Consider the following 115,343-nt stretch of genomic DNA (forward strand, 5'->3'; position numbering starts at 1 on the left):
CATTCCGTTCGGTAAGGATGGCAACACATATTTGGAAGGTCTTAGTGAAGGAAAGATTGGTAATCCTAATGTTACGTGGGAAACGGCTAAGAAACTAAATGTTGGCTTTGATTTGGGTTTGTTTAAAGATGCTTTGTCATTGCAGGTTGATATTTTTAGTGAGAAACGCGATGGCATTTTGATTAATCGTGGAACTATACCTAGTGTAGGAGGGTTCCCCGATGGTGCTATACCTGTGGCTAATTTAGGGAAAGCTGAGAATAAAGGTATTGAAGCTGCGTTGGAATTCAAAAAAACGACTCACAATGGGTTGTTCTATTCTTTGAGAGGTAATTTCTCGTTTGCACGTAATAAAATTATAGAAAATGATGAACCGGAGCCCCTATATAAATATCAGGATGCTCGCGGACGTTGCATTGATCAGCCTTTTGGCTTGGTTGCTTTAGGTTTCTTTAAAGATCAAGATGATATAAAGAATAGTCCTCGGCAAACATTCCAAAGCGAGGTACGTCCTGGAGATATCAAGTACATGGATGTGAATGATGATGGTGTGATAGATGATTATGACAAGGTGGCTATTGGTTACCCCCGAACACCTGAAATAATGATGGGATTTGGTGGAACTGTGGCATATAAGGGGTTTGATGTTAGTGTGTTCTTTACTGGGGCAGCTCATACAAGTTTCTTCTTGGATGGGCCGACGATGTATCCTTTCTATAATGGAGAAGGTTCTTGGAATGTATTGCGTGAATATTACGATCATAGGTGGACTCCCGAAACAGCTGTTACAGCTAAATATCCGTTGGTTACAAATGAATTTAGTAATAACAATTATAGAACTTCTACTTTATGGATGAAAAATGGTTCTTATTTAAAGTTGAAGACGGCTGAAATAGGATATACATTCAAAGGACATTTAATTGATAAGATGTTCATGGATGATATCCGTATATTTTGTAATGGGCAGAACTTATTATCTTTCGACCATTTAAAAATAGTAGATCCGGAAGCAGATAATGGAACTGGTAGTTATCCCATGCAGAGAAGTATAAATGTAGGTTTCCAAATTAATTTTAAATAATGAGATTTATGAAAAAACAAATGATTGATAATAAGATATTGAAGTTCTGTTTTTTGATGCTTGCGGTTGTAATGTCGTCATGTAGTGATTATTTAGATAAGACTCCTGATGATGCTTCATCAAAGACAATGGAGGATATTTTTAGTAACCAGCTATATACAGAACGCTTTCTTTTGAAGACATATAGTTATCTTCCTCCGGAAAATAATTACAATGATAATTTTGCACATTCTCCGTGGAGTGGTGCTTCTGATGAGATGAATTTAACTTGGACATATCCCATGTGTAAGAAAATGAATTCGGGATCGTGGGATGCTTCAATGATTGAAGAAAATTGTAATATCTGGACAGAATTATATCGAGGAATACGCCAATGCAATTTGTTTTTGGAGAATGTCGTTAATTCGCCAGTAGATGAAGCTACAAAAAATATGTGGATTGGGGAGGTGCATTTTCTACGTGGACTATTTCATTTCTTTTTGTTGCGAAATTATGGGCCTATTCCAATTATAGACCATTCTTTGAAAATGGATGAAAAGTACTATTATGTTCGGAATACATTTGATCAATGTATAGACTTCATCGTGACAGAATTTCAACAATGCATTGATAGTAATGTTCCGATAGCTTATACAAATACTTCCGGTTCTATAGTGACATCAAAATATGGGCGTGTGACTAAAGCGGCAGCTTTAGCTATGAAATCTAGAGTTTTACTCTATGCTGCAAGTCCGCTATTCAATGGGAATGCTGATTATGTGAATTATAAAAATGAAGATGGGACTTTATTATTTGGAGCGAAGGATGATGGAAAATGGCAGTTAGCAGCAAATGCTGCATTGGAGTGCATTACTCAGGTGGAGCAGAGTGGTCATTATAAATTGTATCATTCTAAAACAGATGATCCTTATAATAACTATGCTGAGATTTTCTTACCTGGGAATAAATGGAATGAAGAAATTTTGTTTGCTCGCAATAAGGGAACATCGTTTGGTAATAATATTCACCAGGAACAATGTATGTCACCTAATGGAATGGGAGGATGGTCTGGACTAAGTCCGACGCAAGAAATGGTTGATGCTTATGAGATGAGTGATGGCACAACTCCGATTGTTGGGTACAATATAGATGGAAGCCCTATAATAAATAGTGAAAGTAAATATTGTGAGGAGGGAGTAGCTGAAGTTGCTGGTAAATATCATCCTGCAGGCATTTCGAATATGTATGCTAATAGAGAGCCTCGTTTCTATGCTACGATCAATTTTAATGGGCAACAATGGCGAGGAAGAACTTTGGAGTTCTTTTATGGAGGTAAAGATGGTATGCAAAATAGTAGTGTTGATTACTCTTCAACTGGATATTTGTTGAGAAAGACATCAGATGAGGAGGTGAATATTGTTGCCGGTACTGGAGGACAGATTGAGATTGCGATATATGCTAGATTGGCTGAGATATATTTGAATTATGCGGAAGCTTTGAATGAAGCGAAAGGACCTATTGATGAAGTATATAAATATGTAAATTTGATTAGAAATCGTTCTGGTCTTCCTAATTTGAGGATAGGATTAAGTAAAGAAGAGATGAGAGAACGGATTCATCATGAGCGTAGAATAGAGTTGGCTTTTGAAGCGGGGCATCGTTATTTCGATTGTCATCGTTGGAAAATAGCAGAAATTGTTGATAATGGAGATATTCATGGAATGAATATAAATGCTGGCTTAGAGCATTATTTTGAACGTACTAGAATTAGTAAACGTATTTTTGAGAAAAAGCATTATTTGTTTCCTGTTCCTCAGGCTGAAATTAATAAACGTATAGGTGTGGTGCAATCCCCGTTGTGGTAGTTCTTATGAATATTGATGAAGTAATAGCTTGTGAAGAAGTTATTACTTCGTTTCCTTTTAATTTAATGGCTTATGAGTATATTAAAATATATATTTGCTCCGTTATCTTGGAAACGGACAAACTATCAACATTAAAGTCTAATTTTAAAATATTTTAAGCATGAAACGAACGGCTATATTATTTTATACGCTGCTCCCTCTGTTATTGCTGATTGGCAGTGGACAAGCCTTGGCACGCAAGCAATGGACGGAAAAACAAGCTTGGAAATGGCAAGAAGAAGTGGGCGTTATCAAGGGCTTCAATGAACCCAATCCGGCCTACCCCAGCATGACGCGGGTCGATGTGTTGTGCAAAGCCCATGAAGTGGGTTTGAACAGCGTGCGCTTTTGGGTGCGCGGGCGGACTTCTGATGACCAAATCCGGTACATTCAACAGATGATAGACGATGCCGACCAATTCGGCATGACCGTCTCGCCCGTCATCTCATGCGTGGCTGACAACTATTGGCGCAACCGGGGCAAACAGCCCATGCAGGAATATGAAGCGACCGTCCGGAAAGTCATCCGGGCTTTCGCCAAGGAGAAACGCATTGTGTTTTGGGATTTGTGGAACGAACCCCGCTATGAAGACAAGGCGGAAACCTACGAACAGATGGATATACTCGAACAGATGGTGCAGTGGTGTCGCGACGAAAATCCGATCCAGCCACTTACGTCCTCCATCATCTGGGCTACTATCAAACGAAACAGCAAGTCGCTCAAACGCATGGCGGAAGTGGAAAGCATGATGGACATACACAACTTCCACTACTACAACTGTGCGCTCAACTTCAGCAAAAATATTAATGACATGATGGACTATCTGCAAGAAATAGGCTCTCGTCCCATGGTAGCGACTGAGTGCCTCACCCGCACGAACGGCTCTGGCATAGCCCGTACATTCGCCGCATTTTCAAAATACAAAGTCAATTTCTACATTTGGGGATTGTATATCAACGACTGCAACTGGGAAGCCCGCTGGGGACGGAGCACTTACGACCCCTACGGTCCGATGTTCCACAATATCCTCTATAGTGACGGAACGGCCTATGACAGCCGGGAGATAGCGATGATCAAAAACTACCGCTTCGCTTCTCCAGGAGAAGAACTCTATCCCGGACTGGAAATCACCGAACGCTGGAATCACAAAAGAGCCTGGCAATGGATGGCAACTGGTCCGTTGAAGGGACGTGCCGCACAAACCCTCTATTTGGGCACAACGCAGCTCCCGGGCTACAATGCCGTCAGCCTGAAACTGTCATACCGTGATTGGGTGACCGACTCTACCGCGTTTTTCAACAATTTGGAAGAGCAATTGAGTCTTGCCGCAACGAACCGGCTCACAGTCATGCCGGTATTGCTCACTGACGATGATTTCAATGCTCCGCACCTTTCCTTGGCAGAATATGTCGGCACGGTCATCGGCAAATACTATTGTGACACCCGTATCAAAGCGTGGGAATTGTACCACCATCCCGGCGAGAAAGTGACCGCTGCGTCCGCGCTCCGCGAACTGATCACGCTCATCTTCCGCCACGCCCGCAACCAGTATGCCAATCAGCCGCTTACCATGACACCTTATGTACAAGTGAAGCCGTTTGCTCCCGATTTTAACTATTGGGGAGCTTTGGTACATGGGCATAGAGCCGGTTGGGACTACCTGACTTACGGAGGAGGAAGCTCTGCCGAACTCTGTTACCAAATATGGAGTCTGTCTGACATTATCGCTTTTTCCTCTGCTCAAAAAGCACCGGAAACCGGCTGGCTGGCCAGTATCTGCTATCGTTTCGGACGGCCGATTTTCTGTACGGAGTGGAACGCTCCCGCGGTGGAAGACATCGTTCCTACCTTGGAACGCTTTGCTATCAGCCAACTGCATTGGTTTTCCGGTCAAGAGATTTCCTCTGAACTGCTGGATAATTTCGCGTTCAAGCAGATTTCTACCCAACGGCAAGTCACGGAGGGGATATTTTAAATGTCAGATTGATTTCTGCGATACCTTATTCAATATCAAGGAATACAGCAGGGTGCAGTTCTGCGTTATGGTGCTGAGCTGTAGCGTTTATGAAAACTACGTGGCCAAAACAATTGCTAAGATGTATTAGGGAGCGATACCCCTATGGGATTATTACATATGGAGGATACAGCTGGAAGTAAATGGTAAGATGTTGAATATCAGTAATGAACATGCTCTGTGCATATCTCGTTATATGACATCTACGGATAAACTTGTCTGGGATGTCTCTAAAGGAGAGTGGGGCGTGCTGCGTACGGGAATGATGCCGACCGGACGAACCAATTTCCCGGGTGGCCCGGATGGCACTGGCCTTGAGATAGACAAGATGAGCAAGGGGCATCTTGCCATGCATTTTGATACGTTTATCGGACAAATTTTAACGCGTATTCCCGCACAAGACCGCCGGATATTCAAGGTGTGGTTCAGAATGCCTTACTCGAACTAAGCGACTATGTTTGGGGATATTGTTATACTCAACTGACTGATGTAGAGCAAGAACAGAATGGTCTTTATTATTATGACCGTACATCTAAATTCGATATGAAACGTATTCATGTTATTTTTAGCAAGTTACCTAAGAAAATGAAATGATGTCCAAACTATATTATACTATGTCTGATTATAAAAAACTACTATTACCATTTGCCTTTGCTTGCTGCAGCACTTTGTTCGCGCAGAACGTCCAGAATCCGGTACTTCCGGGAGTAGCCGATGCCGGTGCGATGAAGTATAATGGCAAGTACTACATCGGCGGAGTTTTTACGAATGGGGACTTTTATGTATCCGATGACTTGGTTCATTGGGGTAAGCCTATCCATGTGGTAGATATGGATAACGATTGGAGCAGGGGCAGTGGAGCAGGCAATGACCAAATCCATGCCAACGATATGCTCTACCTGAACGGTGACTTCCATCTGTATTGGTCTGTCAATTACTGGAGAAGAGACAAGCATGCCGTTCACATTGTACACGCACAAAGTAAAGATGTCCTGGGGCCTTATGCAGAACCCGACAAGAAGACATGGATGGATAACCGCATCGACCCTATGATATTCAGAGATGATGATGGACAACTATACATGTATATGGTACGTTTTACTGATGGAAATACCATATGGGGACGTAAAATGAAGAACCCGGCAGAATTTGCCGGCGAACCGGTGTGCCAGTTCGCCTCATTGCCAGATACATGGGAAACGATGGATAACAGAGTAGCGGAGGGACCGTGGGTCATGAAGTATAGAGACCGCTACTATATGATGTATAATGCCAACCATACCTCTACAGAGTGGGGCAATTATCAGTTGGGAGTTGCTGAGGCAGACTTTCCTTTAGGTTTTCAAAATGGTAATAAATATAGCTATCCGGTTGTAGGTTGCAATCAGACACAACTGGAGGAGAAGCAAGTGGATTTATTGCGGTATGGCCGCACGTATGAGCCGTTGTTTGCTTATACGGAGAGCAAGCCGGAGGGCGACTGGACAAAAGCGACCTACGATGACTCCGGCTGGGCGAGGGGGGAGACCGGCTTTTCGTCCCGTGAAGTGAAAGGTTCCACAACCCGGCATCTGGGTACTTGGTGGAATACGCCCTCCCTATGGTTGCGAAAGACTTTCTCTGCCGGTAGCGAAACCGGCAATCTGGCACTGCGTGTCGCTCACGATGGAGATACCCGGATTTATCTGAACGGAACAATTGTCTACGAGAAGCAGGGGCGTGATTATTGCATCGTAAACCTGGACAAGAAGCTGCGTGCTGCTTTGAAGGAAGGCACGAATCTGCTTGCCGTAGAAACAAACAAGGGACGTTCGCAATTCTTCGACGTTTCTCTGTTCGATATGAAAGACGGCATTGCCGATGATATTCTGATGACTCCCGGTCAGCCCAATATTTTGAGAGGTCCCAACGGATTTGAATGGTGGCTGATTTATATGGCAAACAAGAACGATGAGCATCGGGGACAATATATCAACCGTGTCCAGTTCTTCGACAAGACTTTGTTTGTGGACGGTATCACTGGTCCACGTACGGCGGGTTATCATCCCGAACCTTCGATGCCCACGTTTGCGGATAAAGGCGAAACTGCTTCGTTCGGTGTGCTGAAGCAAGTACAGCCGTCCGTGGCTTACTTGTTCGAGACAGGAGTCAAGACCGAGGGTGGAGCCGGTGTCATTGCTTGGTGGAAGGATGCAGATAACTGTGCCTATGTAGGTTTGGATGCCGAGAACCGGAGCTGGTACCTGCGTACACTTGTCGGCGGTAAAGAAAATAAGGAATCTTATGCCCTGCCGGAAGATTTCCGTTGGGGGGTGTATCATCATCTGCGCATTGAGCGTAATGGTGGCTGTCTGAAGATTTGGCTGGATGAGATTCCCGCACCGGGAAAACATGTCTTTGCAGAGGCTGTTCCGGCAGAAGAAGCGGGTGTTCCCGGAGTATTTGATGAGACAAAGTCTGCTTTGTTCGAAGGGACTACCTATACCATCGGTTTCGATGATGTGCATTTTCAGCTTTCGGAGAATGAGGAGTTGTTGAAAGGCGATTTCCTGAACGATTATGAATTCAGCTTCCAGTTATCCGGCTTGTCCGGACAAGACAAGGCAGGAAGCTATCCGGTTTATGTGGATAAGGATAACTATGTGAAGGCTCAGTTTAATGGTGCTACCCGTATGCTTGAGGTGACAGCTGTGAAGAAGGGGAAAAACGCTTGGAAAAAGGAGTTTTCACTAGGATGCCTGCAAACATTCTATCCGGATGTGAAGTATACCGACTTCATTGAGAAAGATTATCGTTTTGCTGCACCTACGTGGCTGGATACCCTTTACCTGAACCGTCATGAAGCAGGTAACAAGTCCGAATTTGTAGATGACATGTTCGGCAAATTCGACATAGAGTACCTGAATGGCAGCGAATGGTATCCGATAGAGAGCAAAAGTGGGGGAGTAGCAGAACATCCTGCGTATAATTATTGTACCTTTACTCCGGTGAAGGCAGAAGGTATCCGGTTCATTAACAAGGAGGCGGAAGATTTGGAACGCCATATCTATAAGATAGGCGTACACGAGTTGTGGAAAGACTCCTATAATTTTCGTGCAGTACGCCGGGCGGACAAACTGTATCTGTTTGTGGACGGCAGGGAATTGGGTACGTTAGACATCCGCTACCCTGCGTCCCGCATCGGATTCTGTTCGGAGGGCGAATCTCCTGCCTATAAGGGAGTGCTGTATTATCACATAGGGCAGGTTCCCAATCAGATGAAGCCTTGATTGGATGTTGGAACCGCATTTTGTCTTGAAATTTGCACATCGAATGATAAAACTGTAATATGTTGGTAATCAGTCTGCTTAAATTACTCTTATCTAAGTATACGACTGAGGGAACCTAAGTATATGACTGAGACCTCTTCACTATACGAGGAGATGACGAAATGAGTTTGATGTAAATATTTATTTTGAAATAGAAACCATGAGAATCATGAAAAAGAATTTTATATGTATGTATTTGTTTCTGTCGGCTACGCTGGCTTCCTGTCAGTCCTGCTCTTCAGACTATAAGGATGTGGACGATATTGTTGTCGAAGGAGTTGAAACACCGGTACCTTTGGGCGACCCGTTCATCATGTTGTACGAGGGTACTTACTATGCATACGGCACCCATGCGGATGACGGCATTGAAGTCTATACCTCCGATGATTTGCAGACTTGGAAGTATAAGGGCATGGCGCTCCAAAAGAAGGATGTCTGGGCCGACCGTTGGTTCTGGGCGCCGGAGGTCTACGAAGTGAACGGGAAGTTCTATATGTACTATTCGGCAGACGAGCATATCTGTGTGGCAACAGCCGATTCGCCCGCAGGTCCGTTCACTCAGAGCAAGAAGGAGCCCCAGATTGCCGATGAGAAATGCATTGATAACTCCCTGTTCATTGATGACGACGGCACACCTTATCTCTTTTTCGACCGTTTCAACGACGGACTCAACATTTGGGTGGCCGAATTGGAGAAAGACCTCATGACTATCAAGAAGGAGACCATGCATCCTTGCATTCACGTTTCTCAGGCATGGGAGGAAGTGTGGCCTCGTGTGAATGAAGGTCCGTTTGTCGTCAAGCACAACGGAATTTATTATATGACTTATTCCGCCAACAGTTATGAAAGTCCCTTCTACGGCATAGGTTGCGCCACGGCTACCGATTTGATGGGTACTTGGACCAAATACGAGGAGAATCCCTTGTTGCAGAAACCCGGAGAACTGGTCGGGGTGGGACACAGTGCCACCTTCACAGACAAGGCTGGCAAGCTTCGTCTTGTTTTCCATGCTCATAAGGACAAGAACAATATCCATCCGCGCGCCATGTATATCACTGATGTTTCTTTCGAGAAAGTGGACGGTGTGGACCGTATGAGAATCAGCAAGGACTATATGACCCCCAAAGTAGTAAAATAAAAGATGGATATGGAGAAAAATTGTATATGGTTGCTGTTGCTTTGTCTTTGTTTTGCCGGATGCAAGGAGAAGACGGTTGTAGAATCAGACTATCTGCCGATTGCCGACCCTTACGTGATGCTTTACGAAGGCAAGTACTATGCTTACGGCACCGGAGGTACGGTAGAAGGGGAGGGCTTTGCCTGCTTCTCTTCCGATGACCTGAAGAACTGGACGCGTGAAGGCCAGGCGTTGTCGGCCGCCGACTCCTACGGTACGTGGGGATTCTGGGCTCCGGAAGTCTACTATATCGAGTCGAAGAAAAAGTTTTACTTGTTCTACTCCACCGAAGAGCATATTTGCGTGGCAACGGCAGATACTCCCCAAGGCCCGTTCCGTCAGGAGGTGAAGCAGCCTATATGGGATGAGAAGAGCATTGATACTTCTCTCTTCATCGACGATGACGGCACGCCTTACCTTTATTTCGTGCGTTTCACAGATGGCAATGTCATTTGGGTGGCAGAAATGAACGATGATTTGACCGGCATCAAGCAGGAAACGTTGACGGAGTGCATTAAAGTGGGAGAGCCTTGGGAACTTTCGCAGGACAAGCCTGCCAAGGTGGCCGAAGGCCCTTCCGTCTTGAAGAAAGAGGGCATTTATTACCTGATTTATTCAGCCAATCACTTTGAAAGCAAAAATTACGGAGTGGGCTACGCAACTTCAGACAGTCCTATGGGACCGTGGAAGAAATACGAGGGAAACCCGATTCTGCAACGTGCCGATGGTTTGATGGGTACCGGACACGGAGCGCCCTTCCGTTGCAAAGACGGCAGTTGGAAATATATTTTCCATGCACACTGGGATTCCACGAAGGTACAGCCGCGTACTTCGTACATCAAGGATTTTGCCATTTCCGACCAGAGAACGGTTTCTATCGGTGGCCCTCTTATCCGTCCGCAGGTATTAACTGATAATCTGACATCAAAATGAAAAAAGGACTGTTTTATTATATGCTGATAGCATGCCTCTGTGCTTGTCAAAAGAAGACAGAAACAATCTCTACTGCTTCTTTATTGAAAGAAATGGTGGATTGTGAAGCATTGGCAAAGTATCCTGAACCTTATTATGAAACCAGGCAGTTCAGTAGTTACGACCGGGCGTCTGTCAAAAAAGATAGTGTCTCTTGGTATGCCAATTGTGACCGAAGCCAGTTTCTGCGCGTTGATTCCATTGACGGACGGAGAGAGTTTGTTCTGGTTGATACGGACGGTCCGGGAGCTATCACTCGCTTTTGGGTGACTGTAGCCGCATATTCGGATAAAGGAACCCTGCGTTTTTATCTTGATAATCAGGAGGTTCCCGAAATAGGAGGGGAGGTTCTGGGCATATTGAGCGGACATGCTCTGGTAGATGCGCCTCTTTCGGCTTCTGTATCGGAACTGACGGACTATAAGCAGAGGGGACATAATCTGTATCTGCCCATACCTTATGCCAAGCATTGCAAGATTACCTATGAAAGTCCTTCCATCAAGGAACCCGGCGAGTTTTCCGAAGAATGCTTCTATTACAACATCAATTACCGTACTTATGCAGAAGGAACGTCTGTAGCCACTTTCTCTAAGGAGGACATCAAGCAGAATGCGAAATTACTGGCAGATGTACAACGAAAACTGACTGTATCCCGGAGGGAAATAGGAGGATTGCAGAAAGAACCGATGCTTCGGAGTGTGCTGGCTGCCGGTGAAGAGCGGGATATGACCCTTTCCGGTCCGGGTGCTGTTCGGCGTCTGGACGTAAAGCTGCATGCCGGAGACTTTGACCAGGCATTGCGTTCTACGGTTCTGCGTATTTCTTTTGATGGAAACGAAACTGTATGGGTACCGGTAGGAGACTTTTTCGGAAGCGGGAACCGTCTTTCTCCGTTTCAGACTTTTTATACCGAAGTAACATCCGATTCACTGTTTTCTTGCTTTTGGGTAATGCCCTATCAGAAAGATTGCAGGATTGCATTGCAGAATGTGGGGACGGACGAGGTTGAGGCTTCTCTGACTGCATACACCTCGGCTTGGAAATGGGATGAAAGAAGTATGTACTTCGGTGCGGGGTGGACGGAGTTCTCTCATCTGCATACCCGTACAAATCCGGATAAGCCTACGACAGACGACCACTTTGAAGTAAATTTCGTGAAACTGACCGGCAGAGGAGTATATGTGGGCGATGGGGTAACCTTGTTCAACTCCTTGGCCGACTGGTGGGGCGAAGGTGATGAAAAAGTGTATGTGAACGGTGAGGAATTTCCTTCGCACTTCGGCACCGGTACGGAAGACTATTACGGTTATGCCTGGTGTATGCACAATGTTTTCAGCCATCCGTTTATTGCCGAGCCGGATGGAACAGGCTCCACTCAGTGTGGGCACGTCTCCAATGTGCGCTATCGTGGTTTGGATGCCATTCCTTTCAGCAAGTCATTGACGTTTGACATGGAGATATGGCATTGGGGCAGTACGGTCATCAACTATGCTCCTACTACTTTCTGGTATATGCTGCCCGGTGGAGCATCCAACCGCAAGGCGGAAGCTGCTAAAGCATCTGCGGATATTGCAAAGCATAAGAATGATCTGGTGAGCAATGTAGCCGTTGCCGGAAGGAAGGTGGAAGGCGAATATTTGGATATTCGGCTGACCGGAGGAATTGAAAGATCGCAAAGTATACCTGCCATGAACTGGAGTAACGGTGCCCAGTTCTTTTGGGCTGAAGCAAAGGAAGGCGATAAAGCTTCCTTAGGCTTTAAAGTCGACAAGGGAGGCAATTATCGGTTGAAAATAGCTTTTACGGTAGCACCGGATTATGGTTGTATAGATTTGTACCTGAACAACCATAAACTGAAAGAAAACCTGAATCTGTATAGTACCGGGCTGGCAACGAATGTATTGGATTTGGGGACAGTTACTTTGCAAGACGGCTCTAATGAATTGCTGATTATACAGAAAAAGGCTGATAGCCGTTCTGCGAATTCATTGTTGGGCATGGATTATTTAATAATACAATAATTAAGGATAATATGAAGAAACAAATTCTGATGTTTGCATTATGTTGCCTGACGACATGCTCTTCGTCGTCGGCGACAAAAGAAAACGAGCCGGAAGAACAGCCGAAGAATGTCTATCGCAATCCGGTGATAAACTACAGTTTGCCCGACCCTTCTGTGATAAAGGGCGGTGACGGCTACTACTATCTGTATGCCACCGAGGACATACGTAATCTGCCGATTCACCGTTCCAGGAATCTGGTGGATTGGGAATATGTAGGTACTGCCTTTACCGACCGTACCCGACCTGATTTTGAGCCGAACGGCGGTTTGTGGGCACCGGACATCAACAAGATAGGTGATAAATACGTACTCTACTATTCCATGTCCGTTTGGGGAGGCGAGTGGAATTGCGGCATCGGTTGTGCCACTGCCGATAAACCGGAGGGACCTTTCAAGGACCACGGGAAGATGTTCCGCAGCAATGAAATCAATGTGCAGAATTCCATCGACCCTTTCTACATAGAGGAGGGAGGAAAGAAATATCTTTTCTGGGGCAGCTTCCGTGGAATCTATGCGATTGAACTGTCCGATGACGGCTTGTCTTTGAAGGAAGGTGCCACACCGCAGCAAGTGGCGGGAACCGCTTACGAGGGTACTTATATCCATAAGAAAGACGGACATTACTATTTCTTTGCTTCCATAGGAAGTTGCTGTGAGGGGTTGAACAGTACCTACACTACCGTTGTAGGGCGTTCGGACAATCTTTTCGGCCCCTACGTCGACAAGAAAGGCGGTAGCATGATGGACAACAAGCACGAAGTGCTGATTCAGAAAAGCAATACCTTTGTGGGCACCGGCCATAACTCCGAGATTGTGACGGACAATGCCGGTAATGACTGGTTCTTCTATCATGCGGTGAGCACGAAGAATCCTGAAGGCCGCGTATTGATGCTGGATAAGATTAGCTGGGAAGACGGATGGCCGACAGTAGAAGGCTCCGTTGCATCTACAGAATCGGAGAAACCTGAATTCTGACGAGTATGAAGAATTTTATTTTAGTATCCTTGTTGGCCTTGCTTATGATGGGCTGTAAAACATCGAATGGAGGTGCCTTGGAAATAGTGGAACCTACCGTTGAAATGCGGGATAATCCCGAAGGAGTAGCTTCGTTTGCTCCCCGTTTCTCATGGCAGTTGGCAACCGGCAAGCAGGATGTGATGCAGACTGCTTATCAGATTGAAGTGGCAGATTCGGAAAAGAGTTTGCAGACCGGGGCCGGGCTGGTATGGAACAGTGGTCGTGTGGAGTCCGACCAGTCGGTGCTGGTGAAATATGCAGGGGCGCCTTTGGAGTCGGGACAGAAATATTATTGGCGTGTCACGGTATGGACAAATACCGGTGACAAAGCGCAAAGCAATGTCCGGCACTGGTCAATGTCCTTGCTGGACAGTTCGGACTGGAAAGCCGGCTGGATTGGACTGAACGACAGTACAAACTTGAAACTGGACGGTGAACGGACCATCCTTCCGGCACGTTATCTGAGGAAGGAGTTTGATTTGCCGTCACAGCCGAAGCGTGCAGTCCTTTATGTTTCGGGAGTAGGCTCTTCCGTATGCTATATGAATGGCGAGAGGATTGGAAACGATGTATTCGGTCCTTTGCCTACCTGGTACGATGCTTCTGTATCTTATCTGACCTATGATGTCACCCCCTTGTTGAAGTCCGGTACCAATACGATAGGCGTGGCTCTGGGCAACGGCCGCTATCTTTCCATGCGTGCCAATGGGATGGTAGGCTTTGGCTTACCTCGCCTCATGGCGCAGTTGAATATAGAGTACGACAATGGTGAGACGGTGTCGGTAGTCAGCGATGATTCCTGGAAAGCGACGAACCACGGTCCTATAACTGCGAACAACGAATTTGACGGTGAACATTACGATGCCCGCTTGGAATTGGGTAAATGGACGGAAAGCGGCTATAATGATTCCGGATGGCAGTTGGCCGAACGGATGGAGGCTCCCAAAGGAAAACTTGTGGCACAGCTCTCTCCGAGTCTGAAGGTGATGGAGGAGATAAAGCCAATATCCGTTAAATCGGTAGGTGATGGAAGATATATCGTGGATATGGGGCAGAATATGGTAGGAATACAGCAGGTGAAACTGCGTGGCAAGAAGGACAAGCCCATTACTATGCGTTTTGCCGAAGTGCTGAAGGACAATGGTACGGAACTGTATCTTGACAACCTGCGCAGTGCCCTTGTCACGGATATTTATACTCCTGCCGCTGACGGTGAGTTTGTTTGGGAACCGCTGTTTGTTTACCATGGTTTCCGTTTTATGGAAATATCCGGTTTGGACTATGAACCGGCAGCGGATGATTTCATCGGTAAGGTGGTGTATGATGAAATGGCAACGAACGGTACGTTCGAGACTTCCGAGGAGTTGATTAACAGAATTCACAAGAATGCCTATTGGGGAATCCGTGGAAACTATCGCGGTATGCCTACCGACTGCCCCCAGCGTGATGAACGTCTTGGATGGCTGGGCGACCGCACTACCGGTGCCTATGGTGAAAGTTTCATTTTCGGCAATGCCTTGATGTATAAGAAGTGGCTGGTGGATATAGAAGAGTCCATGAATGAAAATGGAAGTATCTCTGTGGTATCTCCCCGTTACTGGACCATCTTCCATGATGACGTGACTTGGCCGGCTGCCTATTTTTACGTAGCCGACATGCTTTACCGCCAGTTTGGCGATGATAGCTCCATCAAAGAGCGCTATCCGTCCATGAAGCGCTGGGTAAACCACATGACGGAGACCAAAATGAAGGACTATATTCTGGTGAAGGATGAATACGGGGATTGGTGCATGCCTCCCGAGTCGCCGGAGCTGATTCATTCGGAGGACCCTGCCCGTAAGACGAACGGTGAAGTGTTGAGTACAACGGTGTTTTACAGTATTCTGCAACTGATGGAGAAGTTCGCGCAAATGAACGGACTTCCGGCAGATGCTGAAGAGTATGCAGCACTTGCCATTAAGGTCAAGGACGCTTATAACAAGAAATTCTTCAATACTGAGACTGCACAGTATGACAACAATACGGTGACGGCAAACCTGCTTTCCCTCAGACTGGGTCTGGTTCCCGACGGATATGAAGATAAAGTATTTGCCAATGTCGTGGAGAAGACGGAAAAAGACTGTAAGGGACATGTCAGTGCCGGTGTGCTTGGCATCCAGCATCTGATGCGCGGACTTACCGAGTACGGCGGACTGGAACTTGCCTATAAGATAGTGACCAATGACACTTATCCCTCATGGGGTTACATGATTAAGAAGGGTGCAACCACCATTTGGGAATTATGGAATGGTGACACGGCAAATCCGGCGATGAATTCAAGAAACCATGTGATGCTTTTGGGAGACCTGCTGATATGGTTCTATGAGGATCTTGCCGGTATAAAAAATGCTCCCGCTTCCGTCGGGTTCAAGCAGATTCTGATGGAACCGGTATTCCCGGAAAAACTGAATTATGTGAATGCTTCGCATGTATCGCCTTATGGCAGGATAGGGAGTTCCTGGAAACGTGACGGCAATAAGCTGGAGTGGAACGTTGAGATTCCCGCCAATACAACCGCTACGATCAAGCTGCCGCTTGACTTCCATGTACAGGTAGATGCCGGTCAGGCGGGGATTCATTCCGTGGAGGAGGCTGACGGTAAGCTGGTAGTCGAATTGGGCTCCGGCAAGTATGTATTCATGTCTGAATGATATTTTCTAACAACAATAAAACAGATGTAACTATGAGACTAAAAAGATTGTTTTTGGGGATAATGCTCTTTACGGGCATTACGGGTGCAGGAGCGGCAAATGCTGCTCCGGAAGACATCTCTGCTTCTATTTCCTTGAAAGTGCCGGGGAATGATGCCAAGCAATATCCGCTGGCCTTGCAGAAGATGCAGGATGGTATGTACAGCTGCCGGGCTTCGGAAACGTTGCCATTGGACATCATCCGCCAGGTGGTGGACAAGGATGGCAAACTGCGCATTACCGTCACACTCAAGGCACTGGAAAATGTGTATTTCAACTATGGGGAACAGATAAAGACCGGTTACAAGCATTCGGACTGCCAGTTCTACATGCCGGGCTTCTGGTATCGCCGCAACCTGCGTTCGCCGAAGGAAGCTCCTTCTTTCCACACATCGGACAGTTGGCTGGTGCGTGAGGACCGTTTGAGCACTCCGCTGACGGCAGCTTTCAATCCGGCAAGTGGTACGTCCATGTCGGTTATCCGTATTGACAAGTTCGATAAGGAAGCTTTGACCACTCATAAGGAGGGAGAGGTAATCTTGTCCGGTGAGACTTCCATCGGATATACCGGTTTCTGCAATGTGGATGGTATGACTGTCTTGGCATACGGTTTCCCCTATAAGGAAGCACCGAAGACATATATCCGCAAATTGACGCTGGCTCCTGCCGTTGAGGCTTTCCAGTTGCTTCGTAAGGGTGACAGCATCTCCATGACTTGGGAGGTGTCCGAAAGGAATGCTGCCGATTTTTCGGAATGCGTACAGCGCACCTGGGAGTATTGTTATGACACTAACCGTCCGAAACCGGTTGACACACCTTACACGGTAGACCGCATGAAGGAGGTGATGAGCAACTTCTTCGTGGAAAGCTATGTTGGCAATACCCCCACTCATTATTATTCCGGTGTAGAGTTGGAGACTGCTACTTGTGCCAATACCGATGTTGCCGAAGTGGGCTTTGTGGGACGTACATTGCTGAACGCTTTCAATGCTTTGGAGTATGGCAAACAGCAGAACCGCCAAGACCTGGTGGACAATGCCAACCATATCTTTGACACTTATCTCCAGAACGGTTTTTCGCCTGCCGGTTTCTTCAACGAAGTGGTACACTACAACCGCGGCTTCAAGGAAACCAGACATAGCATCCGCCGTCAGTCCGAGGGAGTGTATGCCATCTTGAACTATTTGAACTACGAGAAACAGCAGAAGCGTAAACACCCCGAATGGGAGAAACGCATCAAGGGCATGCTGGACAGCTTCCTCAAGTTGCAGAACGAGGACGGCAGCTTCCCGCGCAAGTTCAAGGATGATTTCTCTGTCGTGGATGCCAGCGGCGGTAGCACGCCTTCGGCAACATTGCCTTTGGTGATGGCGTCCAAGTATTTCAAGGACAAACGTTATCTGGCAAGCGCCAAGCGTACGGTAGACTATCTGGAGAAGGAACTGATATCCAAAGCCGATTATTTCTCTTCTACGCTGGATGCCAACTGCGAGGACAAGGAAGCCTCCTTGTATGCTGCTACGGCTGCTTATTATCTGGCTTTGGTTACCAAAGGAGAAGAGCGTGCGCACTATGCCGGTCTGGCGAAGAAAGCCGCTTATTTTGCTTTGTCGTGGTATTATACTTGGGATGTTCCTTTTGCCGAAGGTCAGATGCTGGGAGATATCGGCTTGAAAACCCGTGGTTGGGGAAATGTGTCGGTAGAGAATAACCATATCGATGTATTTATCTTCGAATTTGCCGATGTGCTGCATTGGCTCTCCAAGGAGTACAACGAGCCGCGCTTCTCTGACTTTGCCGAGGTGATTTCCACTTCCATGCGCCAGTTACTGCCATATGAAGGACACATGTGCGGCATTGCCAAAGTAGGCTATTACCCGGAAGTGGTGCAGCATACCAATTGGGATTACGGACGTAACGGAAAGGGATATTACAACAATATCTTCGCTCCGGGCTGGACGGTCGCTTCTTTGTGGGAGCTGTTCACTCCGGGACGTGCGGAGCAGTTCTTGTTGAAAAAATGATAGTCTAAACAGTAACCAATATTGTATTTATGAATAAGATGATGACTTTGTTGGCAAGCGTGATGCTATTGGCATCGGCTTGCACGGGCAAGCAGGCGAGTGAAAAGACTGCTTCTGGACTGGAACCTGCCAACTTCCGTACGGAAGTGGATGGCAAGCAGACAGACTTGTTTGTTTTGAAGAATAAGAATGGTATGGAAGTTTGTATTACGAATTTCGGCGGACGTATTGTATCAGTGATGGTGCCAGACAAGGATGGCGTTATGCGTGATGTGGTGCTGGGCTTCGATTCCATTCAGGACTACATCAAGTTCCCTTCGGATTTCGGCGCTACCATCGGACGTTATGCCAACCGTATCAACCAGGGTAAGATTACAGTGGATGGGGTAGAGTATCAGCTGCCGCGCAACAATTACGGTCATTGCCTGCATGGAGGTCCCAAGGGATACCAATATCAAGTGTTCGATGCCCGCCAGTTGAGCAGTCAGGTTCTGGAGTTGACTTATCTGTCGAAAGACGGAGAGGAGGGCTTCCCGGGTAACCTGACCTGCAAGGTCACTTTCTCGCTGACAGATGACGATGCCATCGACATTCGTTACAGTGCCGAAACGGACCGTACCACTGTTGTCAATATGACGAACCATTCTTACTTTAACCTGGACGGTGACCCCTCCAAGTCCAATTCGGATTATCTGCTCACTATTGATGCAGATGCTTATACCCCCGTGGACAGTACCTTCATGACTACCGGTGAGATTGTTTCCGTAGAAGGTACGGATATGGATTTCCGCACTCCTACTGCTGTTGGCGCCCGTATCGACAATGACTTTGAGCAGTTGAAGAACGGCAAGGGCTATGACCACAACTGGGTACTCAATACGAAGGGCGATGTCACCCGCCCGTGTGCCACCCTCGAATCTCCCTCAACGGGTATTGTGCTTGATGTCTATACCAACGAACCGGGCATTCAGATTTATGCCGGTAACTTCCTGGATGGCACACTGACCGGAAAGAAAGGTATTGTGTACGGTCATCGTGCTTCTGTCTGTCTGGAGACTCAAAAGTATCCCGATACGCCCAACAAGCCGGAATGGCCTTCTGCATTGCTGAAGCCGGGAGAGAAGTATGACAGCCATTGCATTTATCGCTTCTCGGTGAAGAAATAAATATAAGGCAGGCATAGCCTGCCTTTATAGGATGGATATAAATATGACAAGAAGTCTGAAGTATTGAGGCGTACGTTTGTTTGTCCCTATATCTTTGGTGACGGAGAGGAACATTCCATCATTTCCCATTGGAAGTATAATGATGGTTATGGCAGTGTTGAACTTATTAGAGTAACTATAGATGGTGTGGATGCCCGCATCGAATCAGGAACAGACAAATATCACCCGTTAGTTGTCGTTGTGTTGGCAAAGTAACTTGTTTTTCTTAAATACTCTGTCTTGGTAAAATCAGCACTTTATCAAGACAGAGTTTTTATTCTTTGGAATTACCGCATCGCCAGCGCCTTATTCTCCGCCTCCTCCATAATCTCCCGTTCTCCCGGCCCTTTGTCATTGATTCCGCAAAGGTGGAGGATGCCGTGGATGATGACCCGGTACAGTTCACGTTCGTAGTTGTTATCGGCGAACTGTTCCGCATTGGTGCGTACGGTATCGAGGCTGATGAAGAGGTCACCGCTAAGGCGGTTGCCTTCACAGTAGTCGAAAGTGATGATATCTGTGTAATAATCGTGTTGCAGATATTGGCGGTTCACTTCGAGTATCTTCTCGTCCGAGCAGAAGATATAGGCTATTTCACCGACTCTTTTTCCGTAAGTGGCGGCTACGGATTTTATCCATTCCGTTGTTTCACGCTTCTTGATGGAGGGCATTTCAACGCCGTCTGTCTGATAACTAATCATTTTATTTACAATTTTACGATTTACGATTGAAATTACATTCCTGTGATTAAGACAGTTTCTTTAGAAGAAGAACATATAACTGATAATAATCGCTGCAATGATGCCGGAGAAATCGGCAATCAGCCCACACGTCACGGCATTCCTCGTTTTGGTGATACCTACGCTGCCGAAATACACAGCAAGAATATAGAATGTGGTGTCCGAAGCGCCACGTGCCACGCAACTCATGCGTCCTACAAATGAATCGGCGCCATACTGTTTCATGGTGTCAATCATCAGTCCGTTGGCACCGCTGCCGCTCAGTGACTTCATCAGGGCAGTGGGTAGGGCACCTACAAAGCTGGTATCTACACTGAATAGTCCTACTACATAACCGATACCGTTCACCAGTATATCCATGGCGCCGGAAGTGCGGAAAACGGCGATTCCAACGAGAAAAGCAACCAGATAAGGGATAATGCGTATGGCAGTGGTGAAGCCTTCTTTGGCCCCTTCGATGAAGGCATCGTATACATTGATTTTTTTCCATAGCCCCCAGAGGATGAACAGCAGGATGATGGAGAACAGCAGTATGTTGGCAATTAAAGTGGAATATACACCCATTTCATCACGGCTAATCTGTGTGAACAGATAAATGAGCGCGGCAAAGAAAAGGCTGATGCAGCCAATCAGGATAAGTATGGGCTTGTTCAACAGGTTGATGCGTTGTGCAATGCTGACGGCAATGACACCGACAATGGTCGAGATGGCGGTCGTTATCAGTGTGGGGATAAAGATGTCCGTGGGTTGGGCGGCACCCATCTGCGAGCGGTACATCATGATGCTGACGGGGATAAGTATCAGTCCTGAAGTGTTGAGTACAAGGAACATGACCATCGGATTGGTGGCGGTGTCCTTTTTAGGGTTCAGTTCCTGGAGTTCCTTCATGGCTTTCAGTCCCATCGGAGTAGCGGCATTGTCCAGCCCCAGCATGTTGGCAGAGAGATTCATGAAAATGGAGCCCATGGCAGGATGTCCTTTCGGTATTTCGGGAAAGAGACGGCAGAATACCGGACTCAGCCAACGGGAGAGGGCATTGATCATGCCGCTGTTTTCGCCTATTTTCATCACGCCGAGCCAGAGGGCGAGTATTCCTGTCAGTCCCAGGGATATTTCAAAAGCTGTTTTGGAAGAGGAGAAGGTGGAGTTGACGAGTTCTGTGAATATCTCCACATCACCCATAAAGATGAGTTTGCAGAGGGCTACGATGAATGCGATGACGAAGAAAGCTACCCAGATGTAATTTAAAACCATGTATCGTTACTTTGTTTCTAGTGGATTAATATTTGTTTTCGTTAGCAAGATTCCAGGCGTTGAGGAAAGCTGCTTTGGTTATTTCTATCATTTTTTCCCAGTTCAGCCGGTCGGTGTGGTCCGAAGGCTGGTGATAATCGGGATGTCCGTCTGTGTGGTACCAGATGATGGGGATGTTGCACAGGGCAAAAGAAGCATTGTCACTTCCTCCCGTGGGGCGGTCCCAGGCGCGGTAGTCCGGTTGCAGGCGCAAGCTGTAGCGTGCAATGTCCTGCTTCAGCCAGTCGCCGAATACGGGGTGGGCGGCGGTGTAGAAGTAGACAACGTGTTGAGGCTGCTCGGGCTTATTGTTACGGCCTATCATGTCGAAATTGAGATAACCTTTCACCTGGCTGATGAAAGGACAGCTTTGTACAAAGTATTTGGAGCCGAGCAATCCCTTTTCTTCTCCGTCCCAAAAGGCAAAGATGACCGTGCGCAGAGGCTTCTGCCCGGTGGCAAGAAATGCACGGGCTATCTGCAGGACGGCAGAGACACCGGAGGCATTGTCGTCCGCACCGTTGTATATCCGGTCGTTTGCCAGCGTCTCGTCCGTACCCAGGTGGTCGAAGTGGGCACCTACGATGACATATTCATCCGGTCGTTCTCCCGGGATGGTTCCCAATACATTGCTCATCTGCAGGATGCGGTGGGTGCCTTGTTTGAGGATGGTGATGGAGTCGGGATGCACTTGCCACCGTCCCCGTTGCTGGCGTTCCTTGTTGTATGCCTCGAAGGGTTGATAATAATTGTCCTTTTCCAGCGGGGCAATGCCGGCTTCTTTCAGGCAGGATGCCAGATAGCGGGCAGCCAGTCGTGAACCGTGCATGCCTGCTTCGCGTCCTTGCAGCTCATCGTCGGCCAGAAAGCCGACAATAGCCTTGGCCGAAGTGCGGCTGATGCTTTGCAACCCCTTTTCTTGTGGAGATTGTGCATGTAAGGATAGTGCGAAAGAAAGGCAGCAGATTGCTCCCAAAACAGCTTTATACATGTCGTACGGTTTTAAGGATTGGACATACCGGTTGCAAAATTAAAGATAACTTTCCATAGTTTCTATATAAATGTTATATTTTTGTCCATTGGTGGATGAATTCAAATCCGTGTAAATCAAATGAGAGAAGGATGAAAAAGAAGAATGAAGCAGTGGAAACCGTCTTGTGCGAACGTGTGCTTTCGGCAGAAGAAGTGGCGTGCATCTCGGTACAGATTCAGCAGGAATTGGAGGCGTATATCGACCCGGTGAAAAGGGAGTATCTTCCCCGTTTCTTCAAGACCGGAAAGGGGCAGTATGGCGAGGGGGATAAGTTTCTGGGAGTGGTGGTACCCAACACCCGGCAGGTGGCAAAGCAGCACAAGCACGAACCTTTTGGGGTAATGGCAACCTTGCTTCAGAGTGAATGGCACGAGTGTCGCCTTTGTGCCTTGCTGATGTTGGTGGAGCGATTCAAAAAGAGCGATGAAAAGGGGAAAAAGGAGATTTATGACTTTTACCTTTCGCAAACGGGCCGTATCAATAATTGGGATTTGGTCGATTTGTCTGCCCCCGGCATTGTGGGCGAATATTTGAAAGACAAACTTCGTAAAGACCTCTACCGGCTGGCGGATAGTCCGCTGCTTTGGGACCAGCGCATTGCTGTGGTATCTACCTATACTCTTATCAAAAATGGTGATTTCATCGATATATTAGCCCTTTCGGAACGGCTGCTCCATCATAAGCATGACTTGATGCAAAAGGCGGTAGGATGGATGCTCCGGGAGATGGGTAAGCGGGACAAGGACTTGCTGGTGCAATTCTTGGAGAAGCATTGCAGGACGATACCCCGTACCATGTTGCGCTATGCGATAGAGAAGTTTTCGGACGAGGAGCGGAAGGAGTTCATGAAGCGTTGATGGACGAGAGGCAGTGTTTTATCATTCCTTCTATCGCTTATCTCAAAATAAATTAGTTATTTTGCAGAAAACAAAGGAATCTGGAATGGAACAAGAAGATTTTGATATACGCAACCAGCAGCCCGTCACCAGCCGAGAACGTGATTTCGAGAACGCTCTCCGTCCGTTGAATTTTGAGGATTTCAGCGGGCAGGACAAGGTGGTGGACAATCTGCGCATATTTGTGAAAGCTGCCCGCCTGCGTGGCGAGGCGCTGGACCATGTGTTGCTTCACGGCCCTCCCGGATTGGGAAAAACAACACTCAGCAATATCATAGCCAACGAACTGGGCGTAGGTTTCAAGATAACTTCCGGTCCGGTACTCGACAAGCCGGGGGATTTGGCGGGAGTGCTTACCAGCCTGGAGCCCAATGATGTACTTTTCATCGACGAAATACACCGGTTGAGCCCCGTAGTGGAGGAATATCTGTACTCAGCCATGGAGGACTACCGCATAGACATCATGATAGACAAAGGCCCTTCTGCCCGAAGCATACAGATTGATTTGAATCCTTTCACGCTGGTGGGAGCTACCACGCGTAGCGGTCTGTTGACAGCTCCGTTGCGTGCCCGTTTCGGTATCAACCTGCATCTGGAATATTACGATGATGATGTGTTGAGCGGCATTATACGTCGTTCGTCCGGCATTCTCGATGTACCCTGCTCCGTAAGGGCTGCCGCCGAGATTGCGAGCCGCAGCCGTGGCACACCGCGTATTGCCAATGCATTGCTACGGCGTGTACGCGATTTTGCCCAAGTGAAAGGTTCGGGGAGTATCGATACGGAAATCGCACAGTTTGCCCTTGAGGCTCTGAATATCGACAAGTATGGTCTGGACGAGATAGACAATAAGATACTCTGTACCATCATCGACAAGTTCAAAGGCGGTCCGGTGGGATTGACTACCATCGCCACTGCTTTGGGCGAAGATGCAGGTACGATAGAGGAAGTCTATGAACCGTTCCTGATAAAAGAAGGTTTCCTGAAACGCACTCCCCGTGGGCGTGAAGTGACGGAGCTTGCCTACAAGCATCTGGGGCGAAGCCTCTATAGTAGCCAGCGTACCTTGTTTGGCGACGAGTGATTCATTTTAAGAAAACGAATACAGAGATGCGGAGACATAAAGTCTCTCTTTCCTCTTATCCTAAAAAACTCTGTGCCTCCGTGCCTTTGTGTTCATAACAACCATTAAAGAAGTGGCCGGATTAAAATCATTGGCAAAAGAAACTGCCATTTATGGGTTGAGCAGCATTGTGGGGCGTTTCCTCAATTACCTGCTGGTGCCCGTATATACCATGGCGATGTCCGCACAGAGCGGAGGCTATGGCGTAGTGACGAATGTATATGCGTGGGTGGCGCTCATGCTGGTGTTGTTGACGTGCGGCATGGAGACCGGTTTCTTTCGCTTTGCCAATAAAGGAGAGGATGACCCGATGCGGGTGTACTCCACGACATTGCTCAGTGTGAGTGTGGGGGCGCTTACCTTTCTTGCATTGGGATTGCTGTTCCTCAACCCCATTGCCGGATGGCTGGAGTATGGTGACCATCCCTGGTACGTGGGCATGATGATGATTGTGGTGGCGATGGATGCTATTCAAAGCATTCCTTTCGCTTATTTGCGCTACAAGAAGCGTCCCATTAAGTTTGCGGCACTCAAACTGCTGTTCATCTTCCTGAACATTGCACTGAATCTGCTCTATTATGTAGGGATGAAAGGGGATGACGTGGGCTATGCCTTCCTTTTCAATCTGATATGTACCTCTACCATCATGCTTTGCATGATTCCGGAGTTGCGTGGGTTTGCCTACGTGCTGGACAGAAAACTGCTGAAGCGGATGCTTGCTTATTGTCTGCCGTTGCTGGTACTCGGCTTGGCAGGTATCCTGAATCAGGTGGCGGATAAGATTATTTTTCCTTTTGTCTATCCGGATGAGGCGGAAGCTTCCGTACAGTTGGGCATTTATGGGGCTGCCAGCAAGATTGCCATGGTGATGGCGATGCTTACACAAGCCTTCCGCTATGCATACGAGCCTTTTGTCTTCGGGAAGAGCCGGGACAAGGACAACAAGCAGATGTATGCGCAAGCCATGAAGTTCTTCATCATCTTCACACTGCTGGCATTCCTCGCTGTCATGTTCTATCTGGACATCCTGCGCCATATTATCGGTCGCGACTACTGGCCGGGGTTGCGGGTAGTGCCCATCGTGATGGCTGCCGAAATCTTTATGGGTATCTACTTCAATCTTTCCTTCTGGTACAAGCTGATTGACGAGACGCGTTGGGGCGCTTATTTCTCCCTGATAGGTTGCACGGTACTGGTAGTGATGAACATACTTCTGATTCCCCGATACAGCTATATGGCTTGTGCCTGGGCAGGCTTCTGCGGTTACGGCATCGCCATGCTGCTGTCTTACTTCGTGGGGCAGAAGAAGTATCCCATTCAGTATGACCTGAAAGCCATTGGCGGCTATGTATTACTTGCGGCAGTTCTCTACCTGGCAGCAGAGTATGTCCCGATAGATAATATCTACCTGCGTATGGCATACCGAACTATATTGTTGCTGGTCTTTGTGGTCTACATCGTGTGGCGTGATATGCCTCTCGGCAGTATCCCCGTCATCAACAAACTGATAAGGAAACAGTAAATTCAATCGTAAATCGTCAAATCGTAAATATTATGGATTCTGATAAAAGAAACTCCTTTGCCGTCAAGACCTTTCTGAAAGAGTATCTTGATTTGCGTAAAGACAAGGACAATGAACTGGAAACTGTAGACTCCATCCGTAAGGGAGTGGAATTCAAGGGAGCCAATCTTTGGATTCTGATATTCGCCATATTCATGGCTTCGTTGGGGCTGAATGTGAACTCCACCGCTGTGATTATCGGTGCTATGCTCATCTCACCGCTGATGGGACCTATTATGGGTGTGGGGCTTTCCGTGGGACTGAATGACTTTGAATTGATGAAACGTTCATTGAAGAGCTTCCTGATAACCACTTTGTTCAGTGTGACTACAGCTACCATATTTTTTCTGGTCAGCCCCGTTGCCGAAGGGCAGTCGGAATTGCTGGCACGTACATCGCCCACTATTTATGATGTATTCATCGCCTTGATGGGAGGCTTGGCAGGTGTGACTGCGCTTTCTACCAAAGAGAAAGGAAATGTGATTCCCGGCGTTGCCATTGCCACGGCGCTGATGCCACCTCTCTGTACGGCAGGTTACGGGCTGGCAACGGGCAATCTGATTTACTTCCTCGGCGCATTCTACCTTTATTTTATCAATTCCGTGTTTATCAGTCTCGCCACTTTTGTAGGGGTGCGTGTGATGCATTTCCAGCGTAAGGAGTTTGTAGACAAGAATAGGGAGAAGAAAGTGCGCAAATACATCATCCTGATTGCAGTGCTGACCATGTGCCCTGCTGTGTATCTGACGGTAGGAATCATTCAGGATACCTTCTTTGAAAGTGCCGCCAACCGCTTTGTCAACGAGCAACTCTCCTTTGAGAATACGCAGGTATTGGACAAGAAGATTCACCATGACGGCAAGGGTCATGAAATACGTGTAGTGTTGATAGGGCAGGAGGTGCCCGAAGCTTCCATTGCCATTGCCCGCAGTAAGATGAAGGACTATAAGCTCGATAACACCAAGCTGATTGTGCTTCAGGGCATGAACAACGAAGCGGTGGATATTTCTTCCATCCGTGCCATGGTGATGGAAGATTTCTACAAGAACAGCGAGCAGCGCTTGGTGGAGCAGAAACAGCAGATTGAAACTCTTGAACAGAATCTGGAAAGATATAAAACCTTCGATGAATTGGGCAAAAAGATTATTCCCGAGTTGAAGGTGCTCTATCCATCGGTGAAGACAGTCTCAATATCTCATGCGATTGAACTGACGGTAGATTCGGTACGGGTGGATACAGTGACCCTTGCCGTATTGAAGTTCGGCAAACACCCGGCTGCTCACGAGAAGGAAAAGATTGCCGAATGGCTCAAGGCACGTACGGGAGCCAAGCAATTGAGGCTGATTACGGAATGACAACATCCCCCGAGGGGGTAGAAATATACTTATTTGGCATGAAATTAAGATTTATACTGATAGCCGTCTGCTTCCTCCTCTCTCTGCCGGGACAAGCGGATGAAGGGATGTGGATGCTGGGAAACCTGAACAAGCAGACACGCCGGACCATGAAAGAGCTGGGTTTGCAGATGCCTGTTAATAAGCTATACAATACGAAACGCCCGTCGCTGAAGGATGCGGTAGTCAGCTTCGGAGGCTTTTGTTCCGGGGTGGTGGTGTCCGGGGACGGGCTGGTGTTTACCAATCATCATTGCGGTTTCAGCAGCATACAGCAGCATTCGTCTGTGGAGCACGACTATCTGAAGGATGGTTTTGTGGCACATAATCTTAGTGAGGAGCTTCCTAATCCGGAACTTTATGTACGTTTCCTTTTACGTCAGGAAGACGTGACCCACCGCGTGCTTGGGGCGGTAAAGTCGGATATGGATGAGGCGGGGCGTACGAGTGCGGTCGATTCGGTGATGCTGGTTATCGGCGAAGAAGTTTCCCGCAAGGACTCCACGTTGGTAGGCATTGTGGATGCTTACTATGGAGGCAACGAGTTCTGGCTTTCCGTTTATCGCGATTACAATGACGTGCGTCTGGTGTTTGCACCGCCTTCCTCGGTAGGCAAGTTCGGCTGGGACACTGACAACTGGGAATGGCCGCGCCATACCGGTGATTTCTCCGTATTCCGTATCTATGCCGATAAGCATAACCGCCCTGCCGATTATTCTCCCGACAATGTTCCCTACCGTCCCGAATATGTAGCCCCGATTTCCCTTGACGGCTACCGTGAAGGTTCCTTCTGTATGACGCTGGGCTATCCGGGCAGCACGGAACGCTACCTCTCCTCTTTCGGCATCGAAGAGATGATGACTACCACCAACCAGGCGCAGATAGATGTCCGTGGTGTGAAGCAGGCCATCTGGAAGCGTGAAATGGATAGCCGCGACAGCATCCGTATCAAGTATGCTTCCAAATATGACGAAAGCTCCAATTACTGGAAGAACAGCATAGGGGTGAACCGTACCATTAAAAAGTTGCATGTGCTGGATAAGAAGCGTGCCTTGGAAACCGAACTCCGCCGATGGATACAGCAGACCCCAAAGGAACGGGAACACTTGCTGCACCTTTTCACTGATTTGGAGTTGAACTACAAGAGCCGCCGCGAAGCTTATCGCGCCAGGGCTTACTTTGCCGAGTCTTTCCTGAACGGCCCGGAGCTGATACAGCTTGCTTTGTCCATCCTTAGTTTCGACTTTGAGGGCGAAGAGAAAACGGTGGTTGCCAATCTGAAAGCCATCGTTGAGAAGTATGCCAATCTGGACTTGGGCATTGACAAGGAAGTGTTCGCGGCACTGCTGAAAGAATACCGTTCCCAAGTGGATTCGACCTACCTTCCCGAGCTCTACCAGACAATTGCAACAGAATACGGAGGCAACGAGCGTACCTACGTAGACAGCCTTTATGCCCGTTCGGAGCTGACCACGCCCCGTGGATTGAAGCGCTTCTTGGAGCAGGACACCACCTATCAGATATATAACGACCCTGCCATCAGTCTGGGTATTGATCTGATTACAAAACTATTCGAGATGAACATGGAGGTCCAGCAGGCCTCCGGTGAAATCGAGCGGAATGAGCGCTTGTTCAATGCTGCCGTGCGGCGGATGTACGCATCCCGTAACTTCTATCCCGATGCCAACTCCACCATGCGCTTGAGTTTTGGCACTGTGTGCGGCTATGCTCCGTCCGACGGAGTGAAATATGATTATTATACCACCACGATGGGCATTCTGGAGAAAGTCAGAGCCCATGCAGGCGATGTGGATTTTGAAGTACAGCCCGAATTGGTATCCCTCCTTTCCTCCGGTGACTTTGGCAGATATGCCGATGAAAAGGGTGAAATGAGCGTTTGCTTCATTTCCAACAACGACATTACGGGAGGCAATTCCGGCAGTGCCATGTTCAATGCCAGAGGAGAGCTTCTGGGACTTGCCTTCGATGGTAACTGGGAAGCTATGAGCAGCGACATCCTTTATGAACCGAAGATGCAGCGCACCATCGGGGTGGATGTGCGTTACATGTTGTTCATGATTGAGAAATATGGAAAGGCAGGTAATCTGATTCAAGAGCTGAAGATTGCCAATCCTTAACGTGTGCTTCCCTGCCTATGCTTCTTTATGGGTGATATTTCCTAAATAACTCCGCGGATACGGTCATCGAATGCTGAAAGCGCCGCTTTAGCCCCTTCGCCCATAGCGATGACTATCTGCTTATAAGGAACATTTGACACATCTCCTGCGGCATATACTCCCCGAAGTGTCGTACGGCAGAAAGTATCGATTTTGATTTCCCCTGCCGGAGTCGTTTCCAAGCTGTCGCGGAATGGGGCACTGTTGGCTGCCAGACCGATTTGTACGAAGATACCATCCAAGGGATAGTCGCGTTCCTCGCCGGTAAGACGGTCTTTGATGCGGATGGAAGTTACATTTTCCCCGTTTCCATCGACTTTTGTGGTCTGCGACGAGGTGAAGATTTCCACATTTGGCAGATTTCGGGCTTTCTCCTGCAACACTTGGTCGGCTTTCAGCGTATCGGCAAACTCGAATATGGTTACTTTCTTGCAGATGCCTGCCAAGTCGATGGCAGCCTCGATACCTGAGTTGCCTCCACCGATGACGGCTACGTGCTTGCCTTGATAGAATGGTCCGTCGCAATGCGGACAGAAAGCTACGCCGCGTCCGATGTACTCTGCTTCGCCTTCCACATTCAGTTTGCGCCAGCTGGCACCCGTTGAAATGATCACTGCCGGTGCGGTGAACACTTCGCCGCCTATAACGGAGATACTCTTCTCCCGGCCTTGCAATTCCACCTTCTCTATCTTCCGCTCCTCGAAAATCTCTATCGGGTAGTGCTCTATATGGGTACGGAGTGCATTGGCAAGCTCTGTTCCGGTAGTTTGTGGAACAGAAATAAGGTTTTCGATGTCCACAGTCTCTTTCACCTGCCCACCGATACGCTCGGCAACGATGGCAACCCGCAGTCCTTTACGGGCTGAGTAGATGGCAGCGGAAGCTCCGGCAGGACCGCCTCCGAGCACCAATACGTCGAATTCTCTTTGTATGGGTGTTTCGTCCGTTTGCGGAGCGCTACCGAAGGTCTGTTCCAGCTTTTGCAGCAATTCGCCGAGCGAACCCCGACCCACGTGCAACAGTTTGCCGTTGGCGTAGACAGACGGCACGCCTTGAATCTTCAGTGCATCCACTTCCTTCTGATAGAGGGCGCCGTCCACCATCTCATGAGTGATTTGCGGATTCAGGAGTGTGATGATGTTCAGGGCTTGTACCACGTCCGGGCAGTTGGTGCAGGTCAGTGATACATACGTTTGCAGGCGGACGGGGCCTTGCAGGGCCTTGATGCGGCGGCTGATGGCTTCGTCCGGTAGATTTTTCCCCTTTCCATCGGCATTCAGTACGGCAAGCAGGAGAGAGGTGAACTCGTGTCCACTGGGTATGCCCCGAAACTTTATGCCGGTCTCCACACCTTCTTTCAGTAACGTGAATTCCAGTCCTGGGTTGTCGGTCTCGGTCAATAGGCAGGACAGCTTCTCGGAACAACTTGCCACATTATTCAAGAACCCGATGAACTCTTGGGCTTGCTCGTGTTCCGGATTATAGGTGATATGGAAGATATAGCGGGCTTCCAAATGCTGGAATACGCTCCGCACTTGATCTAAAATACTTGTTTCTAACATGATTAATATGGGCTGTTAAGGTTGGACGAGAGGGTACCGTCGGTTTCTCGTATTGGAACTAACGGTGCCAAAGTGGGAAACACATTTGGCACCGTTTAGGAATTAAATCTTTCCTACGAGGTCAATGCTCGGTTTCAAGGTTGCGGCTCCCTTTTTCCACTTGGCCGGGCAGACTTCACCGTCATGTGTGGCTACGAACTGCGCAGCTTCCACCTTGCGCAGCAACTCGTCTGCATTGCGTCCGATGTTGTTGTCTTGTATTTCGGCAATCTTGATTTTACCTTCGGGATTCACGAGGAATGTACCGCGATAGGCCATACCTTCTTCTTCAATCATCACACCGAACGCGCGGCTCAGTACGCCGGTCGGGTCGGCCAGCATCGGATACTTGATTTTGCGGATGCTTTCGGAAGCATCGTGCCATGCTTTGTGCACGAAGTGCGAGTCTGTACTTACAGAATATACTTCTACGCCCATTGCCTGGAATTGGTCATATTTCTCGGCGATGTCCACCAGTTCGGTAGGGCATACGAAGGTAAAGTCTGCCGGATAGAAGAAGAAAATGGCCCATTTGCCTTTTACGTCTTCGTGGGATACTGTTTTGAAATTTCCGTTTTGGAAAGCCTGAACTTTGAATTCAGGAAGTTGGGAATTGATAATCGGTTCCATAATTTTTCTTTTTTTTATAGGTTTAGTTCTTTGTTTTTCTCGTTGCAAAAATATAGCATTTTTTCCCGATAGAACAAGAAATCTGATTGAAAGGTTTTATGGACCGATAGATAAAATCTATACAATGGCTTGGGTTGCCTTCAGAGAGAGCATTTCCTTAGGTATAGAGGACTTAATCTCTTTAGTCAGTGCTTCCAGCAGAGTATGGCGGATAAAGTTCTTGTTAGTGAGCATCACGATTTGCCGGGTAGGGCAGGGAATGGCGAAGGGGCGTACCAGTTCTTTCTGGATATCCCCCAGTTGCAGAACGGCCAGTTCGGGGATGAAAGTCACACCTTTACCGCTTTCTACCATGCGCATGAAAGTCTCCATGCTGCCCAAGTGATAGGCAAGCTGGCTGGCGCGTGCCGACTTCATCTGGCAGAAACGCACCAGCTGATCGCGGAAGCAATGACCCTCGTCGAGCAACCAAAGCTGTTCGCCGTTCAGGTCCGAAGTACGGATTACCTCGCTGTTGAAGAGGATGTCTTTGCGCGACACGTAGACAAAGAATTGTTCATAGAACAGCGGTGTCTGCTGCAGCTCTTCCATACCTGCCAGACTCGCTACGATACCTGCGTCTATTTCTCCCGTCTGCAGGGCTTTCTTGATGTCGTTTGTTTTCATTTCGATTACCCGGATGTCGAGGTCGGGGTATTTCTTCATCAGTTGAGGAAAGAAGCGAGGCAGGAGGTAAGGAGCCACGGTAGGAAGTATGCCCAACTTGAAGGTACCGGTCAGTGAATGTTTTTCTTCTTCTATAATATTCTTTATACGGTTGGCTTGAACCAATATCTTCTGTGCTTGTTCTATGATGAGGATACCGACGGGAGTGGGGCATACCGGTTGCTGGCTGCGGTCAAAAATCCGGGTATCCAGTTCCTCTTCCAGTTTCTGAATCATGGCACTGAGGGTGGGCTGTGTTACGCGGCAATATTCGGCTGCTTTGGCAAAGTGGCGGAACTGGTTGACGGCAAGGATGTATTCCAATTGTTGTAAAGTCATGATGAACAAGGCATTTGAAGGTTATGTATAGAATTCGTCTATGCAAAGATAGAAATTATCTGTTTGACAAGTTTTGATTTACCCCTTATCTTTGTAATACCCCAAAGAAAAATAGTATAAATATTTAAAACAATAGAATTATGAAAACTTTAGATTACTTGTATTTGAATGAAAAGAAAGTGGCTGGTGTAGCATCAGCATTGCACCAATTGTTGGCCGATTTCCAGGTACATTACACCAATCTGCGCGGTATGCACTGGAACATCAAGGGACACAGTTTCTTTGTGCTGCACGAGAAGTTCGAGAGTATGTATGACGATACCGCCGAGAAGATTGACGAAATTGCAGAGCGCATCCTGATGCTGGGTGGCGTGCCCGAAAATAAGTTCAGTGAATACCTGAAGGTTGCCAACGTGAAGGAAGTGTCAGACATCTCTTGTGGCAGTGAAGCTGTAGATCATATCCTCGGGACATATGGCTACCTGATTGGCGAAGAAAGAAAAGTGATTGAATTGGCAAATGAAGCTGGCGATGACGTGACAGCAGATTTGATGACTAGCTACTTGAAAGAGCAGGAGAAGATGGTCTGGATGCTTGTTGCATTCAGCACGAAAAGTTGCACGAAATAAAAAGTCGTAAAAAGATAATAGAGTGATAAAACCGGTAGTGGATGCTGCCGGTTTTATTTGTAGAGTATAATTAATTTCTATCGTTCTGTACCTTAGATTCAAAGATTCTGCGAACCATAATAAGACCCTTATCAGAGTGGCACGTTTGCAGGAGCATATCGTCAACTGCCGCAAAGATAACCTTCGCAAGATCATCCATGCACTCACGTACGATAGCCAAGTGCGCACTGTCTGCATGGAGGACGTGAATGTGAAAGCAACGTAGCCATGGCCTTGCACAAGCGGTCGGGGGGGGACATCTTTCGGGATGTTCCTCGTGATGCTTGAATATAGATGCAAGTGGTATGGTGCAAACCTTGTCAGGATAGACCGTTTTGCCCTAAGTTCGAGAACTTACAGTAATTTGAATGAAATTTGGTATATCCGTTTGTTTTTCGTATATTTGCAAAAATAGCAGGCTCCAATCTACTGTTTTTTAGCACATAAATTCTTTTTTGCGCATCGGATAAATTTCATCCCTTCTTAAAAATCACACAGGTCCTGCTTATAGAAATCATTTTATAAACCATTGTGGGGTATCGGACAAATATCCCTGTCAAAACGTAACTTTATGCGATATAAAGAAAGTTTGCTATTGCCATTCTTTGGGGCAATAATAGCCGTTTCACCTTTGGCGGCACAGGAAAAAACGATATTAAAGATAGGAGGCACACTCCGTTTCAACTGCAATTACTCGGATTGGAAATCCGAAAACCGGAAACATGGTGAAGAGTTCGATTTCGACGTGTTCCTCTTGAATGTGAACGCTTCTTACAAGAAATTCGATTTAGCCGTAGATTACCGCTTCTATCCCGCCTCTTTGGGAGACGGGATGCTCAGGGAGGGCTGGATAGGTTATAGCTTCAACAAATCACACTAGCTACAGATGGGGTTGACAACAGTACCTTTCGGCATCCTGCCTTATACAGGCAACAATTACTTTTTTAATCTGAGCTATTATGCCGGTCTCGAGAACGATGCGGACATGGGGGATAAAATACTTTTTCCGCAAGAATCGGTGGGAGTTGTCTCTCGCCTATTTCCAGAATGCTGACTTTTCCGGAACTGGTGGAGACACAGAACTGTCCGCTAGCCGTTATGCCTATGACATCGCTGGACGTGATAAGGAGGTGCATCAGGGCAATGTCCGGGTGGTATATCATTTCGGAAACTTGTGAAGACAGCAACTCGGAGGTTCGGTACTGGTGGGTGGGCTATATAATATGGACACACGGAAGACGGGGTTCCGTTCCGATTTCGCCCTACACTACGTCGTCGACTATCAATGGTGGAACCTTAAAATACACAAGTTGTTTTTGGACAGTATCTGCTTGTACAATGATTTTAGCTTGCTGAACAAACGCATTGCTGGGTTCAATGACAGCTTGGAGAACGTGACGGGATGTTCGCTGACGATGGGAAAGGTGTTCTCCTACATTGACTATGCTGTGGGAAGGAATCACGCATGGCTGGGGGATGTATAGGATGAAGCTTTTGTCCGGGGGACGGAAGACAATTGGAGTGTCAAATTCAATATAAATATAGGATATTATTTTTAAAGAATTATGGATAAGAACAAAGTTGAGATCAGGAATTTGTATTTGATTTTCGGTTCTGAAAAAAACAAGGCTTTCAGAATGCTGAAAAAAGGAAAGAGTAAAAATGAGATATTGAAGGAGACTGGATGTACGATTGCCGTGAACAATGCCAGCCTCTCTGTCCGGGAGGGTGAGATATTTGTGATCATGGGACTTTCGGGAAGCGGAAAGTCAAGTCTGCTCAGATGTATCAACCGGTTGAATAGGCCTACCTCCGGCGAGATTCTGATCAACGGTGAGGACATCGCTGGAATACCGATGGAGCGGTTGCGTTCCCTGCGCCGGAAGGAATTGGCGATGGTATTCCAGCATTTCGGACTGCTGCCCCATTATACTGTATTGCAAAATATCGCTTTCGGACTTGAGTTGCAAGGGGTGGAGAAGAGGGAACGTGAATTAAAGGCAGCAGAAAGCATGCGTTTGGTCGGGCTAGACGGATATGCCGACCTGATGGTCAGTGAGCTGTCTGGAGGCATGCAGCAACGAGTGGGACTGGCACGTGCTCTGGCCAACGATCCGGAAGTCCTGCTGATGGACGAGGCCTTCTCAGCGCTGGACCCGCTGATACGGGTACAGATGCAGGACGAGCTGCTGGCCTTGCAGTCAAAGATGAAAAAGACCATCGTATTTATCACACACGACTTGGAGGAGGCTGTCAAGTTGGGTGACCGTATCGCCATCATGCGTGATGGGGAGATACAGCAAACCGGCACTTCCGAGGAGATTCTGACCACCCCCGCCAATGAGTATGTGAGGTGTTTTGTAGAGAATGTGGACCGCAGTAGGATTGTCACTGCCGCCTCCATTATGGTGGACAAGCCTATGGTGGCAAGGTTGGGAAAAGAAGGGCCAGAGGTTCTGACTCGAAAGATGAGAGAACGGAAGACAACCGTGTTGCCTGTAGTGGACCCGGATGGTATACTGGTAGGTGAGGTTCGCCTGGAAGATCTTCTCTGGTTGCGTAAGGAGCATATCCTGAATATAGACTCTGTGATAAAGAAAGAGGTACATTCCGTATTAAGTGACACTGTGGTGGAGGATATACTTCCCTTGATGACGAAGACCAACTCGCCCATCTGGGTAGTTAATGAGCGACGTGAGTTTGAAGGGATGGTACCGCTCTCGTCACTCATTATTGAGGTGACGGGAAAAGACAAGAAAGAAATCAATGAAATCATTCAAAACGCAATAAAATTATGATAAAGATAGGAGAATATATAGAAATGGCCGTGGAATGGTTGACCGAGCACGGCGCATCATTTTTTGACCTGCTGAGTCTGGGAGTGGAAGGCGTTATTGACGGGATACTGTGCATCCTGCTCGAGATACCTTTTTACATAACCATCGTAACACTCACTTTCCTGGCGTTATACAAGAGTGGCAGGGAGACGGGGGGCTTCACCCTCCTAGGGCTGTCGCTCGTCTACGGGATGGGACTCTGGGAGGAGACCATGCAGACCCTGGCTCTGGTACTTTCCTCCACCGGTATGGCATTGCTGCTGGGAATCCCTCTGGGGATCTGGATGGCGAGCAGCGGACGCTGCAACAAAGTCCTGCAGCCGGTACTTGATTGTATGCAGACTATGCCGGCCTTTGTCTATCTGATACCGGCAGTGCTCTTTTTCGGGCTGGGAACGGTGCCGGGAGCCTTTGCCACGATCATTTTCGCCATGCCTCCGGTAGCAAGGCTCACCGCATTGGGTATCTGCCAGGTGCCGAAAAATGTGGTGGAGGCCGCCCGGTCTTTTGGAGCCACTTCTTGGCAGCTGCTCTACAAGGTACAATTACCGCTGGCGTTGCCGACTATTCTTGCCGGTGTCAACCAGACCATCATGATGTCTCTCTCTATGGTAGTGGTAGCTGCTATGATATCAGCTGGAGGTTTGGGGGAAATAGTATTGAAAGGTATCACGCAGATGAAGATTGGCATGGGATTCGAAGGAGGGATTGCCGTTGTAATACTGGCTATCGTGCTTGATCGGATCACACAGGGAATAGCACGAAAAAAATAGAAGGAGTAGAACATATAATGAAAGACAGAATGATTATGAGAAACAAAACGAAATTTTTCACAGTCTTGTTGGCTGTTACGATATTCTTCTCATGCGGTAACATTTCTGACAAGAAAATCCGTATAGCCTATGCGAACTGGGCCGAAGGGATAGCGGTCACCTATCTGGCCAAGGAGATTCTCTCGGAGCAAGGATACAGAATAGAACTTTTGAATGCGGACATAGCTCCCATATTCACTTCGTTGGCAAGAGGTAAGACAGACGTGTTCATGGACAGCTGGCTGCCGGTGACCCATGCCGATTATTTCCGGAAATACAATGGTAAACTGGAAATCCTCGGGCAGATATACGACAGTGCCCGTATCGGTCTTGTGGTGCCCGAATATGTCCCAGTCCATATGATAGAGGAGCTGGGCGGTCATACCGGACGGTTTTCCGGAGAGATCGTGGGAATTGATGCGGGTACCGGTATCATGAAATGCACGGAGAAAGCCATCCCTGAATACGGTCTGGACTACAAGCTCATGATCTCCAGCGGTCCCGCCATGACGGCATTGCTGAAGAAGGCTATCGACAAGAAGGAATGGATCGTTGTGACCGGATGGACCCCGCACTGGATGTTTGATCGCTTCTGTCTGAGAGTGCTGGAAGATTCGAAAAACGTTTATGGGGAGGCCGAGCAAATCCATTCCATTGCCAGGAAAGGATTCAGTAAGGAGCATCCGTTCGTTGCCGCCCTTTTGGGAAACATCCATCTGTCCGATACCGAGATCAGCTCTTTGATGCGGACCATAGAGGAAACCCGTGAGACCGAGACAAGAGCTGTACGCCAGTGGATGGATAAGCATAGGGATTTGATAGACAGCTGGATTCCGGACAAGGAGAAATACAACCGATGAACATTACGCTGGAATGGATGACTTTCAATCCTTTTTTCTTCGTAAGGTGGGTGCTAACTGTCCCGCCATATTTCTGGTAATATTTTGAAAAAGAGTATATACCCTATTATTGTCTTAATGGCATACATTGTATGGATTAAAAGACTGTTTTGCGTAATTCTATGTCTAATATTCATAACAAAAACATGGTTGTATATTCATAATTTTGCATTATCAAAGTTAACATCATAAAACAAGTATGTTTTTCCTAGTAAAACTATCAGTGACAATATGAAACAAGTATGTTTTTTTTTCTTCCTGCTGTCCAGCCTGCAGACCTTCTCACAAAAGGTTGCGTTGAAAAACAACCTTGCCTATGACGCCTTGCTAACACCCAATCTTTCAGTAGAGTTCTCCCTAGGAAAGAAATGGACTCTGGACGCTCAGGTGGGTATGAATTTTTTCTTTTATGAGAATGATGCCACGGCAAATCGTTATAAGACAAGGAAATGGAGTCATTGGCTTGTACAACCGGAGGTAAGATATTGGACTTGTGAAACATTCAACGGCTTATTTTGGGGTATTCATACCCACGGAGGCCAAATGAATGTGGCGGGTATAAATATTCCTTTTATCATTCAGAACCATTCCAGAGAAATGAAAGGGCACCGTTACGAGGGATATTTTTACGGTGGTGGTGTCAGTGCAGGCTATCATTGGATACTGTCCAGCAGATTCAGTGTGGAGGCATCTTTGGGAGTGGGCTATGCACGTGTTAAATATGACAAATTCAGATGTACTTCTTGCGGGAAAAAGATAGGCAAGGGGAAAGCCGATTATCTGGGACCTACAAAGCTTGCAGTTTCGATAGTCTATATGATCAAATGAATGACGAGTCGCGTATATAAACATAAAAAACGTAATTAATGAGACCGATAGATTATTATATAGGAATACTCTCTGTTATGGGATATGTATACTGCTTGCCACTGGCAGGACAAGCAGGGAATAAAGTTGTCAGGGGAGGGAATCCCCGTCTGGAATATACAGATCTGAAAGTCGGACGTAGTACGGACGGGAAAGTGTTTACTGCCTCTTTCAATATAGCAGGATCTGTCAAGCGGTTGGGTGCCCAGGAGATTGTCTATATCTATCCTTCCTTGGTCTCCTCTGACGGCAAAATCAAAACTGATTTCCTTCCCTTGTGTATATCTGGAAGGAAAAGATATAAGGCCGTTATCCGTAGAGAGACTCTGGGTGGTAATCCGGATACATCAGTTCCAGTGAAGGATATCCGCAAGGCCGGAGATTTGAAGGGGACTGGAATTTCTGTTCGGGAAGCATTGTCTTTTGAGCGCTGGATGGCATCCGGATATCTCTCTCTCCGTGAGGAGATGTACGGATGCGCTGAGTGCGGCAGAGGCGTGAGTCAAACGAACATGTCGGTGACCGGGATAGATCTTTTCGAACCGGAAGACTACGAATATAATTTTTATATTCCTGAAAAGGTGGAGACAAAATGTTACGAGGAAGAGTTTGACTGTAAGGTCACTTTTAAATCTGCACGGCACGAACTTCTTCTAGGCTTCGGTAAAAACCGGGAAGAACTGGCCCGTCTGGACAGCTTTGTGTCCAGGGAACTCCGGATAAAAGGGGCTCGCCTCCGTGAGGTGCACATCACCGGGTACGCCTCTCCCGAAGGCGAATCCAACTATAATAGACATTTGTCGGAATGCCGTACTCATGCGCTTTCCTCTCATGTGTTGAGCAAGTATCCGCAGCTCAAGAGTGCTTCCGTATATAGAATAGAAGGAGCTGGCGAAGACTGGGAAGGTTTGAGAAATATCATAAAAGCATCTACTTTGGACTATAAGAATGAGGTTTTGTCTGCCATCGGGAGACATGATACGGATGTGGCCCGTGAAACAGCTATCCGTTCTCTGAATGGGGGAAAAGTCTATACTGATTTGCTATCCACGGTTTATCCTGTCCTGCGCCGCACTGTCTTCCGCATGAGCTTCGATGTACGTCCCTATATGGATGACGAACTGGAGGAAATGTTTATTACCGTTCCCGGGTGCCTGAGCTTGTACGAGATGTGTAGACTGGCACAACTGTATACTGAACAAGGAAAAAATCCGGTAAATATATATAGGAAGGCTTATGAGCAGTTTGCACCTGATCCGTTGGCGACACTTAACTATGCCAATGCGCTTTTAAAGTATGAAAAGGATGCGGACAAGGCTCTGATGATATTGGACACAATAAAGAGTGACAGCCGTTCTGTTTATCCTATGGCAATTGCCCACAATATGAAAGGTGACTGGCGGAAGGCGGAGGAATTGCTGAAAAAAGATATGGAGCCTTTGGAATGAAAATTCCTTACTTGTATGATGGGGTTAACGAATGAAAAAAGCATTTAATGTATTAATAATTAAATTATTTATTTACTAAACAGTTTAAGTTATGAAAGTAAACAATTTATTTTTAGCAGGGGTTGTAGCCCTAAGTCTGGGCATGACAGCTTGTAATAATGAGGATGTCCCTCCGGTAAACAATCTGGGTGAGGGAACAACATTTGTGGGAATGTACATTTCCACCATGAAGGATGTCTCAACCAGAGCAGTGAATGACAATCAGGAAGATTACGGAGGAAGAACGGAAGAGAGTAAGCTTACAGATTTACAGCTTCTCTCAAATGTCCGCCCACAAGCATGGACGTTAGGAGAGACAGCTGATGAGACAGGCAAGTTTTGGGAAACGCAAACAGCCGGTACATTTAAGGTCGCTCCATGGAAAACGAATTCCGGCCCTCAAGCCATGGCGTTGTTGTTTAACAAGGGTGTCCTTTCCGCTGATATTGCAACAGCCGCGGATCAGACATATGGTAGTACAGCTGCCGCAGTAGACAATATTGCCGCTCTCGCCACAGACAACAAGTTTGTCATGACTTCGAGAGCTGAGCAGAAAACTATTGTTCCCGGCATTACCGAGGATGCTGCCAAAACGGGTACAAGTGAGGCTCAAAATGTATTCTCCTTTGATGTGGAGCGTATCGTGGCACAAGGATTGGTCGCGAAGGATGCTGCTTTGGAAGAAGCAACCGCAGATAAAAAAGGAACGGTTGATCTTGCCGACATCAAGTATACTGCCATCAACGGTGCCGCAAAGACATACCTTTTCCGTAACCATGCGGGAAAGCGTACAATTGGAGATGCCGATGGCCTTTACGATGGCTTTGCATCAGCCATTGATGGATATACCGATTTTAAGGCGGCCAAAGAACCGGAAGGTTCAGCTAAAGAAAATTTGATCCGTTTGGGGAATCTTCTGTCGAAGGACAATCCACAGCGGAATGATCTTGGTATGTATGCAGCTAAAGGCGTTGCAGAAAATGTTAATACTGCTAAAAATGTAGCAGGTATTTATTTTTTGGAAAATTCTGTAAAAAAGGAAGCGCTTACAGCTGAAAATAAAAATTACGGTTACTATCGTCTACCTTATGCCAAGGTTTATGTAACTTATATCCCTAATGAAGTATGGAAGCTTGATGATGATGGAAAAACATTGGTTAAAATGGATAATTATGCAAAAGGAACAACGTTCTATCGGGGAGAAGATGACGGTCTTATCTATGCCAGCAAAGAAGCCGCAAAGAAAAGTAAGTGGAGCCCGGACCAAAAAGCTTATACCTATACAAGTGGAAAATGTGCATATCGTGCGTTATGGAACCGTCAGACTATTACCGCTGATGGAAAGTCGATTGTGAACGCTGACACACGCCGTAATAATACCTATCTGTTGACAATCAAGTCTTTCCAGGGATTGGGTATGCCATGGGATCCTTCTGATCCTAAAGATCCGTATTTGCCAAAACCTGATGATAAGGATGAACCGACAAATCCGGAAAATCCGGATATCGAGAAAGAAGAGACCTACATGCGTGTCGAGGCTAAAGTGCTCCAGTGGAACCTTGTCTCACGTGATGTTATTCTTGAGTAATATTACTATTAAACAGTTGATAAATTCAGCAAACAATTTCTTACACAATTTTAGAGAGGGATGTGGATTTTTTCCCTTCCCTCTCCAATAACCTAAAAGTTTGACTTCAAACTATTAAATAATCCCAACATAAACTATATCAAATGAGATTTAGAAGCGTACATGCTGTCGCATTTATCTTGTTATCGGCTTACTGTCTTATAGGATGTGATTTTGCCGTATTTGATGACTTGGTCAGTTGTCCGCAAGGTGTCAGTTTTCATTTTTATAGGCAAACCCCTTGCGAACAATTTCCCAATTATCCGTCAGATATCAGGCAGGTCCGGGTATTTGCCTTTGATGCCAATGGCGTGCTGGTAGGCGAATTTTCCGACAAGAAAGTACTCCTTTCAGCGGATTATTCCTTGTCTGCCACATTACAGCATACTGGAAAACTTACATTTGTCGCATGGGGTGGCAGTGACCTAGAGTCTTATGATTTTTCAGATTTTCAAGAAGGCGTTACTACCAAGGGGGAAATGCGGGTCGCACTGCGGCTGAAAGACAGACGGACTACTTCAGTCCCCGGATCGCTGTATGTCGGTCTCGCCTCTGTATCGCTGGAGAACCGAGAGGATATGGGGAGTGTGTACGAGCGGGTGACTTTCAATATGCGGGAATTGACATACCGGATACACTTCACAATCAGCTTTATAGGTTCTTCTTTCCTCATGGACGAGGAATTTGTTATCAGGATAGAAGATGACAACGGTGTGTATGATTTCAACGGTCAGATCGCTCTTTGCGAACGCTTTGAGTATGTAACCCAAGCCGTACGTGACACTGGAGGGGCATTGAAAGCGGATTTCACGCTGATGAAACTGGAAGAGGGCAGGAACGCACTCGTATCCCTGATTGATAAGACAACCGGGGAGATTCTTTATACAGCAAATCTGGTGGATGACATCATTATGTTCCAGGGAGATGCGGGTGAGCCGCCGTATAGTCTAGAATGTGACCATGATTTTCCCATAACCCTGAAACTCAAATATGAGAAGGATACATGGATGCTGGTACAAGCTACTGTTCTGGATTGGAATGTCATTTCCCGTCCTATAGAATTGGAAAACTGATATCATGTCAGGATAGGTTTAAGACAAATGCTCCGTGTGATATCAGAAAGGATTTGAGATTATTAACAAAAAACGATAGATAATGAAATACGGAATTGTGATGAGGCTGTTGACGGTGGTCTGCGTAGCGATTGTACAATTGACCGGATGTTCGTCTGATGCGGAAGAGATGGAAAAAGCCATTCCAGATGTTCCCATCCGGATTGTAGCGGAAATGAATAGGGGGGCCGTTACTTCCCGGGCGGCAGAAGCTTCTGCACATTTATTTGGAGAATGGAAGGAGGACTATATTGGTGCAGAAGAATACGAGAAAACTGTCAAGCATATCCTCCTTTTTGCTTACAAGAACATCGGGAACTCCTTGGAAAAAGTCCTTTTCTATTATCCCCAAGGAACGGCCAATCCGCTGGCAGATGTAACTGGAATTGACCGTTTTGAGATGAGAGAGATGGGTGGGGTGAATGCAGGGGATTTCGATATTGTCCTGGATCTGGAGCTGACTGGTGGTAATTATACTTTTGTTTTACTGGTCAATTGCGAGTCTGGATTGAAAAAGATCCGGGAGGAACATACAATTCCTGATCCTAAACGGCTGACAGAGAAAACCGAAATTTTCACATCTGACGATCTAAAAGGAGAAAACCGGAAGTACCTTCCCATGGTAGGCCAATGCAACTTCCGCGTTCCGTACAATACGAGCGGTAATAATAGAGTAACCCTTTCACCCTGCATACTTCTGGAACGTATGCATGCCCGTGTCGAGTTTATTCTTACTACGGTTGATAACGGGGGAAACTACTTGTCTCCTTTATTGCCGTTTTCCAGAGTGACGAAACTCTCTCTGAACAATGAGACCAGCGGTTATTCCGTCCTTCCTTCCGTCGGGGAATACACCGCCACTGGGAATGGTGACCCAGATATCAGAGGAGTCAACTATATGGAAGATCCCCTATTGCTACCGGAAAGGCCCAGTTTCCATGAAGGCGCCAACGAGGGCCCCGGAGAATCCGCTTTTGTGGCCAAATGTAAAGAGAGACTGCTTCCATATACGGGAGAGGCACCTAATTATATTTATGTGGCTCCGGGGGTCTATGGTAAAGGAAAAGAGGGGGCGCTGGCCTTGGTCTTATCTATCGATTATCTGATGGAAAACCTCGATAAGCAGTATAGGATCGAGCTCTATAATCCGGATCTTTCCGAGAATGACAAGGGTTATTACAATATCCGGCGTAATACGATTTACCGTGTCTTCGCCACACTGAAAGGACCCGGAAACATGGAATATGACATAGTTGTGGACGAATGGAAGGATACGGAGGTGGCTATTCCTTGGTAACAAGGTATGACCAGTCATGCCATCACGAAGAAAAACAGTTTAAAGAATAGATACATATGAGAATCAAACATTACACTTTGATAGTCGCTTTTCTGGCGATATCTATGGGAATCCCTCTCGTGCAAGGGTGCAGTGATCCCTTCGATGAGTATGGAAACGGCGGGACAGAAATGCCTGTCAGGGACGGCTGGACGTCTGTCAGCATGTCTGTCGAAGGACTTGGTCTTCGAAATCCCCTGACACGGTCCCTTACACCGGAGGGGGAGAATTCCACGGCAGCGGAGAGGATTAGGGTACTTGTGTTTGACAAGGACAACAAGTTTTCATATGAGGCCAAAGTGACCTCCTATATTCCTTCCGGTAATCCGGCTGACAAGAAAGGCAAGGGTACCATGACCTTGTTGGCGAAAAATACTCCTTCAGGCGATACCAGTACATTCGTGATGCTGGCCAATGTCACCCGGTCAGCTAATACAGACGCAGACGGACTGGCTGGAAAGACACGGGAGGAAGTCATGCAACTTTTCACTTTCTCCATGCCGGACAAGGGGGTATGGAAAGACGGGGAGTTGCCGATGTGGGGTGTCTCGGACCCGGTCAGGGTGGATCACAGTGCCGGTGCTGTTCCCAAACTTGGAACTGTCTATCTGGTCCGTGCCGTAGCACGTGTGGACGTGGGGCTTAACTTGAGCAACATGTCGGAAGGGGCCTCTACATTCGACGAGAAAGCCGGGGGGATTGAAGGGATAACGCTGACTAAAGTGTTTTTTTATAATACCAATACGACGGGACGGGTCTCCCCGTTCGAGAACGGGATTTACTGGGATGAGGTCAATAGAAAGGCGAAACAGCCTTCTATTCCTGATCCGGCTCCGGCTGTGACAGGAAAGATTGATAGAACATCTTCCATAGTGGATGAGAAAATCTTGTTACGTGAGGTATATGTTCCGGAGGCGGTCAATGCGCCGACGGCTGCCACGCAAGGAGCCAACGGAGAAACTCTTCCTGAGAATAATACGGAAAATTACTTGAAACGTCCTTATATCGTTGTCGGACTGACCGGTGCAGATAAGAGCCGTCCTGACAAGGAAACTTTCTTCCGGATAGACTACCTGAAACGTACTGGAGCCGAGGCTGATGCGACATACGAGTACCTTCCCTTGTTGCGTAATCACCGTTATCTGGTGAATATCAAGGCTGTAGGTGGTCCGGGATTCGATACGGAAGAGGATGCTAGGAAAGGACCGGCCGCCAACATCATGTATAATGTTGTGGTATGGAATGAGTCCATGATGTCTGATGTATTGTATGACGGGCAATATATGCTGGGAGTCAGCGCTGACCATTTCACTTTTTATAGGGAGGGAGGCAGCCTAACGGCAAAAGTGCAGACTTCTTGGCCGGAGGGGTTCACGATAGAGGGACTGCCTGCATGGATCGGTTATTCTATAAAACCTTCGGATCCAGATAAGACCGCACCGACCGATGAGAAAACCGTGACCTTTACGGTCACAGAACATGTGGATGCATCCCGAATGTGGCCGGAAAAGCCGGAAGATGCCCAGGATGCGCTGAAAGCCGCTTATGTGAAGGCGGGGCGTATGAAATGGTTTCTTGGCTTTGAACAGTCTAAGGATATCAATGTCACCTTACAGATTTTTGCGGACGAGGCCTGCAGCCGGCCGCTGGAGTTTATTGAGGTCAATCAGTATGGCGAGAGCTATGGGCAGGCAGATAAGGTGATAACGAAAGACGGGCAGACGCTTACGGCAGAAGAGTCAGGTGCCAGGGTTACTTTCTATGTAAAGACAGAACCGCATGATTTGGAACCCGTTTTCCATGCTGAAGCTGCCAATCCGTTCAAGATAGAGAAAGCGGGTCAACTTGCCGGGGGAATATGGAAGTACACGGTGACGGCTCCCGACATTACAGGAAATACGGAGTATTTCGATAATTTCAATACCACTTATACTTTGACCGTCACACATGTGGGAACCGGCAAAAGTGCGTCGGGGAAACTCAGCCTCCTGCAGAAGGAATATAATGCCATCCCCTTCTTTGACAAATTCCTGCATCAGTCATTGCTGGTATCTAGTAACAGTATCTATCTGATGGATGGCAAACAGAAACAATATTATGTCAAAGCCAACAGCGAATACAAAATTGAGTTGGTTTCGGCTTTGTCTGACAACAATGCTGGTAATGTGATAGAAGACTTTATGCTTTTCTATGAGAAGGATCCTTCCCTTTCGGGAAAACCTGTGCCTTTCATAGCTGTTGACGATATGGCGTCTCCGCGTCTTTACTCCGGTAAGGCGAAATTCAAGATTTATTCCCCTGATGGTCTTTTTCCGGAAAGAGAATTTGAGTTGGAGCTGGTTTCCGGAATTGTGCAGCCTGAAGCGAATACATATATGCTTAAAGCGGGAGCAAAGCAAGGGATCTTTATTCCTGTTTCCCGGGTAAATACTGCCTATGAGTATTACAAAAAGCTTCTGGATCATGACGCTGTTTTAAGTGATAAGCAGGGACTTCCCGGTAGCAAAGAGGATTTCATGTTGAATAAGTTGGATGCAGATGATGATTGGAGAGTCAATATCGTGTGGACGGACATTAAAGAGGCTGGCGGACATAATGATATAGAAAAAGCGGGACTCAGTGAATTGTCCGAACAGGGAGGTTCCGGTCCGGGATCATATATTTATGTCAAGCCAGGGCAGACTCCGGGAAATGTGTTGATAGAAATTAAATCTGGAAAGATCAAGGGGAATCCGACACTCTGGTCCTGGCATATCTGGATTGTTGACAAGTATCCGACAGTCTTGGATGTTGCGAGTCAGGGAGGTGATGGTCCGAAAACGGTTCAATTGATGTCGCATCTGTTGGGAGCATACGAAAGGGTCCAATCACAGTATAGTGCAGATGCATATAGGGAATTTGGTATGCAATATCAATGGGGCAGGAAAGACCCGTTCCCGGCACATGATGTTCGTGTCAATAAAAACTTTTATGACGGCAGTGGCAAGCTATTTGATTTCCTTTGGGAACAGAGAGGAAATGATGTGGATTATGGAAAAACAGATGCTCAGCAAGCGAGAGGGGCTGCTCTTACGATGAAACAGAGCATCGAACATCCAAACGCTATCGTCTCTCATCAAAGTTTCTGGCTGTATGAATGTTTCCCGCATGGGTTTGTTAGTTATTTCAAAGACCGCTGGGTATTCCTGTATCCATGGAACCAGCCTTCCCAGACAGGGAATCCGGAGGATGTAGGCGGGAAAACCGTATTTGACCCTTCTCCTTACGGATTCCGGATTATGTCGCAGAAAGAGGCTGTAACTTTGAGGTTTGCATATTATTATGCAAGTCGTTCCGGCCTTAACACACCGCTGCCTGGAAGTATTTATGACGGCAGTTTTACAGATGGCAAGTCTGGGGGTAATGAAGTCATTTTCGCCGTGGCACAAGCCAGAAGCGATACTCATGCAGGGCGTTATCTGCTTAATTCCACTGGAGGTCCTGCCGGTTGGGCGCCTACTTCTAATACAAGCGCTGTTTACAGGCGTTGCATGACTTATTCCGTACGTCCAGTCGTCGATCCAGATGTAAAGGATGATTATGAGAAATATTTACCCCAATAAGTTATATCCCGTGCAGACGAAAACTTGCACGGGACATAAAAAATGACAAGAAAGTTTCTCATATACTTTTGTTTTGAGACATTCCGGTGTTTTTTGTATAAGCCACATATTCATGATGTGGAAGTTGCGAGAGTCTTGTTTCGTATTACTTTTATATAGTATTGGGAGGGACTCAAATATATATCATGATGAATCCTATTTTAGTGACCTGTATGTAAACCTTTATATCTAAGGGATTGTCAAAATCAGAGGTTGATTGATTAATCAGCATACATCTTGTATGTTAAATTTGTCTGTTTCAATTAATAAATTGTCCATTTTGTTAAAAACAGACGTGCTTTAATTTTTGTTGTAATAAAAAACAAAAAACATGAAATTGCTATATCTGAATGAACATTTATCTTGCCTGAATTACCAGATGAATTCGGACGTGGGATTTTCTTGTCAGCAGCTGGAGGAGAATGAGGTATATCGGATTGATAACAGCAGGTCATCATGTACTCTTTTTATGATTGAAGGGGAGGTGATTTTTGATTTGGGTAAATATAAAGGTTTGCGGATTTTACAAAACCAGATGGTGTTTATTCCGCAAAGCATAGGAACCCGGATGAAGTCTATAATCGGTTCGAGATGCATGCTTTTATTTTGGGACAAGAATGTGAGTGTGTGCGACAAATTGTTTTTGGGCTCGTTGTCTGTCAGAGGTAAGGAGCAAACGGCTGATAATTTTATTCTTCCCATCAGGAAACCTCTTGTTAAAGTACTGAATTCTGTTGGAACGTATCTGGAGGCAAGGCTGCTTTGCAAACATATGCATTTGCTGAAACAGCAGGAGCTGCTCTTGGTGCTGAAGGGCTTCTATACAAAGAAAGAACTATCGGCGTTTTTTTCCGCATCGACTGGTATTCGGCGGCATTTTGAGAAATTTGTTATGGAGAACTATAAGAGGGTGAACTCTGTCAAGGAATTCGCTGATTTATATTATGTTTCCGAGCGTTCCTTCAGCAGAAAATTTCACTCCAGCTTCGGGGAAAGTCCCTATAAATGGATGCAGAGGAAAAAGGCAGAACAGATGTTGGACATGATTAGTGATCCGGAACTTTCCTTTCAGGAAATATCCGATAAGTTAGGTTTTAGCTCGCCCTCCCAGTTTACGGCATACTGCCGGAGAATATACGGGATATCCCCTTCCAAGTTGAGAGAAAAAAATAAAGAATAAACAGATTTTTATAATTGCATTATAACGGAGGAATTATGGAATATTCGAATGCAGATCTGTCCGTTGGGCAAACAGATCTTTCTTATGTGGAATTACCGAAGATCTGTATATCTGTCTACAAGGAGATTGTTAAGGAAATGGCAGAAGTGATAAAGGATGCTCGGATTCGAGATATTTTTTACTCCCTTTCTATCGGGGGAGACGTATCGGCTGTCTCCAGGAGAACAAATATTTCTCCCAGAAATCTGGCATATATGTATAAGAAAGCGGGTAGGCAGGTTCGCTTGGAATGGAAGCCCTATTCTGAATGGAAAAAGGAATTGGACCGTTTATATATCAGATGCCGGAATTATGAGGCTTTGCTGGCACATTCCCAAGAGGATGCTGGACAGAATTTAAAGAATGTAGTGATAGTTGTAAGGGAACAGGATGTTCCATCGGAATATGTGCACCTGCTGGCTACACCTTTAGGAAATCTGGATATAAATTTCAGGACTTTACGTGCACTTAGAAAATACAATATCTGCCAACTTGAGGATCTTTTACGGTTTATAAAATATAATGGGTTTGATGCGCTGTGCAGACTTCCTGGTATGGGAACCAAATCCGTAGGACAGTTGTATAAAATTTTAAAAGAGAAAGGTATTTTGGAAGATAAGGAGACTTGCACTCTATTTCCCTATCTTTTTGTGTAGGATATATGGGAAATAAGATATTCATGCTTGAAAAGAATGGATATTCTATCAATCACCGTTTATCAGAATTGGAACAGACGGTAGCTAATTATTCAAAGAAGAATGATTCCTTTGTGTGTACCTCGTTGCTGTTGGTTGAAGGGTATCTTCTTCAACGTCCAGATTTTCGATTCTTACACATTCGCCACGGGTTTGATCAAGTTTGTTAAAGAGTTTTTTGTTCGCATTGACAACTACATTGATAAGGTTCATATTGAGTAAACGGTAACCGGGAGTAACGGCCACCATCTACACGTAACGTATTACTCCGCAGTTCCAGCCTAATGTTTATACAACACGCGCAATACTATCATTGATGAAATTTTTATTGGCTATGTACTGCGCTCCTCATCTTTTATGCAAATTAAGTATAACAACCTCTATCTCATTGTCTTTTTCGGTGTCCGTTTTGCCCAGCCTTCTTCACTGAAGTCAGGTTCTGGGTTCTTGAAGTCATTGCTGCCTTGAAAGAACTGTTTCCAATCGTCTTTTTTGCCACGGGCTTTGGTATAACCGCGTTCCTCGCGGCTGGGCTTGCCTTTCTTCTTGTCGTTTGCAGGGTTTTCGGCTCTGTCTCTACGTCTGCTGGCAGCATCGTTCCGTTTGCCGTCTTCCTTGTTGCTGCGCTTCTTGCCGTCGGAATCTTTTTTTCCATAGCTTCCGGCTGTACCCGTGCGTCTGCCTTTCGGGACATTCTTACCTTCGTCTCCGGCAATCTCTACAGATACTTTGCGACCGTTCCAGTTGGTACGGTTCAAGGCTTTCATTACATTGTTGGCTTCTTTTTCCTCTACTTCGAAGAAAGAGAATTTCTGCATCAAGTCGATGCGTCCTAGCTCAATGCGTCCACGGGTGTTTTTGTTCAGCAGGCTGATAAGCTCACTGGGAAAAAAGTTGTCCATTTTGCCCAGATTTATGAATAGGCGTTTGTAGCCCGGTTCGGCTTGATGATTGCCACTGCTTCGGTGTTCACTCCGCTCACCGTTTCTTGTTCCGCGTTCACTGCCGGTTGCTGTCTCTATCTCTTCACGGTCGCGGTAGTAGTCTAGAAAACGGTTGAATTCATGCGAAACCATCCGCTTAATCAAATCTTCCTTACTTAGCCAGTCCAGCTTGCGGTAGATATCAGTCATAAAGTCAGCGATTTCCTCCTCGTTTACTTTCACTTTTTCAAGGTCGTCTATCACTTTGAGCAGTTGTTTTTCGCATATCTGTTTGCCGGTAGGCATTTCGCCTGCAATGAATTTCTTGCCGATGATGCGCTCAATCTCGCGCATCTTGCCTTTCTCGCGCAGGTTGATAATGGCGATGGAAGTCCCGGTTTTTCCAGCACGTCCCGTACGGCCGCTGCGGTGGGTATAACTTTCGGTGTCATCGGGCAATCCGTAGTTGATGACGTGGGTTAGGTCGTCCACATCGAGGCCGCGTGCGGCAACGTCCGTGGCAACCAGCAGTTGTAGGTTGCGGATGCGGAACTTCTGCATCACGGCGTCACGCTGCGCTTGACTCAGTTCGCCGTGCAGCGAGTCGGCATTATAGCCTTCCTGCATCAACTTGTCAGCTATTTCCTGCGTTTCTTTGCGGGTACGGCAGAAGATGATGCCGTATATCTGCGGATAGTAGTCCACAATACGCTTCAGGGCAGCATACTTGTCTTTGGCATGTACACAGAAGACTACGTGTTTCACGTTGCTGGTGCTTTCATTTTTGCGCCCGATGGTGATTTCTTTGGCATCGCGCAGGTACTTCTTGGAAATGCGTGCGATTTCCGGGCTCATGGTAGCGGAGAACAGCAAGGTATTGCGCTCTTGCGGAACGTCGGCAAGAATAGCGTTGATGCTGTCCGTGAATCCCATGTTCAGCATTTCGTCCGCTTCGTCCATAACCACGTTCTGTATGGTGGCGAGGGACACGGTTTTGCGTTCCATCAGATCCAGCAGTCGTCCTGGTGTGGCTACGATGATGTGTACACCCCGTTTCAGGGCACGTATCTGGCTTTCAATGGACGAACCGCCATATACGGGCAATACCCGTAAGCCATCAATGTATTTGGAGTAATCGTTCAAATCGCCGGCTATCTGCAAACAAAGTTCACGGGTAGGGCAGAGAATAAGTGATTGGGGAATTCGGTTGTTGACGTTAATCTTCTGTATGAGCGGCAGACCGAACGCTGCGGTTTTTCCTGTTCCAGTTTGTGCCAGTGCTACTACATCATTGTTTTCTCCTAAAAGGTATGGAATTACTTCCTCTTGTACCGGCATGGGCTGCTCGTAACCCATTTCTTCGATGGCGCGGCGTATCTCCGGCGACACACCGAGCTCTTCAAATGTCTTCATTAAATCTTTTGTATATCTTTATATTTCGGACGCAAAGATAGTGCTTTTCAATGGATATTTGATAATTGATGGTTGATAATTATGTAATTACATGATAAAATCGTTTTTTATTGACTACTGATTATCCATTATGCATTGTCAATTATCTACTAAAAGAATGTCTTGTAGTCTCTTTCTTTCTTCTTTCGTCAGGCCGATGCCTCTTTGCAGGTAGGTGTCGGTATCTCCATACCTTCGTTCCATTTCTTCGATGGCGGCATTTAGGAAATCTGCGCGTGCTGAGAATATGGTGGTGATAGCCTCTTGCGAACGTGCCGGAAGCTGGTAAGCGTACCGAGAGGCAGCCGGGATGTTGAAGTAGTCGTTGCTGAGGCGGTAGTCTTCCATGATGATGTCTTCGCCCACTCCAAGGGAGGCAAGCACAAGCGCCGATACAATGCCTGTGCGCCCTTTGCCTGAAGAGCAATGGATTATGAGGGGATAATTGTTCTTATCCAGTAGGATATCGAAAATCTGACGGTATTCTTTAGTATAGTTGCTGATGAGCTCGCGGTTCATTCGCTCCACTATCCGGTGGACGGTATCACTCTTGATTGTCCGCTCCTGCACACCTTTCAGAATATGCTCCATATCACCAGTAGGAATAGGGATGTGCACCACTTTGAATTCTTGCTGCAAGGGGCTTTGTCTGTGTACTTCATCGAATGAGCGCAGGTCGATGATAGTCCTTATTCCTATATTCTTGAGCTCCTTGCGCGAGCACGGTTCCAATTTGTCTATTTCGGCAGAGCGATATAGCATGCCCCAATGTACTTTCTTTTGGGTAGGATAGGACGTATAGCCTCCCAAGTCGCGGAAGTTCTGTATGCCGGGGATATTGATGTTGCGGGTGGCAATCTTTACCCGGTATTTGTCACCGAATACAAGCATGTAGTAGTATCGCTGTGTAGGGTCGGTAGTGATGACGGTCATCTTCAGATCGGAGATGTTGGCAATGGCAATAGGAACGTCTTCGGGGATGTCCTCCGGGTTAGTCGAGGCATATACTTTAACATTCCCTTTGATAAGAGGGGCCATTTCCCATTTCACAATGCAGTTGCCCACATTGTTTTCTTCGCATACAACGGAAATGTGAGGGGCAGTGCCGCTACAAGAAGGGAGCAGCACTGCCAAAACAAGCAAGTTCAATAAATTCCTATACATAATTCGTAACCTCTCTGATGTCGTTAATCACAAATATATGTAATTTATCCACAGAGGGTAACGTCAATGTCAGGCTTTTATATTTCTTTTTTGAACTTTAAAATTATCTGTGCTTCTCTGCAAATTCCTTTGAAACGGAGTTGTTGAAACTTTTGCATACCTCAGCGGCAAACTCAATGCCGCATTGGATAACTTGGTCCCAAGTAGCTTCGTCCATGGTATCGAGGTCCTTGTAGCGTACATTATGTTTCAGCAGCCCGAAGATGATGCCTGCGTTGAAATTATCTCCTGCGCCGATGGTACTGACCGCTTCTAACGGAGGAATGGAATATTCCTTGGAAATCGTGTCGGTGCGCAATGATACCTGCTCTGCGCCGGCAGTACAGAGGAAGTTACGGCAGTAGAACTTTACTTTGTCTTTGTATATCTTGTCAGCCTCCTGCAGGCCCCACATATAGAAGAAATCCTCTTGCGAGCCGCGTACAATGTTGGCGTATTCTAGATTTTCGATGATGGTGGGAGCCAGCTTGATGGCCTCCTCTTTATGGGACGAACGAAAATTGGGGTCGTAATAGATAATGGCATGCATGTCGTGTGCGCGTTCCAGCTGTTCTAATACTTTGTCGCGCAATACGGGGTTTAAGGCATAATAAGACCCTATTATAACGATGTCGTCCTCTTGAATTTGTGGATACTCTATATCTAATCGTTGTTTGGGGTAATCTTTATAGAAGATGTATTCCGCATCACTCCGGTCGTTAAGGAAAGCGAGTGATACGGGGGATTTCCCGTCAGGGAAGACATTAACATGGTCTGTGGGGATATTGTTCTCGCGCATGAAGTTGAGTATGATATTGCCCACGTGGTCATTGCCTGTTTCACTGATAAAGCAAATGGGAACGCCGATACGTCCCAGCGAGACGATGCCGTTGAATACTGAACCGCCTGGGACAGCTGCTGTGGGCTGTTCGCCACGGAATATGATGTCTAGTATGGTTTCTCCGATACCTATTACTTTACGCATAGCGATCTTGATTTTTCTCCGAGGTAACCGCCGTGATGGCGCTTGGAGTAGTCTTCAATGGTGAATCCAGTTTCTTTCATGGTCTGTACAACCAAAATGTCACCGATGACGGTCATGGCAGTGGTTGAAGTCGTGGGCGTCATGCCCAATACGCATACTTCTTGGGGGTTCCCGGTGCTGAGGCATACATCGGATTCGTGTGCCAGGGGGCTATCAGGGTTTCCGGTGATGACGATAAACTTCAGTTCCGGACTTAGGTTATGTGCCAACTGTGTCAGCTCCACGATTTCACGAGTTTTGCCCGAATTGGAGATGAGTAGCAACAGATCATTCCCCTGAAGGATGCCGAGGTCACCGTGCTGTGCTTCGCTGGGGTGCAGGAAAACGGACGGAATACCGGTGGAGCAGAAGGTAGTAGCGATGTTCATGGCTATTTGTCCGGCCTTGCCCATACCCGAAGTTACCAGTTTCCCTTTTTTGCGGTGCACTTGTTCTACGATGAGTTCTACAGCTCTTTCATAAGCGTCCGTCACTGGAATGTTCAGTACGGCTTGTGCCTCTTTCTGCAAAAGCTCTTGAATGGATGCAATCATACTCTTAATGTATTTAATGTGCTAATATGCTAATGTGCTAATTGGCTGCGCTGTGATGCCGCATGGTCATTGGCATATTAGCACATTAATCACATTAGCACATTATAGCAATATGCAAATATCTGCAATTTTCTATAAACGGCAATAAGTTTTATTGTATTTTTGTCGCCTCAAATAGTTTGAAACGTCAGAATGAAGAAGTTAAAAGAGAATTTACCGTCGGCTTTCAACCAACATATCTTGTCCAACGGCTTGCGCATCATTCATGAACCTTCAGTCTCCAAGGTGGCTTATTGTGGTTTTGCTGTAGATGCGGGTACGCGCGATGAGCTTGAAAACGAGCAAGGTATGGCGCATTTTGTGGAGCACCTTATATTTAAAGGTACCGCCAAGCGTAAGGCATGGCATATCCTGAACCGTATGGAGAATGTGGGCGGAGACCTTAACGCCTACACCAACAAGGAAGAGACGGTGATTTACTCTGCTTTCCTGACCGAGCATTTCGGCCGTGCCTTCGAATTGTTAACGGATATTGTATTCCACTCCACTTTCCCGCAACGCGAAATCGAGAAGGAGACGGAGGTGATTATCGACGAGATACAATCCTACGAAGACAACCCTTCCGAGCTCATCTTCGATGATTTCGAAGACTTGATATTCAGAGGGCATCCCCTGGGACGCAACATTCTGGGCAATCCCGGGCAACTGAAGCTGTTTCGCAGTGAGGATGCCGCTGCATTCACTTCTCGCTTCTACCATCCCGGCAATATGGTCTTTTTTGTTCTGGGCAATCTGGACTTTAGGCAGGTGGTGCGCTGGGCGGAAAAACTCCTCGCGGATATACCTGCCATGGCAGTGGACAACCGCCGTATGCCACCGCCCCTCTATGTACCCGGGCATCTTGTAATGCATAAGGATACCCATCAGGCACATGTCATGATTGGCAGCCGGGGATATAATGCATATGATGACAAGCGTACCGCACTCTATCTGCTGAACAATATTTTGGGTGGCCCGGGCATGAACAGCCGATTGAACGTTTCTCTCCGTGAACGTCGTGGGCTGGTCTATAACGTAGAATCCAACTTGACTTCCTATACCGATACGGGAACTTTCTGCATCTACTTCGGTTGCGACCCTGCAGATTTGGACTACTGCACCCGCCTGGTATATAAGGAATTGAAACGCTTGCGTGATGTCCGGATGACTTCCTCGCAGCTTGCGGCTGCCAAGAAGCAACTTATCGGACAAATCGGTGTAGCTTCGGATAATAATGAGAACAATGCGTTGGGCATGGGCAAGACTTTCCTGCATTATAATAAATGCGAAACTTCCGAAGCCGTGTTCCATCGCATTGAACAGCTCACTTCGGAAGCTCTGTTGGAGGTGGCAAACGAGATGTTTGCCGAGGACTATCTTTCGACGCTCATTTATCGCTGATCGCTTTTTTTATTTGAAAACCTGCAACATAGGACGTCTTATCCATACTTGTGGCTGTTTCAGTCCGAGGATGTGGACAATGGTGGAGGCAACGTCATACTGCATCATGCTTTCGTGGAATTCGCCTCCTTTCTTAATGTTCTTTCCGGAGCCTGCATTTCCTGCATGGTCTTGTTGCCATGGCCGTTTTCAATGCCTCCGTGGTTGGCAGTAACGATGAAGATGGTAGGAAATATGCTATGATGGTTCAATACACGTGACTGAAGTTCGGGAGTCTTAGAGCCTCATTGTAGGCACCCCAGCCATCAAGACCGATGAAAACTACGTGTTTGGCTCTTCACTTAGCATTGCAGGGAACAGAAAAGAGGTATACCGCTGTCGGAGTGATGAGTAATGTAAAAGTCAGTTTCTTCATGTTTTCTTTAGTTTTTATTTATTCTTTTCCAGTCGTTGCATGCTGAATTCACAGCCGCAATACTGCTGGTTATAGAAATCATACTCTTTCAGCAGTTGGTTGCGTCGCTCCTGGAGCCCGCCCTTCCGCCAATTCTGTTCCCAGAAGAGGGTGCCCGGATAGAGTGCGGCGGCACGGCATCCTGCTTCATTGATTTGTTCCAGGCTTTTCCAGCGCGAAGAGGCAAGGGTGGTAGTGAATACGGAGAAACCATGCTCGGAAGCGTAGCGGGCTGTTTCTGTCAGGCGCAGAGTGAAGCACTTCAGGCAGCGGCTGCCGCGTTCCGGTTCATGCTCCAGGCCCTGCATGGTATGTAACCAGTGTGCATAATCATAGTCTGCATCGATGAAATCGATGTTTTTGGAGGTTACGAAACGGATAGCCTCGTTTTTCCTTGTCTCATATTCTGCCTGCGGATAGATGTTGGGATTGCAGTAGAATACGGTCGGGCGTATGCCGTTGGCCAGCATGCACTCGATGATGGCGGAAGAACAAGGTGCGCAGCACGAATGCAGCAGCACCTTGTTGTCACCGTTGGGTGTCTGAACTTTCAACATTATACTTTCAGTTTAATCTTGCCTTTCACCAGCAGGCCGGTCAGCCCCACAATGACAAGCGAGAACACGAGGGACTTGAGCAGTCCCGGTACACCGCTTCCCAATGCCTCGGGATAGTGCAGATGCAGCAGTTGCTGGACAGCATACCAGATGTAAGGGATAATATAGCAGGTCAGCGTTGCCGTACCTGCAGGTTTGATGATATCGAACCAGTTGGTCTTGCCTTTCACGTCCGTCAGCCAGTAGAAGAAACCGAACAGCGGGAAGAACATGGCTAGGCAGTAGAACAACCATGTCGGCGTGGCTTGTATTTTGGATATAATCCAGAACGGGTGTGAGACGAGGGCAAGGACAAGCATTCCTACGCCGAGGGCACAAAGCATGCCGATGAATCGTCCCGGCCGTTCCCGGTCGGCATAACGCTGCATGAGCAGGGAGGTCAATACGCCGGACATACCGAAGGCATGCAGCGTCCAGTCACTCGGGATAAAGGGAAGCAGGATAATCCGGCTGCCGTACTCTCCAGGTATCAAGTCTGAATGGCTGACTACGGCAAGCAATACGACCACGAACCAGGCAATGGCATTCTTCCGCAGGCTTTCCCGGGTGAACAGATAGATGCCTGCACATACCGCATACGTCCAGCCGATAAGTCCGAGGATGCCCCACCAGCTTATCTGGAACGGTTTCCCGTTCATGTCCTTGTAGATGACGAGGAAGGCGAGCAGCAGCACGCCTGCTGTTTTCATTGCGGTGAAAAGGGTCTTTTTCGTTCCTTCCGCTTTGGGATATACCTCCCAGGTGAGGAAGAAACCGATGACCATCAGGATGGAAAACCATTGGTGCGATAGACCGCCTTCGATGCCTCCGCTGTTCAGTGAAAACAGTCCCATGGCAATCAGCGCCACTGTCCGCCAGAAGATATGGGCCACGACTTGCAGGGTGTTGTCTCCCTTTTTGTACCGGTTTTGTATGGCAAAGGATACGGACATGCCCATACAGAAAAGGAAAGCGGGGAAGATGGTGTCGGAGAATCCCATCATGTCTTCGTCCATCCTGGCATGCATCAGCCAGTGGGGGACGTTTTTCAGTCCGGGAATGTCGTTGACAAAGAGCATGAGGAACATGGTGAGTGCGCGGAATACGTCTACCGCGGCAATCCGTTGGGGTGTTAAGCTTTTCATGATAGATAATTTGTTTGGGGGTTTAGAACGCAAATATAGGAAACTATTTTTTCCGATGCTACTGCTTTGCAGGATTTCTTGCTATATTTGCATGAACTTTATGGTCATGGAAAGGAGATTGTTCACTTTTTGTTTTCTTGCCGTCGTGGTATGGCAAAGTGTGGTTTTTGCTGCCGGCACGCCCTCTTTTACTGCGCTGACGTCCTCTTTGGATGAGGCTATCGAGGCGCACCGGCACTATGTCGCCGTGCGTGAAGGACGCATTGCCCGGCTGAAGCGCCAAGTGCTGGATACCGATACCGCCAATATCTCTTTTTTTCGATGGAATGGGGAAATCTATAAGGAGTATAAGACATATATCTGCGATTCGGCCATCCATTATCTTCGTGTCAATCTGGATTGGGCAGAGCGTTATGGCCGGCAGGATGCGGTACTCGAAACAAGGCTGGAGCTTGCCCATCTGATGGCTTCGGCAGGTATGTACGAGGAGGCTGCCGAACTCTTGAGGCAGACGGACAAAGCTTCCCTTCCCTCCCATCTGCTGCCGGACTATTACAATGCCTGTCATAAACTTTACACAGAACTGAGTTTCTATACGCTGGACGATTCTTTCAAGAAGCATTATCAGGCTTTGGCTACCCATTATGACGATTCTTTGATGCAGGTACTTCTGCCTTCATCCTCCCTCTACCTGGAACGAAGAGAGGCGCGGGAGGCCGCTGCAGGCCATCCGGACGAAGCCTTGAGCATCAATGATACGCGTCTGGCACATGCCAAGCCCAATACTCCCGAATATGCGCTGGTGACCTATCAGCGCTCATTGCTCTACCGCCGGCTCGGGAACCGGGAGGAGGAGAAGCGCTATCTGGCTTTGTCGGCACTGACCGATATTCGCCTGAGCATCACAGACCATGCCTCACTCTGGAACCTGGCGGAACTTCTTTATGAGGAAGGGGATATGGAGCATGCCTACCGTTACATCCGTTTCTCGTGGGACGAAACCAACCGATACAACGCCCGTAGCCGCAGCCTCCAGACTGCCGGCATCCTTTCACTGATAGACCTCACTTATCAGGCCATGCGCGAGAAGCAGAATGACCGGCTCCGGCTGTACCTCTGGCTCATCAGCACTTTGATTGTGCTGTTGGTGGTGGCAGTGGGCTTTATCTACCGGCAGATGCAGCGACTCTCTGCCGCACGGAACAAACTGGAGCATGCCAACGAGCAACTGCAACTCTCAAACAACATCAAGGAGGAGTATGTGGGCCGTTTCATGAATCTCTGCTCCGTTTATATCAACCGGCTGGATACCTACCGGCGGATGGTCAACAAGAAAATCTCTGCCGGGCAGATGGAAGAGCTGCTGAAGATGGTGCGTTCCCGTGAGGTGCTGGACACCGGACTGAAGGAACTCTATGATAACTTTGATACTGCCTTCTTGCACCTTTTCCCCGATTTTGTCGATAAATTCAATGACTTGCTGCAGCCCGAAGAACGCATCGTGCTCCGTAAAGGCGAGTTGCTAAATACGGAACTCCGCATTTTCGCCTTGATTCGTCTGGGCATCGACGACAGTTCGCAGATTGCAGAATTCCTCCGTTATTCCGTAAACACCATCTATAATTACCGTGCCAAAGTGAAGAACAAGGCCCGCATTTCGCGCGAGGACTTTGAAATACGGCTGATGCAGATACGCTGACAATACGTCAAACCGGCTTTTTGAATCCACTTTCTGCCTTTCTCTTCTTCTACTTATATTTCTGATTATTAGTTGTTTGTTTGTTTGTGCTTCTTTACTTCTTCCACCTATTCCCGATTCGCCGGTACGAGGTGTTCTTATCTTTCCTAACTTTGGGGAAGTAAAAGCGAATATCGCAACTAATACCATAACCAAAATTATTGCCATGAAACATTTATTAGCGACAAGCATTTCCATCGCCTTGCTGTCTTTGGGCCTTGCGGGATGCGGTGAGAAACAAGCGACAAAAGAAGTAACTTCGGATGCATTCGTAACCATTCAGGGTCAGGACTTGATAAAGCCCGACGGTACCAAACTCTTCATCATGGGTACCAACCTGGGTAACTGGCTGAATCCGGAAGGATACATGTTCAAGTTCAACAAGACCAATTCCGCTCGTTTCATCAATGAGATGTTCTGCCAGCTGGTGGGACCGGACTTTACGGCCGACTTCTGGAAAGCATTCAAGGACAATTATGTAACGCGCGAGGACATCCGCTTCATCAAGGAGCAGGGTGCCAACACCATCCGCCTGCCTTTCCATTACAAAATGTTTACGGACGAGGACTATATGGGGCTGACTGCCGACCAAGACGGCTTTGCCCGCGTGGACAGCCTGGTAGAGTGGTGCCGCGAATCGGACTTGTACCTCATCCTCGACATGCACGACGCCCCCGGCGGACAGACGGGCGACAACATCGACGACAGCTACGGCTATCCCTGGCTGTTCGACAGCGAAGTCAGCCAGCAACTTTACTGTGACATCTGGCGCCGGATAGCCGACCACTACAAGAACGAACCGGTCATCCTCGGTTACGAACTCTTCAACGAGCCCATTGCCCCTTACTTCGAGAACATGGAGGAGCTCAACGGCAAGCTGGAAGATGTATATAAGAAAGGTGTAGCCGCCATCCGCGAGGTGGACAGCAACCACATCATCCTGCTGGGCGGTTCGCAATGGAACGGTAATTTCAAGCCTTTCAAGGACTCCAAGTTCGACGACAAGATAATGTACACCTGCCACCGTTACGGAGGCGAACCTACCCAAGCTGCCATCCAGACGATTATCAACTTCCGCGACAGTGTGAACCTGCCCATGTACATGGGTGAGATAGGCCACAATACGGACGAATGGCAGGCCGCTTTCTGCCAGACGATGCGCGAGAACAACATCGGCTATACCTTCTGGCCCTACAAGAAGATGGACGGTTCTTCTTTCGTCGGCATCACTCCGCCGGAGAACTGGGCAAACATCGTGTATTTCTCCGAAGCACCGCGTGCCACGTACAAGGAAATCCGTGAGGCACGTCCCGCGCAGGCCATGTCCCGCAAGGCGATGATGGACTTTATCGAGGCATGCAAACTGAAGAATTGTGTGGTTCAGGAGGGTTATATCCGGTCATTGGGAATGAAGTAGCGGGTATTGCCTCGCTGCAAACAGTACGTATCAAGTCCCAGAGGATGAGATGCCGGGACTTAGCATGAAAGAGGTAGGGACTGAGCTGTACACACTATAGGACTGAGAACCCAAAACATCCGGATGTTTTAGGGCAAAACATGGGGATGTATTGGGATAAAACATCCGGGTGTTTTGGGGTAAAACATGGGGATGTTTTGGACAACAACATCCGGATGTTATAGATATTCACTATACGGCTGTAAGGATTTCAGTTCCTATGTGTGTAGGGATAAGTCATATTCCCTTGTCTGCTGGGGATTGTCAATAGTACGGACTGATTATGAGTACTTACTTAAATTATATAACAACTTAAATTGTACAACAATGAAAAAAGTATTATTCGGTTTGGTTCTGGCTGCTGTCGCGCTGCCTCTTTCAGCCCAGCAGAAGCCCGTCTATCTGGACGCAAGCAAACCTATTGAAGAAAGAGTGGAAGACGCTTTGAGCCGTCTGACCCTGGAAGAGAAAGTGAAGTTGACTCATGCGCAAAGCAAGTTCAGCAGTGCGGGTGTACCCCGTCTGGGCATTCCCGATGTATGGACGGATGACGGCCCTCACGGTATACGTCCCGATGTGTTGTGGGACGAGTGGGAACAAGCCGGATGCACCAATGACTCCTGTGTGGCTTTCCCTGCCTTGACTTGTCTGGCAGCAACCTGGAACCCCGAAATGTCTCTCCTTTACGGACAGAGTATCGGTGAAGAGGCGCGCTACCGCAACAAATCGGTCTTGCTGGGCCCCGGTGTCAATATCTACCGTACACCGCTCAACGGACGTAACTTTGAGTATATGGGTGAGGACCCTTATCTGGCCGGAAAGATGGTAGTGCCCTATATCCGGGGCGTGCAGCAGAATGGTGTGGCTGCCTGCGTGAAACACTTTGCCTTGAACAACCACGAAGTGAACCGTCACACCACCAATGTCATCGTGGACGACCGCGCCCTTTATGAAATCTATCTGCCTGCCTTCAAGATGGCTGTGCAGGAAGGTGGAGCGTGGAGCATCATGGGTGCCTACAACCTTTACAAAGGCCAACATCTTTGCCACAACCAATACACATTAAACGATATATTGAAGGGCGAATGGGGATTCGACGGCGTAGTCATTTCCGACTGGGGCGGCACGCACGATACTCGGCAAGCCATTACCAATGGGCTGGATATGGAATTCGGCAGTTGGACTAACGGACTTTCAAATGGTGCCAGCAATGCATACGACAATTATTATCTGGCGAATCCCTACCTGAACCTCATACGCGAAGGCAAGGTCGGTACTAAGGAGCTGGACGACAAGGTACGCCGCATTCTGCGCCTTATCTTCCGTACAGTGATGAATCCCGACCGTCCGTGGGGAAGTATGCTTTCTCCGGAGCATTACGAGGCTGCCCGCCGCATCGGCGAGGAGGGCATCGTACTGTTGCAGAACAAAGGCAATGTGCTCCCGATAGATTTGGACCAGACTAAAAAGATTCTGGTAGTGGGCGAAAATGCTATCAAGATGATGACTGTAGGTGGTGGCAGTTCTTCGCTGAAGGTGCAGCGTGAGCTTTCTCCGTTGGACGGTATCAAGCAGCGTGTGGCTGGCAAGGCTGAAGTGGTGTATGCTCGTGGCTACGTGGGCGATGCAAGCGGTGAGTATAATGGTGTGGTGACTGGACAGAACCTGAAGGATGACCGCACTCCCGAAGAACTGATAGCCGAAGCCGTGAAAGAAGCCCAGGATGCCGATTATGTAATCTTCATCGGCGGTTTGAACAAAAGCAACGGCCAGGACTGTGAGGATTCAGACCGTGAAGGTCTGGGTTTGTCTTACGGACAAGATGCTGTTATCTCTGCACTGGCAAAGGCAAACAAGAATCTGATTGTTGTCAACATTTCTGGCAATGCCATTGCCATGCCGTGGGTGAACGAAGTGCCTGCTATCGTTCAGGACTGGTATCTGGGTTCCGAAGCCGGCAGTGCTCTCGCCGCTATCCTTATGGGGGATGTGAATCCCAGTGGCAAGCTTCCGTTTACCTTCCCCGTGAAGTTGGAGGATTGCCCGGCCCACAGCCTGGGTGAATATACCGGCAAGCGGAGCAAGGACATCATCGACATCAAATACAATGAAAGTATTTTTGTAGGTTACCGTTGGGCCGATAAGCAGAAGAAGGTGAAACCGTTGTTCCCCTTCGGCCACGGTTTGAGCTATACCACTTTCGAGTATGGCAAGCCCACAGCCGACAGCAAGACCATGCAGGCCGACGGTACGCTGACCGTGAAGGTTTCTGTAAAGAATACCGGAGCGCGCGAAGGGCAGGAAGTTGTCCAACTGTACATCAGTGACAAGAAGTCCTCTCTGCCTCGTCCCGTCAAGGAACTGAAAGGTTTCCAAAAGGTGAAACTGGCTCCGGGCGAAACAAAGGAAGTCACATTTACCATTGATAAGGAGGCTCTTAGCTTCTTCGATGACACCCAGCACGCTTGGGTGGCCGAGCCGGGTAAGTTCGAGGCTGTCATAGCAGCTTCGGCAGCCGATGTGAAGGGAACGGTTCCTTTTGAATTGAAATGATGTAGGGAAATAAAGTTTCCTTTTAGGTTATTATCAAAGATAGTGTAGATGGAGGGTGTGGCCGTGAGGTTGCACCCTTTCTTTGTACTCTTTACAAGCCAATATGTTTTCTTATATTTCTGAGTTTCTTCGGGTTGGCTAAAGAAGATGCAGATATGCTGGATGTTAGAATCAAAGCAGTGATGTTTTGTAGTAATGGGTGAGTTTTTACCGCCGTGTTTAGGCAGATTTTCATCTTTTATATTTATTTTTGCAGAAATCAATGTTTAATAAAAACTATCATGAAGAAGTATTTAGCAGAAATGATCGGGACAATGGTTCTTGTCCTGATGGGATGTGGTAGTGCTGTCTTTGCCGGAAGTGAGGCGGGGGCGGTTAGTGCAGGTGTCGGAACGCTGGGAGTGGCTTTTGCTTTCGGCTTGTCCGTTGTGGCGATGGCATACGCTATCGGAGGAATCTCGGGATGTCATATTAATCCTGCCGTTACCCTGGGCGTTCTGTTGTCCGGCAGGATGAGCGGGAAAGATGCAGCCATGTATATGGTGTTTCAGGTTATCGGGGCGGTTATCGGTTCTGCCATTCTTTATGCATTGGTGTCTACGGGCGCTCATGGCGGTCCTACGGCTACCGGTTCCAATGGGTTTGCTGACGGAATGATGTTGCAGGCATTCATTGCAGAGGCTGTGTTCACGTTTATCTTTGTGCTGGTTGTCTTAGGTTCTACGGATTCCGAGAAGGGGGCGGGTAATCTTGCAGGATTGGCCATTGGTCTTACGTTGGTATTAGTGCACATTGTTTGTATTCCTGTTACGGGAACTTCTGTCAATCCTGCCCGTAGCATCGGTCCGGCACTGTTCCAGGGTGGCGAGGCTCTCTCTCAGTTGTGGCTGTTCATTGTAGCTCCGTTTGTGGGTGCTGCGCTGAGTGCCGTTGTATGGAAAGTGCTTGCTGCAAAAGAAGGTAAATAAATGCCGGCAGACAGTGCCTTAAGAAGAGGCGGCTGATGGCAGAAAACTTATAAAGGGAAGCCCTCCGTCCGAAACTTTGAAGTTTCGGACGGAGGGCTTCCTGTTCTTTCCTTATGCTTGCTATTTCTTGTGCCTTATTCGTACAGCGATTTGGCTATACCCATTTCCAGTCCACGAAGTTCTGCCAGTCCACGCAGGCGGCCGATACAGGAATAGCCGGGATTGGTTTTCTTCTTCAAGTCGTCCACCATCTGGTGCCCATGGTCAGGGCGCATTGGGATGGAGACGCCACGATGTTGCTGCAGTTCAAGGAAGGCTTTCATCACGTGATACATGTCCACGTCTCCTTCCAGGTGGTTGGCTTCGTAGAAGTTGCCTTCGGCGTCGCGTTGCGTACTGCGCAGGTGGACGAAGTTGATGCGGTCGGCAAACTGCTGCATGATGGCTGCACAGTCGTTGGCACTGCTTACACCGAGTGAGCCGGTGCAGAGGCAAAGGCCGTTGCTCTTGTTGGGAACAGCGTCAATCAGTGCCTGGAAATCGGCAGCACAGCTCATGATGCGTGGCAGGCCGAGGATGGAGCACGGTGGGTCGTCTGGATGGATAACGAGCATGACACCTGCTTCGTCGGCTACCGGAGTGATTTCTTGCAGGAAATAGATCAGGTTGGCACGCAGGCGTTCCGGAGTGATGCCTTTGTAGCGGTCCAGTTCCTGCTGGAACTGTTCCAGGGTGAAGCTTTCTTCTGAACCGGGAAGTCCGGCAATCATGTTGCGTACAAGCAGTTGTTTGTCTGCCTCCGTCATCTGTTCGAAGCGGGTACGGGCCTTGGTCTTTTCCTCGTCAGTGTATTCGGCTTCTGCACCGGGGCGATGTAGCAGGAAGAGGTCGAAGGCGATGAAGGCGGCACGTTCAAAGCGGAGGGCACGACTGCCGTCAGGTAGTTCGTAGGCGAGGTCGGTACGTGTCCAGTCCAGTACGGGCATAAAGTTGTAGGTGACAATGTGAATGCCGCATTTGCCCAGGTTACGCAAGCTCTCTTTATAGTTGTCGATATACTTCTGGAAGTCTCCGGTTTGGGTCTTGATATGTTCGTGTACGGGTACACTTTCTACTACAGACCAGCGCAGACCGACGGCTTCAATCATTTCTTTCCGTTTCTTGATTTCCTCTACTGTCCATATTTCCCCGTTTGGAATATGATGCAAGGCGTTTACAATGCCGGTAGCCCCGGCTTGTTTGATGTCCCAAAGGCTTACCGGGTCGTTGGGACCGTACCAGCGCCAGGTTTGTTCACAAAGAATCATGTTATTTATTGTTTGATGATTTGCAATTTACTATTTACATCGCGAATGCGTTGAACCCTCCGTCCACTACAGCCACCGTACCGGTGACAAAGCTGGAAGCATCGCTGATGAGGTATTGGATGGTTCCGCAAAGCTCTTCTGCACGGCCCATACGTCCGAAGGGAGTTTGGCGGATCACATCTTGCCCACGTTCCGTGTAGCTTCCATCCGGGTTCGTCAGCAGGGCACGGTTCTGCTCTGTGAGGAAAAATCCGGGTGCGATGGCATTTACACGAATACCTTCGCCAAACTTTTTGGCAACTTCTGTAGCCATGAAAGCTGTGAAATTGGAGATACCGGCTTTTGCGGCAGCATATCCGGCTACGCGCGTCATGGGGCGGAAAGCAGCCATGCTGGAGAAGTTGACAATAGCGCCTGCCTTCTGCTCCACCATTGGTTTGAGGAAGACTTGTGTAGGCAGTACGGTACCGGTCAGGTTTAATTCCAGCACCCGTTGGAATTCTTCTATCTTCAAATCGAAGAATGTACCCGTAGGCGCGATGGTGGCACCCGGCATATTTCCACCGGCTGCATTCAGCAGGGCATCTATGCGTCCATAGGTTTTCAGAATATCAGCCAGGTTCTGTTCCAGCAGTTCACGGTTCGTCACGTCGGTTGTCAGGAACATGGCTTCTCCACCGTTTGCCTTGATTTCTCTGGCAATGGCGTCCCCTGTTTCTGCCTTGCGTCCTAAAACAACAACCTTTACACCTTCTTCTGCCAGATGAAAGGCGATGGCTTTCCCCAATACTCCCGTTCCACCGGTTATAACCACTACTTTGTCTTTGATGTCAAATAAGTTTTTCATGATTCATTCATTTAAAATTACGTTGTGTTTTATTTGATTAACATTGCAAAAATACGGAATAATCTGTTGCACTACATTTACAATCGTACAGAAAATATGTGCTTATTGTTTAGGTGATGGACTTCTGTAATATCAATAAACTCTCCGGTCCCATATTGAACAGCAGGTCTATGATGCTCAAGTTGGGCAGAAACCCGAGTCTCTCTTGAAACACCTGATAATAAGGTTGTGGTGAGAATTCTGTATCTTCCAGGGCAAAATCCTTTTTCGGATGAATGCGTTCGCGGAAATCTGTCTCATGCGGAGCAAACTCAGTCCGGTATCCGGTAGTACGTGTCATATCCGGTTGCAAGTCTATCAAGGAACAGACGAGGTGGCAAAGTTCTTCGTTGAAATCGGCTAAAAATTCATATTTCTGTTCATAGAAGGGACGGAAGTCATCCTTGTAGTATTCGAAGAAGGGAGTGTGGTTATAGGCAGATTCTATGGCATTCCAGTGCAGATGCCTCCAGTTACCGTGGTCTGAAATACGTATATCGCGCATCGGGCATTTCAGGGTGCTCGGTTTGACGGTGGGGATGGAAAGGGCCAGTTCACCGTCCGGTGCAGCAATGGTACAACGGTTCCGGTAAGTCTGCTTCATATAGTGGTCATGCTGTTCGATGAATACTTTATCGTATGCCAGTAGTTTGGTATAATATTCTATGGGAGCCAAATAGGCGGAAGAAAGAAAAACTGTTTTCATCAGTATATTTACGATTAGATGATTTGCGATTTACGATTGAAGTTACTGTTCATTGTTTGTATTTTCATTTTTATTCTTTCATTTGTTTGTCATTCCACTTTTTTCCATATCCTGCCCCATCGGTAACCGCTGAAAGGTCCTGTTCCCTTTTCTTTGGAGAACCAGATGGCAGACGCCTTGCCTATGATGTGGTCTTCGGGGACGAAACCGAAAAGGCGGGAGTCCGAAAGATTGATGGCATTGTTGGCACCTACCCAGTAGTAGTCTTTGGTAAAATGGCAGTGCTGCACGGGCTTGCCTTCCACATAAAGGGTGTCGTTCTTGATTTCGGCCTGTTTCTTTTCGTGAAGTACCAGGGTATTCCGCAGCAAAGTCTTGTTCCACGGATATACGCGTACGGTTTTGCCTTTGCCGGGGATTATCAGAGGTTTCAACATCTCCATGGAGTCTTCCTTGACAATCGGTTCTATCCAGCAATTCCCGTTCATGGCTTGTTCCAGCAAGTAGTGTTCATAGCGGCTGAAACTACGTATATTCTTTATTGAGTCCTGTCCCAATAGTTGGTTGGGAGCGATGGAAAGGATGGAAAGCAATGAATCCAACTGTCGTTCCCGTTGCCTGGGGTAAGAATAAAGAAACTTCTGGTCGGGTGCATTCTTTTCGGAAGGAATCACTGAAAAAAGCGAATCTATCAGCAAGGTATCTCCGGGAGTACCGATGCAACGGCTGATAAAGACTTCCCGTCGGTCGATCACGGGTTCTGAAAGATTGGCAGGATTGTTGAATACAAGAATATCCTCTTTCTGCACCGGACTGTCCGCCCAGCGATGATATCCCCATAACTTCATAAAAGGAAGTCGTAGACCGTAGCTCCACTTGTTTACAAGAATACGTTCACCCTGATACAGTGAGTTCTCCATACCGGAAGAAGGGATAAGATAGGAAGTTGCCACACAACCCCGAAGCAGCACTACGACGAGTGCCACTCCAACGATTGTAATTGCTATCTTCCACCCTTTTTTCATTTAATGTTGTCCACCCACTTGAATATCCGGTTCCAGCGTATCTTGCCATCAAACCAGCTGCGGTCTTTGTCCAGTGACAACCATACTACGATAGGCTTTCCTACGACATGGTCTTCCGGCACAAAACCCCAGTATCGGGAGTCGGCGGACTTGTCGCGGTTGTCGCCCATCATCCAGTAGTAGTCCATATTGAAAGTATAGGAGTCGGTCTTTTCACCGTTGATGTAGATGCCGTCTTCCTTGACTTCCAGTTTGTTGCCTTCATAGGCAACGATGCAGCGTTCGTAGATGGGCAGGTTATCCTCGGTCAGCTTGATGGTGGCGCCTTTGGCAGGAATCCAGATTGGGCCGTAGTTGTTGCGGTCCCATTGGGTGTAAAGGTTCAGCGGATACATCTGTCCCGAGAATTCTCCCGGTTCGATGATAATACTACTGATGAGTTTCTTGTTGCCCGAAAGGGTCTCGTACATCTTTTTAGTGAGCGGAAGATGATAGACCGGTGCCAGCCTACCTTGGGCATCCCGGCGGTCCAATCCCATTTCAATCAGATTCTCTTCCCAGCCCAGACCGTCGGTCATCAGTGTCTGGTCCTCTTTGCTGATGCCCAGTTCACGAAACATATCATCGGTGATATAGGGCCCCGTTGTTTGTACAAAGTAGTTGAACTGCATTTCTGTAGGGTTCTCGATAGCTTTGCCGTCGATGTATACTTGTCCCTTCTTGATTTGCAATGTATCGCCGGGTAGGCCTACGCAACGTTTTACATAGTTTTCACGACGGTCGACGGGACGTATGACAATGTCACCGTACATTCTCGGATTGGAACGGATGAGGTTACGTCCGGCATTGTAGTACAAATCATAGACGGTACGTTGCTGTTTGCGTGTCAGACTGTCCATATTCACTTTGTTGGGATACACGCGTTTTCCTTCTTCGTAAGCAAGGGTATAGAAATCTGTCTGCTGGAAGTTGGTGGCTACCGTGTCGCCTGCCGGGAAGTTGAACACCACAATGTCGTTCAGTTTCACTTTGCCGAAGCCCGGTACACGTTTATATTTCCATTGGGGCCATTCGATGTACGATTTGGTGTTGAATACCGGCAGTGTATGTTGTGCCAGCGGCATGGAAAGCGGCGTATTCGGTACGCGCGGGCCATAACTCATCTTGCTGACGTAAAGGAAATCGCCTACCAACAAGGATTTCTCCAATGAGGAAGACGGTATCTGATAATTCTGGAACACATAGATATTTACGAAGTAGACGGCTACCAGCGCAAATACGATGGCATCCACCCAACTCATGATGCTGCGTACGGCAGGATTCTCCGATTTCTTCCAGAACCCCCAGGGTATCTTCTTACTGATGTAGATGTCAAAAATGAAAGGTAGTACAATCAGCCCCAGCCAGCTTTTTACCCAAACCAGAAAGGCAAGGTAGAGCAGGGTGACTATACTGAATTTAATCCATTGGGTGCGTGTTGCTTTTCTCATGATGTCTTAGTCTTTTAAAAATGGAAACAAGTCACTCATTCCCAAAGCACCTTCGTGCTTGGCGGTATATTCGGCAGCAAGGACAGCTCCCAAGGCAAATCCCCTGCGATTCTTGGCATCGTGGGTGATGGTGATGCTGTCGGCTTCGGAGTCGTAGCGGATGCTGTGGATGCCCGGTACTTCTCCTTCGCGGATAGAACTTATGGGCAGCTCATTGGCTGCACATTCCGTAGAGCCCGAGACAGTCCCGTCGGGAGCCTGGAAAGTTCCTTCTACCCATTTGTCCTTACGGTCGAGATTCTCCAGAATACCTTCGGCAAGCGTGATGGCCGTACCGCTCGGAGCGTCCATCTTGTGGATGTGATGCGTTTCGCTCATTGTCACATCATAGGCAGGGAACTGGTTCATTATCTTTGCGAGGTACTTGTTGACAGCAGAGAATATGCTTACTCCCAAGCTGAAGTTGGACGACCAGAACAGTGTTTTGCCACCTTCGGTGCAAAGCTTCTTCACTTCGTCTCCATGTTCCGCCATCCATCCCGTACTGCCGGATACCAATTTGACTCCGGCCTGGAATGCCTTCATATAGTTATTGTATGCAACCATGGGATTGGTGAACTCTATGGCAACGTCGGCGCTCTTGAAGGCTGCCGATTCAAAGTCTTCCTGATTGTCGACATCGATGATGCTTACAATTTCGTGTCCGCGGCCAAGGGCTATTTTCTCGATTTCCTTGCCCATTTTTCCGTAGCCGATTAATGCGATTTTCATTGTTTCTATCTGTTTTTATTTAGTTTATCAACAAACTATAGGTCGCAAAGATAATCTTTTTCTTACATTTGTACTCAACATTAACGTCTTGTTAACATGGAACAACTACTGCATTATGTTTGGAAGCACAAAATATTTCCTTTGTCAGCACTCCAAACAACCTCCGGCCGGCCGGTAGAAGTGATAGATCCCGGTTTGCCGAACATGAATGCAGGCCCCGATTTCTTTAATGCCAAACTGAAAATAGACGGTACGCTTTGGGTGGGCAACGTCGAAGTGCATACGCAGGCATCAGAGTGGCTGCTCCATAGGCACGACTGTGACAAGGCGTATGATACTGTCATTCTGCATGTAGTGGGCGAATCGAATTGTGATGTGTACCGCACGAACGGTGAGCTGGTTCCCCAGATGGTGCTCACCTGCCCCGACACTGTCCGTTTGCGCTATGAAGAGCTTCGGCAGACAGAGATTTATCCTCCCTGTTATTCCATCCTTGCCTCCCTTCCGAAGCTGACCGTTCACTCCTGGCTGTCCGCTTTGCAGGTAGAGCGTTTTGAGCAGAAAGCACATGTCATATCCCAGCGGCTCGAACGCTGCAATCATCATTGGGAGGATGTTTTCTTCATTACTCTTGCTCGTAACTTCGGCTTCGGGCTGAATGGGGATGCTTTCGAGGCATGGGCAAACCGCCTTCCATTCCGCGCCGTAGACAAGCATCGGGACAGTCTGTTTCAAGTGGAGGCTTTCTTCCTGGGGCAGGCAGGCCTGCTGGAGGAGGTCCCAGCGGAGGCGGATGATTATTATTTGAAACTTCAGAAAGAATTCCGCTACCTGCAACGCAAGTTCGAGCTGCCAGCTCCCATGTCCGTTGAGCAGTGGCGATTTCTGCGTCTTCGTCCCGATAACTTTCCGCATGTACGTCTGGCGCAGCTTGCCAGTCTGTATCATAAGGAGCAGGCACTCTTCTCACGTATCATGGAGGCGGAAACGCTGGAAGCGGTGAAGAAGATACTGGCTGCCAATACTTCCGTGTATTGGGAAGAGCACTTCAATTTCAGAAAAGTTTCACCCCGGAGGGAAAAGCGGGTAGGGGACGGTGCCTTGAATCTGATTGCTATCAATACGGTCATCCCGTTTCTTTATGCATACGGCCTGCACAAGGCTGATGACGTTTTGTGTGACCGTGCCACCCGTTTCCTTGAATCCTTGAAGGCCGAAAACAATCACGTAACCCGACTTTGGGATGGTGCCGGCCTGCCGGTATCTACCGCTGCTGACTCGCAGGCTCTGCTTCAACTTCAAAAGGAATATTGCGACAAGAAAGACTGCTTGCGCTGCCGGTTCGGTTACGAGTATCTGAGGCATAGATGATAATAATTATCGCCCCATGGCCTTAGCATTTTATCACTTTTATATTATCTTTGTGCGTTGAAAAATAATCCGAGTATATGAAGGCTATCCGCTTTGTTTTTTGTCTGTTTGCGGCACTCATGCTGACGACTTTCAATGGTCTGGCTGCCGAAGAGGAGGATTTCAAGACATTCCTCCGGAAATTCACGTCCAGTGCCTCATTCCAGTATTCCCGAATCAAGTTTCCTTTGAAGTCTCCCATCGCCCTCTTGAAGGATGACGGCGAGACGGAGCAGACTTTTCCCTTCACCCGCGAGAAGTGGGCATTGCTGGACGAGGAAACGCTGAAGGAAGGACGTATTACCGAAGAGGAGGGAGGCACCTATATATCTCATTTCACTGTTGATGAACCTGCCCATAAAGAGTTCGAAGCAGGCTATGATGAATCAGAACCTTCCCTTCGTGTGGTCTTTGAACTGACGGATGGCAAGTGGTATGTCACCGACTGCTATAACGACTGGTACAACTTCGACCTCCCTATCAGTGAACTGGAAGAAACCATTCAGGCGGTACAAGAGGAAAACAAGGCTTTCGAAGAACTTCATCCCTGATGAAGCTGGGGCAGAAATCCGCCTCAATCATTATTTTATCCTTCTTCTGTACGATTTATGCCCCCCCTTTTCCAAAAAGAGGGGTTTCTTTGTGCCGTACTAATGCATTGGAATATGCGGTTACAACTTCTTTTGCAGATTTCCAAGTAGCAAATATCGATAACCTTAAATAAACAGCCATGATGCAATTCAGTAAATGGAAAATAGGAGCGGCAGCGCTCGTTTGCATGTTGCTGCCGGGCAGTGTACATGCGCAAATCGTGAAGAATGAGCGTTTGCTTTCTTTTGAGGAGAGACAGGTTCCGGCGTTTGTCACTACGGCAGCCGGTTCGCAGTTGGGCATTAGCGACGAACATTATAGGGACGGCGACCACAGTTTGAGCTGGACTTTCGAGCCGGGTGCCGCACTGTCCATCAAGAAAGACTTGAAGTTTGAGAAGAAAGACCCGACGGGGAAAGACACCTATCTTTCGGCTTTCATCGTATGGGTGTACAATGAGCAGGCCCAGGACAAGCAGATTCAGTTTGAGTTCTTGAAGGATGGTAAGGTATGCACCTCTTTTCCTTTTGGCATCAACTTCACCGGTTGGCGCGGAGCATGGGTATGTTATGAACGCGATATGCAAGGTACCCCGGAAGAAGGGATGGACGAAATCCGAATTGTAGCCCCCGACGTGAAGGGGAAACTCTTTTTCGACCATCTGATTACTGCCAGCAAGGTGGATGCCCGCCAGCAGACTGCCGACTTACAGGTACCGTTTGTAAATAAGGGAACCACCAACCACTGGCTGGTTATCTACGAACACTCCTTGTGGAAACCGGACATCCCTCTGACAGACGTGACCGAGGCGCAGAAGCAGGATATACGGATTATGGAGAAACGTTTCCGCGACATGCTCTACACGCCTTCCGCACTTTCGGAGAAGGAGATGCAGTCCATCCGTAAGAAGTATGATTTTTATCGGATTACCTACAAGAACGGCAAGGTAGCAGGACGTCCTATCTATTTCGTACGTCACTCCGAGGCATACGAACGTATGGTACCCGATTGGGACAAAGATATGTTCTCCAGACTGGGGATAGAGATAAGCGACTATTTCAACCTGATGAAACGCGTCGCCATCGCCTACAACAATGTGGAGGATGCGGCGCTGAAACACGAGTTGAAGCAGAAATTCATCGCCATGTACGATAACGCCACCGACCAGGGTATTGCCTACGGCAGTTGCTGGGGAAATATCCACCATTACGGATATAGTATGCGCGGTCTGTTTGTGGCTTATTTCTTGATGAAGGACGTGTTGCGTGAGGCAGGTAAGCTGGAAGAGGCGGTACGTACGCTCAACTGGTATGCCATCACCAATGAGGTATATCCCGAACCTGCCGTCAACGGTATTGATATAGATACGTTCAACACCAAGTTGCAAGGCCGCATAGCCAGCATCTTGATTATGGAAGATACACCGGAGAAACTGCAATACCTGCGTTCCTTCTCTCGTTGGCTGGACAAAGGCTGCCTTCCTGCGCCGGGACTGGCCGGTTCTTTCAAGCAGGACGGTGCCTGCTTCCATCATTGCAACAATTATCCTGCCTATGCAGTGGGCGGTCTGGACGGTGCCACTAATATGATTTACTTGCTGAGTGGTACCGAGTTCCGCCTGTCCGAGCAGGCACACGAGACGGTGAAGAAAGTGCTTCTCACCATGCGTTTCTATTGCAACCTGAAGCAATGGCCTCTCTCCATGTCCGGGCGCCATCCCAACGGGGGAGGAAGCCTGATACCTATCCAATATGCCACGATGGCCATTGCCGGTACGCCGGATGGCAAGCAGAAATATGACCCCGAAATGGCTGCTGCCTATCTGCGCCTGGTTGCCTATACAGAAGCTCCGGACAAGAATGCGCCCGACTATCTGCCGAAGGCTTCTACCCGCCACGAATTGGAGATGAAGAAGTTGCTCGAAGCCCAGGGCTTCCGTCCGGAACCCGACCCGCAAGGCAATCTGGCTTTGGGTTACGGTTGTGTATCCGTACAGCGTCGTGACAACTGGGCTGCCGTAGTTCGCGGACATTCCCGTTATCTCTGGGCTGCCGAGCACTATCTCCCCGCCAACTTCTATGGCCGTTATCTGGCACATGGCAGCATGCAGATTCTTACCGGAAAACCCGATGAAATGGTTACTTTTGCCACCAGTGGCTGGCAGGAAGCCGGTTTCGACTGGAATCGTATTCCGGGTGTCACGAGCATTCATCTGCCTTTCGACCAGTTGCGTGCCCGGGTATTGAATGTCGATACCTTCTCCGGTATGGAGGAGATGCTCTATTCCGATGAGGCTTTTGCCGGCGGTTTGTCCCAGGCACATCTGAACGGTAACTTCGGTATGGTGCTGCATGAACATGATAAGTATAACGGTTCTCACCGTGCCCGCAAGTCGTTCCACTTCTTCGATGGCACCATTGTATGCCTCGGTACGGACATCGAAAACCTGAATACCGAATATCCTACGGAAACTACCGTGTTCCAGCTTGCCGCCACCACTCCCGAAACCCGTCAATACTGGGAGTCCTATCAGAGTGACGGACAGACTTATATAGACCCTAACGGCGTAGGTTATTACATTTCCAAAGCCTCCCGCCCTGCTGCCCGGTACGAGAAGAACTTTCCGCAAGTGACCGTGGGCGAGCGTAGCACCAAGCCTACTTCCGGTGATTGGGTGTCCTTGACATTGCAACATGGCAAAGCCCCGAAAGGCGCTTCCTACGAATATGCAGTGCTGCCCCACACGGATGCTGCCGCTTTGAAGGCATTCGCCAAGAAACCCACTTACAAGATTTTCCGGCAAGACCGCAACGCCCATATTGTACGCTCTCCGGCAGACGGTCTTACTTCTTACGTCTTGTTCGAGACGCCGCAGACTCTGCCCGACGGTGGATTGTTGCAGAAAGCCGATACATCGTGCCTTGTCATGATACGCGAATATAAGGACAAGCTTCTTCTGACTGTCTCCCAGCCCGACCTGGCCTTGTATCGCGGTCCGAGTGACGAGGCTTTCGACAAAGACGGAAAACGTATTGAGCGCAGTATCTATTCACGCTCGTGGACTGACAATGAGAGTCAGGAGATTCCCGTAACCGTTACTTTGAAGGGACAGTGGAAGGTTACCGAGACGCCCTATTGCAAGGTGGTGTCGGCAGACAAGAAGCAGACAGTGTTGCGCTTTACTTGCCGGGATGCTGCAAGCTTAGAGGTAGAGTTAAAGAGGTAGGGAGAGTATAGGTTAGACATTGATACTGAATACCCACAACACCCGGATGTTTTACCCCATAACATCCGGGTGTTTTACTATAAAACATGGGGATGTTTTGGGTGAATACATCCGGGTGTTGTGGGTATTCGGTATAGGAGTCTTAGCCTTTCTCTCCTATAGAGAAAGATACTGGAAACGGTTGTTTAATATGTTCCGAGCAGATTGCTTACTGCTGACTGATAGTTTGCCAGTTTACTGGTCTTATGAATGGTCTTTCTCGCTTTGCGGTCTCCGTCCGGTAACAGATACTCCCAGAAACTTTTCATTTTCATTAATAACTGTGCCTCACCGCCTTGTAGTAGCTCTTGATAGGCGTTGAAGACCTCGGTGTGCAGTTGCCCCACCTTTTTCGCCATTTCATCGGAAGAAATCGGGGTTCCTTGCTTGTATTCCAGCGCCAGAGCAGGATTGGCTAGCAGCCCGCGGCCGATGACGATACCTGCCAATCGGGGGAACCGTGTGGTGATAGAACGGATATCTTCCACGGTATGCAGGTCGCCGTTGTAGAACAGAGGGCGGGTGCACTCTTTGTAGAAAGCTTCAAATCCCTTCAGGTCTACCTCTCCTTTGTATTGCTGCTTGCCCAGACGCGGGTGCAGGATGATGTGTGCGAGGGGGAGTTCGTTGAATAGCGGTAGCAGGGCAAGACACTCCTCCGCCTGCTCCCAACCCAGACGCAGCTTCACGGAGAAACGGATGTCGGGATGCCGGTCGATGGCTTCGGAGAGCAGCGCTTTCACTTCTTCGGGATAGGGCAGCATGCCGGAGCCATTGTGGCGCCGGGCCAGCATCGGAAAAGGACAACCCAAATTGATGTCCGCTTCCCGGTATCCTTTTTCGATGAAAAGGGACATTATGTGCTCCAGCTTGTCCGCATCCGGAGCAATGAGCTGGGGGATGAGGTGCAGGCCCGGATTGTGGTCCGGCTCAATGTCACGGGCATCTTTCCACCGGATTTCTCCGTGCTCCATGCGTACGAAAGGAGAGTAATAGGTCTCTATGCCGCCAAAGATGCGTGCATGCGCTCGCCGGTAGACGGCATCGGTGTAGCCTTGTAGCGGGGCGAAGTGGATAGGTAATATGTTCTCGTTCATGGCTGCAAAGATACATATTTTTCTTTCTAGTAGGAAGCTGTGCTACTTTTTCCGGCTTCTTCTTTTTGCGGCATTTCAAGCAATATTTGTTTGGCTTGTCCGTTTTGAATCAGTGTTATTGTTGCTTTTTCAGGATTTTCCGATTCACAACGTGGATTTGCGATATGTATTCTTTTTTCTTTTTCCTTCCACAAAAGGGCACAAGGGGTATCTGTCGCAAGGATGTCACCATTTTCAAGTTTCAGTTCCCCTGGTTGATAGAAGATGATTTCTGTTATTCTTAATTTTTCATGACGTACAGCTTGTGTTTTTTCCGTATTGGCAAGTACTTTTATCGGCAACTTTGCAGCATATTTTGCGGCAGCGGATGTGCTAGGGATGCTTGGGTGTACCACGTAGGCGTATTTCCCTTGCTGCGGGCGGATGCCGTGATTGGCGTTCAAACTGAACAGTGCCGTATCACAAGTTATTTTGTACTCGGTTTGGGGCAGCAGATTGAAGTAGGCGGTCTGTCCGTGGAGTATCCAGTCTGCAACGGTCTGTATGGAGCCGTTCTTCAGAGTCTGTTTTTTCCCATTTGTCATGTACTGTACCTTCCCGTTGCGGTTACATTGGTTGAGAGTGGTGAATACTTCGGCTTTTCCTTTGGCGTTGCAGATGCCTGCCCCAAGGCATACAAATTCTTCATCGAAATAGAACCAGGCTTTGTGAGCTTGTAATCCGCGGCGGTCTAAAATCATGCCGCAGGTTCCATAAAGACTGTCGCTGACACCTCCGGCAAAACAGTTTCCGTTATTGCCGCCTTCACCCCAATCGGGAATGGGAAGGGGGGCATTGTCTTGTTCGGCAGTAATGCCGGGATATTGGCGGTTGTTGAATATCTTAAAGAAATTGCCGTCATACTCGTGTCCGGTGACAAAAAGATAATTTACTCCGTTGGAGGCATAATAGTTGAACTCACCATCACCGTTGCCGGCCTCGTTGCCTACGGTACGGGTGGAGGTCATGCGTGAACTGGTCATATAATTGTTGCGGCGGTGTACCATGTAGTCGAAACGCCAGAACATGCGGTTACCCGTCAGGCTGTTGTCTCCACCGATGTGTTGCAGTGCTTGCTTCATGTTGTTGCGTGCATCGGAGTTGCTCAACTTGCAGATTCTTTCGGCCAGAACTTTTATGGCAGAGGAGTATTGGTTGCTGCTGATAAAGCGTCCTGCATTGTTGGGGTCATGCTGCTTGTTGTAGAATATCCATTGTACGCCGTCGGTGAAGAGGCGTTGCAATAATTCCAGTCCGGGGCTTTGGAAACGGGTATCCTTGCAGAGTTCCAGATAAGCGAGGGTGGAGTTAACGAATTCTTTGCCGTAGCTGGTGAAGTAAAGTTGCCGTCCATGACCGCAATGTTGCCCGAAGAGATAGTCAGGTTGTATGCCTTCGGAGGGTTGTATGGTGAGCAGTTGCGTCATCCGTTCTTTGAAGTCTTCCATCTGGCTTTCGTTCTCGGTCAGGATGCTGGCGGCAAATGACCCCATGATGATGTCGGCGCCGTTGGCTCCTGTCATGTGTGAGGGGGCGGCATTCTCGTAGCTCCAGCGTAGGTATTTGATGGTCTTGTCAAAAAGTTCTGGATTTTCATTGATTTCGCGGCTCATCAGCACTACGCTGGTAGATAGTTCTTTGGGATAGGGGATGTAACGATACCACCAGTTTTTGGCTTGATGGTTGGTGTCTATCCAGAAGCGGAGCGCTTTAAGATAAGACTCTTTCAGCGTTTTGTCATGGTAGAATGTGTTCTCTGGATGTTGGTAGGCGCAGGCCAGGGCGATGAGGTTTTGTACATGCTTGCGTGGGGAACCGTCGGTAGCGCGATAGTTGAGGGTGACGAATGCTCCTTCTGGTGAGAGGGATTTCATCAGTCCGCCAATAGTTTCTTTCGATGGGTTCCGGTCGAGGTACTTTTCGTACATCCGGTTGTAGATGGTCTTGAAGTCGGAGGCATGGGCACGAATACCTGTCAATGTAATGCACAAGGCAATTGCTGCAATGAGTTTGATGTTATGGGTTTTCATGTTGATATTCTTTGTTATATTAGGGGATTTATGAATCAGGGAAGAGCCTCGCGGTTCCTCCCTGACAAAGTTAATTGATTAAGGTCTATAAAAATACTTAAGGTTAGAAGTTTTGTGTTGATAGAACGTTTTTATTTCATTATTCGGTTACCATCACTTTATATTCACGTACCACGGAAGATTCTTGTTTGTAGTTTCCATTGGTGGCTACAAAGGTGGCTGTGTAGGTACCGGGAGTCTTGTAGGTATATTGATAAGAGTCAAGACTCTGGGTAACGTTCTTCAATCCGGTGCCTGCGTCGGGGGAACATGCGTTGACAACAAACAGATTGGAAACCAGCCAGCTATATTTTAATTCAGTATTGGCGTTGGAACTATGAATGAAGAAAGCGTTCATGTCCTTGAAGTTCCAGATACCGGAAGTGTTGTTGGTGACTGTGCCATAGGCACGGTTGGAAGTCATACTCTTCTGGTCGCTCAGGTTATGACGGTGCAACATATTGATAGGGGTGAAGCCGAAAGATCCGGCGGTGAAAGTCGTCTCTTGTCCCTTGGACATTTGGTTCAATATCTGCATGTTGCTAAAAGTAAATCTCGTTTGTGCCACACTGTTGGTTTGACCGCGATAGCAGATGGCTATGGCAATACGTTTGCCCAAATAGGGCTTCATGTCTATGGCAAAGTCTTGTGCTTTGGTTGCAGTAGGGAAATCGGAAGCCGGGATCAATGTTTCCCAAGCGTGTTGCTCCACCAGTACGGAGTCGGCTTCAAAGTTCCCTTTTTCTATGCCGGGAAAGTCGGAGGATACATACATGGTGAGTATGTTTGCTGGATTTCCATATTGTGGGGTCAGCTTGAATTTCAAAGTTGAAGTTTCCACCTCACTTTCGTCTACTGTAGTACGTTCTCTGTATTTATATTCTTTTCCGGCTTCACCGCTGTAAAAAGTGAGGAAGTCCGGGTCACCCTTGAAATGAAACTCCACCGGAGTTCCGCTTTTTACGGTGATGGTCTGACCGTCGAAACTGACACCGTTTCCGGTTGCCACATTTACATCCAGTTCTGCATCTTTAGTGAATTCGCTTTCGCAGGAGGCAAAAGTGAAACTTGCAATGCTGATAGCTATCAATAGTTTATTTAGTTTCATGATATGATTCATTTATTTGGAACGATTATCTTTGTTTCACTCATTCGATTACCAACCAGGATTATTCTGGGTGATGGCTTTGTTTACTGACATTTCACTGTCCGGTATGGGGAAGTAATTGTAAGCGTCTGTTATCTGGAAGAAGGTATAGACGCTGTAGCTAGGTCCCGTAGCCCAGTTGGCATTGGCGCCTTGAAGGGCACGGGGAGCTAATTCATTCATGTTTTTCACATATTCACCCCAGCGGATAAGGTCGTAGCGGCGGGTATGTTCAAAGCAGAGTTCCATAGCACGTTCATCTTTCACTGCCTGACGGAAGGCTTCTTTGCTGAGGCTTCCTTCTTCATAGGGAGCGATGCCGGCACGATTACGCACGTCGTTCAAACATTTGTAAGCCAGTGTAGTGGGAGAGGAGCTAATTTCATTCTCTGCTTCGGCCACCATCAGTAATACGTCCGAATAGCGTAACAATGGGAAGTTGAGTGAAGTGTAGTTCTTGTTCTTTTTGGTGCCGTATGCCTCATATTCTCTGCGGTATTTTCCGCAAGCACGTGAGTAGTTCTTTTCTGAGTCGGCTTCGGTTTTCTCGTAATCTCCCGTTTTCTTGGAAGAATCACCTTCGCCATAGCTGTAAGACACATCCCAATATTGGTTTTTCACTTCTTCCAGCTTACCGTACTCGAATTGGCGTCCTGTAACGCCTTTCTTGCTTACGGCCTCCACGTATTCGAATGGCGCAATATTCCAGTTCATACGGTTGATGTCTCCATTATCCTTGTAGAGTTCATATAGTTTCGGAGTTGACCAGAAGTATGCGTAGCCAAATCCGGGATCTTTAGCGTCTATTAAAGATTGATCGTTGGATTCGTCAGGACATTTGATGCCTATCAGGTTTCCGATACGTCCTTCTGCTCTGACTTCGGAAGTATAGTCTCCGGCAAACTCTGCCTCCCAGATACTTTCATTGGCTGTAGTATTGTATTGGTTAGAACAAAGGTCGATGAATACATCCCAGTAGTTGGCTGCTAAGCCATGTCCTTCGCCCATTACTTTTTGTGCATAGGTGCTGGCTTGCTTGAAATAATTTTGAATGGCTGTAGCGTCTCCGTTGGCATTGTCTCGGAAATGCTCGCCGGCACGGAATAAATAGACACGTGCCAGAATACCCCATGCTGCAGAGCGTGAAACATGTCCCGGCTTGTAGCCTAGTTCTGCGGCTGTAGCAAGACCTTCAGCGCATTCAGACATTTCGGTGGTGATGAAATCATAGATAGTCTGCTTGTCTGTACGGGGAATGTCAAGTCCCGTTACACTACTGGTGGAAGTTGTCTTGAAGGGAACGTCTCCCCAGCCTTGTACCAGTGTGAAGTAGTAGTAAGCGCGCATGAAACGTGCTTCTGCTGTGTACTGTAGGAGCAATTTGTCGGATATGTCTTTGCTTTTGTCAATATTCTCAAGAAACGTATTGGCACGGTCGATACCCGTATAGAGTGTTTGCCAAAGATTGCTGAATTGCGGTGAACTTGAATTGGCATTGTTACAGGCAATCGCACCGCTGGTTTGCGGATTGCGACCACCACCATAATGGGACAAGTCATCAGCACCCGTCATGAACATGTATTCGTTTCCGTAGAAGTTCTGTGAGGTCAGTGGGGCGTATACAGAGGTCAGGAATGAGAGAGCTTCATCCGCATTATTAAAGTAATTGTCGGGAGTCAGCTTAGTAGGTTCTTTGTCCAGAAAATCGCAGGAGACCATAGCCAGACAAGTCAAAGATAGTATTATTGTTTTTATTGTTTTCATATTATATTTCAGTGCTTTAATGGGATTAGAAACCTAAATTGATACCGAAACTTACGGAGAGTGCACGTGGGTAAGACGAGAAGTCGAGTCCCGGAGTCAGACCTCCGCTACGGATAGATACTTCAGGGTCGTACCCGGAGTATCCGGTGATGGTCCAAAGATTTTGTGCAGCTACATAAAGGCGTGCATTATCAATCTTATACTTCTTCAGGAAAGTTTTTGGTACGGTATAGCCCAATGTTACGGTTTTCAGTCGCAGGAATGAGGCATCTTCTACTACACGTGAAGAAATCACGAGGTTAGAACTTGAGTTGGTGGCTGCCGGAATATCACTGTTCGGGTTTTCCGGTGTCCAGCGGTTGGTATAGCTGGCATATTGGTTCAGCTCACGTTTCTTTTGGAAACCGCTATCGAAGAACAGACGGTTGGCATTCAGAACGTCATTGCCATAGCTCCATTGGAAAAATACGCTTAAGTCAAAGCCTTTATATTCGAAGTTGTTGGTGAAACCTCCGGTATGGATGGGCAGACCGCGTCCTATCATGGTACGGTCGTTAGTGTCGATGATGCCGTCACCGTTCAAGTCTTTGTACTTTGGCATACCGGGCTGTGTATTGCTTTCGCTCACGTAGTGGGGAATGTTACCTTTCAGCGTATAACTGCTACCGCTTTTGTCAAAGTCATCGTACTTGTAAGTGCCTTCGTAGATATAGCCGTAAATCATACCCATCGGTTGGCCTATCTTGGCAATGTAGTTGGGCTGGCTGTTAAAGTTCTGGTCAAAAGTGGCAGTGCTCAATAAACTGGTTTGGTTTTCAGCGAGTTCCAACACTTTGTTCTTGTTAAAGGAGATATTGAAGTTGCTGCTCCATTTGAAGTCTTTATTGTCTATATTCACTGTGTTCAAAGTCAATTCAATACCGTCATTGCGCACCTTACCGATGTTTTTCATGGCTGTCAGATAACCCGAAGAGTAAGGAAGAGTGGCATCCAGCAACAAGTCGCGCGTAGTTTTGCGATAGAGGTCGGCAGTAAAGCTGATACGTTCGTCAAAGAATCCCAGGTCAAGACCCAAGTTCCACTGTTCGGTGGTTTCCCATTTTAAGTCCTCATTGGGTAGAGAGATGGGGGCTACACCGACGTTGGCGTTATTGCCGTCAAAAGGATATACTGTGTTATTCATGCTGGTAGTGGCATGGCTTTTAATCATGTCCAGCAAGGCAAGGTAGTCGTATTCACCGATACGGTTGTTACCCGTAAGCCCCCAGCTCAGGCGAAGCTTACCACTTGAAAGCCATTTCTTGTAGTCCTTCATGAATTCTTCTTCGGAGAAGCTCCATGCCAGTGAGCCTGAGGGGAAGTAGCCGTAACGGTTTTTCTTACTGAATTTAGAGGAACCGTCGGCACGGAATGAAGCAGTGGCATAATATTTGGATTTATAGTTGTAGTTCACACGTCCCAGATAAGACAGCATAGACCAGGAAGACAACGTGGAAGTACTCTTGTCAAAAGTACCTTGGCTCATGCCTGCCATACCTAGTGATTCGTTGGGAATCTGCTTCATGCGTAATGAGTAATATTCATAGTCAGAGTTCTGTAATGTCACACCGAGCAATGCATTCAGGAAGTGCTTGCTTTTGAAGTTAGTCTGATAGGTCAAGATGTTTTCATTCAACCACGTCAAACGTTGCTGGCGCACTACTTCTGCATTCACTTTGTCGGTAGATGTAGGACCACCGTAACGGGTCTTGGAATTGTTGAAGGTATCTGAATGGCGGTTGTCATAAGTCCATCCACCGGACACTTTCAGTTTCAGCCCCTTGATAAACTCATATTCTACGTAGCCATTTAGCTGAAGATTGTTGACGTAGTACTTGCGGTAAGCGTTCTTCAGGTCGGCGATGGGGTTGAAACGGTAGTCGTTCGATGCATCTATGTCATCGTCCACAAGATCATTCAGCAGAGAGTCAAGAGACTTACCGGGGTAGTTAACCGGACGATACCCCCATACACTATAGAAGAGGTTATTCATGCCGGAGTAAGAACTTGAAGAAGGAGATGAGCCACTCTGGATGGAACGAGAGAAGTTGGAATTGAAGTTTATGGTCAGCTTACCGCGTTTTACCAAAGTATTCAGACGGCTTTGCAGACGCTCGTAATTGGAGTTGAGCAGGATACCATCTTGGTCGTAATAAGAAAGGGATGCATTGTAGCGTATACCTTCCGAACCGCCGGACAGACGAACATTATGGTTTTGCTGCCATGCAGTGCGGAAAATTTCGTCTTGATAGTTGTTTTGGGCAATGCCTTGGTAGTCGTCCAGCGTCCATTGATGTCCCTCGTATAGCGGAAGGTATTTTTCAGTGGCACGGGTAGGATCTACTTCGAGTTGTAGTTTCACGTAATCATAAGCATCCATCATGTCCAGCTTTTTAGTAACGGTGGAGATACCGAAGCTGCCGTCATAGCTGAGTTGTGGTTTACCTACTTTTCCCTGCTTGGTGGTGATGATAATGACACCGTTGGCACCACGCGCACCATAGATGGCTGTAGCCGATGCATCTTTCAATACATCAGTCGATTCGATGTCGTTTGGGTTGATAGCAGCTGCTACGCGTGCATCTTCCACTGGGAAACCATCGATGATATAAAGTGGGGTATTGTCTTGTGTTAGCGAGTTGTTACCGCGGATGGTGATGGTCATCGTACCGCCAGGCATACCTTCACCTGAGCTTACGTTTACACCAGCGATACGGCCGCCCAATGTCTGGTCGAAAGACGCAGAAGGAGTCTTGAGCAAGTCGCTCATGTTGACTTTGGATACAGAACCGGTCAAGTCTTTCTTACGAACTTCCTGGTATCCCACAACAACCACCTCATCCAATGCCTGGGCATCTTCTTCCAATGTGATATTGAATGTCTGCTGCTCACCTACTTTGATGTCTTGGGTCTTGTATCCAATAAAAGAAAATTGAAGGATATCGGAGGATTTTACGTTACCCAATGTGAACTTTCCTTCCAGGTCAGTAGTAGTTCCGTTGGTGGTTCCTTTCACAACAACGCTGACACCGGGTAATTCTCCCATGGCGTCAACAACTTTACCGCTTACTTGGCCTCCAGTCTGTGCGTGTATACCGAGTACACAGCAAAAGAGCATTGCAAGTAGCATAAAGGTTACTTTCTGTTTCATAAATATTAATTTAATTAGTTATTAATAAAGGCTGTTTCTTCGTTTTGTACTCACTTTAGAGTTGAATCACATCGCAAATGTAGGAGATGGAATATACAAATGCCTTAGTTAATAGTTCGCAAAAAGTACGAATTCGTACAAAACTTGCGAGCAACCACACTCTTGTACTTTTATCTCCTTTCGCTTTGATTCTTTGCTTCCTTCACCTCTTTCAGTAGGATGGAGAGGGCTTTTACCTTGTCCGGATGAGCTTCTGCCACATTGTCTTTTTCGGACGGATCGATGGAAAGATTGTACAGTTGAGGCTGTGGGGCGTTTCCCATTTCTGTTTTCGTCCAGTACTCCAGTGCCGGTTTGTTGCTGGGCTCTATGTATTTCCAGTCTCCCTGGATAATGGAGAGTGTATTGTCCAGATTCTGTTGTACAATATAGTCACATCCGGCAGTATCGGTTCCCAGGAAGTTGCTGAGCTGGTCGCGGCTGTCGGGAGCGATGCCTGCTTCCAGCGGATGGTTCAGCAGGGCGGCGAATGAAGCGTATACATCAATCATGGAGAAGAGGGCTTGTTGTTTGCCGGGCTTGATGCCATTGGGCCAGCGTACAATGAAGGGAATGCGGGTACCGGCATCGAAAGCGCTGTACTTCCCACCGCGGTAGTGCTTCATGGGAGTATGGCCATTCAGCAGTTCGTGTGCCTGGTCCTGATAGCCGTCGTCTATGACGGGACCGTTGTCACTGCAGAATACAAAAATAGTGTTGTCGGCAATGCCGAGGCTGTCCAGGGTGTGCATGATTTCACCCACAGTCCAGTCCAGCTGGAGGATGACGTCGCCACGTACGCCCAAACCGCTCTTGCCGGCGAAACGTGGATGTGGCACGCGGGGAACATGTACATCTTGCGTACCCATATAAAGGAAGAAAGGTTCGTCTTTATGGGCTGTGATGAAGTTCTTGGCCTTGTCTGTAATCACGTCGGCAATGTCTTCGTCTGTCCAAAGGGCGGATTTACCGCCGGTCATCCAGCCGATGCGGGGGATGCCGTTGATGATGGTGTTATTGTGCCCTTGGCTGGGTTTCATCTTGACGAGTTCGGGGTTTTCGAGACCGGTGGGCCAGTCACCGACCTTGTGGTCGTAGCTCACCGTGATAGGGTCGTTGGGGTCGAGGCCCACTACATGTCCGTTCTCTACAAAGACGCAGGGAACGCGGTCGACGGTAGCGGGGATGATGTATTCATAGTCAAAGCCGATGTCTTGGGTGTTCGGTTTGATGGAGTGGTTGAAGTCTGTACCGCCTTTAGGACCCAGGCCGAGGTGCCACTTGCCCACTGCTGCAGTGGCGTAGCCTTCTTCCTTGAACATATCGGCCATAGTGACGCAGGCGGTATCGATGATGAGTTCGGAATTGCCCGGAGCAATGCCGGTATTCTTCTGTCGCCAGGGATACATGCCTGTCAGCAGGCCGAAGCGGGAAGGGGTGCTGGTGGAAGAAGTGGCATAAGCGTTGGTAAACTGCATGCCTTGTCCGGCAAGGCGGTCGATGTTGGGAGTGCTTACTTTGGTGGCACCGTAACAGCTCAGGTCGCCGATACCCAGGTCATCAGCAATCAGATATACTACATTGGGCTTCTGCGGCGAGTGCTCCGAAGTCTTGTCTTTAGGTTGGCTTCCGCATCCCGCTATCAGGGCTGCACCGGGAATCAGAGACCACAAGGGGGAAAAATGCTTCATAGTTCTTTGACTTTAGATTGTAATTCTGAGGTCAAAGGTAAGAGGTTTTGTGGAATCGGGTGTATGAGGAAGTACAAGGGAAGGGAGAAAAAGTACAAACCGTATCATGCGATGGCTTGATGTACAATATTAAGATGTCTCTTCACTGTCTTCCGTACTTTCCTCTCCTCCATTCTCTCCTTTGCGGTAGGCCAGCGGGCTGACATGGTAAATGTCCTTGAAGCATTTGGAGAAATAGCGTGAAGAACTGAAACCTATCCGGTCCGCAATTTCAGTGATATTCAGTTCCGGATTGTTGCGCAGCATCAGAGCGCCTTTCTTCAGGCGGATGGTCAGGATAAAGTCATTCGGAGTCTGTCCGGTGATAGCCTTCAGCTTGGTGAACAGATTGGTGCGTGCCATTGCCATTTCACGGGCAAAGACGTTGACGTTGAACTCCGTATCGTCCAGATGTTGCTCGATGACTGTCATGGCGCGGTCCAGAATCTCTTTGTCTATGGGGTTGGTGGCAAGCATCTGTACAAAGGCTTGCGGTTGCTTGCTGAATTTCTCCTGCAGAAGGATGCGCGAGTTTACGAGGTTGTTGCAACGAGAAATCAATAGATTGGTGTTGAATGGCTTGGTGATATAGTCGTCCGCACCGATGCGCAGTCCCTCGATATTCTGTTCGATGGCAGTACGTGCCGTGAGCAGTACCACGGGAATGTGGCAGGTGTTGAAGTCACTCTTTATCTGTTTGCACAGTTCCGTTCCCGACATGTTGGGCATCACTACATCGCTGACTACGATATTGGGCATTTCGCTACGCACCAGTGTAAGTCCTTCCGCTCCGTCGGCCGCAGTCAGTACTTCGTAGAACGGCTTGAAGATACCTGCCAGCATGTCGCGGATGGAGTCGTTGTCTTCCACTATCAGGATTTTTGCATCCGGGAGCCGTTTGATGGGAGCATTCTCTTCCAGCTCTGCCTTGAGCAAGGCATCGTTTTCCGGTTTGGGAATTTCTATTTGTTGCACACTGTCTGCATTCTTATTTATTTGCTCTTCGTCAAACTGTGCGTTCCCCAATTGCAGGTTTACGATGAAGCTGCTGCCTTTGCCCAGTTCGCTTTCCACACGGATGGTGCCGTGATGGAGCTCCACGATACCCTTTGTCAATGCCAGGCCGATACCCGTACCCGTCTTGCTTGCATCCGTAGAGTCCATTGGGTCTATCTGGTAGAAGCGGTCGAATATCTTGTCCACTTCCCGGGCATCTATGCCGCTGCCGGTATCGGTCACACGGATGACGGCATTGCTGCCTTCGGTCTTGATGCTGAGGGTGATGCTGTCTTCCGCCTTGGTATGCTTGACGGCGTTGGACAGCAGGTTGTTTATCACTTTCTGCATCTGTTTTTGGTCATACCACACTTCGAGGCTGTCTGTTTCCTTTTCGAAGTAGAGGCTGATTTGTTTGGCGCTGGCATATTCCAGGAAAAGCAGATAGTTTTCGTATAGGAAGTTCACGATGTTGTGTGGGCTTACCTTTATCTTCATGTGCCCTTGTTCCTGCTTGCGGAAGTCGAGCAGCTCGGTGATGAGTTCCCGTAGCTGTATGCTGTTCTTGTAGATGCCCAACACCTTGTTATATATGGCAGGCGTGAAGTTCTGGAGTTGCATCAGCGTTTCCACTTGTGCCACGATGAGCGTCAGCGGGGTGCGGAATTCATGGGAAATGTTGGTGAAGAAACGTAGCTTTGACTGGTTCAAGGCCTCTACGTCACGGATGTGCTTCTGTTCGTACTTCAGTGATTCACGCAACTTGATTCTCGACTTGTAGGTACGCACCAGATACCAGAGCAGGATTCCCGTCACTATCAGGTAGATAAGATAGGCAAGGGGAGTCTTGTAGTAGGGAGGCAACACGTGTATGGTCAGGTGGACTTGCGGACAAAGGCTCTCGTCTTTTCCGTTGGGCTTTATAATCAAGTTATAGGTTCCTGCGTTTAGGTTGGTATAAGTGATGTTGTGTAGTCCACGAGTGCTGTTCCAATCGTTGGAGAAGCCTTCCAGTTTATAGATGATGTCGTCTTTGTTGGCGGCTACATAGTTTGAAGTGGCGAACTCTATGCTGAACATGGACTGGTCAGCGTTGAGCGTAATCTCGGGGGTGCAGTACAAGGCTTGCTGCAGGATACCGGTCTCATCTCCCACTTGTATTTCCGTTCCGTTCACAATGAGGCGGGAGAGGATGATTTTGTAGGGTTTCGGCGTGAAGTTCAACTCCATTTCATGGAAGGAAATCATTCCCTGCGTGCCTCCCAGGAATATTTCTCCGTCACGGGTCACGCAAAGGGCATTCTCATTGACGGCAGTCATTGGGAAACCGTTTTCGGCACTGTAGTTCAGGAATACCTTCTGCCGGTAGTCGAAGATGGAGAAGCCTTCGTTGGTGATGAGCAGCAGTTTGCCGCTGGTGGGGGATTCCTGCGTCTCGTAGATGCAGTCGCTGGAAAGACCGTTCTTCGCTTGGTCAAAGTTCTCGAAGTCGTTGCTGGCAGGGCGGTATAAGTCCAGTCCGCTGCCCGAAGTGGCGAACCACAGATTGCCTTTGCTGTCTTGGGTAATGTTGTTTACATTGTTGTTGCTGATGCTGTGTGGGTTGGCAGTATCATGGCGGTAGTTGGTCAGTTTGCCGGTATCGAAACGGTAGCTGAACACACCTTCGCCCGTGGCTGCAATCCAGAGCGTACCGTTGCTGTCGAAAGTGATGTCTGCCACCATCTTGATTCTTTTGCCTTCTTTGCTGTCCTGGAACAGTTGTTGGCATTTCCCGTTGGCAGGGTCGAAGAGGCAGATTCCGTTTTGGGTGGCCACTACCAGCTGGTGCTGATAAGGCACGATGTCGCGGATGATGTCGGAAGGCAGGGTTTCCGGATTGTCTGCTTCCATGCGGTAGTGTGTGAATCGGCCTGAGTGTATGTCCAGTCTGTTCAGTCCGCCCAGATGGGTTCCTATCCAGATGATGTCTTTGGAGGCATCATAATAGAGAGCCTTGATGTTGTTATGGGAAATGCTGTTGGGACCGCTTCCCGGGCGGAACCATTTGAATTCACGGGTACGGCGGTTGTAATAGTTCAGTCCGCCCCCTTCGGTGCCAATCCACAGATTGCCGTTCTTGTCTTCGATGGTGCGGCCTACAACCGGATTGCTCAGTCCTTTCTTTTCGATGGGCGAATACATATAGCGGCTGTATATCTCGTACTCGGGGTTGAAATAGTTGACACCGCCAAAGTAGGTCCCCAGCCACAGCGTTCCTTGGTTGTCCTTTACGATGCACCAGATGGAAGAGTGTGTCAGTCCGTCGCTCTGGGCATCACTGGCAGTGTGGTTCTGGAAGAGTCCCGTACTTTTGTCATACCGGTTCAGACCGTTGAAGGTTCCAATCCAGATGTTTCCCAGATTGTCTTCACAGCAGGCTCGCACGAAGTTGGAAGAGATGCTGTAAGGGTTCTTTGCGTCGTATTCAAAGATTTCGATGGTTCCGTCGGTTTTTACATGGTGCAGCCCTTCTTTCCAGCTGCCAATCCATAACTCGCCTTCGCTGTCTTGGTATATGCTGGTGATGTTGCCTTTCAGGATGGGGTGGGTCAGCTCGTTCTTGTCCAGTTGCAGGCGGTATGCTCCGTTGGTGGTCGTTCCAATCCACATTTGTCCTTTGTCCAGATGCATACAGCAGATTTCCAGACTTTTTCCGGGAAGCTGGTAATAAAGGTCAAAGTTTCCGGTCTGCTCGTTATAGCGGTAGATTTCATTCTGTTTTCCGATGAAAAGGGCCTCTTTGTAATATATGCTGTGCACATTTCCTTGCAGCAGGGTGGTGAATCTTTGGGTGGCGAAATTGAACTCGGCTACTCCTTCCGTACAGAGCAGGTAGATTTTTCCGTTACGGTTGCCGGCCATGCGTAGCACGGTGTTGCAGAAAAGGCTGTAAGGGTTGTTCTTCTGCAGCTTGTAAGTTTGTATGTCTTCTCCGTCATAACGGTTCAAGCCTTCTCGGGTTCCAATCCATAAAACACCGTTTTCATCGATGTAAAGACTGTTCACGGAGAATTGTGACAGACCGTCGTCGGTCGTCAGATGGTTGAAGGTGATGTTCTGCGCCTGCAGGGTTGCAGCAATCATGCTTACTGAAACAAGAAGCAGCCGGATGATAAACGTTCGCACTTTTCGGGTAGTTTTTAAGGTTTCAGTTACAAATATAGGTATATTTTGTACAAGACTTCTTATTTATTAGGCGGTTTTTGTGGTTATGTTTGGATAAATGTATAATTTTGGAAGCGCGCCGAACGATACTTGCCTTTTGGTATAAGGCTATCAGCGTATCTTTGTAAACAAATTAATTCATTTATTATCATGAAAGACCTTTTATCTATTGTATCTCATTTTCAAATGCAGGGTACAGTTCGTGAAATCAAGCCTTTAGGCTCAGGCCTGATTAACGATACGTACAAAGTGACCACCGCTGAGGCCGGTGCGCCGGACTATGTTCTGCAACGTATCAATCATGCCATTTTTCAGAATGTAGAGATGTTACAGTCCAATATCGAGGCTGTGACCAGGCATATCCGTAAGAAACTGGAAGAGAAAAGAGAGGCCGATGTCGAGCGCAAAGTACTTCATTTCATCCCCACGGCCGAAGGGAAAACCTATTGGTATGACGGTGAGAACTACTGGCGTATCATGACTTTTATTCCTCGTGCCAAGACTTACGAGACGGTAAATCCGGAATATTCCTATTATGCGGGAGCTGCCTTCGGTAATTTCCAGGCTATGCTTGCCGACATTCCAGATACATTGGGCGAGACAATTCCCGATTTCCACAACATGGAGTTCCGCTTGAAGCAACTCCGTGACGCTGTGGCTGCCGATGCGGCGGGACGTGTGCAGGAGGTGCAGTATTTTCTGGATGAGATAGAAAAACGTGCTGATGAAATGTGTAAGGCAGAACGCTTGTACCGTGAAGGCAAACTGCCCAAACGGGTATGCCACTGTGATACGAAAGTAAACAACATGATGTTCGACGAAGACGGTACGGTGCTTTGTGTCATCGACCTGGATACGGTGATGCCCAGCTTCATCTTCTCCGATTATGGCGATTTCCTTCGCTCAGGTGCCAACACGGGGTTGGAAGATGACAAGAATCTGGATAATGTGAACTTCAATATGGAAATATTCCAGGCATTTACCAAGGGTTATCTGGAATCGGGCAAATCCTTCTTGTTGCCGATAGAGATTGAGAATCTGCCTTATGCGGCTGCCTTGTTCCCATACATGCAGTGCGTACGCTTCCTGGCAGATTATATCAACGGTGATACTTATTATAAAATCCAGTATCCGGAGCACAATCTTGTTCGTACCAAGGCTCAGTTCAAACTGTTGCAGAGCGTGGAGGAACATACATCGGAGATGAAAAAGTTCATTGACTCATGTATCTGAAAAAGTATCTGATGACGATAGCAGCAGCTCTTTGCATGCTGCCGTTGTCTGCAATTAATCCCCAAAATAGTAAAATGAAAGAATTGAATGTAAAGAAAGTAAGTGTGGCCAATATACCGGTAGAGTCGGTTCCGGCTCTTCTGGATGAAGAGAAAGTGGCGTTTCAGCCCGTAAATACAGTGAATTGGGCTGCTTTTCCTTATGCTCCCAGTGTGGAGTTCCGCATAGCGCATACGGAAGATGCCATTCTGCTGCATTTCAAGGTAAGGGAAGCGAGTGTACGCGCAGTGGCAGGACACGATAACGGTCCGGTCTGGGAAGATGCGTGTGTAGAGTTCTTCTCTGTGCCTGCCGGTGACGGAGTGTACTACAATATGGAGTGTAATTGTGCCGGAACGCTGCTTATCGGGGCAGGTGCCGGACGTGGAAACCGCCAGCATGCCCCGCAAGAGGTGCTCGATAAAGTGCAGCGTTGGGCTTCTTTGGGACGTGAGGCTTTCGACGAAAGAGTAGGTGAGTGTGCCTGGGAAGTGGCTCTGGTCATCCCTTATTCCGCTTTCTTCCTGCATGACATCACTTCGTTGGATGGAAAGACGCTCCGTGCCAATTTTTATAAATGCGGCGATAAGCTCCAGACTCCCCATTTCCTTTCATGGAATCCGATAGGTCTGGAGAAGCCGAACTTCCATTGTCCGGAGTTTTTCGGCACCCTGCATTTCGAGTAGTAGTAGAACAAAAAGTTACTCAACCTGCCCTCACCACTATCACTGTTTTCCTGAAACTCCCTATTCGTCGCCCTTCCAGGGGTGAGTGAGGGCAAATAAAAAGGGTGAGGGCAAATTTTACCCTCACCCTTCCGGGCGTACCCGGTTGCTTCCTGCTTCTTTCCCCGTCTTTTATAGGACAAGACAAACCATTGTCTACAGAAACAGTATAATAAATACCCTTTATATACTTAATCCGTTAGTTCACAACACTGAACACTTTGTTCCAGCATAGAGAACACTTTGTTTCAGTATAGAAAAACACTTTGTTTTCATATAATGGAACGAACTGTTTTGTTAAGGGAAACAAAGTGTTCTCTATAAGGAAACAAAATGTTTAGTTAAAGGAAACAGTTTGTTTTACTTAGCATACTGCTTGGAATGAATGTGCATTAAAAAAGGATAAAGACTATGCAGGAACTATTGTAGAGGTATATAGAAAATGGCACGAACTACGCAGACTTGCAGAAAAGAATCTGTCCATCCATGATTGTCTGCGTGATTCGTGCCCGAAGAAGGGTGTTTACTTCACGATTCCTTTGGAATTCTTGATGAAGTTGATGATATTGTGTATCTCGTCACTCATCGGTACTTGGTCTTCAATCTTCTGCAAGGCATCCTGCACGCTGAAGTTTCCCTGGTATACCAGACGGTAGGCATTTACGATATGGCGCAATACACGTTCACTCACCTGGTGTTTGTGTTGAAGCACAGCAGCGTTGATACCGTGGTATTCCGCCGGATTACCGTTCATGATGATATAGGGCGGCACATCCTTTGATATGCGGCAGCCAGCTTGAATCAGTACCCAACTTCCAATGTGGCAGTATTGGTGCAGAATGACGTTGCTGCTCAGAATGGTGCAGTCGTCTATCTGACATTCTCCGGCTACGGTAGTCTTGATACCCAGTACACAATGGTTGCCTATCTGCACGTCGTGGCAGAGGTGTACACCATCCATCAGGTAGTTTTCATTGCCGATACGGGTAGCGCTTTCTGCATGGGTGGCACGGCTGACAACCACGTTCTCGCGGATGTCGTTATTATCACCGATAATCAGCATGCTGTTCTCTCCCGTATAATGGAAGTCTTGCGGTTCGGCACCCAGAACGGCATTGTGATGTACCTTGTTCCCTTTTCCCATGCGGGTACCGTGCAGAATTTTTGCACCCGACATAATAATACAGTCATCACCGATTTCCACGTTCCCTTCGATAAATGCAAAGGGCTGGATGGTCACATTCTTGCCGATTTTTGCGGCAGAATCTACATAAGCTAACGGACTTATCATAGTAATTAGCGATTAATGATTAATGATTAGTGATAAATGGTCAGTGATTAGGATTTACTATTTCATTAATCGCTAATCACTAATCACTTATCGCTCATTTTATTCTCTTCCTCCTCCAAGCGCTTGATACAGGCTGATGACTGCCTGCATGCTGCTGAAGGTGTCGGATACTTCTGCAAGCTGTGCGCTGAGGTAAGACTGCTCGGCAGACAAGACTTCCAGATAGGTCGACGTGCCTAAGTTAAACAATTCTTTTGTATCTGAGGCAGCTTGGCGGGCAGAATTTACTTGAATAGTGCGTGAAACGGCTTTGTTCTTCTCCATTTGATACAGGTGCAGGGCGTTGCTCACTTCATTTCCGGCATTCAGCAGGGCGGTTTGGAACTGAATCTTAGCCTGCTCCTCTTGTGCCTTGGCTTGTTTCAGACGGGCAATGTTGGCACCGCGATAGAACAAGGGTTGCGTCAGCGAACCGATGGCAGAAGCCAGCAGTTTGCCCGGGTTGACGATACCTGCACCGGAGTTATTGGTCCAGCCTCCCGAACCGCTCAATGTAATCTGCGGGTAGAAGGCGGCACGGGCGCTATTGGTGTTATAGTAGTTGGCAGCCAGTGACATCTCGGCAGCTTTCACGTCCGGACGGTTGGATAGCAACTGCAAGGGGATACCTACTGAAAATTCCGTAGGAAGCTGTTGATCTTCCAGTACACCGCGTGCGATGCTCTGTGCCGGTTGGTGCAACATCAGGCAGAGAGCGTTTTCGGTTTCGCGTATGCTCTGGCGTATGTCGGGCAGTGATGCCATGACTTGAGCGTAGGCGGTGCGGCTCTGCTCTACGGCAGCAGAAGTGGTTCCGTAGATGCCTGCATCTTTCATGGCTTGCACGGTCTCCAAGTTCTTTTTCAGAATCTCGACGGTGCCTTCGGTGATTTGCAGTTGGCGGTCCAGCATCAGCAGGGTGTAGTACATGTTGGCTACACCGGCGATGACTTGCGTCTGAACGGCTTGTTCGTAGAATTGCGTCTGCTTCAAGCTAACCTTTGCTTGTCGCTTCGGGTTCAGCAATTGACCGAAGAGGTCGATTTGCCAGCTTGCGGTAACGGGCAGGGAGTAGATTTGTGTAGCCTTTCCCTTGTCCCAGCTGCTGACGGTTCCTTGCGGAGACAAGGCAAGCGTCGGAGCATAGGCAAGACGGGCAGACATCAGTGCGGCTTGTGCTTGTTTCACGTTCAAGGCGGCACTGCGCAGGTCACCGTTGTTGGTGAGTGCTTGCTCGATAAGTGTCTGCAGCTGCGGGTCTGTGAACACTTCTCTCCAAGGCAGATTACCGAAGTTGGCTGTATCTGCGGCTAATGTATCGTTCACGGACGCCGTGTCGCGATACAGTCCGGCAGTTGTTATGTCTTCGGGTCTGTCGTATGATTTGTAGATGTGGCAACTGCTCAATAAAGCAGTTGCGCACATCAGGCATATTATTTTCTTCATAATCGCTAATCGTTAATCACTATTTTGTATATTGTTCAATCTCAGGTTCTGCATCCGAGTTGTCCACATCTTCCCATTCCATCGGTTTGAATTTCTCCTGCAAGTACTGGAATGCCACGAACAGTGCGGGCACTATGAAGATTTGCAGAATCATACCGATTAACATACCGCCGATGGCAGACGTACCCAGCGTACGGTTACCGTTGGCACCCGCACCGGAAGCAAACATCAGCGGAAGCAGGCCGACAATCATTGCCAATGACGTCATCAAGATAGGACGCAGACGGGCTGCAGCACCCAATACGGCTGCCCAGGTGATACTCATACCCATTCTGCGGCGTTCGAGGGCAAACTCTACAATCAAGATGGCATTCTTGGCCAACAGACCCATCAACATGATGAGGGCAATCTGCATATAGATGTCATTGGACATCGTGCCCAGAATCATCTTCAGTGCCGGGATACTGCCCAATGTACCTATACCGCTTACAAAAAGGAAGCTACCCAGCAGACCGAACGGCACGGACAGCAATACGGATAAAGGTAGGATGTAACTTTCGTACTGGGCACTCAGCAACAGATAAACGAATACGAAGCACAATATGAAGATGAGTCCCGTAGTGCTTCCACTCGTTTCGGCCTCTTCACGCGCCATACCTCCCAGCTCGTAACCGAAACCGGCAGGCAGGTTTTCCTGCGCCACTTCGGCAATGGCTTGCAGAGCTTGACCGGAAGTGTAGCCTGATGCGGGAGCCACCATCACTTTCATGGAGGTGTAAAGGTTGAAACGGCTGATGACGTCAGGACCATATACTTTCTTGATGGAGATGAATTGCGTGATAGGTGCCATTTCGTTGCCGTTGCGCACCTTGATGCTCTGTAGTGTTTCCATATTCTTGGTAGCGTCAGGTTCGGCTTGTACCATTACGCGGTACATCTTACCGAAGCTATTGAAGTTGGAAGCATACAAACCACCGTAATATCCCTGCAAGGTAGTCAAGATGTCATTGGGGCTGATGCCTGCTTTCTTACAAGCGGCAGCATCAATGTCCAGCTGGTATTGCGGGAAGTGGGGGTTGAAGGATGTCTTGGCAGAGTTGATTTCAGGGCGTGCTTCCAGGGCTGCGGTATAGTTGTTCACCACGTCGAAGAAGTGGTTCAAATCACCACCCGTCTTGTCCTGCATGTTCAACTCGATGTCACTTGAAGCCGAGTAACCCGGAATCATAGGTGGAGCGAAGAACAATACCTGCGCTTCCTTGATAATCTTCTGGGCACGCATGTATAATGTGGCATAGACAATGGTAGAGTTCTGCATGGTGGAGCGTTCTTCCCAGTTCTTCAGCTTGATGATGATAGAACCATAGGAAGGACCTTGTCCACCCAGAAAACTATAACCGGAAATGACGGTACGCGATTCTACTGCAGGGTCGGCAGCAACCAGACTGTCTACGCGATTCAGAACCTCTTGAGCACGTTCTTGTGAAGTGCCGGGAGGCAAAGTAACGGCACCCATAATGGTACCGGTATCTTCGTTGGGCACCATACCGGTAGGAGTAATCTGCATGAAAACACCCAGCAATACGATGGAACCGATAACCAATCCTGCCGATAGCCATCGTTTTTGGATGAAGAACAGCACTTGTTTCTTATACTTGCCCAAGATACCGTTGTATGAGTCATTGAAGGAGTGTTTGAACTTGTCGGTAGTCATGCCTGCCAACGCCAGCACACTGATGATAATCATCAAGCTGCACAGAATGGGGTGTTCGCTGAAGCTGAACAGACCGAAAATCATGCCCAGAATAGCTACCGTCACGAAGAGCAACGTGATACCTGGGCGCATCAACCGACCGAGAGAGTCGACATAACGAGCAAGCATAATCTTGCGCGCTTCCTTGGCGGCAACGCCTACACGCTCTTTCAGACTTTCGTGTCCTCCATTATGAGGTTTCAAGAAGATAGCACACAGAGCAGGACTCAGGGTCAAGGCGTTCAAAGCCGAGAAACCGATAGCAATAGCCATAGTCAAACCGAACTGACGGTAGAAAGTACCTGCTGTACCTCCCATGAAGCTCACAGGGACGAATACGGACATCATGACCAGCGTAATGGAGACGATAGCGCCGCCCAACTCACTCATGGCGTCAATGGAAGCTGTACGGGCTGATTTGTAACCCTGGTCCAGCTTGGCATGGACGCCCTCGACGACGACGATGGCATCATCGACCACAATCGCAATGGCAAGTACCATGGCCGAAAGGGTCAGCAAGTTGATACTGAAACCGATCAGCTTCAATACGAAGAAGGTGGCAATCAATGCCACGGGAATGGCGATGGCGGGAATCAACGTAGAACGCATATCCTGCAGGAAGATATACACCACGATGAACACCAGGATAAAGGCTTCGATCAATGTCTTGATTACCTCATGGATAGAGGCGAAGAGGAAGTCGTTGGCACTCTGTGCAATGTTTATCTTCAAGCCGGCAGGCAGTTTGCTGGAATAGTCGTCCAGCAGGGCCTCGATATCCGAGATGGTTTGTGTGGCATTACTGCCTGCCATCTGGAAAATGATGCAACATACGGCTTTATGTCCGTTAACCATATTGTTGAATCCATATGACAGACGACCCAGTTCCACATTTGCTACATCCTTCAGACGGAGTATTTCACCGTTTTCCAAAGCTTTGATGACAATGTTCTCGAACTCTGTAGTCTGTTGCAGACGTCCTTTATAGCGCAGGGTATATTGGTAAGTTTGGTTACCGCGCTCACCCAACTGGCCGGGAGCCGCTTCGATGTTCTGTTCGCTCAAGGCGGCAACCACATCGTTGGGGATAAGTTTGTATTGGGCCATTACATCAGGTTTCAGCCAGATACGCATGGAGTAGTCCTGTCCCAATACCATGGCATCACCCACACCGTTGACACGTTTCACCTCAGGGATAAGGTTGATGTTGGCGTAGTTTTCCAGGAACTCGATGTTGTACTGGTCTTTTTCATCATAGATGGAGAATACCATCAACATGGAAGTCTGGCGTTTACGGGTGGTTACACCGATTTTGGTAACTTCGGCAGGCAGCAAGCCTTGTGCCATGGAAACGCGGTTCTGCACGTTCACCGCTGCCATATCGGGGTCGGTACCTTGCTTGAAGTAGATGGAGATGTCGCCCGAACCGCTGTTGGTGGCGCTCGAACTCATGTACATCATATTTTCCACACCGTTAATCTGGTCCTCCAACGGAGCGATAACGGAGTTCAGCACCGTTTGGGCATTGGCACCTTGGTAAGTTGCACTTACCGATACGGTAGGGGGGGCAATGTCCGGGTATTGGGTGATAGGCAAGGTCGCCAGACCAATAACTCCTAAGATTACTATCAGGATGGAAATTACCGTTGATAGTACCGGACGGTTAATAAATCTATCTAGTTTCATTTTATTTAGTGATTAGGGGTTAGTGATTAGTGATAAGCTCGTGTGATATAATGGCGCAGCCGCTTATCATTAATCACTAACCGTTAAACATTAATTGAATGCCGTTTGAATGTTACCTTCTTTCTGGTCTTTCAAGGCCTTCTGGTATTCGGCTTCCTTTTCAGCAGGCGTAATAGGTGTGATGGATTGTCCGTCCTTCAGGTTCTGTACCCCTTCGATAACGATTTTATCGCCTGCTTTCAAACCTTCCGTCACGTAATAATACTTGCCATCGTCTAAGCTGAACACTTTGACTTCGGTATTTTTCAACGTATTGTCCGGTTGCAGAACGAAAACGAACTGCTTGTCCTGGATTTCGGTAGTGGCGGCCTGTGGAATCATGATGACATCATGCAAAGGGTTGGGGAATACCACATTGCCGGTGCTTCCGCTACGCAACACGTTGTGCTTGTTGGGGAAGAGGGCACGCATGGTTACCGAACCGGTAGTTTGATCAATGACTCCGCTGATTGTCTCCACGCGGCCACTGTCGGCATACATGGTTCCGTCGATGAGCTGCAACTGTACATCCGGCATCTTTTCCAGAATTTCCTTGATGCTGCCGCCTTCACGAATTTGTGACAAAAGTTGGCGTTCGGTCATGGAGAAATAGGCGTACATTTCGGAGATGTCGGCAACGGTAGTCAGCGGGCTGGCTACGGAAGGACTAACTAGGCTACCTACGCGGTAGGGAATGCTACCTACTACACCGTCACTGGGGCTGGTTACACTAGTGTATGACAAGTTGTTCTTGGCATTGACCAATTGGGCATTGGCTTGTGCTAGTTGCGCCTTTGTCTGTGCCAGTTGGTTTTCGGCCATTTGCAAATCGTAGTCACTGATGATGTTTTTCTTGTTCAGTTCACGTTTGTTGTTTACAGTCAGTTCTTGTGTGTTTACGGCAGCTTTGGCTGTTTCAACAGCAGCTTTGGCCGAATTTACGGCTGCCTGATACTGTACGGGGTCGATGCTGAACAACACTTGTCCTTTGCGTACTGTTGCGCCTTCGTCGACGTGCAATTTTGTGATGAAACCGCTCACCATCGGGCGAATTTCTACATCTTGTTTACCCTTGATAGTAGCAGGGTAGCTGTTTGTCAAGTTGGCAGTGGTGGTTTTTGCCTCAATCACTGCAAATTCGGGAGCTTTACCCGTTCCTTTGTCGCCTTGTCCGCAACTGCTGAGCAGTGCCAGGCAACATGCCAATAATACTAATCTACTCTTCATACTCTTTTTGTTCTCTGTATAATTTTATATTCTTCTTTTTTCGATTCTTGAAAGGCGTTTTGGTGTGCAATTCATAATTTAGAAATAAGGCAGGAAAAAGAAAACTGAATACTCCTATTCAGTTTTTCGTCTGCAAAAATATTCTTTTCTTAGTATATAAGGTGTGAAACAGTTCCTTTTTTAACTATGTTTCATACATAGATGAGAACAAAAGGACATTTTTTGATTAAAATACTGTAAAGCATACCGCTAATTGGCAGATAACCTTTATTTTTGCAGCATGTTAGAACGTAAACGCCATACTAAAATGAGGCCGCTTTTCCGCAGGTTGTTGGGGGGTGTTGCCATAGCTGCCGCACTGTATTCTTGTGCCAGTGTGGGCCGTATTGAAGGAGGACCTTATGATGAGACTCCTCCGCGTTTTATTTCCGGTACTCCCACGCCCGGTGCACTCCATCACAATAAAAATAAACTTTCCATTGAGTTCGATGAATTTATCAAGCTTGACAAGCCGAATGAGAAGATTGTAATATCCCCTCCGCAGGTGCAGCAGCCCGAAGTTAAGTCTAATGGGAAGAAGGTGGTCATCACCCTGCAGGATACATTGAAACCCAATACCACTTATACATTCGATTTTGGTGATGCCATCCAGGACAATAATGAGGGGAATCCCTTAGAGAATTTTTTCTATTCTTTCTCTACGGGCGACCGCCTCGACTCTATGGCTGTGGCCGGCACAGTGCTGAATGCGGCTAATCTTGAACCGGTGAAAGGGATGCTGGTCGGCCTGCATGCCAATCTGACCGACTCTGCTTTTACCAAACTTCCTTTTGAGCGGGTGGGGCGCACGGACAGTCGCGGACGCTTCTCTATCCGTGGAGTGGCTCCCGGCAAGTATCGCATCTATGCCTTGCAGGATGCCGACCAGAATTTTACCTATTCTCAGCCGACGGAAGTGATAGCTTTCAATGATTCCATCATCATTCCTTCCATGGAAGAACGCATGCGCCAGGATACGACCTGGATAGACTCGCTGACAGTAGATACGGTTGTAGAACGTCAATATACCCACTACCTGCCAGACGATATCCTGTTGCGTGCTTTCAAGGAGCTTTCCTTCTCGCAGCGTTTCTTGAAGGCCGAACGGTTGACTCCGGAGAAGTTTTCGCTCTATTTCACTGCTCCGGCAGACACGTTGCCTTTATTGAAAGGATTGAACTTTAATGAGGAAGATGCGTTTGTTATAGAACAGCCTACCGGCCGGAACGATACGATTCATTATTGGATAAAGGATTCCCTGCTCTATAAGCAGGATTCCCTGAAAATGAGTATCACCTATTTGTATACGGATAGCCTGAAACAACTGGTGCCCCGTACCGATACTTTGAATGTGTTGGCGAAGTTGACATACGACAAGCAGCAGAAACAGAAGCAGGAAGCGAAGGAAAAGGAACAGAAAGAGCGTGAGAAGAAAAAGAAGAAGTTGAAAGAAGGTGAGGTGGAAGAGCCCGAGCCGACGGAATTCCTGGCTGTAGATGTGTATGCCCCTTCTGCAATTGATGTATATGATTATCTTACTCTGTCGTTTACGGAACCGGTGGCAAGCATAGATACCGCCGCTTTCCATCTGAAACAGAAAGTGGACTCGTTGTGGCAGGATATCCCGTTCGACTTTATGCGCGACTCTTTGGACTTGAAGCGTTATAATCTGTTTGCCGAATGGGTACCCGGTGAAAGCTATACATTTGAAGTGGATTCTGCTGCCATACGTGGGTTGTACGGGTTGTTTTCCGATAAGATAAAGAAGGACTTCAAGGCCAAGAAGCTGGAAGAGTACGGGCAGATATTCTTTAATGTGCATGGAGCAGACTCTCTGGCTTTTGTGGAACTGCTGGACGGTCAAGACAAAGTGCTGCGCACGGTGCCGGTGGTGGATGGGAAAGCCGATTTCTATTTTCTCAATCCGGGCAAATATGGAGCGCGGCTGATAAATGATACGAATGGGAATGGCGTCTGGGACACAGGGAATTATGCCGAGAAGCGCCAGCCTGAAATGGTTTACTATTATCCGATGGTTTTGGAGCTTAAGGCAAACTTTGATTTGACGCAGGAATGGAATATTAAGGCCAAGTCTCTGGATAGGCAGAAACCGGACGAACTAAAAAAACAAAAGCCAGATGAAGACAAGAAAAAGCAAAACAGGAACAAAAATAACCGCAGTGGCAATAGCAGCCGCAATAGTGGTAGGGGCTATAGCTATTAGGCGGAAGCAATTGTTCGTTCTATTGATGGTGGGAGCAGTCTGTTTGGGAGCCTCCCAGTCTGTTCAGGCCCAATGTGCTGCAAAGAATGAAGCTTTTCAGTCGGGCGAGCACGTCATGTACGATTTATATTTCAATTGGAAGTTCATTTGGAAGAAGGTGGGGCTGGCAAGCCTCACTACCAATGCCACGACTTACCATTCCGAGCCTGCATTCCGCTTTAACTTGCTTTGTGTAGGCAGTAAAAAGACCGATTTTTTCTTCAAGATGCGCGATACGCTAACTTGTTATGTCAGCGACAAGTTGGAGCCACTCTATTTCCGCAAAGCGGCAGAGGAGGGAAGCCGCCATACGGTGGACGAGGCCTGGTTCTCCTACTCGGACGGACTGGCGAATGTAAAGCAGAGACGCACTTGGCACAATCCCGTGCGTGAAGCTCAGGAGATGGAATACAGTGATAGTCGCTGCATCTTCGATATGTTGAGCATTTTGGCGCAGGCACGCTCCTATGACCCTAAAGACTACAAGGTAGGGCAGAAGATACTCTTTCCCATGGCCACGGGGCGCAGGGTAGAAGAGCAGACGTTGATTTACCGCGGCAAGGAGGAGGTCAAGGCGAATAACGACACCATTTACCGCTGCTTGGTATTCTCTTTTGTAGAGTACAAGAAAGGTAAGGAGAAGGAGGTCATCACCTTCTTCGTATCCGATGATAAGAACCACCTTCCCATTCGCCTGGACATGTATTTGAATTTCGGTTCGGCCAAGGCATTCTTCAAGAGTGTCCGGGGCAACCGCTATCCGATGACGTCTGTGGTAAGGAAAAAGTGATGTTATCCCCTTTTCTAAATACACTGGATTCGAAAGTGGCAATCAGTTTTCCCTCCTGGTTGGTGACGTCGATCTGGTAATATCCGGTGGTGCGGCCGATGTAGCGTTCGCGCGCTTCGGCATACAGCACATCGCCCGGTCCGCTGCTGCGCAGGAAGGTGATATTGGACGAAAGAGAGAAGGCCAATGTTCCGTGGGAGTTGGCTGCTGCTGCCAGTGCCAGGTCGGCAAGGGTGAAGATGGCACCCCCTTGCGTACGGCCTCCCGCATTGAGATGCTCTGCCGTGATAACCAGGCGTGCCTTGCTGTATCCTTCCTTTATTTCTATCAGTTCTACGCCTGCATTCGTGGCGAAGCGGTCGTTCTTGAAAAACTCTTGTGCGGTCATGAGGGGTAATGATTAATGTTTAGTGATTAGTGATTAATGGGTGGAAAATATGTGCTTCCGGACGCAAAAGTAACGATTTTAGCCATTAATTGAATTATTTAGGCGGGTCAAATCTGTACGCTTGCCCTACTTTTGCAGCAGGAAAAATCATAAACTCTTAATAAATAAATCCCTTATTATGAAAACAGTCCTCACTACATTGGGAATCTCCCTCCTTGTATTGGCAGGTTGCGCAGGGCAAAAGCAGGCTGAAAGCAACTTTATCCAAGAAAACATTGATAATGCTGTGGCTCAGGAGACAATTCAGACAGACATTATCGAGAAATCTGGTAAAATCCTTAATCCCCGCACCATTGATAAGGATGGGAACATTGTCTATGTACCTATCGACGATTGGTGTTCCGGTTTCTTCCCCGGTAATATCTGGCATATGTACGAGCTGACCGGTGACCAGAAGTGGCTGCCGCTGGCAGAGAAGTATACCGAGGATTTGGATTCGGTACAATACCTTACCTGGCACCATGATGTGGGATTTATGATTGGCTGCAGTTACCTGAACGGATACCGTTTTGCGGGTAAGGAAGAGTACAAGCCGGTCATCATACAGACGGCCAAATCGTTGTCTACCCGTTTCCGCCCTGCAGCAGGCGTACTTCAATCATGGGATGCAGATAAGGGATGGCAGGCTGAACGTGGCTGGAAATGTCCCGTTATCATTGATAATATGATGAACCTCGAACTGCTGTTCGAAGCTTCCAGGCTGTCCGGCGACTCCACTTTCTACAACATAGCCCGGAAGCACGCCGATACGACTATGGCTAACCATTTCCGTGAGGACAACAGCTGCTATCATGTGGTGGATTATGACCCCGAAACCGGTGAAGTCCGTAAGAGACAGACTGCACAAGGCTATGCCGACGAGTCTGCTTGGGCACGTGGACAAGCGTGGGCCTTGTATGGCTATACCATGTGCTATCGCTATACACACGATGCCAAATACCTGGAACAGGCTGAAAAGGTCTACAACTTTATCTTCAACAACAAGAATCTTCCGGAAGACTTGGTTCCCTACTGGGATTTCGATGCCCCCAATATCCCGAATGAACCTCGCGATGCTTCGGCAGCTGCCTGCACGGCGTCCGCCCTTTACGAGCTGAGCACTTATCTGCCGGATAAGGGATACAAGGAAACCGCTGACCGGATTATGGAAAGCCTCGCTTCTCCTTCTTATCGTGCTAAGGTGGGTACCAACGGCAACTTCATCCTGATGCACTCTGTGGGCAGTATTCCTCACGGTGCGGAGATTGATGTACCGTTGAACTATGCCGACTATTACTTCCTGGAAGGATTGATGCGTAAAAGAGACTTGGAAAAATGAAAACTCAATTAAATATTTTGTTAGGTGGTTTAGGTTTGTTCGCCTTGCAGGGCTGTAAAGCCCCGCAGGCAGAACAATCCGTCCGGCCGAATGTCATTTACGTTTTTCCCGACCAATACCGTAACCAGGCGATGGAGTTCTGGGGCCAGGAAGGTTTTCGGGAGAAAGTGAACTTTCGGAATGACCCGGTGCATACCCCACGCTTGAATGATTTTGCCCGGGAGTCGGTGGTATTGACATCTGCCATGAGCAACTGCCCGTTGAGCAGTCCCCACCGTGGCTCTCTGTTGACGGGAATGTATCCTAATAAGAGTGGTATTCCATTGAATTGCAATTCGAGCCGTCCCATCAGCTCCCTGCGTGAGGATGCTGTGTGTGTGAGTGATGTTTTCTGCAATGCCGGATATGACTGCGCCTACTTTGGCAAACTGCATGCCGACTTTCCTACCCCCAACGACCCCGAACGTCCCGGACAGTATGTGGAAGACCGCGTACCTGCATGGGATGCCTATACATCGAAAGAACGTCGTCATGGGTTCAATTACTGGTATTCTTACGGTACCTTCGACGAACACAAGAATCCGCATTACTGGGATACGGAAGGCCGTCGCCACGACCCGCGCGAGTGGTCGCCGTTACACGAATCGGGCAAGGTGGTGTCTTATCTGAAGAACGAGGGGAATGTACGCGACCCGAAGAAACCTTTCTTCATTATGGTAGGCATGAATCCTCCCCATAGTCCGTACCGTTCTTTGGACGACTGTATGGAGGAAGATTTCAATCTCTATAAAAACCAGCCTCTGGACAGCTTGCTCGTCCGTCCGAATGCCGACTCCAAGATGCTCAAGGCAGAGAGTGCACGCTACTACTTTGCTTCTGTGACGGGTGTCGACCGTGCTTTCGGTCAGATACTTGATGCCTTGAAGGAACTCGGGCTGGACAAGAATACCATTGTCGTGTTTGCCTCCGACCATGGAGAGACCATGTGTAGCCAGCATACGGAAGACCCGAAGAATTCCCCGTACTCCGAGTCCATGAACGTTCCTTTCCTGGTGCGTTTCCCCAATAAGATTAAACCCCGCGTGGACGACTTGATGCTTTCCTCGCCGGACATCATGCCTACCTTGTTGGGCCTTGCCGGCCTTGCCGACTCTATTCCGGCTGAGGTGCAGGGACGCAACTATGCACCGCTTTTCTTCGATGAAAAGGCAGATATTGTACGTCCTACCGGTGCTCTTTACATCCAGAACTTGGATGGTGAGAAGGATGCGGAAGGTATGGTCCGTTCTTATTTCCCTTCATCGCGCGGCTTTAAATCGGCGCGCTATACGCTGGCGCTCTACATTGATCGCGAAAACCATACGCTGGTCAAAAGCTTGTTGTTTGACGATGAAAAGGATCCGTATCAGATGAATAACCTTTCTTTGGAAGAAAACCAAGAAGTCGTAAAAGACCTTTGCGCAGAGATGGGCAAAGTATTGAAAGAGATTGATGACCCTTGGTATAAGGAAGGCATCTTGAAGGATATGATACCTTATTGATTGGAAATGGGTTATAGATAATCCTCCATAAATTGTTTGAACGTTTTTTGCGACCCGCTTCGACTGATAGTGAACTATTTGTCGGAGCGGGTTGTTTGATTCAGAATAGAATAAATTTACCAATACGTATTTAAGTAAATGATGGAGATGAAGTATAGACTATGGGCTTGTCTGTTGTTTTTGCCGATGGTTCTTTGGGCGTCCGGGCGTCCGAAAGTGGCTGTCGTACTCAGTGGGGGTGGCGCCAAAGGGACGGCGCATATCGGTGCTCTGAAAGTAATTGAAGAAGCGGGTATCCCTATAGATTATGTGGTAGGTACCAGTATGGGGGCCATTGTGGGAGGTTTGTATTCTATCGGATATACCCCGCAGCAATTGGACAGTATGGTGAATGCCCAGAACTGGAAATTCCTACTCTCGGATGCACCCAATCCTAAGGATGTGTTGCTGGACGACCGGTTGAAGTCGGAGCGCTATGTACTCTCTATTCCATTTTCTTTGAAATCTGCCGCTGTTTCGGATGCGGGTATCATAAAAGGGAAGAACCTGGCACGTTTGTTCTCCACGTTGACAGAAGGTTACCAGGATTCCGTGGATTTTAGCCGTCTTCCTATTCCGTTTGCCTGCGTGTCGGAAAATCTGGTGAATGGTAGTGAAGTCGTGTTCCGTGAGGGAATACTGGCCACTGCCATGCGTTCCAGCATGTCTATTCCCGGTGTGTTTGCTCCGGTAGACCTGGATGGAATGGTGTTGGTGGACGGTGGAATGGTGAATAACTATCCGGTAGATGTGGCGCTTGCCATGGGGGCCGACTACGTTATCGGGGTGGATGTGCAGAGCCCGCTGCTTAAGGCTTCCGAGCTGAAATCGGTGAAAGACATCTTCGGGCAAATCATCAATCTGCAAGGAGAGAAGAAATACCGTGAGAATCTGCGTAATACCGACGTATTGATAAAGGTGGATGTCACCGGCTATTCGGCTGCAAGTTTCACCAAAGAGGCCATCGACACTTTGATGGTGCGGGGAGAACGTGCTGCCATGGACAGTTGGGACGGACTGCTTGCCCTGAAACGGAAGCTGGGACTTGCAGACGATTATCAGCCTCGCCGTCCGGGACCTTTCCGCTTGCCCGGCGTGGCTGTTGATAGGGAGATTCCCGTTGATTCCCAAATAGCCGTCCCTGCTGTGCGGGAGAACAAGCTGAATGTCGGTTTTCGCTTTGATACAGAAGAACTGGCGGCGTTGCAGGCAAATACGGACTTCTATTTCGGCCGGCAGCGCGAGTCGCTGGTCAGCCTTACTGTCCGTCTGGGCAAGCGTACACTGGCACGACTCGGATATAGTTACCAGTGGGACGGTGGATGGCAGGCGGGACTTGCCTATCAGTTCGACTATAAAGATATGAATATTTACAATGAAGGCAAACGGGCGCTGGATTTGACTTTTACACATCAACTGGTCCGTATGGGGGCGGCGAAGGACTGGAACAATATCCAGGTCAGTCTGGGCATTGACTTTGATTACTACCACTATCATGATTTGCTGTCGCTCGATCCGTTAGCTTCGGCACTGTTTGAGAATTCGTCCTTATTCAGTTACTTTGCCGGACTTGTGTTCAACAACTTGAATGAGAGGAGCGCCCCTACAAAAGGCATGTCGTGGGCGGTATCCTATCATCTCTATACGGATAACTTCTTTCAGTATAAGGACAACAATCCTATTTCTGTTTTCGATGCCCGTTGGCAGGGATGTTTCTCTCCCTCGAGTAAGTTCACTGTCACTCCTTCGTTTTATGGACGCGTATTGTCCGGAAGCGGTAATTATCCTTTTGCCATCATTAATATGGTGGGGGGAACCATACCGGGGCGCTATATGCCACAGCAGATACCGTTTACGGGCATCAACCGTGCGGAACTGTCACAAGCCGCACTGCTGGTTGCAGGGCTGAACCTCAGACAGCGTATCTTGAAAAACCAGTATATATCAGTGATGGGCAGTTATGGGCGAAACTCCGGGAAGTTTCATCAGATTCTTGACTCTTCCAAATCGGCTGATATGGCAGGGGTAGGCATCGGCTATATGTACAAGAGTTTTCTGGGACCAGTGGAGATACAGTTGAACTGGTCTAATCAGACGAAGAAACTAGGGTGGTATGCTGGGTTCGGATTCGTATTCTAACGAGGATATATCAAAATATTACATGGATTTTATTTTCAGACAAAAGAACAGAAGAACAAGAGAAAAATATATTCTTTTGTTCTTCTGCCTAAAACTTACCCCAATCTGTATGATTCTGCGGTGAGTTATGATACTTTCATTATTTATTCAGCTTCCATTCGCTTCCGTCCTTACCGTCTTTAATCTCGAAACCGAGTGCGGTGAGTTCATTACGGATTTTGTCGGATGTGGCCCAATCTTTGTTGGCTTTTGCCTTTGAACGCTCTTCCAATAGCATGTCCACTACTTTGCCGAAGGCGGCTTCACGCTCTTCGTTGGAGGCGTTGTCTTCTTGTAATCCTAAGATGTCGAAGCAGAAGAGGTGGAAGGTTTCCTTCAATTCTTTCAGGTCTTCGGCTGTGATGGAATCGTTTCCAGCCAGGATATTGTTTACCATCTTGGCGCCGTCGAAGAGGTGGGCGATGACAATCGGTGAGTTCAAGTCATCATTCATGGCTTCGTAACACTTGGCACGCAGGGATTTCACATCTATGGTGGAGGTTGCAGCAGGGGTAATCTTGTCCAGTCCATGTACAGCATCCATCAGCCTTGCCAATCCCTTTTCGGCGGCTTGCAGCGCTTCGTTGCTGAAGTCTACCGTACTGCGGTAGTGGGCTTGCAGGGTGAAGAATCGGATGGTCATTGGGCTGTAGGCTTGCTCCAGCATGGGGTGCGTACCTTTGAAGAGCTCTTCCAATGTGATGAAGTTACCGTAAGACTTACCCATTTTCTGTCCATTCACGGTCAGCATGTTGTTGTGCATCCAATAATGTACCATATCTTCTCCTTGGGAAGCTACGGATTGTGCAATCTCGCATTCGTGATGCGGGAAGATAAGGTCCATACCGCCACCATGAATGTCGAAGTGCTCGCCCAAGTATTTCTTTCCCATGGCTGTACATTCGGCGTGCCAGCCGGGGAAGCCGTCGCTCCACGGGGAAGGCCAACGCATGATGTGTTCCGGTTGCGCACATTTCCAGAGAGCAAAGTCTGCGGGATTGTGCTTCTCGCTCTGTCCGTCCAGTTCGCGGGTGGTGTTGAGAACATCATCCAGGTTGCGTCCGGAGAGCTTGCCGTAGTGATGGTCCTTGTTGTATTTTTCTACATCGAAATAAACGGAACCTTCACTTTCATAGGCATATCCGTTCTTCAATATCTCCTTTACAAGTTCTATCTGTTCGATGATGTGGCCGCTGGCATGTGGCTCGATACTGGGAGACAGCACATTCAATGCATCCATCGCCTTATGATAGCGGTTGATGTAGTACTGTGCCACTTCCATTGGTTCCAGTTGTTCCAGACGGGCTTTTTTCGCAATCTTGTCTTCACCTTCGTCGGCATCGTGCTCCAGATGGCCCACGTCGGTAATGTTGCGGACATAGCGCACCTTGTAGCCGATGTGCGTCAGGTAGCGGAACAGCAGGTCGAAAGTGATGGCAGGGCGTGCATGTCCCAAGTGCGGGTCACCGTACACGGTCGGTCCGCAGACATACATGCCTACATGCGGTGCATGCAGCGGTACGAACAGCTCTTTTTTTCTATTTAAAGTGTTGTAAATGGTCAGTTGATGTTCCATAACAGTTGATTATTAGTTCTTTTAGGAGTACAAAGGTATAATAAATCTGTGAAAATCTATAATGATATTCTGTTTTATAAGAGTAAATGCAACGGATTTCACCTTCGTTTATTACTTTTGTATCCATGAAGTCAGATAAACGTGTATTGCTTGGCATGAGTGGCGGCACGGATAGCTCCGTGGCCGCCATGAGGTTGCAGGAAGCCGGTTATGAGGTGACTGGCGTGACTTTCCGTTTCTATGAGGCAGGAGATGAGACTGGGTATCTGGAAGATGCACGGGCTTTGGCCCTGAAGCTGGGGATGAAACACATTACCTATGATGCACGCGAGCTTTTCCGTTCGCGTATTATCCGCTATTTTGTGGAAGAGTATCTAAGGGGGCGCACTCCCGTTCCTTGCACGGTCTGCAATAATGAGCTGAAGTGGGTGCTGTTGGCTAAAATAGCCGATGAAAAGGGAATTTATTGGATTTCTACCGGACATTATGTGCGCAAGGTCTTGTCCGGAGCAAAGTATTATATAGCTCCTGCCGCGGATAAGGACAAAGACCAGACTTTCTTTCTATGGGGATTGAAGCAGGACATCCTGCAGCGTATGTTGCTTCCGATGGGAGATATTACGAAAAATGAGGCGCGCTCGTATGCGGCGGAGCGTGGTTTCGAGCAAGTGGCTGCAAAGAAAGACAGTATGGGGGTGTGCTTTTGCCCTTTGGATTACCGTTCCTTTTTGAAGCGTGAGGTTCCTGAAACACTATTATCCGGTAAAGGTAGATTCGTCGATGAAAAGGGGGATTTCTTGGGATGGCATGAGGGTTATCCGTTTTATACCGTAGGGCAACGTAGGGGCTTAGGTATCCATCTGAACAAGGCTGTTTTTGTGAAAGAGACAAGAGTGGAAAGCAATGAAGTTGTTCTTGCTCCACTATCTTCCCTCTACAAGCAGGAAATGTGGCTGGGAGAGTGGAACCTGGTGGAGAACAGCCGCGTGCTGGGTGCAGACGAGGTTATTGTGAAGATACGCTACCGTAAGCAGGCAAACCACTGCAAGGTAAGTCTTACAGTGGAGGGACTACTGCATGTCCGCTTGATAGAGCCGCTCGAATCTATTGCGCCAGGGCAGGCAGCGGCTTTTTATGATGAAAGCGGTCTGCTGCTGGGCGGTGGAATTATTTTGTGATAAAATCTGCTTTTATATTTTGTTATTTATTAAGCTTCAGCATTTCTTCTATGTATTCCCTTGTGTTGCTGAGTCGGGGTACTTTATGTTGTCCACCGAGTTTCCCCTTGCTATCCAGCCAATCGTGGAAGAGGTTGGGACGGGCGACGATGATTTCCAGTGGTTGCAGTGCCAGGTTATTCTGTCTTTTAGCTTCATAGTCGGAGTTTACCTCTTTCAGGGTGTCGTCCAATACTTTGGCGAACTTCTCCAGGCTGTCCGGCATTTGTGCAAATTCTATCAGCCACTGGTGGCGGCATTTAGCATTCCGGTCCATAAAGACTGGGGCGGCAGAATAATCTATGACCCGTGCATCGGTTTCGGCACATGCTCTGGCAAGTCCTCTTTCCGCATTGTCCACAATCAGCTCCTCGCCGAATGCGTTGATAAAGTGCTTGGTACGTCCGGTGATGACGAACTTATAGGGATTCTTCGATGTAAACTTCACTGTATCCCCAATCATATATCGCCATAAACCGGCAGAAGTGGAGATTACCATGGCGTAGTTCTTGTTCAGTTCCACCTCTTCGAGGCAGAAGGTACGCGGATTCTCCTTGCCTACATCTTCCAGCGGGATGAACTCGTAAAATATACCGTAGTCAATCATCAGTAACATGGCAGGATCGGTAGGGTCGTTCTGAGTTCCGAAGTAGCCTTCGGATGCATTGTAAGTCTCTACATAATGCATCTTGCTGCTGCGGACCACGTCTTTGTATTGCTCGCGGTAAGGAGTGAAGGCAACGCCGCCGTGGAAGAACACCTCCAGATTGGGCCATATCTCCTCAAGGCTCTGCTTTCCTGTCTTTTCCAATATATGTTTGATGAGTACAAGCATCCAGGACGGTACACCGGAAAGGTTGCTGACGTTTGCATGGATGGTTTCGCGGGCGATGGCCTCCATTTTGGGCTCGAAGTGCTCCATTAGGGCCGTCTGCTTGCTGGGTACGCGGACAAAGTTTACCAGCGGGTTGATATTTTCTATGAGGATGGCGGAGAGGTCGCCTACAAGACTGTGGTTGGTGTTCAGGTTGGGAGCGTGGCTGCCTCCAAGGATAAGCCCTTTACCGGAAAAGAAACGACTTTCGGGATTCTGTCCCAGATAGATGGCAACGGCATCCCGGCCTCCCTTGTAATGCGTGTCGTGCAAGGACTCCCGGCTGACGGGCAGGAACTTGCTCTTGTCGTTGGTGGTACCCGATGATTTGGCAAACCAACGTATTTCCGAAGGCCAAAGCAGATTCTGCTCACCGGCACGCAGGCGGGTTACATAAGGCTTTACTTCTTCGTAAGTTTGTATGGGAAGGCGCTTCTTGAAATCTTCATAAGTACGGATAGAGGTATAGTCATACTTCTTTCCCCATTCCGTATTTGCCGCTGTCCGGATGAGACGCTGCAATACAAGCTGTTGCAATTCACCTGCATGGCTGGTGTATTGTTCGATTTCTTTCAGACGGGGAGCAAAATATACCTTATTCAGAAACTTTGTAATATTCATCGTTCTTTGTGAAATCTTATTTTAAACCGCAAAAGTAATCTTATTTATCGGCATCTCTATCTTTTTTCTCTTTTTTTTCTATCTTTACGGACCTATAGAACAATAATTCAAACAAAAATATCATGAGAATAGGTATTTTGACTTCAGGGGGCGACTGTCCTGGCATCAACGCTACCATTCGCGGTGTATGCAAAACAGCTATCAACCATTATGGAATGGAAGTAATTGGCATTCACAGCGGTTTTCAGGGGCTGCTGACCAAGGATGTGGAGTCGTTTACCGAAAAGTCCTTATCCGGTTTGCTGAACTTGGGAGGTACGATGCTCGGTACTTCGCGTGAGAAGCCCTTTAAGAAGAACGGCGTGATGTCCGACGTGGACAAACCGGCACTGATAGTGCGGAATATCAAAGAGATGGGACTTGATTGTGTGGTCTGCATCGGTGGAAACGGTACGCAGAAGACAGCCGCCAAACTCTCCGCTATGGGGCTGAACATCGTATCCGTGCCAAAAACAATAGACAATGACATTTGGGGAACCGATTTTTCCTTCGGATTCGATTC

The 115,343-nt window shown here is 47.9% G+C and carries 79 protein-coding genes and 2 pseudogenes (2 of these 81 cut by a window edge); 48 read left to right on the forward strand and 33 right to left on the reverse strand.

What is annotated here, in order from left to right:
- From H1A11_RS16065 to H1A11_RS16125, 13 genes are all read left to right on the forward strand, one after another.
- Positions 1–1,081, forward strand: the end of a protein-coding gene (locus tag H1A11_RS16065) for a TonB-dependent receptor (protein WP_119961998.1). Its footprint begins 1,997 nt before the window's first position; the window shows 1,081 of its 3,078 coding nt (coding positions 1,998–3,078); its start codon lies off the left edge, out of view; it ends in the stop codon at positions 1,079–1,081.
- A gap of 8 nt (positions 1,082–1,089) precedes the next feature.
- Entirely contained in the window at positions 1,090–2,925 is a 1,836-nt protein-coding gene (locus H1A11_RS16070; protein ID WP_119962026.1) for a RagB/SusD family nutrient uptake outer membrane protein, read from the forward strand.
- Between the two features lie 160 nt (positions 2,926–3,085).
- Positions 3,086–4,939, forward strand: coding sequence for a hypothetical protein (locus H1A11_RS16075; protein ID WP_119961997.1), 1,854 nt, complete (start codon positions 3,086–3,088; stop codon positions 4,937–4,939).
- Between the two features lie 136 nt (positions 4,940–5,075).
- Positions 5,076–5,426 carry a glycosyl hydrolase gene (locus tag H1A11_RS16080; protein WP_220186796.1) on the forward strand — a complete coding sequence of 117 codons (351 nt, stop codon included), beginning with the start codon at positions 5,076–5,078 and terminating at the stop codon, positions 5,424–5,426.
- 166 nt (positions 5,427–5,592) lie between these two features.
- Positions 5,593–8,247: a family 43 glycosylhydrolase gene (locus H1A11_RS16085; protein WP_119962025.1), complete on the forward strand. Its 2,655-nt coding sequence runs from the start codon at positions 5,593–5,595 to the stop codon at positions 8,245–8,247.
- A gap of 208 nt (positions 8,248–8,455) precedes the next feature.
- Positions 8,456–9,424, forward strand: a complete 969-nt coding sequence (locus tag H1A11_RS16090; protein WP_117964326.1) for a glycoside hydrolase family 43 protein — start codon at positions 8,456–8,458, stop codon at positions 9,422–9,424.
- Positions 9,425–9,427: 3 nt separating this feature from the next.
- On the forward strand, positions 9,428–10,396 hold the full coding sequence (locus H1A11_RS16095; protein ID WP_165853614.1) for a glycoside hydrolase family 43 protein: 969 nt from the start codon (positions 9,428–9,430) through the stop codon (positions 10,394–10,396).
- Entirely contained in the window at positions 10,393–12,456 is a 2,064-nt protein-coding gene (locus tag H1A11_RS16100; protein WP_242496919.1) for a glycoside hydrolase family 172 protein, read from the forward strand. Before H1A11_RS16095 ends, H1A11_RS16100 begins: the two co-directional genes overlap by 4 nt.
- Before the next feature lie 11 nt (positions 12,457–12,467).
- Positions 12,468–13,472: a family 43 glycosylhydrolase gene (locus H1A11_RS16105; protein WP_129643304.1), complete on the forward strand. Its 1,005-nt coding sequence runs from the start codon at positions 12,468–12,470 to the stop codon at positions 13,470–13,472.
- 5 nt (positions 13,473–13,477) lie between these two features.
- A complete protein-coding gene (locus H1A11_RS16110) occupies positions 13,478–16,204 on the forward strand; it encodes an alpha-L-rhamnosidase (protein ID WP_181757445.1) in 2,727 nt (908 codons plus the stop codon).
- Between the two features lie 32 nt (positions 16,205–16,236).
- Complete coding sequence (locus H1A11_RS16115) at positions 16,237–18,267, forward strand: hypothetical protein (protein WP_117964323.1); 2,031 nt, start codon at positions 16,237–16,239, stop codon at positions 18,265–18,267.
- Between the two features lie 29 nt (positions 18,268–18,296).
- Positions 18,297–19,433, forward strand: a complete 1,137-nt coding sequence (locus H1A11_RS16120; RefSeq protein WP_005826133.1) for an aldose epimerase family protein — start codon at positions 18,297–18,299, stop codon at positions 19,431–19,433.
- 63 nt (positions 19,434–19,496) lie between these two features.
- Positions 19,497–19,688, forward strand: a complete 192-nt coding sequence (locus H1A11_RS16125; RefSeq protein ID WP_226791286.1) for a hypothetical protein — start codon at positions 19,497–19,499, stop codon at positions 19,686–19,688.
- A 71-nt stretch (positions 19,689–19,759) separates the two neighbouring features.
- On the opposite strand, the gene ybeY is transcribed toward H1A11_RS16125, so the two are convergent.
- The 3 genes from ybeY to H1A11_RS16140 are packed head-to-tail and all read right to left on the reverse strand — an operon-like array spanning position 19,760 to position 22,496.
- A complete protein-coding gene (gene ybeY, locus H1A11_RS16130; protein ID WP_005826129.1) occupies positions 19,760–20,173 on the reverse strand; it encodes an rRNA maturation RNase YbeY in 414 nt (137 codons plus the stop codon).
- Positions 20,174–20,233: 60 nt separating this feature from the next.
- Entirely contained in the window at positions 20,234–21,466 is a 1,233-nt protein-coding gene (locus H1A11_RS16135) for a nucleoside recognition domain-containing protein (protein WP_117964322.1), read from the reverse strand.
- A 25-nt stretch (positions 21,467–21,491) separates the two neighbouring features.
- Entirely contained in the window at positions 21,492–22,496 is a 1,005-nt protein-coding gene (locus tag H1A11_RS16140) for a M28 family metallopeptidase (RefSeq protein ID WP_181757446.1), read from the reverse strand.
- Between the two features lie 131 nt (positions 22,497–22,627).
- Here H1A11_RS16140 and H1A11_RS16145 point away from each other — a divergent pair, with 131 nt between their 5' ends.
- The 5 genes from H1A11_RS16145 (at position 22,628) to H1A11_RS16165 (ending at position 29,650) form a co-directional block, all read left to right on the forward strand.
- On the forward strand, positions 22,628–23,395 hold the full coding sequence (locus H1A11_RS16145; RefSeq protein ID WP_181757447.1) for a DNA alkylation repair protein: 768 nt from the start codon (positions 22,628–22,630) through the stop codon (positions 23,393–23,395).
- Between the two features lie 85 nt (positions 23,396–23,480).
- Entirely contained in the window at positions 23,481–24,518 is a 1,038-nt protein-coding gene (gene ruvB / locus H1A11_RS16150; protein WP_034525480.1) for a Holliday junction branch migration DNA helicase RuvB, read from the forward strand.
- A gap of 112 nt (positions 24,519–24,630) precedes the next feature.
- A complete protein-coding gene (locus tag H1A11_RS16155; RefSeq protein ID WP_117964361.1) occupies positions 24,631–26,079 on the forward strand; it encodes a lipopolysaccharide biosynthesis protein in 1,449 nt (482 codons plus the stop codon).
- Between the two features lie 32 nt (positions 26,080–26,111).
- The gene (locus tag H1A11_RS16160; protein WP_117599877.1) at positions 26,112–27,473 is read left to right on the forward strand and encodes a TIGR00341 family protein; all 1,362 of its coding nucleotides are present in this window, start codon (positions 26,112–26,114) and stop codon (positions 27,471–27,473) included.
- Between the two features lie 38 nt (positions 27,474–27,511).
- Positions 27,512–29,650 carry a S46 family peptidase gene (locus tag H1A11_RS16165; protein WP_181757448.1) on the forward strand — a complete coding sequence of 713 codons (2,139 nt, stop codon included), beginning with the start codon at positions 27,512–27,514 and terminating at the stop codon, positions 29,648–29,650.
- Positions 29,651–29,691: 41 nt separating this feature from the next.
- On the opposite strand, the gene ahpF is transcribed toward H1A11_RS16165, so the two are convergent.
- The 3 genes from ahpF to H1A11_RS16180 all read right to left on the reverse strand — a co-directional run bounded on the left by ahpF (position 29,692) and on the right by H1A11_RS16180 (position 32,964).
- On the reverse strand, positions 29,692–31,251 hold the full coding sequence (ahpF, locus tag H1A11_RS16170) for an alkyl hydroperoxide reductase subunit F (RefSeq protein ID WP_174646509.1): 1,560 nt from the start codon (positions 31,249–31,251) through the stop codon (positions 29,692–29,694).
- A 102-nt stretch (positions 31,252–31,353) separates the two neighbouring features.
- Positions 31,354–31,920, reverse strand: a complete 567-nt coding sequence (ahpC, locus tag H1A11_RS16175) for an alkyl hydroperoxide reductase subunit C (RefSeq protein WP_117599875.1) — start codon at positions 31,918–31,920, stop codon at positions 31,354–31,356.
- A gap of 117 nt (positions 31,921–32,037) precedes the next feature.
- A complete protein-coding gene (locus H1A11_RS16180) occupies positions 32,038–32,964 on the reverse strand; it encodes a hydrogen peroxide-inducible genes activator (RefSeq protein WP_131225677.1) in 927 nt (308 codons plus the stop codon).
- A 140-nt stretch (positions 32,965–33,104) separates the two neighbouring features.
- On the opposite strand from H1A11_RS16180, the gene H1A11_RS16185 reads away from it, so the two are divergent.
- The 13 genes and pseudogenes from H1A11_RS16185 (at position 33,105) to H1A11_RS16245 (ending at position 50,125) form a co-directional block, all read left to right on the forward strand.
- On the forward strand, positions 33,105–33,593 hold the full coding sequence (locus tag H1A11_RS16185) for a Dps family protein (protein WP_117599874.1): 489 nt from the start codon (positions 33,105–33,107) through the stop codon (positions 33,591–33,593).
- Between the two features lie 610 nt (positions 33,594–34,203).
- Positions 34,204–35,191 (forward strand): annotated as a pseudogene (locus tag H1A11_RS19775) (hypothetical protein).
- A gap of 6 nt (positions 35,192–35,197) precedes the next feature.
- On the forward strand, positions 35,198–36,430 hold the full coding sequence (locus H1A11_RS16195) for a glycine betaine/L-proline ABC transporter ATP-binding protein (protein WP_117599873.1): 1,233 nt from the start codon (positions 35,198–35,200) through the stop codon (positions 36,428–36,430).
- Positions 36,427–37,242: a proline/glycine betaine ABC transporter permease gene (locus tag H1A11_RS16200; protein WP_117599872.1), complete on the forward strand. Its 816-nt coding sequence runs from the start codon at positions 36,427–36,429 to the stop codon at positions 37,240–37,242. Before H1A11_RS16195 ends, H1A11_RS16200 begins: the two co-directional genes overlap by 4 nt.
- Positions 37,243–37,277: 35 nt before the next feature.
- Positions 37,278–38,141 carry a glycine betaine ABC transporter substrate-binding protein gene (locus H1A11_RS16205; RefSeq protein WP_117599967.1) on the forward strand — a complete coding sequence of 288 codons (864 nt, stop codon included), beginning with the start codon at positions 37,278–37,280 and terminating at the stop codon, positions 38,139–38,141.
- A gap of 270 nt (positions 38,142–38,411) precedes the next feature.
- Positions 38,412–39,008, forward strand: a complete 597-nt coding sequence (locus H1A11_RS16210) for a DUF3575 domain-containing protein (RefSeq protein ID WP_117599871.1) — start codon at positions 38,412–38,414, stop codon at positions 39,006–39,008.
- 38 nt (positions 39,009–39,046) lie between these two features.
- The gene (locus H1A11_RS16215; protein ID WP_117599870.1) at positions 39,047–40,495 is read left to right on the forward strand and encodes a hypothetical protein; all 1,449 of its coding nucleotides are present in this window, start codon (positions 39,047–39,049) and stop codon (positions 40,493–40,495) included.
- Between the two features lie 91 nt (positions 40,496–40,586).
- Positions 40,587–42,122, forward strand: coding sequence for an Mfa1 family fimbria major subunit (locus H1A11_RS16220; RefSeq protein ID WP_181757449.1), 1,536 nt, complete (start codon positions 40,587–40,589; stop codon positions 42,120–42,122).
- Between the two features lie 143 nt (positions 42,123–42,265).
- Positions 42,266–43,234 carry a FimB/Mfa2 family fimbrial subunit gene (locus H1A11_RS16225; RefSeq protein WP_117599868.1) on the forward strand — a complete coding sequence of 323 codons (969 nt, stop codon included), beginning with the start codon at positions 42,266–42,268 and terminating at the stop codon, positions 43,232–43,234.
- Between the two features lie 82 nt (positions 43,235–43,316).
- Entirely contained in the window at positions 43,317–44,570 is a 1,254-nt protein-coding gene (locus tag H1A11_RS16230; protein WP_117964311.1) for a hypothetical protein, read from the forward strand.
- A 56-nt stretch (positions 44,571–44,626) separates the two neighbouring features.
- Positions 44,627–48,211 (forward strand): hypothetical protein, encoded by a 3,585-nt coding sequence (locus tag H1A11_RS16235; RefSeq protein ID WP_181757450.1) that lies wholly within the window; start codon positions 44,627–44,629, stop codon positions 48,209–48,211.
- 370 nt (positions 48,212–48,581) lie between these two features.
- A complete protein-coding gene (locus H1A11_RS16240) occupies positions 48,582–49,430 on the forward strand; it encodes a helix-turn-helix transcriptional regulator (protein WP_117599865.1) in 849 nt (282 codons plus the stop codon).
- Positions 49,431–49,465: 35 nt separating this feature from the next.
- Positions 49,466–50,125 (forward strand): hypothetical protein, encoded by a 660-nt coding sequence (locus tag H1A11_RS16245; protein ID WP_117599864.1) that lies wholly within the window; start codon positions 49,466–49,468, stop codon positions 50,123–50,125.
- A gap of 419 nt (positions 50,126–50,544) precedes the next feature.
- On the opposite strand, the gene H1A11_RS16250 is transcribed toward H1A11_RS16245, so the two are convergent.
- The 4 genes from H1A11_RS16250 to H1A11_RS16265 form a co-directional block, all read right to left on the reverse strand.
- On the reverse strand, positions 50,545–52,500 hold the full coding sequence (locus tag H1A11_RS16250; RefSeq protein ID WP_117599863.1) for a DEAD/DEAH box helicase: 1,956 nt from the start codon (positions 52,498–52,500) through the stop codon (positions 50,545–50,547).
- A gap of 138 nt (positions 52,501–52,638) precedes the next feature.
- Positions 52,639–53,703 carry a tyrosine-protein phosphatase gene (locus tag H1A11_RS16255; RefSeq protein WP_181757451.1) on the reverse strand — a complete coding sequence of 355 codons (1,065 nt, stop codon included), beginning with the start codon at positions 53,701–53,703 and terminating at the stop codon, positions 52,639–52,641.
- 103 nt (positions 53,704–53,806) lie between these two features.
- Entirely contained in the window at positions 53,807–54,727 is a 921-nt protein-coding gene (locus H1A11_RS16260) for a carbohydrate kinase (RefSeq protein ID WP_181757452.1), read from the reverse strand.
- Positions 54,715–55,320 carry an SIS domain-containing protein gene (locus tag H1A11_RS16265; protein WP_117599860.1) on the reverse strand — a complete coding sequence of 202 codons (606 nt, stop codon included), beginning with the start codon at positions 55,318–55,320 and terminating at the stop codon, positions 54,715–54,717. Before H1A11_RS16265 ends, H1A11_RS16260 begins: the two co-directional genes overlap by 13 nt.
- 192 nt (positions 55,321–55,512) lie before the next feature.
- On the opposite strand from H1A11_RS16265, the gene H1A11_RS16270 reads away from it, so the two are divergent.
- The gene (locus H1A11_RS16270) at positions 55,513–56,760 is read left to right on the forward strand and encodes a pitrilysin family protein (protein WP_117599859.1); all 1,248 of its coding nucleotides are present in this window, start codon (positions 55,513–55,515) and stop codon (positions 56,758–56,760) included.
- A 9-nt stretch (positions 56,761–56,769) separates the two neighbouring features.
- Here the strand turns inward: H1A11_RS16270 and H1A11_RS19780 are convergent.
- The 3 genes and pseudogenes from H1A11_RS19780 to H1A11_RS16285 all read right to left on the reverse strand — a co-directional run.
- A pseudogene (locus tag H1A11_RS19780) lies at positions 56,770–56,987 on the reverse strand (alkaline phosphatase); the annotation flags it as partial.
- A gap of 202 nt (positions 56,988–57,189) precedes the next feature.
- Positions 57,190–57,771: an epoxyqueuosine reductase QueH gene (locus H1A11_RS16280; RefSeq protein ID WP_117964306.1), complete on the reverse strand. Its 582-nt coding sequence runs from the start codon at positions 57,769–57,771 to the stop codon at positions 57,190–57,192.
- Entirely contained in the window at positions 57,771–58,955 is a 1,185-nt protein-coding gene (locus tag H1A11_RS16285) for a DUF5009 domain-containing protein (protein ID WP_181757453.1), read from the reverse strand. Before H1A11_RS16285 ends, H1A11_RS16280 begins: the two co-directional genes overlap by 1 nt.
- Before the next feature lie 55 nt (positions 58,956–59,010).
- Between H1A11_RS16285 and H1A11_RS16290 the strand changes: the two genes are divergently transcribed.
- The 4 genes from H1A11_RS16290 to H1A11_RS16305 all read left to right on the forward strand — a co-directional run bounded on the left by H1A11_RS16290 (position 59,011) and on the right by H1A11_RS16305 (position 65,670).
- Positions 59,011–60,654, forward strand: a complete 1,644-nt coding sequence (locus H1A11_RS16290) for a DUF6377 domain-containing protein (protein WP_117599856.1) — start codon at positions 59,011–59,013, stop codon at positions 60,652–60,654.
- Positions 60,655–60,859: 205 nt separating this feature from the next.
- Positions 60,860–62,110, forward strand: a complete 1,251-nt coding sequence (locus H1A11_RS16295) for a glycoside hydrolase family 5 protein (RefSeq protein ID WP_174646501.1) — start codon at positions 60,860–60,862, stop codon at positions 62,108–62,110.
- Between the two features lie 366 nt (positions 62,111–62,476).
- Positions 62,477–64,702 (forward strand): glycoside hydrolase family 3 C-terminal domain-containing protein, encoded by a 2,226-nt coding sequence (locus tag H1A11_RS16300; RefSeq protein ID WP_181757454.1) that lies wholly within the window; start codon positions 62,477–62,479, stop codon positions 64,700–64,702.
- Between the two features lie 281 nt (positions 64,703–64,983).
- The gene (locus tag H1A11_RS16305) at positions 64,984–65,670 is read left to right on the forward strand and encodes an MIP family channel protein (RefSeq protein ID WP_181757455.1); all 687 of its coding nucleotides are present in this window, start codon (positions 64,984–64,986) and stop codon (positions 65,668–65,670) included.
- A 134-nt stretch (positions 65,671–65,804) separates the two neighbouring features.
- On the opposite strand, the gene uxuA is transcribed toward H1A11_RS16305, so the two are convergent.
- From uxuA to dapB, 6 genes are all read right to left on the reverse strand, one after another.
- Entirely contained in the window at positions 65,805–66,977 is a 1,173-nt protein-coding gene (uxuA, locus tag H1A11_RS16310) for a mannonate dehydratase (protein ID WP_117599852.1), read from the reverse strand.
- 34 nt (positions 66,978–67,011) lie between these two features.
- The gene (locus H1A11_RS16315) at positions 67,012–67,824 is read right to left on the reverse strand and encodes an SDR family oxidoreductase (protein ID WP_181757456.1); all 813 of its coding nucleotides are present in this window, start codon (positions 67,822–67,824) and stop codon (positions 67,012–67,014) included.
- Positions 67,825–67,933: 109 nt separating this feature from the next.
- Positions 67,934–68,569 carry a WbqC family protein gene (locus H1A11_RS16320; protein ID WP_117599850.1) on the reverse strand — a complete coding sequence of 212 codons (636 nt, stop codon included), beginning with the start codon at positions 68,567–68,569 and terminating at the stop codon, positions 67,934–67,936.
- 89 nt (positions 68,570–68,658) lie between these two features.
- Positions 68,659–69,594 carry a signal peptidase I gene (gene lepB / locus H1A11_RS16325; RefSeq protein WP_181757457.1) on the reverse strand — a complete coding sequence of 312 codons (936 nt, stop codon included), beginning with the start codon at positions 69,592–69,594 and terminating at the stop codon, positions 68,659–68,661.
- Complete coding sequence (gene lepB, locus H1A11_RS16330) at positions 69,591–71,084, reverse strand: signal peptidase I (RefSeq protein ID WP_117599848.1); 1,494 nt, start codon at positions 71,082–71,084, stop codon at positions 69,591–69,593. The genes lepB (H1A11_RS16325) and lepB (H1A11_RS16330) overlap by 4 nt, the downstream gene beginning before the upstream one ends.
- A 6-nt stretch (positions 71,085–71,090) precedes the next feature.
- The gene (gene dapB, locus H1A11_RS16335) at positions 71,091–71,855 is read right to left on the reverse strand and encodes a 4-hydroxy-tetrahydrodipicolinate reductase (protein ID WP_117599847.1); all 765 of its coding nucleotides are present in this window, start codon (positions 71,853–71,855) and stop codon (positions 71,091–71,093) included.
- A 96-nt stretch (positions 71,856–71,951) separates the two neighbouring features.
- Here dapB and H1A11_RS16340 point away from each other — a divergent pair, with 96 nt between their 5' ends.
- From H1A11_RS16340 to H1A11_RS16350, 3 genes are all read left to right on the forward strand, one after another.
- Positions 71,952–73,226: a DUF2851 family protein gene (locus H1A11_RS16340; protein ID WP_181757458.1), complete on the forward strand. Its 1,275-nt coding sequence runs from the start codon at positions 71,952–71,954 to the stop codon at positions 73,224–73,226.
- A gap of 77 nt (positions 73,227–73,303) precedes the next feature.
- Positions 73,304–73,816 (forward strand): DUF4348 domain-containing protein, encoded by a 513-nt coding sequence (locus H1A11_RS16345; protein ID WP_138345185.1) that lies wholly within the window; start codon positions 73,304–73,306, stop codon positions 73,814–73,816.
- 179 nt (positions 73,817–73,995) lie between these two features.
- On the forward strand, positions 73,996–77,082 hold the full coding sequence (locus tag H1A11_RS16350) for a chondroitinase family polysaccharide lyase (protein ID WP_181757459.1): 3,087 nt from the start codon (positions 73,996–73,998) through the stop codon (positions 77,080–77,082).
- Positions 77,083–77,267: 185 nt separating this feature from the next.
- Here the strand turns inward: H1A11_RS16350 and H1A11_RS16355 are convergent, their stop codons facing one another.
- The 7 genes from H1A11_RS16355 to H1A11_RS16385 all read right to left on the reverse strand — a co-directional run bounded on the left by H1A11_RS16355 (position 77,268) and on the right by H1A11_RS16385 (position 92,360).
- Positions 77,268–78,218, reverse strand: a complete 951-nt coding sequence (locus tag H1A11_RS16355) for a tRNA-dihydrouridine synthase family protein (RefSeq protein ID WP_181757460.1) — start codon at positions 78,216–78,218, stop codon at positions 77,268–77,270.
- 26 nt (positions 78,219–78,244) lie between these two features.
- Positions 78,245–80,287 (reverse strand): polysaccharide lyase family 8 super-sandwich domain-containing protein, encoded by a 2,043-nt coding sequence (locus H1A11_RS16360; protein WP_181757461.1) that lies wholly within the window; start codon positions 80,285–80,287, stop codon positions 78,245–78,247.
- Between the two features lie 139 nt (positions 80,288–80,426).
- On the reverse strand, positions 80,427–81,434 hold the full coding sequence (locus tag H1A11_RS16365; RefSeq protein ID WP_118696388.1) for a DUF5017 domain-containing protein: 1,008 nt from the start codon (positions 81,432–81,434) through the stop codon (positions 80,427–80,429).
- Between the two features lie 48 nt (positions 81,435–81,482).
- Positions 81,483–83,237 (reverse strand): RagB/SusD family nutrient uptake outer membrane protein, encoded by a 1,755-nt coding sequence (locus tag H1A11_RS16370; protein ID WP_117599840.1) that lies wholly within the window; start codon positions 83,235–83,237, stop codon positions 81,483–81,485.
- Between the two features lie 25 nt (positions 83,238–83,262).
- Positions 83,263–86,406, reverse strand: coding sequence for a TonB-dependent receptor (locus H1A11_RS16375; RefSeq protein ID WP_226791316.1), 3,144 nt, complete (start codon positions 86,404–86,406; stop codon positions 83,263–83,265).
- 191 nt (positions 86,407–86,597) lie between these two features.
- Positions 86,598–88,157, reverse strand: coding sequence for an arylsulfatase (locus H1A11_RS16380; RefSeq protein WP_138345175.1), 1,560 nt, complete (start codon positions 88,155–88,157; stop codon positions 86,598–86,600).
- A 129-nt stretch (positions 88,158–88,286) separates the two neighbouring features.
- Positions 88,287–92,360: a hybrid sensor histidine kinase/response regulator transcription factor gene (locus H1A11_RS16385; RefSeq protein WP_138345173.1), complete on the reverse strand. Its 4,074-nt coding sequence runs from the start codon at positions 92,358–92,360 to the stop codon at positions 88,287–88,289.
- A gap of 189 nt (positions 92,361–92,549) precedes the next feature.
- Here H1A11_RS16385 and H1A11_RS16390 point away from each other — a divergent pair, with 189 nt between their 5' ends.
- Both H1A11_RS16390 and H1A11_RS16395 read left to right on the forward strand, forming a co-directional pair.
- Positions 92,550–93,632: a phosphotransferase enzyme family protein gene (locus tag H1A11_RS16390; RefSeq protein WP_181757462.1), complete on the forward strand. Its 1,083-nt coding sequence runs from the start codon at positions 92,550–92,552 to the stop codon at positions 93,630–93,632.
- Positions 93,623–94,357, forward strand: coding sequence for a carbohydrate-binding family 9-like protein (locus tag H1A11_RS16395; RefSeq protein ID WP_117599835.1), 735 nt, complete (start codon positions 93,623–93,625; stop codon positions 94,355–94,357). The genes H1A11_RS16390 and H1A11_RS16395 overlap by 10 nt, the downstream gene beginning before the upstream one ends.
- Positions 94,358–94,919: 562 nt before the next feature.
- On the opposite strand, the gene lpxA is transcribed toward H1A11_RS16395, so the two are convergent.
- The 4 genes from lpxA to H1A11_RS16415 all read right to left on the reverse strand — a co-directional run bounded on the left by lpxA (position 94,920) and on the right by H1A11_RS16415 (position 101,877).
- Positions 94,920–95,687: an acyl-ACP--UDP-N-acetylglucosamine O-acyltransferase gene (lpxA, locus tag H1A11_RS16400; RefSeq protein ID WP_117599834.1), complete on the reverse strand. Its 768-nt coding sequence runs from the start codon at positions 95,685–95,687 to the stop codon at positions 94,920–94,922.
- Positions 95,688–95,786: 99 nt separating this feature from the next.
- The gene (locus H1A11_RS16405) at positions 95,787–97,172 is read right to left on the reverse strand and encodes a TolC family protein (RefSeq protein ID WP_117599833.1); all 1,386 of its coding nucleotides are present in this window, start codon (positions 97,170–97,172) and stop codon (positions 95,787–95,789) included.
- Between the two features lie 19 nt (positions 97,173–97,191).
- On the reverse strand, positions 97,192–100,611 hold the full coding sequence (locus tag H1A11_RS16410) for an efflux RND transporter permease subunit (RefSeq protein ID WP_117599832.1): 3,420 nt from the start codon (positions 100,609–100,611) through the stop codon (positions 97,192–97,194).
- A gap of 90 nt (positions 100,612–100,701) precedes the next feature.
- A complete protein-coding gene (locus H1A11_RS16415; RefSeq protein WP_117599831.1) occupies positions 100,702–101,877 on the reverse strand; it encodes an efflux RND transporter periplasmic adaptor subunit in 1,176 nt (391 codons plus the stop codon).
- 307 nt (positions 101,878–102,184) lie between these two features.
- On the opposite strand from H1A11_RS16415, the gene H1A11_RS16420 reads away from it, so the two are divergent.
- Complete coding sequence (locus tag H1A11_RS16420) at positions 102,185–104,140, forward strand: Ig-like domain-containing protein (protein WP_117599830.1); 1,956 nt, start codon at positions 102,185–102,187, stop codon at positions 104,138–104,140.
- On the forward strand, positions 104,055–104,969 hold the full coding sequence (locus tag H1A11_RS16425) for a DUF3108 domain-containing protein (RefSeq protein ID WP_174646490.1): 915 nt from the start codon (positions 104,055–104,057) through the stop codon (positions 104,967–104,969). The genes H1A11_RS16420 and H1A11_RS16425 overlap by 86 nt, the downstream gene beginning before the upstream one ends.
- Here the strand turns inward: H1A11_RS16425 and H1A11_RS16430 are convergent.
- Positions 104,914–105,357: a PaaI family thioesterase gene (locus tag H1A11_RS16430; RefSeq protein WP_005826009.1), complete on the reverse strand. Its 444-nt coding sequence runs from the start codon at positions 105,355–105,357 to the stop codon at positions 104,914–104,916. The genes H1A11_RS16425 and H1A11_RS16430 overlap by 56 nt on opposite strands.
- 178 nt (positions 105,358–105,535) lie before the next feature.
- Between H1A11_RS16430 and H1A11_RS16435 the strand changes: the two genes are divergently transcribed.
- The 3 genes from H1A11_RS16435 (at position 105,536) to H1A11_RS16445 (ending at position 110,454) form a co-directional block, all read left to right on the forward strand.
- Positions 105,536–106,735 (forward strand): glycoside hydrolase family 88 protein, encoded by a 1,200-nt coding sequence (locus H1A11_RS16435; RefSeq protein ID WP_117599828.1) that lies wholly within the window; start codon positions 105,536–105,538, stop codon positions 106,733–106,735.
- Entirely contained in the window at positions 106,732–108,276 is a 1,545-nt protein-coding gene (locus H1A11_RS16440; protein ID WP_117599827.1) for a sulfatase, read from the forward strand. Before H1A11_RS16435 ends, H1A11_RS16440 begins: the two co-directional genes overlap by 4 nt.
- 147 nt (positions 108,277–108,423) lie before the next feature.
- Positions 108,424–110,454, forward strand: a complete 2,031-nt coding sequence (locus tag H1A11_RS16445; protein ID WP_171030420.1) for a patatin-like phospholipase family protein — start codon at positions 108,424–108,426, stop codon at positions 110,452–110,454.
- Between the two features lie 139 nt (positions 110,455–110,593).
- Here the strand turns inward: H1A11_RS16445 and cysS are convergent, their stop codons facing one another.
- A complete protein-coding gene (gene cysS, locus H1A11_RS16450; RefSeq protein ID WP_008662079.1) occupies positions 110,594–112,069 on the reverse strand; it encodes a cysteine--tRNA ligase in 1,476 nt (491 codons plus the stop codon).
- Positions 112,070–112,194: 125 nt separating this feature from the next.
- On the opposite strand from cysS, the gene mnmA reads away from it, so the two are divergent.
- Positions 112,195–113,247: a tRNA 2-thiouridine(34) synthase MnmA gene (gene mnmA, locus H1A11_RS16455; protein WP_117599825.1), complete on the forward strand. Its 1,053-nt coding sequence runs from the start codon at positions 112,195–112,197 to the stop codon at positions 113,245–113,247.
- 22 nt (positions 113,248–113,269) lie between these two features.
- Here the strand turns inward: mnmA and H1A11_RS16460 are convergent, their stop codons facing one another.
- Positions 113,270–114,781: a GH3 auxin-responsive promoter family protein gene (locus H1A11_RS16460; protein WP_117599824.1), complete on the reverse strand. Its 1,512-nt coding sequence runs from the start codon at positions 114,779–114,781 to the stop codon at positions 113,270–113,272.
- A 122-nt stretch (positions 114,782–114,903) separates the two neighbouring features.
- Here H1A11_RS16460 and H1A11_RS16465 point away from each other — a divergent pair, with 122 nt between their 5' ends.
- A protein-coding gene (locus H1A11_RS16465) for an ATP-dependent 6-phosphofructokinase (RefSeq protein WP_035447667.1) crosses the window boundary here: on the forward strand, positions 114,904–115,343 show its 5' end (the start). 571 nt of this gene lie beyond the right edge of the window; 440 of the gene's 1,011 nt are visible here — the first part of the coding sequence; the start codon lies at positions 114,904–114,906; its stop codon lies off the right edge, out of view.

The sequence above is a fragment of the Bacteroides sp. CACC 737 genome (assembly GCF_013874375.1).
Taxonomy (GTDB): Bacteria; Bacteroidota; Bacteroidia; order Bacteroidales; family Bacteroidaceae; genus Bacteroides; species Bacteroides uniformis.

Excerpts from the sequence above, each read along its gene's own strand:
- H1A11_RS16360 (WP_181757461.1), bottom strand. The coding sequence starts at position 80,287 with ATGAAAACCCATAACATCAAACTCATTGCAGCAATTGCCTTGTGCATT.
- H1A11_RS16355 (WP_181757460.1), bottom strand. The coding sequence starts at position 78,218 with ATGAACGAGAACATATTACCTATCCACTTCGCCCCGCTACAAGGCTAC.
- H1A11_RS16140 (WP_181757446.1), bottom strand. The coding sequence starts at position 22,496 with ATGTATAAAGCTGTTTTGGGAGCAATCTGCTGCCTTTCTTTCGCACTA.
- H1A11_RS16285 (WP_181757453.1), bottom strand. The coding sequence starts at position 58,955 with ATGAAAAGCTTAACACCCCAACGGATTGCCGCGGTAGACGTATTCCGC.
- H1A11_RS16380 (WP_138345175.1), bottom strand. The coding sequence starts at position 88,157 with ATGAAGCATTTTTCCCCCTTGTGGTCTCTGATTCCCGGTGCAGCCCTG.
- H1A11_RS16345 (WP_138345185.1), top strand. The coding sequence starts at position 73,304 with ATGAAGGCTATCCGCTTTGTTTTTTGTCTGTTTGCGGCACTCATGCTG.
- H1A11_RS16115 (WP_117964323.1), top strand. The coding sequence starts at position 16,237 with ATGAGACTAAAAAGATTGTTTTTGGGGATAATGCTCTTTACGGGCATT.
- H1A11_RS16390 (WP_181757462.1), top strand. The coding sequence starts at position 92,550 with ATGAAAGACCTTTTATCTATTGTATCTCATTTTCAAATGCAGGGTACA.
- H1A11_RS16370 (WP_117599840.1), bottom strand. The coding sequence starts at position 83,237 with ATGAAAACAATAAAAACAATAATACTATCTTTGACTTGTCTGGCTATG.
- H1A11_RS16280 (WP_117964306.1), bottom strand. The coding sequence starts at position 57,771 with ATGTTGAAAGTTCAGACACCCAACGGTGACAACAAGGTGCTGCTGCAT.
- H1A11_RS16210 (WP_117599871.1), top strand. The coding sequence starts at position 38,412 with ATGAAACAAGTATGTTTTTTTTTCTTCCTGCTGTCCAGCCTGCAGACC.
- H1A11_RS16165 (WP_181757448.1), top strand. The coding sequence starts at position 27,512 with ATGAAATTAAGATTTATACTGATAGCCGTCTGCTTCCTCCTCTCTCTG.
- H1A11_RS16185 (WP_117599874.1), top strand. The coding sequence starts at position 33,105 with ATGAAAACTTTAGATTACTTGTATTTGAATGAAAAGAAAGTGGCTGGT.
- lepB (WP_181757457.1), bottom strand. The coding sequence starts at position 69,594 with ATGAAAAAAGGGTGGAAGATAGCAATTACAATCGTTGGAGTGGCACTC.
- H1A11_RS16300 (WP_181757454.1), top strand. The coding sequence starts at position 62,477 with ATGAAAAAAGTATTATTCGGTTTGGTTCTGGCTGCTGTCGCGCTGCCT.
- H1A11_RS16205 (WP_117599967.1), top strand. The coding sequence starts at position 37,278 with ATGAGAAACAAAACGAAATTTTTCACAGTCTTGTTGGCTGTTACGATA.
- H1A11_RS16225 (WP_117599868.1), top strand. The coding sequence starts at position 42,266 with ATGAGATTTAGAAGCGTACATGCTGTCGCATTTATCTTGTTATCGGCT.
- H1A11_RS16270 (WP_117599859.1), top strand. The coding sequence starts at position 55,513 with ATGAAGAAGTTAAAAGAGAATTTACCGTCGGCTTTCAACCAACATATC.
- cysS (WP_008662079.1), bottom strand. The coding sequence starts at position 112,069 with ATGGAACATCAACTGACCATTTACAACACTTTAAATAGAAAAAAAGAG.
- H1A11_RS16295 (WP_174646501.1), top strand. The coding sequence starts at position 60,860 with ATGAAACATTTATTAGCGACAAGCATTTCCATCGCCTTGCTGTCTTTG.
- H1A11_RS16230 (WP_117964311.1), top strand. The coding sequence starts at position 43,317 with ATGAAATACGGAATTGTGATGAGGCTGTTGACGGTGGTCTGCGTAGCG.
- mnmA (WP_117599825.1), top strand. The coding sequence starts at position 112,195 with ATGAAGTCAGATAAACGTGTATTGCTTGGCATGAGTGGCGGCACGGAT.
- H1A11_RS16350 (WP_181757459.1), top strand. The coding sequence starts at position 73,996 with ATGATGCAATTCAGTAAATGGAAAATAGGAGCGGCAGCGCTCGTTTGC.
- H1A11_RS16340 (WP_181757458.1), top strand. The coding sequence starts at position 71,952 with ATGGAACAACTACTGCATTATGTTTGGAAGCACAAAATATTTCCTTTG.
- H1A11_RS16445 (WP_171030420.1), top strand. The coding sequence starts at position 108,424 with ATGAAGTATAGACTATGGGCTTGTCTGTTGTTTTTGCCGATGGTTCTT.
- H1A11_RS16105 (WP_129643304.1), top strand. The coding sequence starts at position 12,468 with ATGAAGAAACAAATTCTGATGTTTGCATTATGTTGCCTGACGACATGC.
- H1A11_RS16265 (WP_117599860.1), bottom strand. The coding sequence starts at position 55,320 with ATGATTGCATCCATTCAAGAGCTTTTGCAGAAAGAGGCACAAGCCGTA.
- H1A11_RS16435 (WP_117599828.1), top strand. The coding sequence starts at position 105,536 with ATGAAAACAGTCCTCACTACATTGGGAATCTCCCTCCTTGTATTGGCA.
- H1A11_RS16395 (WP_117599835.1), top strand. The coding sequence starts at position 93,623 with ATGTATCTGAAAAAGTATCTGATGACGATAGCAGCAGCTCTTTGCATG.
- H1A11_RS16135 (WP_117964322.1), bottom strand. The coding sequence starts at position 21,466 with ATGGTTTTAAATTACATCTGGGTAGCTTTCTTCGTCATCGCATTCATC.
- ahpF (WP_174646509.1), bottom strand. The coding sequence starts at position 31,251 with ATGTTAGAAACAAGTATTTTAGATCAAGTGCGGAGCGTATTCCAGCAT.
- H1A11_RS16215 (WP_117599870.1), top strand. The coding sequence starts at position 39,047 with ATGAGACCGATAGATTATTATATAGGAATACTCTCTGTTATGGGATAT.
- H1A11_RS16235 (WP_181757450.1), top strand. The coding sequence starts at position 44,627 with ATGAGAATCAAACATTACACTTTGATAGTCGCTTTTCTGGCGATATCT.
- H1A11_RS16180 (WP_131225677.1), bottom strand. The coding sequence starts at position 32,964 with ATGACTTTACAACAATTGGAATACATCCTTGCCGTCAACCAGTTCCGC.
- H1A11_RS16145 (WP_181757447.1), top strand. The coding sequence starts at position 22,628 with ATGAAAAAGAAGAATGAAGCAGTGGAAACCGTCTTGTGCGAACGTGTG.
- H1A11_RS16440 (WP_117599827.1), top strand. The coding sequence starts at position 106,732 with ATGAAAACTCAATTAAATATTTTGTTAGGTGGTTTAGGTTTGTTCGCC.
- H1A11_RS16405 (WP_117599833.1), bottom strand. The coding sequence starts at position 97,172 with ATGAAGAAAATAATATGCCTGATGTGCGCAACTGCTTTATTGAGCAGT.
- H1A11_RS16100 (WP_242496919.1), top strand. The coding sequence starts at position 10,393 with ATGAAAAAAGGACTGTTTTATTATATGCTGATAGCATGCCTCTGTGCT.
- H1A11_RS16410 (WP_117599832.1), bottom strand. The coding sequence starts at position 100,611 with ATGAAACTAGATAGATTTATTAACCGTCCGGTACTATCAACGGTAATT.
- H1A11_RS16430 (WP_005826009.1), bottom strand. The coding sequence starts at position 105,357 with ATGACCGCACAAGAGTTTTTCAAGAACGACCGCTTCGCCACGAATGCA.
- H1A11_RS16415 (WP_117599831.1), bottom strand. The coding sequence starts at position 101,877 with ATGAAGAGTAGATTAGTATTATTGGCATGTTGCCTGGCACTGCTCAGC.
- ybeY (WP_005826129.1), bottom strand. The coding sequence starts at position 20,173 with ATGATTAGTTATCAGACAGACGGCGTTGAAATGCCCTCCATCAAGAAG.
- H1A11_RS16290 (WP_117599856.1), top strand. The coding sequence starts at position 59,011 with ATGCTACTGCTTTGCAGGATTTCTTGCTATATTTGCATGAACTTTATG.
- H1A11_RS16110 (WP_181757445.1), top strand. The coding sequence starts at position 13,478 with ATGAAGAATTTTATTTTAGTATCCTTGTTGGCCTTGCTTATGATGGGC.
- H1A11_RS16195 (WP_117599873.1), top strand. The coding sequence starts at position 35,198 with ATGGATAAGAACAAAGTTGAGATCAGGAATTTGTATTTGATTTTCGGT.
- H1A11_RS16120 (WP_005826133.1), top strand. The coding sequence starts at position 18,297 with ATGAATAAGATGATGACTTTGTTGGCAAGCGTGATGCTATTGGCATCG.
- H1A11_RS16095 (WP_165853614.1), top strand. The coding sequence starts at position 9,428 with ATGGATATGGAGAAAAATTGTATATGGTTGCTGTTGCTTTGTCTTTGT.
- H1A11_RS16200 (WP_117599872.1), top strand. The coding sequence starts at position 36,427 with ATGATAAAGATAGGAGAATATATAGAAATGGCCGTGGAATGGTTGACC.
- H1A11_RS16255 (WP_181757451.1), bottom strand. The coding sequence starts at position 53,703 with ATGTATAGGAATTTATTGAACTTGCTTGTTTTGGCAGTGCTGCTCCCT.
- lepB (WP_117599848.1), bottom strand. The coding sequence starts at position 71,084 with ATGAGAAAAGCAACACGCACCCAATGGATTAAATTCAGTATAGTCACC.
- ahpC (WP_117599875.1), bottom strand. The coding sequence starts at position 31,920 with ATGGAACCGATTATCAATTCCCAACTTCCTGAATTCAAAGTTCAGGCT.
- H1A11_RS16460 (WP_117599824.1), bottom strand. The coding sequence starts at position 114,781 with ATGAATATTACAAAGTTTCTGAATAAGGTATATTTTGCTCCCCGTCTG.
- H1A11_RS16420 (WP_117599830.1), top strand. The coding sequence starts at position 102,185 with ATGAGGCCGCTTTTCCGCAGGTTGTTGGGGGGTGTTGCCATAGCTGCC.
- H1A11_RS16070 (WP_119962026.1), top strand. The coding sequence starts at position 1,090 with ATGAAAAAACAAATGATTGATAATAAGATATTGAAGTTCTGTTTTTTG.
- H1A11_RS16365 (WP_118696388.1), bottom strand. The coding sequence starts at position 81,434 with ATGAAACTAAATAAACTATTGATAGCTATCAGCATTGCAAGTTTCACT.
- H1A11_RS16085 (WP_119962025.1), top strand. The coding sequence starts at position 5,593 with ATGTCTGATTATAAAAAACTACTATTACCATTTGCCTTTGCTTGCTGC.
- uxuA (WP_117599852.1), bottom strand. The coding sequence starts at position 66,977 with ATGATTCTTTGTGAACAAACCTGGCGCTGGTACGGTCCCAACGACCCG.
- H1A11_RS16220 (WP_181757449.1), top strand. The coding sequence starts at position 40,587 with ATGAAAGTAAACAATTTATTTTTAGCAGGGGTTGTAGCCCTAAGTCTG.
- lpxA (WP_117599834.1), bottom strand. The coding sequence starts at position 95,687 with ATGATAAGTCCGTTAGCTTATGTAGATTCTGCCGCAAAAATCGGCAAG.
- H1A11_RS16320 (WP_117599850.1), bottom strand. The coding sequence starts at position 68,569 with ATGAAAACAGTTTTTCTTTCTTCCGCCTATTTGGCTCCCATAGAATAT.
- H1A11_RS16160 (WP_117599877.1), top strand. The coding sequence starts at position 26,112 with ATGGATTCTGATAAAAGAAACTCCTTTGCCGTCAAGACCTTTCTGAAA.
- dapB (WP_117599847.1), bottom strand. The coding sequence starts at position 71,855 with ATGAAAATCGCATTAATCGGCTACGGAAAAATGGGCAAGGAAATCGAG.
- H1A11_RS16250 (WP_117599863.1), bottom strand. The coding sequence starts at position 52,500 with ATGAAGACATTTGAAGAGCTCGGTGTGTCGCCGGAGATACGCCGCGCC.
- H1A11_RS16375 (WP_226791316.1), bottom strand. The coding sequence starts at position 86,406 with ATGCTACTTGCAATGCTCTTTTGCTGTGTACTCGGTATACACGCACAG.
- H1A11_RS16245 (WP_117599864.1), top strand. The coding sequence starts at position 49,466 with ATGGAATATTCGAATGCAGATCTGTCCGTTGGGCAAACAGATCTTTCT.
- H1A11_RS16305 (WP_181757455.1), top strand. The coding sequence starts at position 64,984 with ATGAAGAAGTATTTAGCAGAAATGATCGGGACAATGGTTCTTGTCCTG.
- H1A11_RS16090 (WP_117964326.1), top strand. The coding sequence starts at position 8,456 with ATGAAAAAGAATTTTATATGTATGTATTTGTTTCTGTCGGCTACGCTG.
- H1A11_RS16315 (WP_181757456.1), bottom strand. The coding sequence starts at position 67,824 with ATGAAAAACTTATTTGACATCAAAGACAAAGTAGTGGTTATAACCGGT.
- H1A11_RS16075 (WP_119961997.1), top strand. The coding sequence starts at position 3,086 with ATGAAACGAACGGCTATATTATTTTATACGCTGCTCCCTCTGTTATTG.
- H1A11_RS16425 (WP_174646490.1), top strand. The coding sequence starts at position 104,055 with ATGAAGACAAGAAAAAGCAAAACAGGAACAAAAATAACCGCAGTGGCA.
- ruvB (WP_034525480.1), top strand. The coding sequence starts at position 23,481 with ATGGAACAAGAAGATTTTGATATACGCAACCAGCAGCCCGTCACCAGC.
- H1A11_RS16260 (WP_181757452.1), bottom strand. The coding sequence starts at position 54,727 with ATGCGTAAAGTAATAGGTATCGGAGAAACCATACTAGACATCATATTC.
- H1A11_RS16240 (WP_117599865.1), top strand. The coding sequence starts at position 48,582 with ATGAAATTGCTATATCTGAATGAACATTTATCTTGCCTGAATTACCAG.